This window comes from Asanoa sp. NPDC049475 (genome assembly GCF_040676915.1).
Taxonomy (GTDB): Bacteria; Actinomycetota; Actinomycetes; order Mycobacteriales; family Micromonosporaceae; genus Asanoa.
The window spans coordinates 378,226-472,904 of the sequence record NZ_JBFAPY010000006.1 but is presented as its reverse complement, the minus strand read 5'-3'; the positions used below and the strand labels follow the sequence as shown (position 1 = coordinate 472,904).

At 70.8% G+C, this 94,679-nt stretch carries 90 protein-coding genes, 4 tRNA genes and 2 pseudogenes (1 of these 96 running past the window's edge); 53 read left to right on the top strand and 43 right to left on the bottom strand.

The window, feature by feature from the left end:
* The first annotated feature begins 190 nt into the window (after positions 1-190).
* The 5 genes from AB0J88_RS26465 to argS all read left to right on the top strand — a co-directional run bounded on the left by AB0J88_RS26465 (position 191) and on the right by argS (position 5,490).
* Positions 191-853 (top strand): response regulator transcription factor, encoded by a 663-nt coding sequence (locus AB0J88_RS26465; protein ID WP_364351325.1) that lies wholly within the window; start codon positions 191-193, stop codon positions 851-853.
* A gap of 2 nt (positions 854-855) precedes the next feature.
* A complete protein-coding gene (locus AB0J88_RS26460) occupies positions 856-1,500 on the top strand; it encodes a hypothetical protein (RefSeq protein WP_364351328.1) in 645 nt (214 codons plus the stop codon).
* 202 nt (positions 1,501-1,702) lie between these two features.
* Positions 1,703-2,596 carry an ATP-binding cassette domain-containing protein gene (locus tag AB0J88_RS26455; RefSeq protein ID WP_364351331.1) on the top strand — a complete coding sequence of 298 codons (894 nt, stop codon included), beginning with the start codon at positions 1,703-1,705 and terminating at the stop codon, positions 2,594-2,596.
* Positions 2,593-3,684, top strand: coding sequence for an ABC transporter permease (locus AB0J88_RS26450; RefSeq protein ID WP_364351334.1), 1,092 nt, complete (start codon positions 2,593-2,595; stop codon positions 3,682-3,684). The genes AB0J88_RS26455 and AB0J88_RS26450 overlap by 4 nt, the downstream gene beginning before the upstream one ends.
* A 108-nt stretch (positions 3,685-3,792) precedes the next feature.
* Positions 3,793-5,490 (top strand): arginine--tRNA ligase, encoded by a 1,698-nt coding sequence (gene argS / locus AB0J88_RS26445; protein WP_364351337.1) that lies wholly within the window; start codon positions 3,793-3,795, stop codon positions 5,488-5,490.
* Here argS and AB0J88_RS26440 read toward each other — a convergent pair.
* The 5 genes and pseudogenes from AB0J88_RS26440 to AB0J88_RS26420 all read right to left on the bottom strand — a co-directional run.
* Positions 5,487-5,591 (bottom strand): annotated as a pseudogene (locus AB0J88_RS26440) (type II toxin-antitoxin system YoeB family toxin); the annotation flags it as partial. The gene argS and the pseudogene AB0J88_RS26440 overlap by 4 nt on opposite strands.
* Positions 5,592-5,657: 66 nt before the next feature.
* Positions 5,658-5,852 (bottom strand): annotated as a pseudogene (locus AB0J88_RS26435) (type II toxin-antitoxin system prevent-host-death family antitoxin); the annotation flags it as partial.
* Positions 5,853-5,940: 88 nt separating this feature from the next.
* A tRNA-Leu gene (locus AB0J88_RS26430) sits at positions 5,941-6,015 on the bottom strand.
* A gap of 70 nt (positions 6,016-6,085) precedes the next feature.
* Positions 6,086-7,351 carry a sigma-70 family RNA polymerase sigma factor gene (locus AB0J88_RS26425; protein WP_364351340.1) on the bottom strand — a complete coding sequence of 422 codons (1,266 nt, stop codon included), beginning with the start codon at positions 7,349-7,351 and terminating at the stop codon, positions 6,086-6,088.
* Positions 7,351-7,770, bottom strand: a complete 420-nt coding sequence (locus AB0J88_RS26420; RefSeq protein ID WP_364351343.1) for a YciI family protein — start codon at positions 7,768-7,770, stop codon at positions 7,351-7,353. The genes AB0J88_RS26425 and AB0J88_RS26420 overlap by 1 nt, the downstream gene beginning before the upstream one ends.
* A gap of 131 nt (positions 7,771-7,901) precedes the next feature.
* Between AB0J88_RS26420 and AB0J88_RS26415 the strand changes: the two genes are divergently transcribed.
* Positions 7,902-8,456, top strand: coding sequence for a hypothetical protein (locus tag AB0J88_RS26415; protein ID WP_364351346.1), 555 nt, complete (start codon positions 7,902-7,904; stop codon positions 8,454-8,456).
* On the opposite strand, the gene AB0J88_RS26410 is transcribed toward AB0J88_RS26415, so the two are convergent.
* The 4 genes from AB0J88_RS26410 to AB0J88_RS26395 all read right to left on the bottom strand — a co-directional run bounded on the left by AB0J88_RS26410 (position 8,430) and on the right by AB0J88_RS26395 (position 9,815).
* Positions 8,430-8,822 (bottom strand): sigma-70 family RNA polymerase sigma factor, encoded by a 393-nt coding sequence (locus tag AB0J88_RS26410; protein WP_364352067.1) that lies wholly within the window; start codon positions 8,820-8,822, stop codon positions 8,430-8,432. The two genes, AB0J88_RS26415 and AB0J88_RS26410, sit on opposite strands and share 27 nt — an antisense overlap.
* Before the next feature lie 3 nt (positions 8,823-8,825).
* Positions 8,826-8,954 (bottom strand): hypothetical protein, encoded by a 129-nt coding sequence (locus tag AB0J88_RS26405; RefSeq protein ID WP_364351349.1) that lies wholly within the window; start codon positions 8,952-8,954, stop codon positions 8,826-8,828.
* Positions 8,951-9,544 (bottom strand): permease-like cell division protein FtsX, encoded by a 594-nt coding sequence (locus AB0J88_RS26400; RefSeq protein ID WP_364351352.1) that lies wholly within the window; start codon positions 9,542-9,544, stop codon positions 8,951-8,953. Before AB0J88_RS26400 ends, AB0J88_RS26405 begins: the two co-directional genes overlap by 4 nt.
* Before the next feature lie 109 nt (positions 9,545-9,653).
* Positions 9,654-9,815, bottom strand: coding sequence for a hypothetical protein (locus AB0J88_RS26395; protein WP_364351355.1), 162 nt, complete (start codon positions 9,813-9,815; stop codon positions 9,654-9,656).
* A 75-nt stretch (positions 9,816-9,890) separates the two neighbouring features.
* Between AB0J88_RS26395 and AB0J88_RS26390 the strand changes: the two genes are divergently transcribed.
* Positions 9,891-13,004 carry a BTAD domain-containing putative transcriptional regulator gene (locus AB0J88_RS26390; protein WP_364351358.1) on the top strand — a complete coding sequence of 1,038 codons (3,114 nt, stop codon included), beginning with the start codon at positions 9,891-9,893 and terminating at the stop codon, positions 13,002-13,004.
* Positions 13,005-13,015: 11 nt separating this feature from the next.
* Here the strand turns inward: AB0J88_RS26390 and AB0J88_RS26385 are convergent, their stop codons facing one another.
* From AB0J88_RS26385 to AB0J88_RS26370, 4 genes are all read right to left on the bottom strand, one after another.
* Positions 13,016-13,759 carry an ABC transporter permease gene (locus AB0J88_RS26385; RefSeq protein ID WP_364351361.1) on the bottom strand — a complete coding sequence of 248 codons (744 nt, stop codon included), beginning with the start codon at positions 13,757-13,759 and terminating at the stop codon, positions 13,016-13,018.
* Positions 13,759-14,703: an ATP-binding cassette domain-containing protein gene (locus AB0J88_RS26380; RefSeq protein ID WP_364351364.1), complete on the bottom strand. Its 945-nt coding sequence runs from the start codon at positions 14,701-14,703 to the stop codon at positions 13,759-13,761. The genes AB0J88_RS26385 and AB0J88_RS26380 overlap by 1 nt, the downstream gene beginning before the upstream one ends.
* 81 nt (positions 14,704-14,784) lie before the next feature.
* Complete coding sequence (locus AB0J88_RS26375; RefSeq protein WP_364351367.1) at positions 14,785-15,918, bottom strand: MFS transporter; 1,134 nt, start codon at positions 15,916-15,918, stop codon at positions 14,785-14,787.
* 69 nt (positions 15,919-15,987) lie between these two features.
* Entirely contained in the window at positions 15,988-16,845 is an 858-nt protein-coding gene (locus tag AB0J88_RS26370) for an NAD(P)-binding domain-containing protein (protein ID WP_364351370.1), read from the bottom strand.
* Between the two features lie 94 nt (positions 16,846-16,939).
* Between AB0J88_RS26370 and AB0J88_RS26365 the strand changes: the two genes are divergently transcribed.
* The gene (locus tag AB0J88_RS26365; RefSeq protein ID WP_364351373.1) at positions 16,940-17,098 is read left to right on the top strand and encodes a hypothetical protein; all 159 of its coding nucleotides are present in this window, start codon (positions 16,940-16,942) and stop codon (positions 17,096-17,098) included.
* 119 nt (positions 17,099-17,217) lie between these two features.
* Here AB0J88_RS26365 and AB0J88_RS26360 read toward each other — a convergent pair whose 3' ends face one another.
* Positions 17,218-18,444, bottom strand: a complete 1,227-nt coding sequence (locus tag AB0J88_RS26360; RefSeq protein WP_364351376.1) for an inositol-3-phosphate synthase — start codon at positions 18,442-18,444, stop codon at positions 17,218-17,220.
* Between the two features lie 11 nt (positions 18,445-18,455).
* Positions 18,456-19,064 carry a hypothetical protein gene (locus AB0J88_RS26355; protein ID WP_364351379.1) on the bottom strand — a complete coding sequence of 203 codons (609 nt, stop codon included), beginning with the start codon at positions 19,062-19,064 and terminating at the stop codon, positions 18,456-18,458.
* Between the two features lie 118 nt (positions 19,065-19,182).
* On the opposite strand from AB0J88_RS26355, the gene AB0J88_RS26350 reads away from it, so the two are divergent.
* The 4 genes from AB0J88_RS26350 to AB0J88_RS26335 all read left to right on the top strand — a co-directional run bounded on the left by AB0J88_RS26350 (position 19,183) and on the right by AB0J88_RS26335 (position 24,718).
* Positions 19,183-21,240, top strand: coding sequence for a transglycosylase domain-containing protein (locus tag AB0J88_RS26350; protein ID WP_364351382.1), 2,058 nt, complete (start codon positions 19,183-19,185; stop codon positions 21,238-21,240).
* A gap of 277 nt (positions 21,241-21,517) precedes the next feature.
* On the top strand, positions 21,518-22,816 hold the full coding sequence (locus tag AB0J88_RS26345; RefSeq protein WP_364352070.1) for a hypothetical protein: 1,299 nt from the start codon (positions 21,518-21,520) through the stop codon (positions 22,814-22,816).
* 175 nt (positions 22,817-22,991) lie between these two features.
* Positions 22,992-24,173 carry a tetratricopeptide repeat protein gene (locus AB0J88_RS26340; RefSeq protein WP_364351385.1) on the top strand — a complete coding sequence of 394 codons (1,182 nt, stop codon included), beginning with the start codon at positions 22,992-22,994 and terminating at the stop codon, positions 24,171-24,173.
* 68 nt (positions 24,174-24,241) lie between these two features.
* Positions 24,242-24,718 (top strand): hypothetical protein, encoded by a 477-nt coding sequence (locus AB0J88_RS26335; RefSeq protein ID WP_364351388.1) that lies wholly within the window; start codon positions 24,242-24,244, stop codon positions 24,716-24,718.
* A 50-nt stretch (positions 24,719-24,768) separates the two neighbouring features.
* Here the strand turns inward: AB0J88_RS26335 and AB0J88_RS26330 are convergent, their stop codons facing one another.
* A complete protein-coding gene (locus AB0J88_RS26330; protein ID WP_364352073.1) occupies positions 24,769-25,332 on the bottom strand; it encodes a dihydrofolate reductase family protein in 564 nt (187 codons plus the stop codon).
* Positions 25,333-25,740: 408 nt separating this feature from the next.
* Here AB0J88_RS26330 and AB0J88_RS26325 point away from each other — a divergent pair, with 408 nt between their 5' ends.
* A complete protein-coding gene (locus tag AB0J88_RS26325; RefSeq protein ID WP_364351391.1) occupies positions 25,741-26,235 on the top strand; it encodes a hypothetical protein in 495 nt (164 codons plus the stop codon).
* Between the two features lie 30 nt (positions 26,236-26,265).
* Here the strand turns inward: AB0J88_RS26325 and AB0J88_RS26320 are convergent, their stop codons facing one another.
* Complete coding sequence (locus AB0J88_RS26320) at positions 26,266-27,018, bottom strand: helix-turn-helix transcriptional regulator (protein WP_364351394.1); 753 nt, start codon at positions 27,016-27,018, stop codon at positions 26,266-26,268.
* Between the two features lie 533 nt (positions 27,019-27,551).
* Between AB0J88_RS26320 and AB0J88_RS26315 the strand changes: the two genes are divergently transcribed.
* Positions 27,552-30,491 (top strand): M4 family metallopeptidase, encoded by a 2,940-nt coding sequence (locus AB0J88_RS26315; protein ID WP_364351397.1) that lies wholly within the window; start codon positions 27,552-27,554, stop codon positions 30,489-30,491.
* Between the two features lie 56 nt (positions 30,492-30,547).
* Here the strand turns inward: AB0J88_RS26315 and AB0J88_RS26310 are convergent, their stop codons facing one another.
* Entirely contained in the window at positions 30,548-33,514 is a 2,967-nt protein-coding gene (locus AB0J88_RS26310; protein WP_364351400.1) for an AAA family ATPase, read from the bottom strand.
* A 560-nt stretch (positions 33,515-34,074) separates the two neighbouring features.
* Between AB0J88_RS26310 and AB0J88_RS26305 the strand changes: the two genes are divergently transcribed.
* The 4 genes from AB0J88_RS26305 to AB0J88_RS26290 all read left to right on the top strand — a co-directional run bounded on the left by AB0J88_RS26305 (position 34,075) and on the right by AB0J88_RS26290 (position 41,048).
* Positions 34,075-38,190, top strand: a complete 4,116-nt coding sequence (locus AB0J88_RS26305; RefSeq protein WP_364351403.1) for a carboxypeptidase regulatory-like domain-containing protein — start codon at positions 34,075-34,077, stop codon at positions 38,188-38,190.
* 157 nt (positions 38,191-38,347) lie between these two features.
* On the top strand, positions 38,348-39,394 hold the full coding sequence (locus AB0J88_RS26300; protein WP_364351405.1) for a hypothetical protein: 1,047 nt from the start codon (positions 38,348-38,350) through the stop codon (positions 39,392-39,394).
* Positions 39,395-39,404: 10 nt separating this feature from the next.
* Complete coding sequence (locus AB0J88_RS26295; RefSeq protein WP_364351408.1) at positions 39,405-39,908, top strand: septum formation family protein; 504 nt, start codon at positions 39,405-39,407, stop codon at positions 39,906-39,908.
* A gap of 348 nt (positions 39,909-40,256) precedes the next feature.
* On the top strand, positions 40,257-41,048 hold the full coding sequence (locus tag AB0J88_RS26290) for a hypothetical protein (RefSeq protein WP_364351411.1): 792 nt from the start codon (positions 40,257-40,259) through the stop codon (positions 41,046-41,048).
* A 489-nt stretch (positions 41,049-41,537) separates the two neighbouring features.
* Here the strand turns inward: AB0J88_RS26290 and AB0J88_RS26285 are convergent.
* The 6 genes from AB0J88_RS26285 to AB0J88_RS26260 form a co-directional block, all read right to left on the bottom strand.
* Positions 41,538-41,612 (bottom strand) — tRNA-Leu (locus AB0J88_RS26285).
* A 58-nt stretch (positions 41,613-41,670) separates the two neighbouring features.
* Positions 41,671-42,141 (bottom strand): thioredoxin-dependent thiol peroxidase, encoded by a 471-nt coding sequence (gene bcp, locus AB0J88_RS26280; RefSeq protein WP_364351414.1) that lies wholly within the window; start codon positions 42,139-42,141, stop codon positions 41,671-41,673.
* A complete protein-coding gene (locus tag AB0J88_RS26275; protein ID WP_364351417.1) occupies positions 42,138-43,298 on the bottom strand; it encodes a hypothetical protein in 1,161 nt (386 codons plus the stop codon). The genes bcp and AB0J88_RS26275 overlap by 4 nt, the downstream gene beginning before the upstream one ends.
* 11 nt (positions 43,299-43,309) lie before the next feature.
* Positions 43,310-44,023: a thioredoxin domain-containing protein gene (locus AB0J88_RS26270; protein WP_364351420.1), complete on the bottom strand. Its 714-nt coding sequence runs from the start codon at positions 44,021-44,023 to the stop codon at positions 43,310-43,312.
* Positions 44,020-44,520: a MauE/DoxX family redox-associated membrane protein gene (locus AB0J88_RS26265; RefSeq protein ID WP_364351423.1), complete on the bottom strand. Its 501-nt coding sequence runs from the start codon at positions 44,518-44,520 to the stop codon at positions 44,020-44,022. The genes AB0J88_RS26270 and AB0J88_RS26265 overlap by 4 nt, the downstream gene beginning before the upstream one ends.
* Positions 44,521-44,587: 67 nt before the next feature.
* Positions 44,588-45,187, bottom strand: coding sequence for a sigma-70 family RNA polymerase sigma factor (locus AB0J88_RS26260; protein ID WP_364351426.1), 600 nt, complete (start codon positions 45,185-45,187; stop codon positions 44,588-44,590).
* 121 nt (positions 45,188-45,308) lie between these two features.
* On the opposite strand from AB0J88_RS26260, the gene AB0J88_RS26255 reads away from it, so the two are divergent.
* From AB0J88_RS26255 to AB0J88_RS26240, 4 genes are all read left to right on the top strand, one after another.
* Positions 45,309-45,935, top strand: coding sequence for a zf-HC2 domain-containing protein (locus AB0J88_RS26255; RefSeq protein WP_364738012.1), 627 nt, complete (start codon positions 45,309-45,311; stop codon positions 45,933-45,935).
* A complete protein-coding gene (locus tag AB0J88_RS26250) occupies positions 45,932-47,581 on the top strand; it encodes a copper resistance protein CopC (RefSeq protein ID WP_364351432.1) in 1,650 nt (549 codons plus the stop codon). Before AB0J88_RS26255 ends, AB0J88_RS26250 begins: the two co-directional genes overlap by 4 nt.
* 12 nt (positions 47,582-47,593) lie before the next feature.
* Entirely contained in the window at positions 47,594-48,310 is a 717-nt protein-coding gene (locus AB0J88_RS26245; RefSeq protein ID WP_364351435.1) for a YcnI family protein, read from the top strand.
* A 149-nt stretch (positions 48,311-48,459) separates the two neighbouring features.
* Positions 48,460-51,150 carry a hypothetical protein gene (locus tag AB0J88_RS26240; RefSeq protein WP_364738010.1) on the top strand — a complete coding sequence of 897 codons (2,691 nt, stop codon included), beginning with the start codon at positions 48,460-48,462 and terminating at the stop codon, positions 51,148-51,150.
* Between the two features lie 126 nt (positions 51,151-51,276).
* Here AB0J88_RS26240 and AB0J88_RS26235 read toward each other — a convergent pair whose 3' ends face one another.
* Complete coding sequence (locus AB0J88_RS26235) at positions 51,277-52,428, bottom strand: glycosyltransferase 87 family protein (protein ID WP_364352075.1); 1,152 nt, start codon at positions 52,426-52,428, stop codon at positions 51,277-51,279.
* Between the two features lie 115 nt (positions 52,429-52,543).
* Between AB0J88_RS26235 and orn the strand changes: the two genes are divergently transcribed.
* From orn to AB0J88_RS26215, 4 genes are all read left to right on the top strand, one after another.
* Positions 52,544-53,134 carry an oligoribonuclease gene (gene orn, locus AB0J88_RS26230; RefSeq protein ID WP_281257647.1) on the top strand — a complete coding sequence of 197 codons (591 nt, stop codon included), beginning with the start codon at positions 52,544-52,546 and terminating at the stop codon, positions 53,132-53,134.
* A 94-nt stretch (positions 53,135-53,228) separates the two neighbouring features.
* Positions 53,229-53,304: transfer RNA gene (locus AB0J88_RS26225), tRNA-His, on the top strand.
* Positions 53,305-53,411: 107 nt separating this feature from the next.
* Positions 53,412-54,227 carry a hypothetical protein gene (locus AB0J88_RS26220; RefSeq protein WP_364351441.1) on the top strand — a complete coding sequence of 272 codons (816 nt, stop codon included), beginning with the start codon at positions 53,412-53,414 and terminating at the stop codon, positions 54,225-54,227.
* 10 nt (positions 54,228-54,237) lie between these two features.
* On the top strand, positions 54,238-55,245 hold the full coding sequence (locus AB0J88_RS26215) for a hypothetical protein (protein WP_364351444.1): 1,008 nt from the start codon (positions 54,238-54,240) through the stop codon (positions 55,243-55,245).
* Here the strand turns inward: AB0J88_RS26215 and AB0J88_RS26210 are convergent.
* Positions 55,230-55,616, bottom strand: coding sequence for an MmcQ/YjbR family DNA-binding protein (locus AB0J88_RS26210; RefSeq protein ID WP_364351446.1), 387 nt, complete (start codon positions 55,614-55,616; stop codon positions 55,230-55,232). The genes AB0J88_RS26215 and AB0J88_RS26210 overlap by 16 nt on opposite strands.
* Before the next feature lie 39 nt (positions 55,617-55,655).
* Positions 55,656-55,835, bottom strand: a complete 180-nt coding sequence (locus AB0J88_RS26205) for an antitoxin (protein WP_364738008.1) — start codon at positions 55,833-55,835, stop codon at positions 55,656-55,658.
* A 102-nt stretch (positions 55,836-55,937) separates the two neighbouring features.
* Here AB0J88_RS26205 and AB0J88_RS26200 point away from each other — a divergent pair, with 102 nt between their 5' ends.
* From AB0J88_RS26200 to AB0J88_RS26185, 4 genes are read left to right on the top strand one after another with little or no spacing between them, the layout of a single operon-like run.
* Positions 55,938-57,968 (top strand): molybdopterin-dependent oxidoreductase, encoded by a 2,031-nt coding sequence (locus tag AB0J88_RS26200; protein WP_364351452.1) that lies wholly within the window; start codon positions 55,938-55,940, stop codon positions 57,966-57,968.
* A gap of 13 nt (positions 57,969-57,981) precedes the next feature.
* A complete protein-coding gene (locus AB0J88_RS26195) occupies positions 57,982-58,311 on the top strand; it encodes a multidrug efflux SMR transporter (RefSeq protein WP_364351455.1) in 330 nt (109 codons plus the stop codon).
* A gap of 35 nt (positions 58,312-58,346) precedes the next feature.
* Entirely contained in the window at positions 58,347-59,033 is a 687-nt protein-coding gene (locus tag AB0J88_RS26190) for an alpha/beta hydrolase (RefSeq protein WP_364351458.1), read from the top strand.
* 44 nt (positions 59,034-59,077) lie between these two features.
* A complete protein-coding gene (locus AB0J88_RS26185) occupies positions 59,078-59,632 on the top strand; it encodes a M23 family metallopeptidase (protein ID WP_364352077.1) in 555 nt (184 codons plus the stop codon).
* Here AB0J88_RS26185 and AB0J88_RS26180 read toward each other — a convergent pair.
* Genes AB0J88_RS26180 through AB0J88_RS26160 form a run of 5 tightly spaced genes read right to left on the bottom strand, consistent with a single transcriptional unit; the run spans position 59,613 to position 64,721 of the window.
* Positions 59,613-60,587 carry a 2-hydroxyacid dehydrogenase gene (locus AB0J88_RS26180; protein ID WP_364351461.1) on the bottom strand — a complete coding sequence of 325 codons (975 nt, stop codon included), beginning with the start codon at positions 60,585-60,587 and terminating at the stop codon, positions 59,613-59,615. The two genes, AB0J88_RS26185 and AB0J88_RS26180, sit on opposite strands and share 20 nt — an antisense overlap.
* A gap of 2 nt (positions 60,588-60,589) precedes the next feature.
* The gene (locus AB0J88_RS26175) at positions 60,590-62,029 is read right to left on the bottom strand and encodes an FGGY-family carbohydrate kinase (protein WP_364351464.1); all 1,440 of its coding nucleotides are present in this window, start codon (positions 62,027-62,029) and stop codon (positions 60,590-60,592) included.
* A complete protein-coding gene (locus AB0J88_RS26170; RefSeq protein WP_364351467.1) occupies positions 62,022-62,660 on the bottom strand; it encodes a histidine phosphatase family protein in 639 nt (212 codons plus the stop codon). The genes AB0J88_RS26175 and AB0J88_RS26170 overlap by 8 nt, the downstream gene beginning before the upstream one ends.
* The gene (locus AB0J88_RS26165; RefSeq protein ID WP_364351470.1) at positions 62,657-64,039 is read right to left on the bottom strand and encodes an FGGY-family carbohydrate kinase; all 1,383 of its coding nucleotides are present in this window, start codon (positions 64,037-64,039) and stop codon (positions 62,657-62,659) included. The genes AB0J88_RS26170 and AB0J88_RS26165 overlap by 4 nt, the downstream gene beginning before the upstream one ends.
* Before the next feature lie 4 nt (positions 64,040-64,043).
* Entirely contained in the window at positions 64,044-64,721 is a 678-nt protein-coding gene (locus tag AB0J88_RS26160; RefSeq protein ID WP_364738005.1) for a histidine phosphatase family protein, read from the bottom strand.
* Positions 64,722-64,914: 193 nt separating this feature from the next.
* On the opposite strand from AB0J88_RS26160, the gene dhaK reads away from it, so the two are divergent.
* The 6 genes from dhaK (at position 64,915) to AB0J88_RS26130 (ending at position 69,829) form a co-directional block, all read left to right on the top strand.
* The gene (gene dhaK / locus AB0J88_RS26155; RefSeq protein WP_364351476.1) at positions 64,915-65,901 is read left to right on the top strand and encodes a dihydroxyacetone kinase subunit DhaK; all 987 of its coding nucleotides are present in this window, start codon (positions 64,915-64,917) and stop codon (positions 65,899-65,901) included.
* On the top strand, positions 65,901-66,542 hold the full coding sequence (dhaL, locus tag AB0J88_RS26150) for a dihydroxyacetone kinase subunit DhaL (RefSeq protein WP_364351479.1): 642 nt from the start codon (positions 65,901-65,903) through the stop codon (positions 66,540-66,542). The genes dhaK and dhaL overlap by 1 nt, the downstream gene beginning before the upstream one ends.
* On the top strand, positions 66,539-68,206 hold the full coding sequence (locus AB0J88_RS26145; RefSeq protein ID WP_364351482.1) for a putative PEP-binding protein: 1,668 nt from the start codon (positions 66,539-66,541) through the stop codon (positions 68,204-68,206). Before dhaL ends, AB0J88_RS26145 begins: the two co-directional genes overlap by 4 nt.
* Positions 68,203-68,604 carry a dihydroxyacetone kinase phosphoryl donor subunit DhaM gene (dhaM, locus tag AB0J88_RS26140; RefSeq protein WP_364351485.1) on the top strand — a complete coding sequence of 134 codons (402 nt, stop codon included), beginning with the start codon at positions 68,203-68,205 and terminating at the stop codon, positions 68,602-68,604. The genes AB0J88_RS26145 and dhaM overlap by 4 nt, the downstream gene beginning before the upstream one ends.
* The gene (locus tag AB0J88_RS26135) at positions 68,588-68,878 is read left to right on the top strand and encodes an HPr family phosphocarrier protein (RefSeq protein WP_364351488.1); all 291 of its coding nucleotides are present in this window, start codon (positions 68,588-68,590) and stop codon (positions 68,876-68,878) included. Before dhaM ends, AB0J88_RS26135 begins: the two co-directional genes overlap by 17 nt.
* A gap of 99 nt (positions 68,879-68,977) precedes the next feature.
* Complete coding sequence (locus AB0J88_RS26130; RefSeq protein ID WP_364351491.1) at positions 68,978-69,829, top strand: fumarylacetoacetate hydrolase family protein; 852 nt, start codon at positions 68,978-68,980, stop codon at positions 69,827-69,829.
* 37 nt (positions 69,830-69,866) lie between these two features.
* On the opposite strand, the gene AB0J88_RS26125 is transcribed toward AB0J88_RS26130, so the two are convergent.
* Positions 69,867-70,742, bottom strand: a complete 876-nt coding sequence (locus AB0J88_RS26125; RefSeq protein ID WP_364351494.1) for a pentapeptide repeat-containing protein — start codon at positions 70,740-70,742, stop codon at positions 69,867-69,869.
* Between the two features lie 76 nt (positions 70,743-70,818).
* On the opposite strand from AB0J88_RS26125, the gene AB0J88_RS26120 reads away from it, so the two are divergent.
* On the top strand, positions 70,819-72,039 hold the full coding sequence (locus AB0J88_RS26120) for a hypothetical protein (RefSeq protein WP_364351497.1): 1,221 nt from the start codon (positions 70,819-70,821) through the stop codon (positions 72,037-72,039).
* Between the two features lie 37 nt (positions 72,040-72,076).
* On the top strand, positions 72,077-72,346 hold the full coding sequence (locus AB0J88_RS26115) for a hypothetical protein (protein WP_364351500.1): 270 nt from the start codon (positions 72,077-72,079) through the stop codon (positions 72,344-72,346).
* Here the strand turns inward: AB0J88_RS26115 and AB0J88_RS26110 are convergent.
* Together AB0J88_RS26110 and AB0J88_RS26105 are read right to left on the bottom strand one after the other, a co-directional pair.
* Positions 72,343-73,173 carry a DUF72 domain-containing protein gene (locus tag AB0J88_RS26110; protein WP_364352079.1) on the bottom strand — a complete coding sequence of 277 codons (831 nt, stop codon included), beginning with the start codon at positions 73,171-73,173 and terminating at the stop codon, positions 72,343-72,345. The genes AB0J88_RS26115 and AB0J88_RS26110 overlap by 4 nt on opposite strands.
* 39 nt (positions 73,174-73,212) lie before the next feature.
* Positions 73,213-74,622, bottom strand: coding sequence for an aldehyde dehydrogenase family protein (locus tag AB0J88_RS26105; RefSeq protein WP_364351503.1), 1,410 nt, complete (start codon positions 74,620-74,622; stop codon positions 73,213-73,215).
* A 132-nt stretch (positions 74,623-74,754) separates the two neighbouring features.
* Between AB0J88_RS26105 and AB0J88_RS26100 the strand changes: the two genes are divergently transcribed.
* The 3 genes from AB0J88_RS26100 to AB0J88_RS26090 all read left to right on the top strand — a co-directional run bounded on the left by AB0J88_RS26100 (position 74,755) and on the right by AB0J88_RS26090 (position 79,109).
* Positions 74,755-75,570, top strand: coding sequence for a helix-turn-helix transcriptional regulator (locus tag AB0J88_RS26100; protein ID WP_364351506.1), 816 nt, complete (start codon positions 74,755-74,757; stop codon positions 75,568-75,570).
* Between the two features lie 30 nt (positions 75,571-75,600).
* Positions 75,601-77,658, top strand: coding sequence for a TPM domain-containing protein (locus AB0J88_RS26095; protein WP_364351509.1), 2,058 nt, complete (start codon positions 75,601-75,603; stop codon positions 77,656-77,658).
* Between the two features lie 194 nt (positions 77,659-77,852).
* Positions 77,853-79,109 (top strand): PHB depolymerase family esterase, encoded by a 1,257-nt coding sequence (locus AB0J88_RS26090; protein ID WP_364351512.1) that lies wholly within the window; start codon positions 77,853-77,855, stop codon positions 79,107-79,109.
* Between the two features lie 56 nt (positions 79,110-79,165).
* Here the strand turns inward: AB0J88_RS26090 and AB0J88_RS26085 are convergent, their stop codons facing one another.
* The gene (locus tag AB0J88_RS26085; RefSeq protein ID WP_364351515.1) at positions 79,166-79,882 is read right to left on the bottom strand and encodes a spermidine synthase; all 717 of its coding nucleotides are present in this window, start codon (positions 79,880-79,882) and stop codon (positions 79,166-79,168) included.
* 167 nt (positions 79,883-80,049) lie between these two features.
* Between AB0J88_RS26085 and AB0J88_RS26080 the strand changes: the two genes are divergently transcribed.
* The 7 genes from AB0J88_RS26080 to AB0J88_RS26050 all read left to right on the top strand — a co-directional run bounded on the left by AB0J88_RS26080 (position 80,050) and on the right by AB0J88_RS26050 (position 84,671).
* Positions 80,050-80,298 (top strand): winged helix-turn-helix domain-containing protein, encoded by a 249-nt coding sequence (locus AB0J88_RS26080; RefSeq protein WP_364351518.1) that lies wholly within the window; start codon positions 80,050-80,052, stop codon positions 80,296-80,298.
* A gap of 616 nt (positions 80,299-80,914) precedes the next feature.
* Positions 80,915-81,484 (top strand): hypothetical protein, encoded by a 570-nt coding sequence (locus tag AB0J88_RS26075; protein ID WP_364351521.1) that lies wholly within the window; start codon positions 80,915-80,917, stop codon positions 81,482-81,484.
* Positions 81,485-81,668: 184 nt separating this feature from the next.
* Positions 81,669-82,100 (top strand): hypothetical protein, encoded by a 432-nt coding sequence (locus AB0J88_RS26070; protein ID WP_364351524.1) that lies wholly within the window; start codon positions 81,669-81,671, stop codon positions 82,098-82,100.
* Between the two features lie 88 nt (positions 82,101-82,188).
* The gene (locus AB0J88_RS26065; RefSeq protein WP_364351527.1) at positions 82,189-82,611 is read left to right on the top strand and encodes a ferredoxin; all 423 of its coding nucleotides are present in this window, start codon (positions 82,189-82,191) and stop codon (positions 82,609-82,611) included.
* Positions 82,601-83,188, top strand: coding sequence for a DUF305 domain-containing protein (locus AB0J88_RS26060; RefSeq protein ID WP_364351530.1), 588 nt, complete (start codon positions 82,601-82,603; stop codon positions 83,186-83,188). The genes AB0J88_RS26065 and AB0J88_RS26060 overlap by 11 nt, the downstream gene beginning before the upstream one ends.
* A 50-nt stretch (positions 83,189-83,238) precedes the next feature.
* Positions 83,239-84,447, top strand: coding sequence for a cytochrome P450 (locus tag AB0J88_RS26055; protein WP_364351533.1), 1,209 nt, complete (start codon positions 83,239-83,241; stop codon positions 84,445-84,447).
* Between the two features lie 11 nt (positions 84,448-84,458).
* Positions 84,459-84,671, top strand: a complete 213-nt coding sequence (locus AB0J88_RS26050) for a ferredoxin (protein WP_364351536.1) — start codon at positions 84,459-84,461, stop codon at positions 84,669-84,671.
* 1 nt (position 84,672) lies between these two features.
* Here AB0J88_RS26050 and AB0J88_RS26045 read toward each other — a convergent pair whose 3' ends face one another.
* Positions 84,673-85,458, bottom strand: coding sequence for a DUF3152 domain-containing protein (locus AB0J88_RS26045; RefSeq protein ID WP_364351539.1), 786 nt, complete (start codon positions 85,456-85,458; stop codon positions 84,673-84,675).
* Between the two features lie 120 nt (positions 85,459-85,578).
* Between AB0J88_RS26045 and AB0J88_RS26040 the strand changes: the two genes are divergently transcribed.
* Entirely contained in the window at positions 85,579-86,076 is a 498-nt protein-coding gene (locus AB0J88_RS26040) for a SigE family RNA polymerase sigma factor (protein ID WP_364351542.1), read from the top strand.
* Positions 86,073-86,774 (top strand): hypothetical protein, encoded by a 702-nt coding sequence (locus AB0J88_RS26035; RefSeq protein ID WP_364351545.1) that lies wholly within the window; start codon positions 86,073-86,075, stop codon positions 86,772-86,774. Before AB0J88_RS26040 ends, AB0J88_RS26035 begins: the two co-directional genes overlap by 4 nt.
* 67 nt (positions 86,775-86,841) lie before the next feature.
* Here AB0J88_RS26035 and AB0J88_RS26030 read toward each other — a convergent pair whose 3' ends face one another.
* Positions 86,842-87,438, bottom strand: a complete 597-nt coding sequence (locus AB0J88_RS26030; protein WP_364351548.1) for a TetR/AcrR family transcriptional regulator — start codon at positions 87,436-87,438, stop codon at positions 86,842-86,844.
* A gap of 70 nt (positions 87,439-87,508) precedes the next feature.
* On the opposite strand from AB0J88_RS26030, the gene AB0J88_RS26025 reads away from it, so the two are divergent.
* A complete protein-coding gene (locus tag AB0J88_RS26025; protein WP_364351551.1) occupies positions 87,509-87,883 on the top strand; it encodes a nuclear transport factor 2 family protein in 375 nt (124 codons plus the stop codon).
* Positions 87,884-88,004: 121 nt separating this feature from the next.
* Here AB0J88_RS26025 and AB0J88_RS26020 read toward each other — a convergent pair.
* A tRNA-Lys gene (locus tag AB0J88_RS26020) sits at positions 88,005-88,080 on the bottom strand.
* Between the two features lie 379 nt (positions 88,081-88,459).
* Between AB0J88_RS26020 and AB0J88_RS26015 the strand changes: the two genes are divergently transcribed.
* Together AB0J88_RS26015 and AB0J88_RS26010 are read left to right on the top strand one after the other, a co-directional pair.
* Positions 88,460-89,740 (top strand): Ig-like domain-containing protein, encoded by a 1,281-nt coding sequence (locus AB0J88_RS26015; RefSeq protein WP_364351554.1) that lies wholly within the window; start codon positions 88,460-88,462, stop codon positions 89,738-89,740.
* A gap of 140 nt (positions 89,741-89,880) precedes the next feature.
* A complete protein-coding gene (locus AB0J88_RS26010; protein ID WP_364351557.1) occupies positions 89,881-91,116 on the top strand; it encodes an Ig-like domain-containing protein in 1,236 nt (411 codons plus the stop codon).
* 609 nt (positions 91,117-91,725) lie between these two features.
* Here the strand turns inward: AB0J88_RS26010 and AB0J88_RS26005 are convergent.
* The 4 genes in view from AB0J88_RS26005 to AB0J88_RS25990 are tightly spaced (at most 32 nt apart) and all read right to left on the bottom strand, a layout consistent with a single transcriptional unit that may run on beyond the window.
* Entirely contained in the window at positions 91,726-92,319 is a 594-nt protein-coding gene (locus AB0J88_RS26005; RefSeq protein WP_364351560.1) for a TIGR03086 family metal-binding protein, read from the bottom strand.
* Positions 92,320-92,340: 21 nt separating this feature from the next.
* A complete protein-coding gene (locus AB0J88_RS26000; RefSeq protein ID WP_364351563.1) occupies positions 92,341-93,372 on the bottom strand; it encodes a Gfo/Idh/MocA family oxidoreductase in 1,032 nt (343 codons plus the stop codon).
* Positions 93,369-94,112 carry a ThuA domain-containing protein gene (locus tag AB0J88_RS25995; RefSeq protein ID WP_364351566.1) on the bottom strand — a complete coding sequence of 248 codons (744 nt, stop codon included), beginning with the start codon at positions 94,110-94,112 and terminating at the stop codon, positions 93,369-93,371. Before AB0J88_RS25995 ends, AB0J88_RS26000 begins: the two co-directional genes overlap by 4 nt.
* Before the next feature lie 32 nt (positions 94,113-94,144).
* Positions 94,145-94,679 carry the 3' portion of an acetate uptake transporter gene (locus AB0J88_RS25990; protein WP_364351569.1) on the bottom strand. Its footprint extends 146 nt past the window's final position, so the window shows 535 of its 681 coding nt (coding positions 147-681); its start codon lies beyond the right edge, outside the window — the gene reads right to left on this strand; its stop codon occupies positions 94,145-94,147.

The window sequence follows — 94,679 nt, the reverse complement described above, 5'->3', positions numbered from 1 at the left end:
CGGGCAGGGCGCGTCACCAGGCAGTGGGGACGCGGCATGACCGAGCCTTGGCGAGGACATCATCGGCAGAGCCCGCCCGGGCAGGGCGCGTCACCAGGCAGTGGGGACGCGGCATGACCGAGCCTTGGCGAGGACATCATCGGCAGAGCCCGCCCGGGCAGGGCGCGTCACCACGCAGTGGGGACGCGGCATGACCGCCATCAAGGTCCTGCTGGCCGACGACCACCATCTGGTCCGCACCGGCTTCCGGGTGATCCTCGAGACCGAAGACGACTTCGAGGTGATCGGCGAGGCGTCCGACGGCGAGCAGGCCGTGCGGCTGGTGAGCGCGCTCCAACCCGACGTGGTGCTGATGGACGTCGAGATGCCGGGCCTCGACGGCCTGGCCGCCACGCGCCGCATCACCGCGACCCCCGACGGCCCGGCGGTGCTGATCCTGACCACGTTCGACCGCGACGACTACCTCTTCGCCGCGCTGGAGGCCGGCGCCAGCGGCTTCCTGCTCAAGAACGGCACGCCGGAGGCGCTGATCGACGCGGTCCGCGTGCTGGCCCGGGGCGACGCGCTGCTCGCACCCGAGATCACCCGCCGCGTGATCGCCACGTTCGCCCGGCCGGGCGGCACTCCGCGCACCAGCGGCGAGCAACTGACGGAGCTCACGGCCCGCGAGCACGAGGTGCTGGTCGCGATGGCCCGCGGTGCCACCAACGCCGAGATCGCGGCGTCGATGCACCTGGGCGAGGCCACGGTGAAGACCCACGTCAGCCGGGTGTTGACCAAGCTCGGCCTGCGCGACCGCACCCAGGCGGTGGTCTTCGCGTACGAACACGGCGTCGTCACCCCGGGCGGCTGACCATGCTGACCGACTGGGAGTCCGAGGAACAGCTCGCCGCGGCCGTGCACGGCGGGCCGGCGGGGGAGGCGTCCCTGCTGGCGGCGACAGCGCCGCCGAGCGTTGTCGTCGTCGCGGCGCTGGGTGAGGCCACCGGCCCCAAGGGCGTCCCGTTCCTGCGTGGTCTGGTGGCTGATCTGGCCGTCGAGCCCGACCTGCGCTGCACGGGCCTGGTGGCGTTGGCGAAGCGGTCCGGGGCGGAGGCCTCCGACCTGCTGGCCGAAGCCCTCTACGACGGTGACGACAGCGTCCGCAACTACGCGCTGGTCGCCCTGTCGTGCGTGGGTGACGAGCGCGCGGTCGACCACGTGCAAGCGCTGCTCGCCCTGGACCTCACCGACGGCGAACGACACCACCTTCCGTTCGCGATGCAATACATGTCCATTCCGGCGGTCACCTACCTGGTGCGGCACGCCCACACCCGCGAACGGGAAGCGGAGCTCGCGAGCCTGATCCGCGCGAACCTGCCCCGCCTGGGCAAGGTCGAACGCGACTGGCTGACGGTCTTCTGGCCGGACGCGATCGTCGACCCACCAACCGGCAACCGCCCACACCCCACGGACATGGTGGCCTGGCAGCCACTACTGGCCAGGATCTATCCGCGCTGATCCGGTCGCCGGACGCCGCGCGGGGGACCGCTGTGACCTGGGCCGCGCGGTCCACAGGCATGGCCCGCGCGGGGACCGTTCTGACCTGGGCCGCGGCGATAGGGATCGCCGCGTGGGGGACATGGGTCCGTCGCGCGGGGGATGCTCACGGTCGATCTCGCGCCGGACGACGGTGAAAGCGCCCTTCCATAGCCTTTGAGGCATGACGAAGGTGCTTCATCTCGAAGCGATCAACCGGAGCTTCGGCGACCGCCGAGTGCTCCGCGACGTGACGTTCGACGTCACCGCAGGCCGGATGACGGGGTTCGTCGGCGCCAACGGCGCCGGCAAGACGACCAGCATGCGGATCATCCTGGGTGTGCTCGCCCCGGACTCGGGTGAGGTGACCTGGCAGGGCTCGAAGCTGACCCGCGAGGACCGGCGCCGGTTCGGTTACATGCCGGAGGAGCGCGGTCTCTACCCGAAGATGACCGTACGTGACCAGCTCGTCTACCTCGGCCGCCTCCACGGGATGACGCTCGACGCCGTCCGTCGCAAGGTGGACGAGCTGCTCGAGTGGCTGAGCCTCGGCGAGCGGGCCAACGACCCCGTCGAGAACCTGTCGCTCGGCAACCAGCAGCGCGCGCAGATCGCCGCCGCGCTCGTGCACGATCCCGACGTGCTGGTGCTCGACGAGCCGTTCTCCGGCCTCGACCCGATGGCCGTCGACACCGTCGTCTCCGTGCTGCGCGAGCACACCCACCGCGGCGTACCGGTGCTCTTCTCCAGCCACCAGCTCGACGTCGTCGAACGGCTCTGCGACGACCTGGTGATCATCGCCGACGGTGCTATCCGCGCGGCGGGCAGCCGGGACAGCCTGCGCGAGGCGTACTCCCAGCGGCGTTTCTCTTTGATCGTGGCCGGCGACGCCGGTTGGGTGCGCGACCTGCCCGGGGTGTCGCTGATCGACCTCGACGGTGCGCGCGCCGTGTTCGACCTCGCCGACGACGCCGACGACCAGGTCGTGCTGCGTGCGGCGCTGGACCGCGGCCCGGTGAGGTCGTTCGGCCCCGTCACTCCGTCGCTCGCCGAGATCTTCCGAGAGGTTGCCCGATGAACACGTCGTCCGCCATCCGGCTCGTCGCGGCCCGCGAGCTGAAGGTCAAGATCAAGGACAAGACGTTCCTCATCAGTACGATCTTCTTCCTCCTGTTCGGCGTCGGCAGCGCTGTGTTGCCGGCGCTGCTCGGTGGCGGTGCGTCGAGCGTCGCGGTCGCCGACGCGGCCACCGCGACCACCCTGCGCGACGCCGGCCTGGAAGTGACCCAGGTCCCTGACGAGGTTGCCGCCGAGCAGGCGGTACGCGACGGAGACGTGGACGCCGCCGTGGTGACGGGGGGCGGCGACCCGAAGGTCCTCGCGATGGACGACGCTCCCGGCGACGTCGTGTCGGCCCTCAGCGTCGAGCCGGCGGTCCAGCTCCTCAATCCGGACGCGGTCGACCCCCTGCTCGCGTACCTCGTGCCCTTCGGCTTCGCGGTCGTCTTCTTCTTCACGTCGTTGACGTTCGGCCTGCAGATATCGCAGAGCGTCGTGGAGGAGAAGCAGACCCGGATCGTCGAGATCCTGGTCGCCAGCGTGCCTACCCGCGCGCTGCTGGCCGGCAAGGTGATCGCCGGTGGCGTGCTCGCGTTGACCCAGGTCGCCCTGATCGCCGCGGTCACGGTCGCCAGCCTCCAGCTCACCGACAGCGGCGGGCTGCTGTCGCTGATCGGTCCCGCGATCGGCTGGTTCGTGCCGTTCTTCGTGGTCGGCTTCGTGATGCTCGCGGCCCTGTGGGCGGCGGCCGGAGCGCTGGTCAACCGCCTCGAGGACCTGCAGGGCGTCTCGATGCCGCTGCAGCTGGTGGTGATGCTGCCGTTCTTCCTGGTGATCTTCCTGAACGACAACAAGCCGGTGATGACGCTGCTGTCCTACATCCCGTTCTCCGCGCCGACGGCGATGCCGGTCCGGCTGTTCACCGGCGACGCGGCGGGCTGGGAGCCGGTGCTCTCGCTGGGCATCATGGTGCTCGCGGCGTTCGCGCTGATCGGCGTCGGCGCCCGGGTCTACGAGGGCTCGCTGCTGCGCACCAACGGCAAGATCTCGTTCGGCGCCGCCTTCCGCGACAAGGAGAGCCGCCGGCTCGCGGAGATCAACAAATAGAGGTCACCTGGGTACGAGGACTCGTTGGGGGTCTCGTACCCGCTGACGGTGGGGCTCGACGTTCGAATCTCGGTGGCGACGCCGAGCCCCGGACCGGATCATCTATGCATGGCCGTTCCGCCGCTCGCCGCGTCCCTGTCCGACGCCGTGTCCGCCGCCCTGGCGACCGCGGGTGTCTCGAAGGTCGCGCCGCGGATCCGCCGCTCCCAGCACGCTGACTTCCAGGCCGACGGGGTGCTCGCGTCCGCCGGCGCCCTGCGCCGCGACCCGCGCGCCTTGGCGGCCGAGGTCACGGCGGCGTTGCCCACCGGCGACCGGCTGGCCGCCGCGTCCGTCGCCGGCCCGGGTTTCGTCAACCTCGACCTCACCGACGGCGCGCTGCTCGGGCAACTCGCCGCCCGGCTCGCCGACCCGCGGCTCGGCATCGGCACGCCGGAGTCGGGCGTCACCACGGTCGTCGACTACTCGCAGCCCAACGTGGCCAAGGAGATGCACGTCGGCCACCTGCGCTCGACCATCATCGGTGACGCGCTGGTGCGCACCCTCGAACATCTCGGTGGAGACGTCGTCCGGCGCAACCACCTCGGCGACTGGGGCACCCAGTTCGGCATGCTCGTGCAGCAGTTGTTCGAGCATCCGTCGCCCACCTCCATGAGCCACCTGTTGGGCCTCTACCGGTCGGCGCGGGCGCGCTTCGAGGCCGACCCGGCGTTCGCTGACCGCGCCCGGCGGCGGGTGGTCGCCCTCCAGAGCGGCGACGCGCGGACGGTGGCCGCGTGGCGGGAGATGGTCGACGAGTCGGCGCGTTACTTCACCGAGGTCTACGACCGCCTGGGTGTACGGCTGACACCGGCCGACGCGGTCGGCGAAAGCGCGTACAACGCGGCCCTGCCCGGCATCGCCGACGAGCTCGAGCGCAAGGGCGTCGCGGTGGTCAGCGACGGCGCCCTCTGCGTCTTCGCCGACTTCACGTCGACGCCGCTGATCATCCGCAAGAGCGACGGCGGCTTCGGCTACGCGGCAACGGACCTGGCCGCGCTGCGGCAACGCGTCGGTGACCTGCGTGCCGACCGGCTCCTCTACGTGGTCGACGCCCGGCAGTCGCTGCACTTCCGGCTCGTGTTCGACACGGCCGCGCGGGCGGGTTGGCTGCCGACCGGGGTAGACGCGAAGCACGTGGCGTTCGGTGCCGTCCTGGGCAGCGACGGCCGCCCGTTCCGGACCCGCAGCGGAGACACGATCCGCCTGATCGACCTGCTCACGGACGCGGTCGACCGCGCCCGCGCGGTGGTCGCGGCGAAGAACCCGGACCTGACCGGCACGGCTCTGGACGAACGGGCACGGGCGGTTGGCATCGGGGCGGTCAAGTACGCCGACCTGGCGACAGGCCGCACCCGCGACTACGTCTACGACCCGGACCGGATGCTGGCCCTGACCGGCGACACGGCCGTCTACCTGCAGTACGCGCACGCCCGGATCCGCTCGATCCTGGCCCGGGCGGGCAGTAGCCACCCACAGGTCGACGGTGACGCACCAGCGTTGGAGTCGGCCGAGCGGTCACTGATCCTGGACCTGGACGGTTTCGCGGAGACCCTGTCCGACGTAGCGGCGACCTACGAGCCTCATCGGTTGTGCGGCTACCTGCACAGACTCGCCCAGACGTTCACGACGTTCTACGACCAGTGCCCGGTCCTACGTGCCACGGGCCCAACGCGCGCGAACCGACTGGCCCTCTGCCACCTGACGGGCGACACTCTGCACGCTGGGTTGACGCTGCTCGGAATCGAGGCCCCTGACCAGCTCTAACGCTCGCCGTAGTGATAGCGACAAGCCAAGATCTCGCGATCTATTCGTCTCGACCAGAACCCGGACAGCTCGCCATGAAGTGGTTCTGGTTTGCCGACCCCTTCATGGCCATTTTTCGGTCGGTGTGGCTAAATACTGGCCCCAGGCGGTCGTGGTGAAGACGATCGTCACGCGACCTCCTGGAACGGATCCGGGTCGACGAGGTCGTGTTCCTGCACATCCCCGCCTTCCAGCTCGGCCATCGATCGGCGCAGGGCGGCGGCGTTGCTCGGGTTCCGGAGCAGATACTCCGTCTCCTTCGTCGACTCGTACTCGGCCAGCGGCACGATGACGACAGGCTCATGCCCGGACCTGGTGACGACTACCTCCTCGGCCTGGGTTGCCCAACCGAAATGCTCGCCACCACCTCGTCTCTCGGCTTCGACCTGCTAATACTCATCGACATTGATGTAGGGTCGACGGGACTCGAACCCGCACTTTTACGGACCTAAACCGTTTGCCTCATGCCAATTGGGCTACGACCCCTCCGTGGGCTGCCGTCCGGTATACCAGCCGGGTTCGGTGATCGGTATCCAGCCTCGATCGGGTGATTCGGTCAGGTCAGGCTCGCGGCCTTCAGTAACAGGACATCGCGCTCGCGGGTGTTCGTGCACAGGCGTGCGGCCAGCTCAAGCTCCGCCCGCGCCTCACGGGTGCGGCCTAGCCGGCGAAGCAACTCCCCGCGCACGCTTGGCAGCAAATGCGATCCCGACAGCCGATCCGTCGCCACCAACTCATCCACAATGGACAAGGCCGCCGTTGGCCCCTGGGCCATCGCGACCGCTACCGCGCGGTTCAGGTCGACGATCGGGGACGGTGCTACCCGGCCGAGCGCTTCGTACAGCAGCACGACCCGGTCCCAGTCCGTCTCCGCCACCGACGGCGCCGTGGCGTGGCAGGCGGCGATCGCGGCCTGCAGGCCGTACGGACCCAGGCCTCGGCCCAGCGACGACGCCCGGTCCAGCGCCGCCCGACCTCGCTGGATCGCCGACCGGTCCCACAGTCGCCGGTCCTGGTCCTCCAGCAGCACCGCCGAGCCGTCGGCAGCGGTGCGCGCCGGGAACCGCGCCGCCGTCAGCTCGCACAATGCCAGCAGGCCGAACGCCTCCGGCTCCGTCGGCAGCAGCGCGGTCAGCATGCGGGCGAGCCGGATCGCCTCGTACGCCAGGTCCGTGCGCAGCAACCGGTCTCCCGCCGTTGCCGTCGAGCCCTCAGTGAAGATCACGTAGAGCACGCTCAGCACACCGCCCAGGCGTTCTCGGCGGTCGGAGGCCGGCGGCAACGCGAACGGAACCCCCGCGGCCGCGATCGTCTTCTTCGCCCGCGTGATCCGGGCCTGGATCGTGGGAACCGGCACCAGGAACGCGCGCGCGATCTCCTCACTGGACAGCCCGCCGACGGTACGCAACGTCAGCGCCACCCGGGCCTCCGGGGACAGCACCGGATGGCAGGCGATGAACATCAGCGCCAGGATGTCGTCCTCGACCTGGTCGGGGTCCCAGAGGAGATCGTCAGGGTCCGGCGCGGCGACGGCCAGCGTCGAGTAGCGGTCGTCCAGCGCCGACCTCCGTCGGAAACCGTCGATCGCGCGCCGCCGCGCCGTGGCCAGCAGCCAACCGACCGGCGAGTCCGGCGCCCCGTCGCGGGCCCAGCTCACCAGCGCCTCCGCCACCGCCTCCTGGGCGACGTCCTCGGCGAGCGAGAAGTCCCCCGTGTAGCGGGCCAGCGCCGACACGATCCGGGCCGACTCGATGCGCCAGACCGCCTCGACGGCCCGCCGCGCCGACTCGGCGGTCGGCGGGCCGTCGGCAGCCCCGGCCATCAGAGCTGGCCGGTCCGCTCGCGGAAGGCCCGCTCCTTGATGATCCACTCGTTGTCCTGCGGGAACTCGTCGATCGACGGCACCCGGCGGATCTCACATTTCGCGCCGGGCATCCGCGGCAGCCGCTTGGCCCACTCGACGGCCTCGTCCTTCGACGCCACGTCGATCATCCAGAAGCCGCCGAACAGCTCCTTGGTCTCGCCGTACGGGCCGTCGGTCACCACCGGCGTCTCGTTGCTGAGGTCGACGACGACGCCCTGCGACGGGTCGTCCAGTCCTTCGCCGGTCAGCAGCACGCCGGCCCGGATCATCTCCTGGTTGACCCGCCCCATCGTGGCCATCATCTCGTCGAACGGCGTCGCCATCATCGCCGCGGTGGTCTCGTCCGTGCCGCGCATGATCAGCATGTACTTCGTCATGGTCGTTCTCCCCATCAAGCCCGGGCCGCTTCTCGACCCTTTCACGCCAAGGTCGAGCGGCTCCGCCGAGGATCGACACGACCGCCGAAGAAAATTAAAGTGAGTCATCACTCGACATAGGGGCGGCTGCTGTGAAGGCTGTGTTCTGGCTCGACGAGGCGCGCCGGGCCGCCTTCGACCACGCGCTGGCCAGCGCCGACTTCGACGACGCCTGGGGTGACATCGCCCCGGTAACCTTCGCCGCGACGGCCTGGCGGACCGCGACCGACGTCGCGTACGCCCGATGGCACAACCGCGTCACCGATGCGACCTGTCGCCGCAACACTTGGGACGGCACCCTCACCGCCGACGTCGCGATCGTCGCACCCTGGCCCGCCGAGCTGGCGAGGAGCAGGCAATGGACGCGCGACCGCGGTTGGCGGGACTGGCCGCAGACCTTCGGTCAATACCTCATGCCCACCGACCATGACGTCGCCCGCGCCCCACACCTGCGCACGCAGATGCTGGTCACGGCGACCGTACCGGCCGACCGGCTGCCACCGGCGCCGGAAGGCCCGGCCGACGACGCCGCCCAGGCCACCCACCACGCCGTCGCGGTCATCGCCCGCGAGCTCGACGAGCTGCTCGGGCCGCTGCTCGCGCAGCTCGACGACAAGCGCTCAGGTCCGCGCGAAGTCCTCACCTAACGCGGCCCGCAGCCGGCCCAGCGGCCGGCCATTCTGCGTCTTGACCACCGAAACGGAGACGTCCAGGATCCCGGCCACCGTCTCGACGCTCAAGTCCTCCCAGTGGCGCAGCACCACGATCGCCTGGTCGCGCACCGGCAGGGTGGCCAACGCGCGCAACAGCACGACGTGCGTCTCGGCAGAGTCACCATGGGGCGGGGGTGGAGACTCGGGCAGGTCGGTCAGCACCACCTCACCGGCACTGCGCCGCTTGCGTTGGTCGAAAACGGCATTCATCAGAACCCGGCGGCTGTACGCCTCGAGGTTGGCGATGTTCCGGATCCGACCCCACACCTCGTACATGCTGACGAGGGTTGTCTGGGTCAGGTCCTAGGCGAGATGCCAGTCCCGGCACATCAGGTACGCGGTGCGGCGCAGCCGAGGAGCGGCGGCCTCGACGAACGCGGTGAACTCGGCCTCCTGCTCGCGCCGCCGGGCCGCACCCCACGGGCCGATCATCCCGCCTGCCCGACGCTGACGCCGTCGGGGCAATAGCTGTCGATCACCTGGTCGACCCCCGGAGTGTTCCGGATCCGCAGCACCAGCTCCTGATATCCGGCCGACACGGTCACCTTGACCCGGAACGACTCCGGCATCTGCTGGACCCGCACGGCGGACACGAGATCCGGGTTGTCATTGAACATCGCCTGGAAGTTGAGGTACGCCTGGTCACGGCTCTCGTACCGCACCTCGCGCACCGTCTCGACCGACCGCAACAGCACGTCGACCCGTTGGCGCTGGTCGTCGGTGACATCCGTGGTGAGGAAGACGGAGACGTCGGTCGGACGCTCCCGCGCCGGCGACTCGCACGCCGGGTTCAGCTGGGAGGCGAACCGCGCCGGCACCGTCTCCACCGGCGCCGGCCCCGAGGCCAGGTTCACCAAGCCGAGCGCCGCGACCAGGGCGACCGCGGCGCTGCCCCCCAGCGCCAACCGACGGCGGCGCCGCCCGCGGCCGATGGCGACCACGTGTGCGGCGAGGTCGCCGCGGGGCGGATCGGGCTCGTCGGCCAGGGCCTGGTCGAAGAGCACGCGCAGGTTCGGGTCCAAGGCTGTCTCCCTCGTCGCGGTGGACTCTCACCTGAGATGACTGCCTGACCCGCTGATTCGGTCACACCCGCCTAGGCGGTGCCACGGTGCTACACGAACGGGTTTCGCGCTACCCGGTTTGGCCGTACTCCCCGCGGATCGGCAGGTAGTAGGCCGGCAGGAAGGCCGCGATGATGACCACTCCCGCGATCGGCGCGAAAAAGACGCCGTCGCTGAACGCGACCAGCCGGCCAGGATGCCGTTCGAGCGACGGTCGGTGACGTTGCTCCATATCACCACGTTACGGTGGCGAACTATTCCAAAGCGCCCAGCCGGTACGGCAACACGGCCGTGAAAGAATCTCGTGGTGCAGGTCGGGATACTTGGCTCATTCGAGGTGCGGGCGGCGGACGGCGTGGTGGCCGACGTGCCCGGCGCCCGGCTGCGCGCACTGCTGGTCATCCTGGCCCTCGGGCCGGGGCGCACCGTTCCGAAGTCGATCCTCGTCGACTGGATCTGGGGCAAGAACCCGCCCGCCGACGCGGCGAACGCCCTGCAGCGCCTCGCTTCCCGGCTCCGCAAGGTGCTGCCGGCCGGGGTGGTCGAAGGGCAGCCGGGCGGCTACCGCCTGATGGTGGACCCCGACGCCGTCGACGCGCTGCGGTTCGAGCGCCTCCTCGGCCAGGCGCGCCAGGAAGAAGGCATGCAGCGACTCCGGCTGCTCCGCGAGGCCCTCGGCCTCTGGCGCGGCCCGGCCATGCGGGACGTCGGCCTGGAGGACAGCGAGGCGTTCGACGCGGCGGTGACCCGGCTGGAGGCCCTGCGCCTGACGGCCCTGGAGGACCGCTTCGAAGCGGAGGTCACCCTCGGCAACGGCGCGGACGTGGTCGCGGAGCTGACCGACGCGGTGGCGGCCCACCCGCTGCGGGAGCCGCTGGTCGCCTCGCTGATGCGCGCACTGGTCGCGGCCGGCCGGGACTCGGAGGCGCTGCTCGTCTACGAACGCACGCGGGAGGCCCTCTCCGAGGCTCTCGGTGTCGACCCGTCGGCGGAGCTTTCCGCGCTGCACGTCGCGATGCTGCGCGGTGAGGTCGGCCGTCGCGAGGAGAACCGGAAGACGAACGTGCGGGCCGAGCTCACCAGCTTCGTCGGGCGGGACGCCGACGTCGCCGCGGTCCGCGAGCTCGTCGGCGACCACCGGCTGACCACGTTGATCGGGCCGGGCGGCTCGGGCAAGACCAGGCTGGCCACGGAGACCGCGCGCACGCTGGTCGGCGACCTGCCCGACGGGGTGTGGCTGGTGGAGCTCGCCGCGATCGGCGCCGACGGCGACGTCGCGCAGGCGACGCTCACCGGCCTCGGGCTCCGCGACACCCTGCTGGGCGCGGGCACCAACGCGGACCTGATGGACGGACTCGTCTCCGCGATCCGCGACCGCGAGGCGTTGCTGATCCTGGACAACTGTGAGCACCTGATCGAGGCGGCGGCGCGGTTCGCCGACCGGGTGCTCGGCGAGTGCCGGCGGCTGCGGATCCTCGCGACCAGCCGGGAGCCGCTGGGCATCACCGGCGAGGCCCTGTGGTCGGTCGAACCCCTGGCGGTGCCGACCGAAGCCGGCGCCGACTCGCCGGCGGTGCGCCTGCTGCGCGACCGGGCCGGAGCGGTGCGCAAGGACCTCGGGGTCGACGAGCACACCGTGGCGACCATGGTGCGGATCTGCCGGGCGCTCGACGGGATGCCGCTCGCGATCGAGCTCGCCGCGGCCCGGCTGCGCACGATGACCATCGACCAGCTCGCGAACCGGCTCGACGACCGGTTCCGCCTGCTGACCAGCGGCAGCCGCACCGCGTTGCCGAGGCACAAGACGCTGCGCGCGGTGGTCGACTGGAGCTGGGAGCTGCTCACCGATGCCGAGCGGACTGTCCTGCGCCGGCTCGCGGTCTTCTCGGGCGGGGCGAGCCTGGCGGCGGCCGAGCGGGTCTGCGGCGACGACTCCGCCGAGGTCCTCGAGCTGCTCACCTCGCTGGCCGAGAAGTCGCTGCTGGTCACCGAGGGCGGCGACGAGCCGCGCTATCGGATGCTCGGGACCATCAAGGAGTACGCCGGCGACCGGCTCGCGGAGGCCGGCGAGTTCGAGTCCGCGCGCCAGGCCCACCTCGACTGCTTCGTCGAGCTGCTCGAGACCGCGGAGCCCCACCTGCGCCGCGCGGAGCAGGTGGAGTGGCTGGCCACGCTCGCGGCCGACCACGACAACATCAGCGCCGCGATGCGGACGGCGATCGCGGTCGGCGACGCCCAGTCCGCCATGCGGATCGCCGCGTCCGGTGGCTGGTACTGGTGGCTCGGCGGCCGCCGCTCCGAGGGCCTCGAGCTGATGATCGCGGCCACCGACCTCGACGGCGAGGTGACCGACGACGTCCGGGCCATGGCGTACGGAATGGTCGTGCATTTCGTGACGTCCGGCCGGGGCGACGAGCACCTGGGCGCGGAGTGGATCCACAAGGCCTACCGGTTCAGTCAGCAGTCGCGGCAGCGCAACCCGTTGCTGGGCCTGGTCGCCGCGCTGGAGCGCATCCTGGAGGCGCCCGAGACCGCGGTGGCGGCGTTCGAGTCGGTGCTGGACAACGAGGATCCGTGGGTACGCGCGCTCGCCCGTTGGCAGGCGGGCAAGATGCGCATCATGATGGGCCAGGTCGGCCCGGAAGCACAGGCCAATGTGGAGCTTGCGATAGCCGAGTTCCGTACCCTCGGCGAACGGTTCGGGATGTCCCTGGCCCTGTCCGAGCTGGCTGACCTGCTCGCCCGGCGTGGCGACTTCGCCGGTGCCTGCGCACAGTACGAGCAGGCGGCCGTGGCGGTCGCCGAGGTCGGCGCCGTCGAAGACGTCATCCGGGTGCGGACCCAGCAGGCCCGCCTGCACTGGTTGGACGGCGACCGCGACGCCAGCGCGGCCGCCATCGCCGAGGCGGAGCGATGTGCGGAGGGAGTCACCTGGCCGCACGCGCTGTTCGAACTGGCCCTGGCCAAGGCTGAGCTCGCGTGGTGGGCCGGCGACGCGCGGACGGCCCGCCGCGAGCTCGGCATCGCGACCGCCGTGCTGAGCGACGACGCGGAGCACGCGCACATCAGGGCGGGCATCCACGACCTGCTCGGCTATCTGACCGACGATGTCCGCGAGTCGCGCACCCACCGCCTGGCGGCCTGGACGGCGGCGTCCGAAGCGGGCCACCCGTTCCTGGTCGCCCAGGTCCTCGTCGGCGTCGCGGACCTGGCGTCGCGGCACTGGGAGCACGAGCTTGCCGCGCGGCTGCTCGCGGCCAGCAACACGGTGCGCGGCCTGCCGGACCTCTCCCAGCCCGACGCGACCAGGATCGAGCACGAAACGCGACGTCACCTCGGCGAGGAACGGTTCGCCGAGGTGACGTCGGAAGGTGCGCGTACGAGCCATGTCGAGCTGGTCGAGGTCGCATTCGCGTCCTGACGGTGACGCTGTCAGGCGCGCTTCTTGAAGGTGGACAGCGACCAGAGGTAGCCGACCAGGGCGATTCCCACGCACCAGCCGACCGCGACGATCGCCTTGGTGCCGGAGACCTCGCCGACGAGCAGGCCGCGCAGGGTCTCGATGATGGGCGTGAAGGGCTGGTACTCGGCGAACTGCCGGACACCCGGTGCCATCGTCTCGGCCGGGACGATCGCGCTGCTGAGGAACGGCAACATGATCAGCGGGACGGTGACCATTCCGGCCGACTCCGGAGTCTTGGCGGACAGGCCGAGCGCGACCGTGATCCACGTGGTGGCGAACGCGACCAGGACCAGCAGGCCGATCGCGCCGAGCCAGTCGGTGAAGCCCGCCGGCGACCGGAACCCGAAGGCCAGGGCCACACCGGTCACCGCGGCAAGAGCGATCACGGTGCGCAGCATGCTGGCCGCGACGTGTGCGCTGAGGACGGCGCTGCGCGAGATGTCCATGACCTTGAACCTGTTGATGATGCCCTTGGTCATGTCGGAGTTGACCGACAGCGCGGTCGCGGACAGTCCATAGCAGATGGTCAGGATCAGCATGCCCGGCGTCGCGTAGTCGATGTAGTTGCCGGGTATGTCGAACGCGCCGCCAATGACGTAGACGAACATCAGCAGGAGCACGATCGGGAACAGGATCGCGTTGAACACCGCGACGGGGTTGCGGAGGGTGTGCTTGAAGTTGCGACTGAGCATGGTCGTCGTCGAGCTGGGCATTATGCGCTCACCTTCGTGCTGGTCTTGCCGGTCAGGGCGAGGAAGACGTCGTCGAGGTCGGGGGTGTGGACGGAGAACTCCTCGACATCCAGGTTGTGGGTGTCGAGCTGGGTGAGGAGGCCGCGGACGGACCTGGCGCTGCCGTCGCTGGGTGCACGGAGGACCAGGTCGTCCTCGGCGTCGCGGGTGGCGTCGGCCAAGACCTTGGCGGCGGTCTCGAGGTCGAGGTCGGTGGTGAACCGCAGCCGGACGTGGCTGCCGGGGATCTGCCGCTTGAGCTCGGCCGGGGTGCCCTGGGCGACAATCCGCCCACCGTCGAGCACCGCGATCCGGTCGGCGAGCCGGTCGGCCTCTTCGAGGTACTGGGTGGTCAGGAAGATCGTGACGCCGTCGGCCACCAGCTGGCGGATGATCTCCCACATCGTGCGGCGGCTGCGCGGGTCCAGACCCGTGGTGGGCTCGTCGAGGAAGATGATGCTGGGCTTGCCGACCAGGGTCATCGCCAGGTCGAGCTTGCGGCGCATGCCGCCGGAGTAGGTCGAGGCCAGCTTCTGCGCCGACTCGGTCAGGTCGAACCGCTCGAGCAGATCATCGACGACCCGCTTGCTCTCGGCCCGGCCGAGGCGCTTGAGGTCCGCGATCAGCTGCAGGTTCTCGCGGCCGGTCAGCAGGTCGTCGACCGCGGCGAACTGACCGGTGACCCCGATCGCCGCCCGCACGGCCTTGGTCTCGCCGGCAACGTCGTGACCGGCCACCCGGATGCTGCCGGCGTCGGCCGTCATCAGGGTGGTCAGCACGTTGACCGTCGTGGTCTTGCCGGCCCCGTTGGGGCCGAGGAGAGAGAAGATCGTCCCGGTGGGAACGTCCAGATCGATGCCGTCGAGGACGACCTTGTCCTTGTACGCCTTCCGCAACCCGGAAGCGGTGATCGCTGAGCTCGTCATGTGGACCAGATTCGACGGCCGCCCCGCCACCGCCCTGACACAGCCCTGACACGGCACCTGACACCTGTCTGGCCACGGAGGTCATCTGGTGCGGGTGGGGCGTAGTGCGACCAGTGCGACCACGGAGACGCCGGCGGCCACCGCGAACCCGATCGGGTACCCGGTGCCCGTCGCGAGCAGGCCGAAGCCCAAGGCGCCGACGCCGAGACCGGTGTCGTACGCGACGCTCCACAGTGCCGTGGCGACCCCGTAGCCGCTGGGTGACGTGGCCTGGAGCAGGACGGCGAGGCTGGCGTTTTGCACGATGCCGAAGCCGGCGCCGAAGACCGCCATTGCCGCCAGGACCGCTGCCGGATGGGTGGTGACGACCAGCACCGAGAGCCCGGCCGCGCCCGTGACCACGCCGGGCACCAGCAGGCGGTGTGCGCCGTGCCGATCGCCGAACAGGCCCGCCCACCAGCGGGCCGCGGTGCCGGTGACGGCCTGGACCAGCAGCGCGACGGCGACGAACCCGGCGCCGGCGTGGGGAAGGGCCGCCGGCAGGAAGGTGGCGACGATGCCACCGAGCATGGCGGCGCCGGCGAACACCAGCGACGGCCTTGCCAGGGTGGGCGTGCGGGCGGCGGCGACGATCCCGTCGTGGCTGGTCGCCCCCGCCGCGGCGGGAAGCGCTGGCAGTGCCGCCAGGCCGAGGAGCGCGATGGCGGCGCCGGCGGCGAAGACCACGTCGTAACCGACCTGCCCGGCCAGCCACAGGCCGGCCGGCATGCCCACGACGGCCGGCACGCCGGCGACCACCCCGAGCAGGCCGAGCCCCTCGCCGCGGCGTTGAGCGGGCACCAGTTCCGCACCCCAGGCGCCGCAGACGACGAAGATCGCGGCCAGGCCGGCGCCGCGCAGCACGCACACCGCGAGGACCACCGGCAGGCCGGCGGATATCGGCAGGGCGAGCGCGGGCAGGCCCAGCAGGAGAAGGCCTACAGCCAACACCGTGCGGTACCCGAACCGGGCGACCAGCCGCGGCAGCGCGAGTTCGGCGGCGACCGTGGTGAGCATCAGGGTGCCGGTCGACAGTCCGGCGCCCACCCCACCGTCGACGTACGCGGGCACCACGGACAGCAGGACGTAGAAGCTGGTCAGCCCGAGGAAATCCGCCGCGGACACCAGCATCAGGGGGCGCGTGATCAGCCGGGGCGCGGCAGTCATCGTGGTCATGAGCTGACCGTAGGAGCAAATCGGTACTCTGATGAGAGCCGAACCAATGACGAGAAGTTGGACCAATTTCTAGTCGAGCGTTGCGGTCAGGCCCTCCCCGCCGCGGCCGTCCGCGATGAGCGACTCGATGCGCGCCGCGACCGACGGCAGGCCGCCATCGCCGAGCCGGTGACCGGACCGCAGGTCGATCAGGTGTCGAATGACCGTCAGGTGTTCGGTGAGGTCGGCCGGACCACGCGGGTACGACGCCTGCCTCACCTCCGCGGCGGTGGCGCCGGCCGACGCGACGACGTGCCCGAGCTGCGTGGCCGCCGTTTCGGCGAACTCGGCGACGTCGATGTCGGTTCCCCGCGCGGCTTCGAGGGCCCGCAGCAGGCCGAGCTGGGCGTCGTACCACACCCCGAACAGGGCGAGGTCCCACACCGCGGCGGCCTCCGGTGCTTCTCCGACGAGCCGCGGCCTGCCCAGCAGAGCCAGCGTCGGCTGGTGTTGCTCGAAGCCGTCCCGGGAGCCGCTGTAGAGGATCGTGGCGGTGCCGGCGTCGATCATCTCGGGCGATGCCTGAATTCCGGCGTCGAGGTATCGCGCGCCCAACTCGTGCACCCGCCGCGCGGTGAGCCGCGCTTCCTCGGCCGTCCCCGTGTACAAGCCGACAATCGTCGTACCGGACTGGCCCGAGTCGATTTCCGCGAGACATTGCCGCACCGCCGCGTAGTCCGTCAGAGCCAGGAACACGAGCGTCCCGTGCGCCACCGCGTCGCCGACGGACCGTTGCGGCGACGCACCCAGCTCGGCGGCCCGACCAGGAGTGCGGTTCCACACCGCGACCTCGTGAGCACTTGCCAGAAGACGGCGGACGACCGCGCTGCCGATCGCTCCCGTGCCGACGACCGAGACCCTTGGCGGTGGTGAGTTGACCGTGCGCATGGCGCCATCTTCAGACGTCAACTCGGCTTGAGGTCAAGCTGTCGGAACTCACCGACGTGCCCGAGGACGCGTCCGTCCGATCGGTGAGAGCGCGATGACCCAAGCACCGGCAACCACGATCGACGTGCTGGTCGTCGACGACAACCCCATCATGCGAGGCGCCCTGCGGCGCGCCGTGCACGAGGTCGTCGGTGGTCGTGGCTGGCTCTCCCCGATCGCCGCGTCCGTGGCCGTGTCGATGAGCCGCGCGTAGACGCCCCAGCGTGTCAACCCCCGCGCACAACAGCCTCTCCGAGCGCGAGCCGCAGGTGGTGAACCTGCCGCCCAAGCTCGGAGTCCGCAGCCGGGCGGAGGCCATCGTCCACTGGACCACTAGCTCGCGTTGAGCCGCCGGAGCATCTCGTCCAGCGCTTGCCGTTGCGAGAAGAGGTCGTGCTCGGGATCGACGCCCTGCGGGTCCTTGAAATAGAACGACAGCCACTCCTGCACGCCCGACAGGCCTGCCCGGTGCGCCAGGTCGGTGAACAGCACCAGGTCGAGCACCAGCGGGGCAGCCAGGATCGAGTCACGACACAGGAAGTTGACCTTGATCTGCATCGGATAGCCGAGCCAACCGACGATGTCGATGTTGTCCCAGCCCTCCTTCGCGTCGCCGCGCGGGGGGTAATAGTTGATCCGCACCTGGTGGTGGAAGTCGCCGTAGAGCTCGGGGTGCCGGTCCGGTTCGAGGATCCGCTCGAGCACGCCGAGCTTCGACTTCTCCTTGGTCCGGAAGCTGTCCGGGTCGTCCAGCACCTCACCGTCGCGGTTGCCGAGGATGTTGGTCGAGTACCAGCCCTCGAGTCCGAGCATGCGCGTCTTCACCATCGGAGCCAGCGCGGTCTTCAGGAGGGTCTGCCCGGTCTTGAAGTCCTTGCCGCCGATCGGCACCCTGTTGGCGTGGGCGAGCTCCACCATGGCCGGCACGTCGACGGTGAGGTTCGGTGCCCCGTTGATGAAGGGCACACCCTCTTGGATCGCCGCGTACGCGTAGAGCATCGAGGGTGGGATGGCCGGGTCGTCCGCGTCCATCGCGGCTTCCAACGCGGCCAGGGTCCGGTGAGCCGGACTCGGCTCCAGGTAGACCTCGGTGGACGCGCACCAGATCACGACCAGCCGGTCGCACGCGTGTGACGCCTTGAAATCGCGGATGTCCTGGCGGATGGCCTCGGCCAGCGCGCGCCTGGTCGCCGCCGACTTGACGTTGGTGCCGTCGAGCCGCCGCACGTACGCCTGGTCGAAGACGGCCGGCATGGGCTCGATCTCCTTGAGGGTGGCGGCGACCGGTTCGATGTGGGCAAAGCGGTCGAGCACGCCGCACTTGAGTGCGGCCTCGTACGCGTTGTCCGAGAACGGGTCCCACGCGCCGAAGACCAGTTGGTCCAGCCCGGCGAGCGGCACGACGTCACCGAGGCCGCCGAGTTGGGTGAGCGAGCCGATCGGCTGGGCCAGGCCCTGCCTGATGAGCTCGACGCCGGCGATGAAGGTCGACGCGACGGCGCCGAGCCCTACGGTCAGCACGCCCAACCTGCCGGTCGCGGGCGCGATGCGGTTCTCCACGAGATCTCCTTCTAGTCGCGAAAGGGGCGAAGCTCGCCGCCGAGCGCCGCGAGCCGGCGCAGGGTGTACTCGGCGGCGTCGAAAGCGGTGCAGCCGTGGTAGATCCGGCCGTGGTCGTCGAACAGCCGACCGATGAACTCGCGCTCCCCGACCTCGTCGGCGGTCCACCGGTCCCAGAGCACGTGCCGCACGGCCGCCGTGACGTCGGTGTCCGCGTCCGCGAAGACGATCTCGTAGCCCTGGTCACGGAGGACGCCGATCAGGTGCTCGGCCGCCCTGGTCTCCATGCCGTCGGCGAGGAGCCCGTCCTCGTACACGATGCCGGGGAAGTCGATCGGAGCCGACGAGAAGTCGTTGGGCCGCATGAACTGGAAGACGAACGTCCGGCGCAGCACCTCCTGCACGTGCTCGGCCATCAGCGCCCGCCGGCCCTGCCCGGGACGACGGCTCTCCCAGACGCGTAGCTCCTGGGCGCGGTCGGGATCCCACCCCGCCATGCCGCCGACGATGACGTCGGGCTCGGGAAACTCCGCGTAGCGCAAGCGCCACATGCTCACGGTCTTGGCCTCGACGCCGAACATCGCCGCGATGTCGCCGACGCTGAGCATCTCTTTCACCATGCTGTGCCCTCCACAGGTTCGTAGAACCCCATCTACAAACTAGCGGAGCTGGCCCTCAGTTTGTCAACCATGGTCTACAAACTGATTTGGGAAGGCCCCGAGCGGGTATCGCTCTGCGATGCCCCAGACTCCGAGCGACGCGGTGTCGCCGGCCGGCACCGGTGCCGGCCAACCCGCCAAAGCCACGGGAAAGCGCTCGCGCCGCAAGACGTGGCTGCTCGGCGGCCTGGCCGTGCTCCTGGTCACGTGCGGCGGCGGCACCGCGATCGGCGCGCTCTACGTCGACACCGTGCCGCCGCCCGACGAGTTGGTGCTGCCCGAGTCGACGACGGTCTACTACGCCGACGGGAAGACGCCGATGGCGAAGCTGGGCACGGAGAACCGCACGATCCTGCCGTACGAGCAGATGAACGACGCCGTCAAGCAGGCCATCGTGGCGGCCGAGGACCGGACGTTCTGGACGAACGAGGGCATCGACTTCCGTGGCGTCATGCGCGCCGCGTGGAACAACGTCACGGGCGGTGACCGGCAGGGCGCTTCGACGATCACCCAGCAGTACGCCAGGATCGCCGCCGACCTGAAGGGGGTCACGTACTCCCGCAAACTGCGCGAGGCCGTCATGGCCTGGAAGCTGGACGACGAGCACAGCAAAGAGGAGATCCTCGGCTTCTATCTCAACACCGTGCCGTTCGGCCGGGGCGCATACGGCATCGAGGCGGCGGCCCAGGCGTTCTTCGGCAAGACCGCGCGCAAGGACGCCCCCCGCGAGAGCCAACTGACGGCCTCGGAGGCCGCGGTGCTGGCCGCGATGGTCAAGCAGCCGGAGGCGAATCCGGACGACCCTGAGGGGCAGCCCGGCTACGACCCGAAGCGCAACGACAAGGCGCGCCAGAACTCGATCGAACGGTGGCGTTACATCCGCGACGGGATGGTCGCGCTCGGCTATCTGACGGCGGCCGAAGGCGCGGACCTCGCCTACCCGGATACGGTCCGTGACTACGACCCCCGGGCCGGTCAGTCCGGCCTCGACCGGCCCACCGGGCTCGTCGTCAACCACGTGCTGAGCGAGTTGCGGGGCACCGAGCCGTTCAAGGACCGCCCGTTCGACTACGTCCGCAACGGCGGCTTCCGGATCGTGACGACGGTCGACAAGCGGGCACAGGAAGCGGCCGAGTCCGCCGCGAACCTCCGCGGCGAGAAGGCACCGGACGTGGTGCGGGGACAGCCCGAGAACTGGCAGTCCGCGCTGGTGGCCGTGGAACCCGGCAGCGGTCGCGTGCTCGCGTACTACGGCGGCGACGACGGCCTCGGGGCCGACTACGCCGGGTGGTACTTCGACGACGAAGGAAACGCGGCCGGGTTCGGGCAGCACCCGCCGGGCTCGTCCTTCAAGGTGTACGACCTCGCGGAGGCGGTGCGGCAGGACATCTCGCCGAAGCAGCGGTTCGACTCCCCGGCGACCAAGGAGTTCCCGAAGAGTGGCCGCACCCGCGACAGCGCGGCCGGGCCGATCCGCAACTCCGGCAGTGCGGCCTGCCAACCGCAGTGCACGCTCTGGGAGGCCACCGTCGCGTCGCTCAACACCACGTACTTCGCGCTCACCGAGGAGCTCGGCGTGCCTGCCGTCATCGACATGGCCCGCAAGGCCGGCGTCGAGTCGATGTGGGCCAACGAGCGGGGCAAGCCCGAGCCTGTCCGGGTCGACCTGCGTGAAACGAACGCGGCGTCGCGGTTCTCCACCGAGGTCGGCATCGGCCAGTACGGCATCACCGTGCAGGACCACGCGAACGGCATGGCGACCTTCGCGGCCGGCGGGAAGCGTGCGGAATCGCACTTCGTCCGGTCGGTGTCCAAAGGGGACGAGAAAATCTACGAGGAGCAGTTGACGCGGACGGACGTCGGGCTGAACGAAGAGCAGGCCAAGCAGCTCAACTGGACGCTGCGCCGGGTCGAGGCCGCGAAGGTGCCGGGCTGGGACGCGGCGGGCAAGACCGGCACCTGGCAGGCCGGCAAGAGCACCACGCAGAACCTGCATGCCTGGATGGTCGGCACACCGGTGCGATCGCCGCCGCCGTGTGGCTGGGCACCAAAGACGGCAAGCCGCTGCGCACCAAGGACGGCAGCTACGACGTGTACGGCGCCAGCCATCCGGGGCGGATCTGGCAGCAGTTCATGACAGAGGCGGCCAAGGCGATGGAGCTCGACCCAGACGACTATCGGTTCGCGGAGCCTGGGTTCCCGCAGGAAACGCCGTCCGCACCGCCCAGCGCGGAACCGCCGGCGCAGCCGACCGGCAGTCCCGAGACGACGGATTCGCCGCGACCGACGCCGTCGACCGAGCCCACACCAAAGCCGGAACCGACCAAGCCGCCGAAGCCGACCCCGTCCCCGCGTCCAACCGCATCGATCACGCCGCCGCCACCCCGCGAAGAGGCATGATGTAGACCTTGAGCATGGAAACCGAGGGTGGCCGGCGGCAAGGCCCGGACCGGCGCGGCTCGGCGGTGTTCGCCGGTGCGATCGGCGCGCTCGGCGGTGCGGCGCTGACCGCCGGTTGGGGCACCACCGCGATCGTCATCGGCGTGGTGGTCGGCGCAGTGGCGCTCGCGGCCGCCGACGTGGTCGCCCGGAGCCTCCAGAAGCCCGGCGAGATCCCGGCACTCTGGTCCCGCATCGTCGCGAGTGCCGCGCTCGTCGCCCCGCTCGGCTGGCTGGTCGGGCGGCTGACCGGGCTCGGCCCGATCGTCGTCGGGCTGCTCGCCGGCGCGCTGGTCGGGCTGCTCGGCATCCGGCCGCACAAGGTCGTGCTCGGTCCGCTGCTCGGCGCCGGTGTCGGCTGGGCGCTCGGCGCGATCTGGGGCGAGGTGCCGGCCGCCGTGGTCGCCGCCGTGACGGTGGTGGTCTTCCGTACCGCGTCGGCTTTGATCTTCCGAGACGCCCAGGTGAGCCTGCTCGCCGAGGACGTCGATCCGGCGGACCTGCCGTTCGTCGTGCCGCTCGAGGCCCGCACCCGCTATGTCGGCACCGGCTACGTGCGCGACCTGGCAACGGTCGTCGGCGGCGACTACCACCCCGCCACCCCTGACGTCGGCATCGTCGCCAGCCTCGACGACCTGGCCGGCCCGGCGTTCGCTCCGGGCGAGGTGGATCCGCGGGTACGGGAGTTCTACGAGCACACGACCCGGTTCAAGCTGGACATCGTCCCGGAGTGGCGGCTGTGGGTGCGTCCCGGCTACCTGCTCTACCGCACGCTGGTGGCGCGGCCGCTCGGCCAGGCCAACGTGCCGATGAACCAGCGCGAGACTCAACGCGGCATCCTCAGCCGGATCGACACGATCACGCGCCCGGACGACGCGACGGTCAGCGTGCGGGGGTGGATCCGGTCGTTCGCCGACACCGACGAGCCGATCTACGTCGGCATCTACACCACCTATCGACACAGGGACAGCGGGTACGTGAGTGTCGGCTTCCCGCTGCCCCAGGCGAGTTTCACGGCGACGCTGGAGCCCCGGAACCGTCCCGACGGCGGGCTGACGTTGAGCAGCCGTGGGCAAGGCGACCAGCCCGGCCACTACCTGACGTACGTCGACGCGCAGACCCGGCGGCTGACGGCTCTGAGCGTCCACGGCTTCGCGGAGCGGCTCGACGTCTTCGTCACCGCGGACGGCGACCTGGTCGCGGCGCACGCTTTCAGCGTCTTCGGCCTGCCGTTCCTGGTCCTCCACTACGACATGGACCGCCAGGTGGGGTGAGCTGGACGCGCCGCGCAGTCTGGCCGGCGGTGAAGAAGGCGGGGCTGTCCCTGGTCGTGGACACCCCCGCCTTCTTCGATCAGGCGGTGGCGGGGATGTCGCCGCAGCCGCCCCAGCGTCGGCCGGCCTCCTCCGTCTGGTGCCTGTTCTTCCGGGCCAGGACCTCGACCTGCCGGTGGCGGTCAGCCTCACCGGAAGCGACCCCGATGTGATCAGCGACAGCCTCGACGAGCTGGTTAGAGGCCATTTGCTCACCCCGACCGGCGGCGGCCGATACGTGCTGCACGATCTGGTCCGCGACTACGCGGGCGAGATCTCGGGCCGGATGGACCGTGAGGCCGCTCTGCATCGGGTGTTGGACGACTACGTCCACAGTGCCCACCGCGCCGACACCGTGCTCGGGACGACTCGTTGGCAACCGCCTTCGCCGGCTCGAGACGGCGTCCGCCCGGAGACCATCGACACCAAGGCACAGGCGGTGAGCTGGTTCGAGACCCACCGCGACAGCATTTCCGCCGTCATTGACGCATCGGCCGACACCGACCACCAGGCCACGTGGCGGATCGCCGCTTCGGTAGCCAACTTCCTGAGCCGCTCGGGCTACCGTCGCCAGCCGCTCGAGATGCTGCACGTCGGGCTCAGCGCGGCGATGAAGGCCGACGAGACGGCAACCGCGGAATGCCATCGGCTGCTCGGTCGTGCGTACGCCGTGGCCGGTGAGTTCCCACCGCCTCACGAGCATCTCTCAACCGCGCTCGCGACGTTCGCCGCCGTAGCTGACACCGCCGGTCTCGCCATCGCCAACCGCAACCTGGCCTGGCTCTTCGAGCAGGAGGGAGAGGATGCGATGTCGCTGCTGCACAACACCCGTGCCCTGGACCTCTACAACGAGCGATCGGAGCCGCGCGGCCAGGCTCTGGCGCTCAACGCGATCGGTTGGGACCACGCACGAATGGCCTCGTACGATCTCGCGCTCAGCTACTGCGGGCAGGCGATCGACGTGCTCGAGGACCTGGATGACCACCTGGGTGTCGCCGTCACGCTCGACAGTCTCGGCTACATCCACCATCGTCGCGGCGACCATGCGCGCGCCATCGCCTGCTACGGGCGTTCGCTGGCGCTGCTGCCCGACCCGCATGACCGCTACAACCGGGCGGAGGTCCTCGATCAGCTCGGCGATGCCCACTTCGCCAACCACGACCGTGCGGCAGCGGCAGAAGCGTGGTTGGCCGCCGCGGATCTCCTGAGGGAGCTCGACCATCCGGACCTGCACGCCGTGCTGCGCAAGCTGGCGGGCGCCGCCGCTCATGCGGCGGCTCCACAAAGTCGCCACAAACGGGCCGCAACACACCGCTGAGATATTCGAGCCGCTGAGTTCGAGAAAGGGAGAACGTGTTGCGTAAGTCATGGCTCGGAAGGGCACTGGTGGCCGTAGTCGTCTCGGCCGTAGCGGTCTTGTCGCTGGGCACGCCCGCATTCGCCGGGGAACAGGAGCGATGGTTCCACGTCGGGGGTGATGCGACACATGAGAACTACATCGATATCTACGCCAAGGTCTACATCCGTGCTGACGGTGCTACCAACTACGTTTTCAGCGACTCTGGTGTGCGCTTCGGGGCCAAGGCGACGTCTGCCACCGGCTGCAAGATCACGAGCTGGGTGATCCTCCGTACCTGGGCGAACCCCAACACCTGGGAGGGACCCCGCACCACCTTCAGCTGCGCGAATGCTCTCGCCGCCGCCGGGCCGATGCCGGCATCCGAACGGACCTACGACCACTGGGCTGGTTACACCAGCGGCCAGGGCGCACAGGCACGCACCTGCGTCGATCTCTACTACAACTACTCCTCCTCGTCCGGGTGGCAGCGTTGCTACACCACGGACCTCATCTGGACGACCTGAACAACATCAGGTGCCCGACCGGCCGGCCGGGCACCTGATCGGGCTGTCGTTCAGTGAGCGAGAGTGCGGTAGCGGAGGTGCACGACGCCGTTCTTGAACCGGCGCTCGTCGAGGAGTTCGAGGTTGCCGCGCGTGCCCGTCGGCAGCCCTGGCTTGCCCCCGCCGACGAAGGCGGGCCAGACGAATAGCTGGCACTCGTCGACTAGCCCGGCCTTGAAAGCCTGCGCGGCGAGGTTGGCACCTCCGACGGTGAGATCCTTGCTGGCGGTGGCCTTCAGTTCGCGTACCGCGGCGGGGTCGAAATGGTCTTCCATCCGGGTGTCGGCAGTTGGCACCGAGGTGAGAGTCGTGGAGTAGACGACTTTGCCCGCCGCCTGCCAGACCCGCGAGAATTCGGCCATGAGGTCGGACTTCGCGGCCAGAGCGGCGTCGGTCTCCCAGACGGCCATCGACTCGTAGAGCCGCCGCCCGTAGAGAAACGTGCTCGCAGACCGCAGGATGTCGGTGGTGAACGCGAACAACTCGTCGTCGGGCGCCCCAAAATCGAAGGCGCCGCGCTCGTCCTCGATGTAGCCGTCAAGCGACACGTTCGTCACGTAAATCAACTTCGCCATGCCGTACCTCTCGATGGTCGATCGAATATCGGACCGTCTCACGACTCCCGTGTCTCGGGATGCCGATGCGACTGCCCTCACCCGTTCTACGAACGACTCGCGGCAGTTCCGACACCGCGCGGGCAAGTCATCTGCCGGCACCGGTCTCGGTCGAAGACGAAGCCTATGAGTTGCTGGCATGGGGACGGTCACACCGCTGCCTGGCTCCCCGCCGTACTCGCTGCTCACGATCGATGACGTGCCTTACCTCGCGACGTGGCTGGAAGAATGCGCCGCGCAGTGGCGATAGCGACGGGCCGGCCGGACCGCGGCGTCGCGCGTCCTCCTCGGCGGCGGCTCCTTCCCGGATGTGGCCCACCACCTGGGGTTAGTATCGTCGGGTTGATCAACTTGAGGCGAGGAGTGTCGATGCGACGCGCGGCGGTCACCCTGACGGCGTTGGCTCTGGCCGTGGTAGCGACGGCGTGCGATTCGGCGCCGGTCGCCGCTCCACCGGCCGCGCCGGCGCCGACCAGCGCCGCCCCGCCGCCCGCCACGGCCGCGCGTCCCGCCACCGCGGCCGTCTGCGCCGAGGCGGTCCAGATCAGCGACGCCGGCGCGAAGGCGTACAGCCGGACCCTCGACGAGCTGTACGTGCTCGCCCGCTCCGACCTCGACCAGGCGACGATCGACGCGCGCTCCGCCGAGAAGGAACGGGTGTTGGACGAGGCGGTGGACGTGTGGGCCGACCGACTGACCAAGCTGGCCCGGCTCGACGTCGACCCGCCGGCTCGCACAGCCCTGCTGGAGGGAGCCAGCACCATCGAACGCGTCAACGACCCGGCCACCCCGATCTCCGTCGGCGAGGTCCGCGCCACGCTGGAGCGCACGGGCCGCACGATCGCCGCGTCCTGCCCCGCCTAGCCCTCCTCGACGTGCCGGAGTAGGCGTAAATCACCGAAACTGCTCCGGCTGCTGCACGCTGTCGTCCTGGTCGCTCAGCCATCCCCACTTCGTCGCCAGGACGGCGATCTGGAAGCGGGTCCGGGCACCGAGCAGGGAACCCGCATCGCTGATGTGCTGCTGGACCGTACGGCGGCTTATGTTGAGGATTCGGGCGATCGTCTCGTCCTTCATTCCGACCGCCATCATGCGCAGGATTTCCCGTGTTCGCAGGTCTCGTCCCGAGGTGGGCAGGGCGTCGTCCGCGTCCGACAGGTCGTGCCGCTTCGTCAGCGTCACCGGCTCGGCGCGCTCCCACACGCTCTCGAACAGTGCCACGAGCGCCGTCACCAGCGCGGACGAGTGCACCACCAATGAGCCCGACGACGGGCGGTCGTCCCAGATCGGCAGCAGCGCGGCGGCCCGGTCGAAAATCACCAGCTTCAACGGGATCTGTGATGTCAGCCGCAGTTTGCCGCCCTGTCCCGTCCCGCGCAGGGCCGTCATCAGGGACACCGCGTCGGCGAAACCGTCCGTCTCGTACACCGATCGCATCCGGACACCGGGCTTCACTCCTAGCGCCCCAGCGGACGCCGACGCGCCCGTCACGTACGGCGGCTTCGCGAGATGCAGCACCTCGAACGAGCTTTCCGTGAGCAACTGGCGGTAGCGCGCGGGCACCTCGTCGTCGCTCTTGAGCACCTCCACCAGGTCCGTCGCGCGTGGCCCGGACGCCGCTTCGTGCGCTTCGAGGAGCCGCTCCACGAGATCCTCGACACGGGCCAGTTCGGCCCGCCGCCGGGCCAGCAGGGCACCGAGCGACGGTCGCGGCGGCGCGGCTGCCCATCGTGGCACCGCACCACCGATCCGCGACGCCAGCGCCGAGTCCACAAGGAGCCGCAGCGCTCGCTCCGCCTCCGACGGTGACACCCCGGCTGCGGACGTCACCTCGTCGTGGTCCGCCGATCGCACGCCCACCAGGTGCTGATACACGCGGCCGGCCACTGGATCCAGACCAGTTGCCGACCACGGTATATCCGGTTCGTCCATACGTTCTTATACCCCTCCGACGTGACGATGCTCGGAGTGCCTCTCGCTCCGATGAATCGGCGGTTACGGATCTGTAAGAAGCTGTCGAGTCCGTCCGCCGTGGACAGCCGCGGTGGACCTGCTCACTTGCGCAGATGCACAACATCGTCCTTGTGGCGGCAGCCGGCACCGAGGTGAGGTGGGCGAACCGGTGCGGAAACCAACTGGCCGGTTGCTGGAGCCTGTCCACAACCTTGCAGGAGCAACAATTGCGTAGATCCAAGGCGCTACCCGCGGTCGCCGTTCTGGCGGCGGCCGCCATCCTCGGAACCACCGCCCAGGCCGCGAACGCGGCGACCCCGCCGCCGGCACCCACGACGGCGTCGGAGGAGTCCGTCCCGGTCACCGTGGCGCCTGCCACCGACACCCCCGCGCTCGTGGACGAGGTGGCCGACCCGGTCGACGCCACGGTCGCACCGGACGTGGCCGCCAAAGCTCACCTCGCGAGCCACAAGGACCGCTACAAGATCGGCGATCCGGCCGGCACGCTCACCACGGCGAGCGTCGAGACGGAAGGCGAACGGGAGACGGTCCGGCTGGACCAGAGGTACAAAGGCCTGCCCGTGTTCGGCGCCCAGTACGTCGTACGCACGGAGAAAAGGCCCGGCAAGCGTACGGTGACCGGAACGTCGGGCAGCTACTTCACGAACCTGGACGTCGACACCACCGTCACCCCGATCCCCGCCGCGGTCGCTCTGTCCCGAGCGGTCGAGGAGGTGCGCAAGAGCCTGCACCCCGGAGCGGCGGTCGTGGCCTCCAGTCCGCGTCCCGGCGCGGCCGCCGCCGACCTCGTCGCCACCGACCAGGGGCTCGTGGTCATGCCGACCGGCACCGGTGTGCTCGCGCGGCGCGTACTCGTCAAGGGCAAGGACGTTGTCACGGGTCGGCCTGTGGTCCGCGACGTGTACGTGGGCGCGACGAACGGGGTGCCGCTGCTGAGCCTCAGCCGGATCAAGTCCTTCGTCTCCGCCCAGCAGGCCACCGCCCTGGCTGCCGGCAGCACGGCCACCGCGTCGCCGGCCGGCACGATGCCGCACGCGCAGAGCAACGGCACAGCGTCCGTCGTCGGCCAGGGCACCACCCTGCACGGCGCCACCGTGTCGCTCCCGCTCGTCCAGTCCGACGCCGGCTCGTACCTCATGAGGGATCAGACCCACACACAGCCGAACGGCCAGCCGGTGCCGATCACCACCTGGGATGCCCGGGGCCGGGACTACTACGACCTGATCGACGGCCAGTGGCCCGAGGGTCTGACGCCGTTCGCGTCGCCGTCGACCAAACTCGGCGCCGACCTGACCGACGCCGGAGCCGTGGACGCCGCCTGGGACGCCGCGAAGGTGTTCGAGTGGTACCAGGCGAACCTCCGGCGCAACAGCCTGGACAACGAGGGCATGCCGATCGACTCGATCGTGGGGATCACGTACGGCGGCTCGCCGTGGGTGAACGCCTACTGGGACGGCACCCGCATGGTGTACGGCAGCGGCGACGACGAGTATCTTCCGCTGGCCGCTGACCCGGACGTCGTTGGCCATGAGATGACGCACGGTGTGGTGGAGCACACCGCAAGCCTCGTCTACGCCGGACAACCGGGCGCGCTCAACGAGGCGATCGCCGACTACTTCGGCAACGCCATCGACGTCGACGCGTCGGGCACGTCGATGTCCGACCCGGAGGCCAGCCTGGTCGGCGGCGACCTCTGCCGCACGCTGGCTCCCGCCACGTGCGCCCTGCGCGACCTCGACGACGGCGCGACCACGGCGGACTTCCAGCACCTCATCGACACGCCATCGATGGACGACGGCGGCGTGCACCTCAACTCGACGATCGTGTCCGGTGCGCTCTGGGACCTGCGTCAAGCGCTCGGCAAGGAGGTCGCCGACAAGATCGTCTACCGCGCCCTCACCGACTACCTGACGCCCATGTCCGACTTCGTCGATGCCCGGGAAGCGGTGCTCGCCTCCGCCAAGTCGTTCCGCCTGAGCAAGGACGTCCTCAGGGTGGTACGAACGGCATTCGACTCGCGCGGGATCACCGCGAAATGGAAGGCGAACCTGTACGGCAAAGGCACCGACGTCCTGATCGACCGCCTCAACACCGGCATGTACGCCGACATGAAGGCGAGCATGGCGGGCGGCTGGTTCGCGGTGCCGCGATCGGACGCGAACCGCACGGAGCCGACATCGATCTGGGTGGGCCGCACCGACGGCAAGGGCACGCCGCACCGGATCTCCCCGAACGACGGGAGCATCCACAGTTTCCCGCACACCGACGGCAAGCGGGTCGTCTGGTTGGCGATCCGGCTGAACCCCGAGTCGCCGACATGGGAGACCAACCGCATCCTGTCGGCGCCGGTCGGCGGCGGCCCCGTCAAGGAGCTCTACAGCTCCCCGGAACGCATCGACGGCCTCGGCTTCGACGGCGACGTCGTCGCCTGGAGCCAGTACGACCCGACGCAGGGGTACCTCGACGTCGTGCGCTACCTGCGAGGCAGCTCGCGGACCGTGCACACCCTCGCACATCCGGACTGGTTCGGGAGCGCGACGGCGCCGAGCGTCAAGGGTGGGAAGATCTCCTACGTCCGTTACGAGAACTACGCGCAGCCCGACGCCAACGGCCAATGGTGGTCGCTGGGCGTCGAGGTCCATGACCTCGCGACCGGGCGGACGACCTACGCCGGCGGCGACGCCGGTGCCGAGAGGATGAGCTATCCAGACCTGTCCGACACCGGCACCGCCTGGATGACCGACCGGGACTACGGCACCATTGTCGACGGCGAGTGGACCAAGGGGGCGTACTACGACTCCGTGCGGCTCTTCGACTTCGCGACGCGCACCAGCCACCTGCTGTTCGAGGAGAACTCGCCGCAGGCGGTCCGCGCCGTCACCGTCGCGTTGTCCGACACGACCCTCACCGTCACCGAGGAGGCGCCGGTGAAGGCCTGGCTCGAGAGCGGCGGCTACCCGGGCAACGCGCTCAATCCGAAGCTCAAGCAATACACGTTCCAGGGGAAGTACATCGGGCCGGCGTCGTGCAGCCCGGGCGCCCAGATGTACGCGACGGCAGCGGCAGGACGCGAGGTGATCTTCATGGACTCGTCGGCGGCCGGCTTCGGCCTGGCGCACGCGAGGGGAGTCAAGTCCTGTAAGTAAGCCCCACAAACACCGGCGCGCTGGGATCTCCGCGCAGGAGGTCCCGGCGCGCCTGCTCAGGGTCCGGTGCCGTGGGCGGGCTTGAGCGCGACGAATCCCGCGACGGCCGCCGCCATCGCCAGCGCCGTCCGGGAGTTGACCTTTCGCTTGCGCATGGCCGAGTTGACGTGTGCGTCGACCGTTCTGGTGGAGAGTCCCAGCGCGTTGGCGATCTCCCGGTTGGTCCGACCCGTGGCGAGCAGACGGACCACCTCCAACTCGCGGGGCGAGAGGTCGTCGCCGTAGCCCTGTGGACCCCGTCGCGGCCTCCTTCGTCGACGGCCGTGCTCCGTCAGCACACGTTGGATCCGCTCGGCGTCGCCATGCGCGCCCAGGTCGGCCAGGTCCTGTCTGACCTGCGTCAGAAGGTGCACACCGTCGTCCGGGTGCGCGGTGGTGAGCAGACAGCCGGCCTGGCGTTTGCGGGCCAGCAGCGCATCGTACGGCCTGGGCAGCGTCTGCCAGGTGTCGGCGGCCTGACCGTACAGCTCAGCCGCCCGCATCGCCTCGCCGCGGCCTTCGGTGAGGATGGCCCGGCACAGCAGGAGGGCGGCCTGCCCGGCGGGTGCCTGACGGTCGCCAAGGTGCCGGGCGTAGGCGGTCACCAGCGCGGTCGCCTCGTCCATCCGGCCAGCCAGCAAGAGTGCCTGCACGCGGACCGGCGCGAGGTCCGTGGCGTACAGCCAGATGTTCTTCTCGGTGACCATCCGCAGGGGCTTCTCGGTCCACTTAAGAGCATCGTCGACCCGGCCGGCCAACAGGTGCAGGCGGGCCAACCCGGCGGCCGGCGTCAGCGACGGGTCGATGAGCACGCCACCGCCACGGCCCACCTCGACCGCTGATCGGAACGTCTGCTCCGCCTCCGCCCAGTCGCCGGCGGCGGTCTGCAGCAGACTGGTGATCAGCAGTGAGTCCACCTGGATCGTCGGTTCGTCCTCGAGCCCGGCCAGTGCGATGGCACGGTCGGCCAAGCCGTCCCAGGCGCCGGTGAACCAGTCGAGCCGTAGGTTGATCGAGCGGCATTGGTCCTGCAGCCGCTGGTATCCGTGCGTCCGCGCCAGCCGGGCGGCGAGCGTGATGCGATGACGGGCCTCGTCGTAGCGACCCCACTGCATCGCCGCCTCGCCCAGGTTGGCATTGCCGCGGACGATCTGGGACAGCTCGTCCGGGGTGTCCCCCTCGGTCGGGAACATGGCGGCGGAGGCCCAGCCGGCGTCGTCGCCCAGCACCAGAAGGATGGTAGCCCGGTCGGCGTGCACCGCCAGGCGGTTGCGTACTGGCGTGGCGGGGTCGGCCACGATGGTGGCCGCCCGGTCCAGCCAGCGCCGGTGGTCGCCGGCCGAACCGTGGGTGGTGCTCAGCCAGCTGAGCATGATCGTCGCCTGCAGGTCGTCCAACGGCCGCTCGGCGAGGTCCGGGATGGCTCGCTCCAGCGCGACGCAAGCTGCGGCGACCTCGCCGGTGTGCAGCAGCATCCGTCCCAACTGCCAACCGACCAGACCGCGCTCGGTGGAGGTGAGGGCAGGATCATCGCGCAGTCGGCGCAGCACCTCGACCAGGTCGTGCAGGAGCTCTTGGTCGACCCAGACCATCAGGACAGGCATCTTGCCCATCAACCGAACCACCGTGGCGGCCGGCAGGTCGACGCGGGTCAGCACCTCGTGGAGCATGCCCGCGACGGTCCGCGGGTCACCGGAGGACATGGCGAGATCGGCGGCCTGCTCGGCGTAGCGGCACCATTCGCCGACCGCACCTGCCTCCCGGAAATGCCGCTGCAGTTGGACGACCGGCGGCCGCGACAGGCGCTTCAGCACCTGGCCGGCGCGCAGGTGCTCCTTGCGACGTTTCCGGATCGGGATCGACTCGTACACCGCCCGGCAAGCCAGGGCGTGCCGGAAGGACAGTCGTCCAAGCCCGTCATCCTGCAGCAGCCGGCTGCCCAGCGCCTCGACAACCGCCTGCGGGCGCTGGCTGTGCGGCAGGTCGCACACGGCCAGCACGACGGTCTCCTCGGCCGGATCGCCAAGCACCGCGGCCGCCCGCAACACGGCCTGGGCCGGCGCGGTCAACCGGTCCACGCGTTCCAACACCGCATCCCGCACACTGGGCGGCACCGCGATGTCCTCCAGCGCTCGCCGCACCCACTCGCCGTCCTGGGTCACCAGGTCCGCCCGGTCACACAGCAGCCGCACCGACTCCTCGATGGCGAGCGGCAGCCCGTCGGTGTGTTCCCACAGGAACGTCGCGAACGCCGTGGAGACCGGTTCATCGTCCAACATGGACGAGATCAGCCGTTCCGTTTCCACCACGTCCAACGGGGCCAACTGCACCCGGAGCCGGGCCATTCCCTCGGGCAACCGGCTGGCCAACCAACGCAGGGACGAGTCGGCCGGCACATCTTCCGACCGGTATGTCAACACCAGACTCGGCTTCGGTGCGCGGCGCGCGGTCAGGAACAAGAGGAACTCCAGCGTCGCTTCGTCCGCCCAGTGCACGTCCTCCAGCACCAGGACTCGCAAGTCCAACCGGTCCAGCACCTCGGCCACCGCCCGGAACAACCGGTGTCGCGCCGCCGTCGGTTCGGTCAACGGCTCCGGAGCCGGTGGCAGGTCGGCCGTCCACTCCGGGAACAGTGGCCGCAACGCACCACCCAACGGGCTCAGACCCAAGTCGTCGACCCGGTCGACCGTGCTGATCAGCGCCTCCACCACTGGGCCGAGAGTGAACGGCTGCTGGAACGGCGGACACGTCCCTACGAGTACGCGCCCCGACCGGGGAGGCGTCGTGCTGGTGAGCAGTTCCCGCACCAGTCGGCTCTTGCCCATCCCCGCTTCGCCCTCGATCAGCACTGCCGCCGGCGGCCCCGCGAGCGCCTGTGCGATGGCGGCCACCTCGTGGTCGCGACCCGTGAAACGCGGCGCCCGAACCGCCGACGCACCTGCCAGTTGCCCGCCCCCGACACCGCTACTGGATCTTGTGCTCATCTCATTAATCTGAATATATACGGTGTCTGGGTCAAGGCTCTCGAATCGCTCGTGGCCGATGGGCTGCCGTCCGACCAGCCCGCGCATGATCGAGAAGCCGCAGGTCGGACGCCCTGGACCCAGAATGCCTTTCATCTATGTATGACAAGGAACACAGGGCGCGCTCCGGGCCGATAGCGGTCCTAGTGGCACATATCCCTAGCGGGGTGGGCGAGTCGTCGACGAAACCACTAGGTAGTTCTTCGAATATGCAGCGCCATCCACAGACTTAGATACTTTCTTCGCTGCACGTGTCGCAGGGGCAACGCGGACGACCGCAAGTGTCCACTCGCGACCTCGCAGTGAAGCCGGCAACACCGGGTGAGGTTGGGGAGCCTCCCATCGGTATGGCCCCGGCCGCCGAGCGCCGGACCGGCTGTAGTGACCAGGCGTCCATCAACGACGACTACGACGGCGGCTACCAGCGACTGTGAGCTGGCCGCCCGGTCCACATCAGGCAATTTGGGGAGCGCCGGGTCGCCGGGCTGCCCTGTGTCGCCGATTTCGAGAAAGGACCCTGCATGTTCGCGAACGAGGGGCCACCCAGGGTGGCTCGAGGGAGATTGCGCTCGGCGCTCACCATCGCGGCGACCGCACTCGCCATGGTGGTCGCCGGAGCGGGACCGGCCACCGCACAGACGACGTACGGCGCGGCGCCGGACGGAGGCGGCGCCGCAACCGGGACGCAGGCGTCGGCGAAGATCACCGCCGAAGCGACGAAGCAGCTCAAAGCGAACAAGAGCGCGGACTTCTGGATCAAGTTCGCCGCGAAGGCGGACCTTGCGCCGGCCTACAAGATCGCTGACAGCGACAAGCGCGGGAAGTACGTGTACGACGCGCTGCGCGCCACCGCGAAGCAGTCGCAATCCGAGGTGATCGCCCGGCTCACGGCCGCGGGCGCCGACTACGAGAGCTTTTGGATCAACAACTCGATCTACGTCGAGGACGGCACCCTCGACCTGGCGCAGAGCGTCGCCGCGTTCAGCACCGTCGCCGGCATCCACCAGCAGTTCGAGATGGCGGAAACCAAGCCGGTGTCGTCCAAGCCGGCCGGTCCCAAGGTGACGGCCGCCGTGGAGTGGGGGATCGGCGCGATCAACGCGCCAGAGGTCTGGGACAGCGGGGTCACCGGCGAGGGGATCACCGTCGCGAGCTTCGACACCGGCGTCGACGTGACGCACCCGGCGCTGCGCTCGAAGTACCGCGGCACGAACCCGGACGGCTCGCTCAGCAACGACTACAACTGGTTCGACATCCCCGACACCTGCGGCGGGGCCCCTTGCCCCAGCGCCGGTGAGCACGGCACGCACACCACGGGCACGATGGTGGGCCAGGACGGGGCCAACCAGATCGGCGTCGCGCCGGGCGCGAAGTGGATCGCCGTGAACTGCATCGACAACGACGGATGCTCGTTCGACGACTACCTGGCCGACGCACAGTGGTTCCTCGCCCCGACCCGCATGGACGGGAGCGACGCGGACCCGGCGATGCGTCCCGACATCATCAACAACTCCTGGGGCATCCCGTCGGGTGTCGACCTTCCCGAGGACTGGATGAGCGCCGAGACCCAGGCATGGAACGCCTCGGGCATCTTCGGCGCGTGGGCGGCCGGCAACGAGGGTCCGTCCTGCTCGACCACCCGCTTCCCGGGGGAGTTCACGCACACGTACGCCGCCGGCGCGTACGACGTCAACGGCAACATCGCGAGCTTCTCGTCCCGTGGTCCGGGGCGGGACAACGAGCTCAAGCCGAACATCGCGGCTCCGGGCGTGAACGTGCGCTCGTCGGTTCCTGGCGGCTACGGCAACGCCTCGGGCACCTCGATGGCCACGCCCCACCTGGCGGGCGCCATCGCGCTGCTGTGGAGTGCCTCGCCGGCGATGTACCGCGACGTCGACGGCACCAGGGCGCTGCTCGACCGGACCGCGGCGGACACCTCGGACACGAGCTGCGGCGGCACCGCGGGTGACAACAACGTGTGGGGCGAGGGCAAGCTCGACGCCGCGGCGCTGGTCGCAGCCGCGCCGACCACCGGCGTCGGCACTCTCACGGGCACCGTGACGGACACCGAGGGTGCCCCGGTCGCGGGTGCCCGTGTCGTGGCCGACGGCGACGATTCGGACCGCACCGTCCTCACGGGCGCGGACGGCACCTACTCCGCCAGCCTGCCCGTGGGCGACTACGAGGTCTCGGCCACCGCGTTCGGCTACCTGACCGAGTCGGCGACAGCGACCATCACCGAGGACGTGACCACGACGGTCAACCTGACGCTCGATGCGGCGCCGTCGCACAAGGTGTCGGGGACCGTCACATCCGCCGGCGCGCCGGTCGGGGGTGCGACTGTCACGATCGCGTCGCAGATCGAGCCTGTCACGACGGGTGCCGACGGCGCGTTCTCGTTCCCGTCGGTCCCGGAAGGCACGTACGAGCTCGCGGCCACGGCGGGAAGTTGCAACGCCCCGTTCTCGCGCGAGGTCGTGGTAGACGGCGACGAGACGGTGCCCGTCGCACTCGCCCCCAAGGTGGACGCGTTCGGCTACACCTGCGCGGTCTCCGAGGGCGCGTACCTGCGGGGAACCACCAAGGCACCGCTCTCCGGTGACGACGAGAGCGCGACGGTGCCCTTGCCGTTCAACTTCCAGTTCTACTACGGGAAGTACGACAAGGCGTACGTGTCGAGCAACGGGTACCTGAACTTCCTCGCCGCGAACACGGTCTACAACAACGGCGCCATCCCCAGCACGGCCGTGCCCAACGCGGCTGTCTACCCCTTCTGGGACGACCTGGTGATGGACACGCAGTCGGGCCTGTACACCGGTGCGACCACGGTGGGCGGCAAGGAGGCCTTCACGATCGAGTGGCGTGACGTGTTCCCGCTCAACTCGAGCGACACCCGCCTCTCGTTCTCGGCGACCCTCCTGTCCGACGGCAGGATCATCACGGGCTACGGTCCGGGCGCCGCGGACGAGCGCACCCAGGGCGACTCGGCCACGATCGGCATCGAGAACGAGGCCGGCTCGGTCGCACTTCAGTACTCGCTCAACACCGTCGCGACCCACCAGGGTCTGACGATCACCTACGACCCTCCGGCCCTCGGAACCGTCAGCGGAGTGATCCGCGACTTCAACACCAAGGAGCCGATCGAGGGCGCCACGGTCACCGCCACCAACCGGGCGGACGGTGCCGTGCGCGTCGCGACCACGGGCGTCGACGGCGCGTACTCGCTGAGCCTGCTTCTCGGAACTTACGACCTCCTGATCGAGGCCGACGGCTACGAGAGCGCGACGCGGGTGGCGAACCTGACCGAGGAGGGTCAGGTGCTCACCCGAAGCCTGCAGCTCAACGCCGGCCGGATCGTGGTCAACAAGGAGTCGATCACGGCGACGCTCGGAATGGGCGAGTCGGTCACCCGGACCTTCCAGGTGTCGAACACGGGCTCAGCCCCGGTCGAGGTCAACGTCGGCGCCAGCGGCGGCTCGTTCGTGCCGCTCGGCTCGACGGCGGCCGGCACCGCGGTGATCAAGGGCGTCGAGGGCCCGGCGACTGTCGCCAGGTCGACGAAGCCCTCGGGAAGCTCGCTCGGCACGTCCAAGGCGAAGCTGTCGAGGTCGGGCGCCAAGCTGGGTGCGTCGATCACTCCGAAGGCGGCAGCAATCCCGCTCGCGGACCAGACCATCACCCACTCGGCGGCGCAGACGATCACGACCGGGAACTCGGCCTCGTGCAACAACGGTCTCCAGACGCAGGACAACAAATACCTGCGTACGTTCAAGCTGAGCGACTTCGGCATCACCGGGTCGTTCGACGTCTCCCAGGTGCAGTTCGGTGTCGAGACGACGACCTCGGCCCAGCCGCTCTCGGTCAACCTGTACTCGCTCGCGGGCGACCTCCGCTATGCGAACATGACGCGTATCGGCACTACGGCCGTCACGGCCGCCGCGGACTCGGACGGCACGATCGTCACGGTCCCGGTCGAAGGATCCGTCCCGGCGGGCGGCACCCTCGTGGTCGAGGTCGACGTGCCGGCGGGCGGCTGGTTCTTCATCGGCTCCAACGACGAGGGCCAGACGGCGCCCAGCTACATCGCGTCGACCGCCTGCAGCCTCACGGAGCCGACCGACACGGCCGACATCGACTTCGCCGGCATGCACCTGGTGATGAACGTCTCCGGCGCGGCCGCCGGTGGCGGAGGTGTCGGGTGGCTCGACGTGCAGCCGGGAACGGTGACTCTCCAGCCGGGCGCTGCCGTCCAGGTGAAGTCCCTGATCACGGCGAACGTCGACCAGCCCGGCACCTATGCGGCCACGATCGACCTCCGCGCCGACACGCCGTACGACGAACCGTCGGTCTCGGCCACGCTCAACGTCAAGCGCCCCGCCGGGTGGGGCAAGATCACGGGCACGGTCACGGGCGCGGGGACGCCGCTGGAAGGAGCCGTCGTCCACCTCGACGGGCTCGCCTACGACACCACGCTGATCACGGACGCCGACGGCACCTACGAATACTGGATGGCGGCCTCGAACGCTCCGGTCCAACTGACCGTGGCCGCCAACGGCTACGTGCCCCAGACGAGAAAGGCGCAGATCATCAACGGTCAGACGACGGTCTACGACTTCGCCCTGACCCGACTGCCATGACCTGATCGACAGGTCCGAGACAAAGGGCCCGGCCTCCGTGGGGAGGTCGGGCCCTGCTCCGCTTACTCGCGGGTCGACGACAGCGGGACCGGGCACACGATCATGCAGGAGGCTGGGAGGCTTGCGGCCTCGTGGTGGCCACGCCGTAGGAGCCCACATGTCAGAACCGGCGCTGTACGTGATCGTCCGGCAGGGACGGCACGAGGTCTGGAACGACAAGTGGGGTGCGTTGGACCTGCCGAGGTCGCTGTTCGCCGGCCCCGACGCGTGGCTGGAGCCCGAGCCGCACTACGACCAGGCCGAGCCGCACCTCGACGAGGCGTGGGCCTCCGGCGGCGTGTTGGTCGACCACGACCGGCGCCTGTTGCGCTGGTACAGCGTCCTGAGCATCGCGGACCACAGCGTCGGCCTACGCCGAGCCGTTCTGCCACTGCTCGGGTCGTACTGGCCCGGCTGGACCGTCGAACACGCGAACCGCGGGTACGTCGACGTCTTCGAGGGCCGGCCTGCCCTGCTCAACCCCGACGGGCCGCTGAACGAGCTCACCACCACGGACCTGTTCGCTCGGGTGACCGCTCCCAGCAGCATCCTGAACCGGCCACTTAGCCTCGAGGAGTACGTGGCCGAGGTCGACCCGTTCACGACCCTGCTACACCTGCGTGGATATGGGCTGACGACAGTCAGCGTGCGCGACGTCGAGGGGACCGTCCGCGACTACATCGGTGGGATGTCACTGCCGGCCGTGCTGGCGACCGGCCCGAAGCTGCTGACGATGCTGCGCGATCTACCGACGGCGGCCGTGCCCGGCGAGCAGTACGTCGGCGAAGGGGTCTTCGTCGATGTCGCGAGCCGGACGATCGCGGCGTGGCGTGGTCGCAGCGGACGGCTTGCGTCGGCGCGGCTGGCCGAGCGGTGGGCGGGCTGGCAGATGCGTGTCCACTACGAGGGGCTGCCCGGCCACCTGGCCCGCAGCGGCCGGGACGACGCGGGGCTACGGCTGCCGTGGCGGACCGTCCTGGCCGAGGCGTGCCTGATGTTCGACCACGACAGCGCACAGGCCGAGGAGGATTTCGCGGCGCTGCTGCGCGACGGCACCGCCTGGCCCGGCCGGCCGGGATTGACCGGCCGATCCCTGGCCGTGCTGCACCGGCTGTGCACCACCGGTCGACCCCCGGGTCCAGGTCATCCCGCGATGATCTTCTAGCCTTCCGGCCGTGACCGAGATCCATCCCCAGTTGCTGGCAAATCGACGCCGCCGCCGCATCATGCAAGTGGCGGTGGTGGTCTCGCTGGCCATCGCCGCGGTCGGCTGCTTCGGGGTGCTGAACCACATCGACCAGCGGAGCCTGCACCGCGACGAGTACCGGAAGGCGGCGGACTCGTTGCGCCTGGGCCAATGCGTCAAGGAGCTTCCGGACGGGGACTCGGTGCTCAACGTCACGGCCATCGACTGCGCGAAGCCGCACGAGGCCGAGGTCATCGGCATCGTCCAACTCGACGGCCTGCGGCCCTTCCCGACGGACGACGACCTGGTCGACATCCAGGAGGACGAGTGCGCGGAGGAGCTGACCAAATGGGCGCCCGCCTTCGTCAGCGACGAAACGGTCGACGTCGGCGTCCTCTACCCCGAGCAGCGTTCCTGGGACCTGGGTGAACGCACGATCACCTGCTTCGCCGCCTTCACTGACGGCGTGCGCACCGGCACACTGCACCGCTAACCCAGCCAGAGCGGCCGGCTCTTGGAACATCCCGCGACGCTTGTCGCCCTCCGTTCGTTACCTTGAGCATAGGTGGAGGTAGCAGGGGGTAGCAGGATGTCGTACCACACCTCTACGATCGGTAACGACCAACCAGGCAACACCCCAACCTGGAAGGCAACATGACTACCGCGGCTACTCACATGTCCGGCTCCAGCGTTGACGTCACAGAGATGAACTCAACCGAGTACAAGGCCACTGTGCAGCGCGCGCTAGACCACCTGCGATTGACATACGACCAGCTCGCCGACCAAGCGCAGCGTCGAGACTTCAGCTCCCTCGCCGCCCTCAAGCTGTGGATTGCCATCGGTGGCGAGCGCCCCTGACTTCGGGGCTCATGCCCGACCCTTCAGCCAGCTGCTGCAAGATCTACTTAACCGGACTGTTTGCGATTACGCCAAGGTTGGTGTGGTCGTTGAGCCAGACGGCGCGACTGTCGGGACCAAGCTGGACAAGATCACGCTTCAGTCAGCGCCGGTCCCGCTGCGATCGCTGGCGCGGGACCCAATCTGGATCGATGTGAGCTGCAAGCTCATGCTCGACACAGACGAAGGGCTGTTCCCTACCGTACGGACTTCCTACGTTGGCATCTATCTTGGTGCCGAGGCAGAGCCAGTCCTTCACTATGACTTCGAACGCGGCAAGGCCAAGTACACCGAGGCTCATGTCCAGGTATACGGCCGGCATGAAGCGCTTGAGAGTTACCTGCGCGAAGTAGGCGCTAAGGACCGATTGGCCAAGCTGCACCTGCCGGTGGGCGGTCGCCGCTTCCGCCCGTCGCTCGAGGACATCATCGAGTTCCTGGTAGCCGAAAAGATGGTCGAGCCAAAGGCAGGTTGGGACACTGTGGTCGACCAGGAGCGGCGAAAGTACCGTCGCAAACGGATCGCGGCAGTGGTGCGACGCAATCATGGCTCCGCCATTCAGGAGCTCAAGCGCCTGGGATACACCATCATCCCACCGAACGACGAGGGCGTCAGAGCGAAGATCGCTGCCTTGATCGCACCGAAGCCGCGCGAACCGGAGGATGACGATCTGGCGGTCGCCGCGCGGCCTACACGTCAGGATCGGCGGTCTGGGCGACGACCAGGCGGCGCCTGACGACGGCGGCGGTCACGTCCATCAGCACATAACGCCCGGCGCTGCCGAACCACGTGCCGCGCATCCGCCAAGCTCTCGGGCGTGGGCGGCATGTCGAGCGGTCGCCGGGCCTCACCCGTAGGACGCTCCACCCGAGGCACGCCGACGCCGGGTGCGTGCCAAAGATCTTGGGCGTCTCAGGCAGAGGACGTTGAACGCCTTACGGATGTCCCGTTCGCTCATGTGGAGCCGGCGGAGGTGGTGGTCCGCTCCACCAGACCCAGGGCTAGCGGGGCTCATAATCCCCCGGTCGCGTCCTCTGATCCATGCAACGAGGGCCAGGATGCCGGCAGGCGAGGTAGACCCAACGGACACGTTGGGTCTACCTCGCGCCCACGCGAACAGCGCCCACCAGACCGTGGGGTCTCCGGGGGTCGCCCCCGGAATAGGAATGACAAATCCCCACCTAGATCCTGACCGCGAAGCGGACAGGATCTAGGCAGGGATTTGTGGGGTCGGCGGGACTCGAACCCGCACTGAAACGGACCTAAACCGTTTGCCTCCTGCCAATTGGGCTACGACCCCTGGGCGCCGCGGCGGACGCGGGTGCCCGAGACATTCTGGCGTACGAGCGTACGGCTTGCTAGTCGAGGCCCAGGTCGCGCCGCAGCTTGGCGACGTGGCCCGTGGCTTTGACGTTGTACAGGGCGCGTTCGATGCGGCCCTTCTCGTCGATCACGAAGGTCGAGCGGATCACGCCGGTGATCGTGCGGCCGTAGGACTGCTTCTCGCCCCACGCCCCGTACGCGGTCAGCACCTTCTTGTCCTCGTCGGACACCAGCGGGAACGTGAGGGCGTCGTGTTCGCGGAACTTCGCCAGTTTGGCTGGCTTGTCCGGGGAGATGCCGACGACCTCGTAGCCCGCGGCCTGCAGCGAAGCCAGCGAGTCGCGGAAGTCGCACGCCTGCTTGGTGCAACCCGGGGTCATCGCCGCCGGGTACGCGTAGAGCACCACCTTCTTGCCGCGCAGGTCGGCGAGCGTGAGCGTCTCGCCGGTGTCGGTGGGCAGGGCGAAGTTCGGTGCCTCGTCGCCGGAGCTCAGGCGTTCCGTCATGCGCCCGACTCTACCGCCGGGGTCCCGGGCGTCTCGTCGTGCGCGGGTCGGCGGGCCGACGGCAGCGGCGGGTGCGCCGCCGAGGCCCGCATCCGGAGCGCGGCCGCGCCGGCCACACCGGCCCCCGCGGCGATGACCACCGCGACCAGGAAGCGACCCAGGAAGCCCGACCACGGCACGGGTACGACCCCGTTGGTGAACGCCGCCGCGTTGCTGACCCCCGCGAAGATCGCCACGCACACCCCGGCCAGCGCGAGCGCGAAGTCGGCGGCCGGCCGCCGCAGAAGAGCGAAGACAGCGGCCGCCACCGCGGCCAGGCCGGTCAGCACCGGCCAGATCTGGCCCGCGAACAGCCCACCGAGCACCGCCCCGAAGCCGGAGTTGCCGGCGTCGACCTCCCTGCCGACGGAGTAGACCACCGCTGCCAAGCCGGCGACGAAAGCGACGAAAGCCAGCGCCGGCAGCACCCACCGGGCCGGCGCGTCAGAGGCGGGGGAGGAGCGCATCGTCAAGGACGAGACCAACCGGCGCAGCCGGCCGACCAGTCCCAGGAACGCCACCGCCAGTCCAGCCAGAGCCACCCAGGTCCACCAGACCGCACCCGACGGCGGCGGCACCCAGTCGAGCGTCCCCCGCACCTCGAGCGCGTGGATCCCGTCGACCCGCAGCGGCACCACCCAATCCCGGACCCGCTGGGGCCGGTCAGGGGCGGCGGCCACCGACGGTGGCGGGGTCGACAGCATCCAGTGCGAGCGGTGGTCGTGCCAACGGACCACCGGCACCGTCGACGCCCGGCGCCACGACGGCGGCAGGGTCGGGTCGGCCATCGGGGGCAGCGTGGCCTCACCGGTCAGGGTGGCGTTGAGGTAGAGGGCCGGGGAGTGCACGTTCTCGTACACCCCGTCCGGCCGTACCTCCAGGTAGGGCTCGTTCTGGTAGCCGAGCACCTCGACCGTCGTACCCGTGCGGTTCGTGAGCTCCAACCGCGCGCCGGCCTCGACCGCGCGGACCCGCAGGCCCGCGGTGGCCGGGCTGACCGCGGTCACCACCGTGCGGTAGTCGGTGCCGTCCGGCGCGTCCGCCCCATGAGCCCAAGCCGGAGCGGCCGATACCAGAATGCCGCCAAGACCGAGGACACAAGCCAGCAGGACACGCACGGGCCAGAACCCTACGCCGCGTTGACGGCGGCGACGATGGCCTCCGGCGTCGGGTTCGGGATCACCTGGTTGTTGACCTTGACGGTCGGCGTCCCGGTGACTCCGGCCGCAGCGGCCGCGTCGGTGATCGAGGCCACCCACGGCTTGTAGCGGCCCGAGTCGATGCACTGGCCGAAGCTGCCCTGGTCGAGGCCCATGCCGGTGCCGATCGCGATCAGCTGGCTGTTGGACAGCCCCGCGCTGCCCTCGGCGGGCTGCTGGGCATAGAGCGCGTCGTGGTACTCCTTGAACTTCCCGCCGTCTGAGGCGCACGCGGCGGCCGCGGCCGAACGGGTCGAATACTCGGTGGTCGACGCCGGGTCCAGGTACGCCACCGTGTTGTAGGTGACCTTGATCTTGCCGTCGTTGACCAGGTCCGTGATGGCCGAGCCGCTGGTGGCCTCGAAGTCCTTGCAGTGCGGGCAGAGGAAGTCCTCGTAGAGCTGCACCTGCACCGGGCCGTTGCCCTGGGTGATGCCGGTGGTCGTGGTGGCCGACGCGGGCGCGACCAGCGGGCCGGCGTCCGAGCGCTGGCTCTGGTAGACCCCCCACCCGATCAGTCCGGCGATCACCAGGACGGCGACCGCGGCGATCGAGACCCACATCGTGCGCTTGCGGCGGCGTTCGGCCGCGAGCTGCTTGCGTACGACCTTCGCGGCGCTCTTGCCTTGCTGACGTTTGCTCATGTCGTGCTCTCCAGCCACCTGTCGATGGACAACCGAGTGCGGGGCCAGACGAGAAGGAATGCGGCCAGGACCAGGAAACCGATGTCGCGTGCGATCTCCGGCGCGTAACTGGGACTTTGACCCGCGGCGAGTTGGCCCCCCGAACCGAAACAGCCGCAGTCGATGGACAGCCCGCGTGCCCACGCGGACGAGATGCCGGCGATGAAGACCAGGAGCAGCGCGGACGAGATGGCGGCGGCCGCGCGGGTGGCGAGACCGACCACGAGCAGGACGCCGAGGGCGATCTCGACGAACGGCAGGGCGGCCCCGATGACCTTGGCAACTTCGAAGGGCATCACCTGGTACGCGTTGACCGCGCGCCCCGAGCCGGCGAGGTCACCCACTTTGGCGGCGCCGGCGAACAGCCAGACGGCCGCCAGGCCGAGCCGCACGAGAGTGCCCAGCCACGGCCGCAGGCCTGGCCAGGTCACGCCACTGGTCAACGTCGTCACGCTCATATAGTCGCCCCGTATTGTGCAAAGGTTCCAATGCTCAGGTTTTTCCCAGTTTTCTGATAGCTGGGACTCAGCTTGCGCCCGCCTCGTCGAGCACCGCGACGAGCTCCGCCCGGGCGCGTGCGACCCGCGACCGGATCGTGCCGACCGGCACGCCTTCGACCTCGGCCGCCTCGGTGTAGGAGAGGCCGATGAGCTGGGTGAGGACGAATGCGCTCCGGCGGTCGGCGGGCAGGTGGCGCAGCAGTTCCGCGCTGGCGAAGCGCTGGGCCGGGTCCGGCTCGGCGCTGGCCATCACCGAGCGCTCGGGCTCCGGGTGGGCCTCCAGCCGGGACCGCAACCGCCGGCGGCGTACGACCGAGCGCAGGTGGTCGGCGCAGACCCGGCGGGTGATGCCGAGCAGCCAGGTGCGGGCGCTGGATCGTCCCTCGAAGTCGGGCAGTGAGCGGAACGCCCGCAGGTAGGTCTCCTGGGTCAGGTCGTCCGCGGCGTCCGGATCGATGACCGCGGCGGCGAGCCGCCAGACCTCGGTCTGGGTCGCCCGCACGAACGCGGCCTGCGCCACCGGGTCACCGCCGCGCGCGGCGAGCGCCCAGCGGGTGGCGGAGTCGAGATCGACGCCGACGCTCGCTGCGGGCACGGCCTCGGGCGCGCGCTGGGCGGGGATCACGGCAACCCAATGTACGCGCCCGACCCCTGTTCGCGGTCGCGCCACGGATGTCGTGTCGAGCGCCACCCCAACCTGAGAGATTGCCGGGAACCAATCACTGCTCGCGAACGACTACCTGACCATGATGTGCGAGCACGTCCGGGGAGCGCTGTCGGCGCGCCTCGATGGGGAGGCGGTGTCGATCCCCGCTGGGGAGATCGACGCGCATACCGCCTCCTGCGCCGGGTGCCAGGCCTGGCTGGCCAGCGCGCAGCGGCTGGATCGCCTGGTCAAGGCCACCCCGGCGCCTGCTCCGGACCTGACCGTGAGCGTCCTCGCGGCGGTGTCGGCCGACCGGCGCGGGCAGTCCGACGAGTCTGCCGGTCGCCGCCAGGTGCTGCGGATCGCGGTCGGCGTGCTCGCCCTCGCCCAGCTCGTCTCGGCCGCTCCGGCGCTGTTCGGCGCCGAGGGCGCGGTCGGCGCGCATGCCAGCCGGGAGATGGCGTGCTTCGACGTCGCGCTCGCGGTCGGCTTCGCGTTCGCCGCGCTGCGCCCCGAACGCGCTCGCGCCCTGTTGCCGATCGCCATCGTGCTCGCGCTCTGCCTGGCCGTCACCAGCGCCGTCGACGTGGCGGGTGGGCGCGCCGCCGCCGTGCACGAGATCGGCCACCTGGCCGCCGTCGTGCAGGCCGCGGCGTTGTGGGCCCTCGGCCGCGGCTCGGCGTCGAACACCCCGCTGACCACCGCGGCCGCGGCAGGTCGCGGGTGAGCAAGGTCGTCTCGCGGCTCGTCATCGTCGCCGCGCTCGTCGTCGGCTGGGCGGCCCTCTTCCTCGCACCCGCGGCACCGGCCAGCGCGCACGCCGTGCTGGAGAGCACCAGCCCCGCCGCCAACTCGGTCGTTCCCGTCGCTCCGCCCGAGGTCGTGCTGACCTTCAGCGAGGCCGTCCGGCAGGTTCCGGACAAGATCCACGTGGTGGCGCCGGACGGCTCGCGCGCCGACACCGGCGCGCCGGTGTTCGAGGACGCCTCCGTCCGCATCCCGCTCAAGTCCGGCGGCGCCAACGGCACCTACCTGGTCAACTACCGGGTGATCTCGGCGGACAGCCACCCGATCGCGGGCGCCTTCACGTATTCGGTGGGCGCTCCCTCGGCGGCGCCGACCGACAGCAACGCGCCCGCGATCGAGGAGAGCACCTTCCTCAAGATCGCGTTCCCGATCGTCAAATACCTCGGGTACGCCGGCCTCGTGCTGCTGATCGGCCCGGCCATGGTGCTGGCGTTGCTGTGGCCACGCCGGCTGTCCCGGGACGCACCGAGCCGACTCGCCTGGCTCGGCCTCGGGCTGGTCGCGCTGTCGACCGTGGGCGACCTGTTCCTCCAGGCGCCGTACACGACCGGCGGTGGCTACTTCGACGGCTCCGCCTTGCGCGACGTGCTCGGGAGCACCTATGGCACCGCGCACCTGATCCGGATCGGGGTGCTCGCGGCCGCGGCGTTCCTGCTCCGGCCGCTGCTGCTCGGCCGCAGCGGCGTGGCGGACCGCGCGTTGCTCGTCGTGCTCGGCGTCGTCGGGCTGGCTACCTGGCCCATCTCCGGCCACCCGGCCGCGTCCCCGGTGCCGGCGGTCTCGGTGGTCGTCGACATGGCCCACCTCGCCGGCATGGCGGTCTGGCTGGGTGGGCTGGTCATGCTGTTCGCCTTCCTGTTCCGCCAGGCCGCGCCACGGGAGCTCGAGGCGATCCTCCCGGTCTGGTCGCGCTGGGCGACGCTCGCGGTGACGGCGCTCTTCCTGGCCGGCGTCGTCCAGGCGCTCGTCGAGGTGTCGACGGTCAAGGCGCTGTTCACGACGACGTACGGGCAGCTGATCATCTCCAAGGTCGTGCTCTTCGCCGTGGTGCTCGGGGTGGCCGCGTTCTCCCGCAACCAGGTGCGCAAGCGGGCGGCACCGGACGACCCGCGCCCGTTGCGCCGCGCCGTGCTGATCGAGATCGCCGGCATCGCCGTCGTGCTCGCGCTCACCTCGGTGCTGGTGCAGACCACACCGGCCCGCACCGCCTCGGCCACGGCGGCTGCCGGCGCGCAACAGCCGGGCTACTACTCGGCCATGATCACCACCAGCCCGAAGCTCAACCTGCAGGTCGAGGTCGATCCCGCCAAGCAGGGCAACAACGACATCCACCTGTACGCGTACACGAAGGACAACCAGCCGCAGGTGGTCGTCGAGTGGAAGGGCACGGCATCGCTGCCCTCGGCGGGCATCGAGGCCATCGACATCCCGCTGTTGGGCCTCGCGCCCACGCACGCCAGCGGAGCGATCCAGCTGCCCCGCCCCGGGCAGTGGGAGCTCAAGTTCACCGTCCGGATATCCGACATCGACCAGGGCACGGTGACCGCCACCGTGCCTGTCACGTAGGAAGGCTCTCCAATGATCCGTAGCCGGCTGGCCAAGGCCGCCGCCCTCAGCGTCGGCGCCGTCGTGGTCGCCCTCGGCGTCGCCGGGCCCGCGTTCGCACACGTCACCGTCAACCCGAAGGAAGCAACGCAGGGCGGGTACGGACGGGTCGCGTTCCGCGTGCCCAACGAGAGCGACACCGCGTCGACCGTCAAGCTCGAGGTGAACCTGCCCGAGGACGCGCCTGTGGCGTCGGTGTCGACCATGCCGGTTCCGGGTTGGACGGTGGCGGTGGAGAAGCGCAAGCTCGCGACGCCGCTGACGGTGCACGGCAGTCAGGTGACCGAGGTGGTCGGCAAGCTGACCTTCACGGCGGCCGCCGGTGGCGGGGTCAAGCCGGGCGAGTTCCAGGAGTTCCCGGTCTCGATGGGTCCGCTGCCCGAGAAGGACCAGATGATTTTCAAGGTCCTCCAGACGTACTCGGACGGCGAGATCTCCCGCTGGATCGACGAGCCGGTCGAGGGTGGCGAGGAGCCGGAGCACCCGGCGCCGGTGCTGAAGCTGGCGGCGGCGGCGGACGAGGCCGCTCCGACCACCGGCCCGACCGTTGCCGCTGTCGCGGACTCCTCTTCCGACGACTCGTCGTCGGGCACGGCGACCGGGCTGGGCATCGCCGGTCTGATCGCCGGTGTGCTCGGTCTGGTGCTCGGAGGTCTCGCGTTCATGCGCGCGCGGCCGTCCGCCAAGTAACCCGCTTCGCGGCGAACCCGCCGGTCCAGGGCGTTGTCCCTGGACCGGCGGGTTTTTCTTTGTCCGCGTGCCACGCCATCTGCGTCGTGTGTTCGGATCGTCACGTTGGGTACAGTTTGTCCGGTAACGCGATCAAGGGGGAGACGCTGATGCGGGTCGTACGCACGGTCGCCGGTCTGGTGTTGCTGACCATCGGACTGCCGGTGCTGCTTGTCGGCGGTGCACTGTGGACACTCATGCAACATCGGGATGCCGGTGGCGCGTTCAGCGGCTCCCTGGAACAGGTATCCACCGCCGGGCGCGCGATCGTCGTCCCCGACGTCGACACGCTGCTCCGTGAGGACGCCGCGTTCGTCCGCGCCGGCGACACCCGGATGCGGTTGACCGTCCAGGGTGAGACCTTCCTCGGCCTGGCGCCCGCCGCTTCGGTGCGTGCGTATCTGGCCGGTGCGGCCTACTCCCGAGTGGACGCCGTGACCGTGGCGCGCGGTGACCTGCCGGTGCGGGTCGCACCGGTCGACGCCGAAGGCCTGGCCGGCCCGGCCGCGTCCGATGTCGCGCCCGGCACCCAGTCGTTCTGGACCAGGCAGGGCAGCGGCACCCTCGAATGGACGGCCGACGAGGTCGAGGGGCGCGAGGTCAGCCTGGTCATCATGCGGGTCGACGCCACGCCGGGCCTGACCGTCGACGTGCGGGCCTCGGCCACGCCAGGCTGGCTCACGCCGGCGACATGGACGCTGGTCACCCTCGGCGCATTGTTGCTGGCCGGCGGAATCGTCGCGCTGGCCTGGCCGGCCCGCCGGCGCGACGTGGTCTTCGTGGTCGACCCGAGCCAGGTCCCGGAGGTCTCGGCCCGCCTCGGCGGACTCGAGGGCCCGGCCGGCCCGCCGCCGGTGTGGCCGGCCCTGCCCGCGGCCGAGGTGTCCGAACCGCTCCCGGTGCTCGCGGGCGACGAGCCCCGCCCGGCCGACGGTTCGTGGCCGGAGTGGCCCTCGGACAGCACGCCCGGCCGCCCGGCGACGCTGGCCGACGCGCTCGCCGGCGCCGGCAAGCCGGTGCCGCCGCCGCCCGGTCCCGCCTGGCCGCCGGCGCAGCCGGGTCCGGGCGCCTCCACCGACGACACCGCGCCGCCGAGCGCATGGCGGCGCGCCGAGGCGGCCCGGCTCGCGGGCCTGCCCGCCGTCTCGGCGGCGGCGGCGCAGCTTTCGGTCGAGTCCGTGCCGACGTCCGGCGCGCCGACCGGTGCGGCCACCGCGATCCCGACGACCCGGTCCACACAGGCGGACACCGAGTCGGGGCCGCGGACCCCGGCACCCCGTGCCGAGGCGGCCGAGGCCTCGCCGACTCCGGGTGTGGCGCACCTGCGCTCGGTCAAGGCGGACGGCACCGAGCGTCCGGCCGGCAAGCGCGGTTCGCGCACGGCCACGAAGAAGCGCCCGGTCGTCTTCGTCGACACGGCGACGGAGCCGACGGGCGAAAGCCCGGACCGCCCGGTCGTCGCGACCCGCACCCGCACGAAGTCGGCACCGCAACCCCGGGACGCGGCCAGTCCCCAGACCGCGGAAGCGGAGACCACGACGCCGTCCTCGACCGCGGCGAACCTGGCCGAGGCGCAGCCGATCGCCGCCGAATCGACCACCGACGCGCCGGCCTCGGCCGACCCGGCGGCGAATGCGGCCGAAGCGCCGTCGGCCCCGGGATCGGCGGATGACGCATCGGTCGAGCTCACGACCACCGCTGCGGGATCGCCTGCCGAGGCGCCGGCTTCGGGTGACGCGTCGGTCGAGCCGGCGACGGCCGCTGCGGGATCGCCTGCCGGGGCGCCGGCTTCGGGTGACGCGTCGGTCGAGCCGGCGACGGCCGCTGCGGGATCGCTCGCCGGGGCGCCGGCTTCGGGTGAAGCGTCGGTCGAGCCGACGACGGCCGCTGCCGGATCGACTGCCGGCGCGCCGGGGTCGGGTGACGCGTCGGTCGATGGTGAGCTGTCGGGGACCGCCCTCGCCGCGGCCAAGCCGGCGAAGCGCAAGCCGCGCCGCACCGCGACCACCGCGCCGGCCCTGCTGACCGAGGCCGAGCTCGCGGGCGGCGCATCAGCCAAGCCCTCGGCGGCCAATGCCTCAGCGAAGCAGCCGGCAACGGCTGGGTCGCCGGTTGTCGAGTCGCCCGGCGGCGACGCAGGCGCGGCGGCGCCCGGTGCGGCCGGCGAGATGATCGCGGCCCAGGCCGCGACGCCGGTCGCCGTCGGGCCGAAGGCGGCCAGGCCGACGAAGGCCAGGAAGCGCGGCCCGGTGCCGACCACGGTCGGCACGGAGGTCATCGAGTCGACCGGCTCCGACGCGGACCAGGTGGACGCCGAGCCCGGTGCGGCCTCCGCCGGTGCGCCGGTCGGGACCGGTGCCCTGGTCGGGACGGCCGGCGACCCCGCGCCGGAGGCAGCCGCCAAGCCCGCCCGCCGCACGACCCGCGCGAAGAACGCCGCCGCCACCGAAACAGCGGCCAAGCCGGCCAAGGCCACCACCCGGACCCCGCGGCGCAAGCAGGAGGCCGAGCCCGCGGCCGGGCCGGCAGTCGAGGCCGCGGTCGAAGCAACCGGCGCGGTCCAAGCTCCTTCGCCCGGGGCCGCGGTCGCCGAGGCCGAGCCGGAACCGGCGGGTACTCCTTTCGGGGGAACCACGAAGCCGAGGCGGCGCAAGACCGCCGCTGGGCTGCCCGCGTCCGACGCGACCGACGCCGGACCCGCCCACACCGCGGTCGCCGCGCTCGCTGCCAAGCGCCCCACTGCCGCCCGCCGCCGGCCGGCCAAGGCGCCGAACACCCGCCCGACCGACCAGGCGAGCTGAGAAACCCCGGGAAATACAGAGCGTCCCTTCGCGCTGCCGACGCGAAGGGACGCTCTCACCGGGGGAACGGTGCAACTGGAGAACTTGATCCGTTAATGCCAGTTTAACCCTTCCAGTGACGACTGACTAGTTCTGTCCGATTCTGGGAGGATCCGGAGCCGTCGTCGGGCGGGCCGGCAGCAGCGCGACCAGCGCGAGCGCGGCCAGGACGTACAGGTTCCGGAGCAGGAAGTCGCCCACGGTGCGTGTCGGGTCCGGGGCGACGCCCCAGTCGATGAAGGTGTTCACCCCGTAGAGGGCGACCGCCAGGGTTCCGCCCGCCAGCGCCAGGTCCCGCCGCCGCCCCGAGTCGATCAGGACGACCAGCGCCGGCACGAACCAGAACACGTGGTGCGGCCACGTGATCGGGCTGACCAGCGCGCCGACCAGGCCGGTCAGCGTCAGCCCGGACAGATCGTCCCCGGCCCGGAACGCCCGGGCCGCCCGCCACATGCCGAACCCGGTGACCGCCAGGGCGAGCAGCAGCCACCAGACCTTCGCGGGCTGCTCGGGTGCGACCAACCTGGCCAGCAAACCCTGCAAAGACTGGTTGCCCGTGTAGTCCGTGCGTCCGACCCGCTCGGTCGAGAACAAGGAGGACGTCCAGAACTGCCACGAGTCGTGGGGAGCGACGGCGAAAGCCAGCAGGGTGGCCACGACGGCGGTGCCGGCCGAGACCGCCGCTTCCCGCCAGCGGCGGGTGACCAGGAAATACAGGATGAAGATGCCCGGGAACAGCTTGATCGCGGTGGCCAGGCCGACCCCGGCGCCGGCCCAGAACCACTTGCGGGGCACGGCGTAGCAGAGGTCGGCCAGGATCAGCAGCACGAGCAGCATGTTGATCTGGCCGAAGAAGTACGTCTCGCGGCTCGGCTCGACCGCCAGCGCGACGGGGAACAGCAGGCCGGCGAGCAGCCAGCGCGGCAGGCCACGGCGGTCGGCCACCGGCGCGGTCAGCCACCAGGCGGCCACGGCCACCGCGAGAACGGTGAAGACGCAGAAGAACCCGATCGTGAACCCGACCGGCACGAGAGCGAACGGCCGGAGCAGCAGCGCCGCGAACGGTGGATAGGTGAAGTACAGCTCACCCTGGACGCGGTCCGGCTGGGCGTAGTCGTAGAGCGGCTGGCCGTCGGCCCACCAGCGCAGCGCGCTCACGTAGATGCGCAGGTCGAAGAAGTCGCGGCGGGCCGCGTACACCCAGATGAACGCGACCGCCGCGGCGGTGAGCGCGATCACGACGGCGATCCGCCGCGCGGTGCCGGGGTTGATCTTCAAAGGTGGGGCTGCTGCCTGCACGCCCGGCAGCCTAGTGGAGGCTCACCGGGAGCAACCTGCGCGTAGGCTGTCGATCGTGGCTGATCTTCTGGTCTGGATCGACTGTGAGATGACCGGACTCGACCTCGGCAAGGATGCCCTGGTCGAGGTCGCGGCGTTGGTGACCGACCCCAACCTGAACGTCCTGGGTGAGGGGGTGGACCTGGTCATCCACGCCTCCGACGCGCAGCTCGACGGCATGCCCGACGTCGTCCGGGAGATGCACGCCAAATCCGGGCTGACCGAGGAGGTACGCCGGTCGACGGTCACCCTGGAACAGGCCGAGGACCAGCTCCTGTCCTACATCACGACGTACGTGAAGGACCCCCGCACGGCGCCGCTGTGTGGCAACTCGATCGCCACCGACCGCGGTTTCCTCGCCCGCGACATGCCCCGGCTCGACGCGCACCTGCACTACCGCATGATCGATGTGTCCTCGATCAAGGAGCTGTGCCGGCGCTGGTATCCGCGGGTCTACTTCGGCCAGCCCGCCAAGGGCCTGGCCCACCGCGCGCTCGCCGACATCCGGGAGAGCATCCGCGAGCTCGAGTACTACCGCAGGACGGTCTTCGTGCCCCTGCCCGGCCCCGACGTGGAGACCGCGAAGGCCATCGCCGCCGAGCTCTGACGGCAACCCCGCAACCCTGTCGACGTGACCGGGTGGCCTATGGCTATCATTGGTCGGCGCCTCGCCCGGCGGAATGCCGGTGCGGGTCGACGTGGTGGCTGTAGCTCAGTTGGCAGAGCACCGGGTTGTGGTCCCGGGTGTCGGGGGTTCAAATCCCCTCAGTCACCCCAGCGTGTGACGGCTCGGTCGGGTTTCCCGACCGGGCCGTTCGCCTTTGTGATCAACTAGTGACCGCCGCGGGGCGGCGCTGAGGCGGGGTCCGTCATACCGTTCGGCGGTGACCCAGCCATCCCCTCCGCCGGGCACGCCCGCACCCGGGTACGGACCGCCGCCACCTGGCTACGGCCCGGTCCCGCCGAAGCAGCCCCCGATCTGGCCGTGGCTCGTCGGTGCGGCCGTCGTGTTCGTCCTGATCCTCTGCCTTGTCGCGGGCGGCCTCCTGCTCGTGTTCCGCGACGGTCGGCAGTCCGCTTCGGCGCCCACACCGCCGCGGCCCGATCGGTGGGAGTCGGCCGAGCCGATGCCCCGGATGACCCCGGAGCAGCCGCCCCGCGTGATCGGGCGCGATGTCACGGTCAGCGGGCGCGGCAACAAGACGGTGCAGGCCGCGCTCGAGCCCGACGCCGCCTACGTCGCGACGATCACCCACGACGGCACCTCGAACTTCATGGTCGAATCGCTCGACGCCACGGGCCGCTCGGTCGACCTCATCGTCAACGCGATCGGCGACTACTCCGGTGACCGCCCCGTGGGCCTCGCCGGACGCGGACCTACGACCGCGTTCAAGGTGCGCGCGACCGGCACCTGGAAGATCGTGCTGCGGGACCTGAGCAAGGCGCCGGCGTTCACCGGCGAGGCCTCCGGGCGCAAACCGGCGGTGTTCCGGGTGCCGGACGCGAACGCGCTCGGGACGCGGATCACCGCCTCCTACTCCGGCCGCGACAACTTCGTCGTCCACGGCTACGACGACGACGGCTTCCCGGGCCTGTTCGTCAACGAGATCGGTCGCTACCGCGGCACGCAACCGCTGCCGCCGGACACGCAGGTCATCGCGGTCGACGCGCAGGGCGGCTGGACTCTCCGGGCGGCGTAGCGTCGAACGCATGGAGCTCCGCGGGATCAACTACGACACCGGGATGGCGCTCGACGACTTCCACAGCCGGAAGGCGTTCGACGAGGACGCGGTGCGCCGGGACATGGCCGCCATCGCGGAAGACCTTCACACCACCGCGGTACGCGTCTCCGGCGACGACCCGGAGCGGATCCTCGTGGCCGGCCGGCACGCCGCGCAGGCCGGCCTCGACGTCTGGTTCTCGCCGTTCCCCTACGACCTGGAGGCCGCCGCGCTCGTCGACTACCTGACCGGCGCGGCGGAGCGCGCCGCACTGCTGCGCCGCGAGACCGAGCGTGAGGTGGTCCTCGTGCTCGGCTGCGAGATGACGTTGTTCTGCAAGGGCTTCGTGCCGGGGGAGGGGCTGCCCGGCCGTGCGGCGACGATGACCGACCCGGGCACCTGGGCCACGGAAGAGGGCCGGGCGCCGCTGCTGGCCGGCTTCCAGCGCGCCCGGGACACCCAACGGGAGACGGTCGCCGCGGCGCGGAGACTGTTCGGCGGCCGGCTCACGTACGCGTCGGGGATGTGGGAGCAGGTCGACTGGGACCAGTTCGACATCGTCTCGGTCGACGCCTACCGGGACGCGGGCAACGCCGCGCGCTACGCGGAAGAGCTGCGCGCGTACCACCGTTTCGGGCGACCGGTCGTGGTCACCGAGTTCGGCTGCTGCACCTACCGTGGCGCGGCGGACCGCGGCGGTCTGGGTTGGACGATCGTCACGGAGGACCGGACGATTCCCACGGAGTACGAACGCGACGAGGCCGAGCAGGTCCGCTACCTGCACGAGCTCGACGCCGTGTTCGACGAGGAGCGGATGGCCGGCGCCTTCTGGTTCACGTTCGCCGGCTTCGAACTGCCGCACCGGCCGGACGACCCCGCGCACGACCTGGACCTGGCGTCGTACGGACTGGTTGCCATGCGCCCGGACGGCGGCTGGGACCCCAAGCTCGCCTTCCACGCCGTGGCGGCGCTCTACGGCGGTCAGCCCGCCAGGTAGGCCTGGGTCAACCGACTCGGTGCCTTGGCCAACCAGGCGTCGACCAGAGCGGCCTCGAGCGCCACCCGATCGACCTCGGAGAGCTGGATCAGCACCGCCGCGTAGCCGTCGAAGTGCGGGATGGTGAAGATGCCCGGTGTGCCCGCGGCGAGCACCGCGTCCTTCTCGGCCAGGTCACCCACGACCGTCGCGACGATCGGGCCCTCGGGCACCGGCTCGTCGCCGTAGCGCTTGAGGTCGGCCTTGCTGAACGCCCTTTCCCAGGCGAAGACCTTGCCCGCCACCGACCAGGCGCGGTTGCCCCGCCGCTGCGCCACGGTGGTCTCCGGCAGTCGCGCCGCGAGTTGGGCCACGTCGTCCAGGGTCACCATGCGCGAACGGTACGGCAACCCCGAGCGACCGCGCGTCCCCTAGGGCATCGTGTCGCCGCCGCTGGTGCGGCGCTGCGCCTCGTCGACGCCCTTGTCGATCTTGTCGTTGTACTTGCCGCCGGTGCGGTCGTCCATCTTGTCACCGGCCTTGTCGAGGCCCTTGTCAACCTTGTCGTCGTGCTTGCCCATCATGTCCTTGATGCGGTCCATGAATCCCATGGCGGCCGTCTTCCCCGGCCCGTCCGGGCCAAACCGGCCTCCGCCATGACCTGCGGGAAAATGCGAGAGATGGTACGCACGGGGCTCACGTAGCATCCGGGCATGGCCCGAACCACCCACCGCGGCGCCTGCCCGCTCGACTGCCCGGACACCTGCGTCTGGCAGCTCACCGTCGAAGACGGCAAAGCGGTCGAGATCCGCGGCGACGCCGACCACCCGTTCACCCGGGGTGCGCTCTGCGGCAAGGTCAACCGCTACCTCGACGCCGTCAACGGGCCGGACCGGCTCTCCCGGCCGATGGTCCGGGTCGGCCCCAAGGGTGAGGGCCCGATCGCTTTCCGCCCGGCCACCTGGGACGAGGCGATCGGCCGGGTCGCGCAGGGCCTGTCGGCGAGCATCGACCGACACGGGCCGGAGTCGGTCCTGCCGTACTACTTCGCGGGCACGATGGGCGCGGTCCAGGGTTACACGATGGGCCAGCGGCTGTTCGCCCATCTCGGCGCCAGCCGGCTGCGCACGACGATCTGCACGGCGGCCGCCGGTGCGGCGCTCGACTCGCTCTACGGCGGGATGGTCGGCTTCGAGCCGGAGTCGATCGCCCAGGCCAAGCTGATCCTGCTGTGGGGCGCCAACCTGCTCTCCACGCACCTGCACCTCTGGCCGTTCGTGCAGGAGGCGCAACGGCGCGGCGCCTACGTCGTGGCCGTCGACCCGCTGCGCACTGACACCGCCGGCCGCTGCGACGCGCACGTGGCCCCGCTGCCCGGCACCGACGGCGCGTTGGCACTGGGCCTGATGCGGCACGTGGTCGACGCCGGCGCCGTCGACCACGAGTGGCTGGACGCGCACGTCGACGGCTGGCCGGCGCTCGCCGAGCGGCTCGCCGACTGGCCGGTCGAGCGGGCCGCCGCCGAGTGCGGGCTGGACCCGGCGGTGGTGCGCGATCTCGGCGACCGGATCGCCACGAGCCGGCCGACCGCGATCAAGGTCGGCCTTGGCCTGCAGCGGCACGCCGGTGCCGGCCAGGCGATCCGGGCGATCTGCGCGCTGCCGTTGGTCACCGGTGACTTCCGCTATCCAGGCGGGGGTGCGCTGTGCATGACCTCCGGGCACTTCCCCGACAGCGAGATCGACGTCGCCCGCCCGGCGGACCTGCCGCAGCCGACCGCCCGCGGCATCAACATGAGCCGCCTGGCCGCCGTGCTCACCGGCGAGGCCGACCCGCCGGTCACCTCGCTGGTGGTCTTCGACGCCAACCCGGCGGCGACCGCGCCCGACCAGAGCCGGCTGCGCACCGGCCTCCTACGCCCCGACCTGTTCACGGTCGTGCTGGAGCAGCGCTGGACCGACACCTGCGACTACGCCGACGTGGTGCTGCCGGCCACGATGCAGCCCGAGCACCTCGACCTGGTCAGCTCCTACGGGCACCACTACACGGCGGTCAACCTGCCGGCCACGACCGCGCCGGGCGAGGCGCTGCCCAACACCGAGATCTTCCGCCGGATCGCGGCGGCACTGGGCCTGACCCATCCGCGGCTGCGCGAGAGCGACGAGGAGATCGTCCGGCAGCACCTGGCCGGCGGCCCGGTCACGTTCGAAGAACTGGCCGAGCGCACCTGGGCGCGCACCACCGGGGTCGCCGTGGGCAGCGCGCCGTTCGCAAAGGGCGGCTTCCCCACCCCGACCGGGCGCGCCCGGCTGCACGACCCGGCGCTGCGGGCCGTCGGCGTCGACCCGCTCGTCGGCTACACGCCGCCGGCCGAGAAGGACACCGCCGGGCTGGTGCTGATCGCGCCGGCCGGCCGGTTCTTCCTCAACTCCACCTTCGCCTCGCTGCCGTGGCACGAGAAGAAGATGGGCCAACCGCGGATCCACCTGCACCCGGCCGACGCCGCCGCCCGCGGGCTCGCCGACGGCACGGCGGTCAAGGTGCACAACGCCAACGGCTACTTCGACGCGGCCGTCGCGGTCGACGACGCCACCCGGCCCGGCGTCGCTTTCACCTTCAAGGCCTACTGGGCCAAGCGCAGCCCCGGCGGCAACACTGTCAACGCGGTGACGGCGGTGCGCGACGCCGACCTCGGCGGCGCGCCGACGTTCCATGACGTCCGCGTCGAGCTGACCGCGTACTGAGAGGGGCTCGCAGGTGTGGTTCTGGTTGGCCGGTGCGATCGTTTCCGAGGTCGCGGCCACACTGTCGCTGCGCGCCTCGGAGGGGTTCACCCGGTTGGCGCCGACGGTAATCATGGCGTTCGGCTACGGGTTCGCCTTCTACGCGCTCTCCCAGGCGCTGAAGCTGGGCATGAACGTCAGCGTCGCGTACGCCGTCTGGTCGGCCGTCGGGGTCGCGCTGATCGCCATCATCGGGGTGCTCTTCCTGCACGAGTCGCTCTCACCGCTGCAGATCGGCGGCCTGGTGCTGATCATCGCGGGCGTGGTCGCGCTGGAGATGGGCCGTTCGGGAAGCCACGCCTGAACCTCGGGTGGCGCGCCGGGCATAGGGTTTCGGCCATGACCGTGTACGTGGACACCGGCCGGGTCAAGCTCTCCTGCCGCACACTGGCCGGGCCGCCCGATGCGGTGCCGATGGTGCTGCTGCACGGCGGCGGAGGTGACGGCAGCAGCTGGGACCAGTTGGCACCGCGCTTCGCCAAGGACCGGCCGGTCTACGTGCCTGACCTGCGCGGCATGGGCGCCAGCGAGCGGTCCGGCCCGTACGGGCCGACGGTGTTCCGCGACGACCTGCTGGCGTTGCTGGACCGGCTCGGCCTGGACCGGGTCGTGCTGGTCGGCCACTCACTCGGCGGCATCGTCGCCCTGCTGACCACGCTGGCCGCGCCGGACCGGGTCACCGCCCTGGTCCTCGAGGAGTGCCCTCCGCCCGTGCCGCTCGGCATGCCGGTGCCCACCGACCTGCCGGAGTCGGCGCCGTTCTACGACCGCGAGGTCCGCCCGTCGGTGTGGGCGACGCTCAACGCCCCGGACCCCGCGTGGTGGGACGGCCTGGCCGGGATCAACGTGCCGGTGCTGGTCGTCGCCGGTGGCCCTGACAGCTTCCTGCCGCAGGACAAGATGGCCGAGATGGCCCAGCGGATCCCGGCTGGCGAGCTCACCACCATCCCGGTCGGCCACGTGGTGCACCCGAACGCGCCCAACTCGTTCGCCGACGCGGTCGAGACGTTCCTGGCCGGCCGGTGACCACGACGGCGCGGCGCGGCACCGCGGTCGGTGCGGGCGTCGCCATCATCCTGACGACGCTGCTGGGCCTGCTGGTGGTCGACCGGCTCCGGCGGCCGGGTCCGCGTCCGTTGTTCCAACTGCCCGTCGCCTGCGGTGAGACGTGGCGGCTGTCCACCTATCCGGGGCACGACGACTTCGACGTCGACCTGTTCCCCACCGAGGGCGAGTCGTGGGGCCGCCCGGTGTTGGCGGCCGCCGGCGGCACGGTCACGGTGTCGGGCATCAACGGCGCGCTCGGCGGGCGCACCAAGCAGAAGCCGAACGGACCCAAGGGTCGCGGCGGTGGCTACTGGGTGAAGATCGATCACGGCGGCCGGTGGGAGACCCAGTACCTGCACATGCTGGAGCCGCCGCTCGTCAAGGTCGGTGACCAGGTCGCGCCCGGGCAGCAGATCGGCAAGGTCGGCAGCACCGGCAACTCCGGCGCCCCGCACCTGCACCACGAGCAGCGCCGGGCCGGCGAGAAGATGGAGACCTGGTTCGGCGGCGAGCCCTCGGGGATCACCACCGACGACGAAGAGGTCGAGCTCGAGCGGGTCAGCGCGAACTGTCCATGAACGCGGCGACGGCGTCGGCGGCCTGGGTCGCGGCGCGCTGCGCGGTCTGCCGGGTCGCGCCGGCCAGGTGGGGCGTGAGGACGACCCGGGGTGCCGTGCGCAGCCGGGAGTCGGCCGGCAACGGCTCGGTGTCGAACACGTCGAAGGCCGCGGCGCCGAGGTGCCCGGACTCCAGCGCGTCGGCCACGGCCGCGTAGTCGAGCAGCCCGCCCCGGGCGGTGTTGACCAGCACGGCGCCGGCGGGCAGGCGGGTGAGCTCGGCGGCGCCGACGATCCGCTCGGTCTCCGGCGTCAGCCGGGCGTGCAGGCTGACCACGGTGGACTGCTCGAGCAGCTCCCCGAGCTCCACCGAGGCGACGTCCGCGTAGGGATCGTGCACCAGCACCCGGGCGTCGAAGGCGGCGAGGATCCGGGCCACCCGGCGGCCGATCGCGCCGTGGCCGACGAGCCCGACCGTGCTGCCGGCCAGCTCGCCACCGACCTGGTCGAGCGCGTAGAGGTCGCTGCGCCACCGGCCGGCGCGTACGCCCGCGTGCCGGTCCGGGATTTGCCGCAGCGCGGCCAGCATCAGCGCGATGGTGTGCTCGGCGGCGGCGACCGCGTTGCGTCCCGGCGTGGTGCCCACCGTGACACCGGCCGCCTCGGCCGCGGCGAGGTTGACGTTGACCGGCCCGCCCCGGCAGACCACCAGCAGCCGCAGGTCCGGCGCGGCCGCGAAGACCCGCGCCGTGAACGGCGCCATCTGCGTGACCGCCACCTCGACGCCGGCCAGCGCCACGATCAGCTCGTCCTCGTCGCCGGATGCCTCGTCGACCTCGGCCACCCGGCCGTACGGCGTGAGCGGCCACGGCAGCAGCAGGGTGCGTGGCTCGACGTGCGGCCCGAGCCGGTCGCGCAGGGCTGCCGTGAGCAGGTCGTTGGTGACGAAATGGTCCCCGGCGACGAGTACGCGCATGCTCAGCTCCAGTTCGATCGGGCCTGTGCGACGTGCGCCAGGTACCGGTCATAGCCGGCCCGGTAACGGTCACGCCCGACCGGCTCGAAGACCCGGCCGGCCAGGGTCCAGTCGCCTGGCTCGCCGGCCACCGTGGACAGTGCCGCCAGCGCCGCGCCCCGCGCCCCGATCTCCTCGCCGGCCAGCACCCGCACCGGCCGGTCCAGCACGTCCGCGAAGATCTGCGCCCACTCCGCGGAGCCGACCCCGCCCCCGCACGCCGTCAGCTCACCGGTCAGCTCCGCCGCGGTCAGGCAGTGCCGCGCGCTGTAGGCGATCGCCTCGCAGGTCGCCCGGACCAGGTCCGCCGGTGAGTGACCGAGGTGCAGCCCGTCGATCCGGGCTCGCGCGCGTGGCGCGACGAAGGGCGCCCGCTCGCCGGCCTCGGCGAAGAACGGCAGCACCGTGAGCTCGCCCGAGTCACCGTCGGCCAGCAGCGCCGGCAGGTCGGCCACCGCCGCGCCGACCAGCCGCAGCACCCAGTCGAGGGCCGCCGTGCCGACCATCGCCGGCAGCGCGCGCAGCCAACGGTCGCGCTGCCAGGTGCTCAGCGTCAGGCCGGCCGGCTCGCCGCCGGTGTCCACGGTGTCCCGGAGCACCTGGCAGGCCAGCGTGGTCCCGACGGTCAGCAGCCCGTCGCCCGGCTCTCGGACGCCGGCACCCCAGGCGGACGCCGGCAGGTCGTAGGGCGCTCCCACCACCGGGAGCCCTTCCGGCAGTCCGGTGGCGTCGGCGGCGGCCGCGCTCAGCGGAGCATGCGGCGCGTCGTGCACCGGTGCGAGCAACGCCGCCCGGTGCGTAAGGCCGCAGGCGGCGATGAGCTCCTCGTCGTACCGCCGGGTGTGTGGGTCGAGGAACGGTGCCGACGCGTCGGACGGGTCGGTCGCGCGCAGCCCGGTCAGCCGCTGCACCACCATGTCCTTGCAGTAGGCGGCGGTGGCGGCCCGGTCCAGGTGGTGCGGCTCGTGGGCGTCCAGCCAGGCCAGCAACGGCCCGGCACCGCCGGGGAAGGGGTAGTTGCCGGTCCGGCGGTACGCGAGCGCCGCGATGCCGTCCGCTGTCCAGCGCTCGAGGATCGGCGTCGCCCGGGCGTCGAGCCAGGAGATGGCGTGCCGGACCGGGCGGCCGTCGCCGTCGAGCAGCCACAGCCCGTCGCCCTGCGCGGTGACGCCGACCGCGGTGATCGGGCCGGGCAGCAGTTCCCGGAGCTCGCGCAGCACCGCGACCACGGAGCCGAAGACCGCGTCGGCGTCCTGCTCGTAGCGGCCGTCGCCGACCCGGTCGAGCACCGTCGGCCGCGCCGACCGCGCCAGCGCCGTCCCGTCGGGGTCGAAGGCGACCGCCTTGGTGACGGTCGTGCCGGCGTCGACACCGATGATGATGGGCTGAGCGTCCTCAGCCACGGCGAGGCTCCGCCTCGTCGTGCCTTCCGGTCATCATTCGCGACACGTTGTACGAGAGGAGCCCGACCGGCTCGGGAAAGCGCAACGTGACGGTCGCGGCCGGATCGAGCACGGGAAGCCGCCGCCGGTACTCGGACAGCGGCACACCCAACACCGCGCACACGACCAGGCGGATCAGCGTGCTGTGCGCGACGACCAGGATCCGCTGCCCGGCGTGGGCCGTGGCCAACTCGTGCAGCGCGGCCAGTCCGCGCTCGGCCGCCTCGACCGGCGGCTCCCCGTCGGGGAAGTGCCCGGCCACCGGATCGGCCTCGAACCGGGCCACCATGGCCGCGTCGGTCGCCCGCAGCTCGGCCAGCGTGTGTCCCTCGGCGACGCCGAAGTCGAGCTCCCGCAGCCGAGGGTCGACCGACGGAGTCAGGCCGGTGACCGCCGCCGCGGTCTGCCGTGCGCGCACCAACTGCGAGCAGGCCAGCGCGGCGAACCCCTGGCCAGCGGCCCAGCGGCCCAACTCGGCCGCCTGCGTCACGCCGACCTCGTCCAGCGGCACGTCGCTGCGGCCCGTGTAACGGGTCGGCTGGTGCCAGGCCGTGCGCCCGTGGCGGGCCAGCACCACCGTCGTGCTCGTCATCCCGGCTCCTTGGCGTAGGCGGCTAGCGTGTCGTCGACGTAGCCGCGCTCGGCCAGCGCGTCGACGAAGCGGGCGAACGGCTCGGTGAACCGGTCACCGGGTCGCGGTACCACTGTGGCGGCCATCCGGACCATCCGGGCCGCGGCCGCGGTCAACTCGCCGTCGCCGGCCGCGGCGACCACGGCCATGCCGAGCGCCGGCTCGGGGGTCGCGGGGATGAGAACCGGGCGGCCGAGGACATCGGCGCGCAGTTGCGACCAGTAGCGACTGCGGGTGGCGCCGCCGGTCAGCGCCAGCGGTCCGGTCGTGTCGGCGCCGAGCCGGCGCAGGTGGGCATAGCAGAGCCGTTCGACGTAGGCGACCCCCTGCAACAGACCGGCGTAGTGGTCGGCCTCACCGGCGAACTCGCCGAGGGTGAAGGTCTGCGCGTCCGGTCGCACGAACGGGAAACGCTCGCCCCGGCCGCGCAGCGGGTAGACCACCGCGCCGGCCGGCTCGTGCCGGGGCGCCGCCAGGTCCAGCTTCGCGCGGTCGGCGCCGGGAAACCGGTCGTCGACCACGGCTGCGCCCACATTGGACGCTCCGCCCGGAAGCCAACCGCCGTCGGGGTGCCGGTGCGAGTAGACCGCTCCGGACGGATCGGCGAGCTTGGCCGTGGTGACGCCCTTGACGACCAGTGTCGTGCCCAGCACGGAGTTCCAGCTTCCCGGAGCCAGCGCACCGGCGGCGACCTGCGCGGCGCAGCCGTCGGTCAGCCCGGCGCGCACCGGCACGCCGACCGGCAGTCCCGTGTGTGCCGCGCCGGCCGCTCCGACCATGCCGATCAGCGTGCCCGGGCGGACCACCTCGGGCAGCGCGGCGGCCGGCACTTCGGACGCGACCCAATCGCCGTCGTAGCCCGTCTTCAGCGCACTCGTCCAGTCGGTGGCGACCAGCTCACCGGTCAACCGGTCGGCCAGGTGGTCGCCGCAGTGCCGCACCACGAGCCGGCCGGCGGCAAGGCCGGTGCGCACCTCGACCGGTCCGTGCCGGAGCAGCCACAGCAGCTTCGGCAACGCCCACGTGCGCTGCATCCCGGCCTCGGCGGTGGCACGGGCGTCGTCGTACATCAGCGCCGGGGTCCGTGGTGTCCCGTCGCGGTCGGCGAGCAGGAAGGTGCCGGAGGTGCCACAGATGGCGACCGAGGCGACCTGTTCGGCGGGGACCTCGCGGAACGCGGCACCCAGCGCGGTCCACCACCGCGCCGGGTCCTGCTCGTGCCGCCCGTCGTCGCGCCAGCCGGTCAGCGGCACACCCGCCCGCGCCACCACTGTGCCGTGCTCGTCCGCGAGCAGCACCCGCAGGCTCTGCGTGCCCACGTCCACCCCGGCGAACAGCATCGGCTCACTCCACCCTGGTCGACCGGCTGCCCGCCGTCGTCGGCGCGTTGTAGGCGACCAGCACGTGCGGCCCGTCCGGGCCGCCATGATGGATAACGGTGTACGAGCAGTTGAGCACCGGTGCGAAGGCGCGTTCCCCCGGGGCGGGCACGCCGAGCGCCTCCGCGGTCGCCACCCGGATCGGCCCGCCGTGCGTGAACACGACCACGGTGCCGGTCGCCTCGGCGGCTGCCTCGACGGTGCCGTTCGTCTCGGCGGCGGCCTCGTCCAAAGCCGCCCAGACCCGCTTGCGGACCTCGCGGTAGGTCTCGCCGCCACCACGGGCGATGTCGACGCCGCCCTCGAACGCGGCGATGTCGTCCGGATGAGCGGCGGCCACCTCGGCCCGGGTGCGTCCGGTCCAGGTGCCCACATTGATCTCGCGCAACCGCGCGTCCTCGCGCACGGTGCCACCGATCCGGCGGAGATAAGGCTCGGCGGTGTCGCGGGCTCGGGGCAGGTCGCTGCTCAGCACCAGGCCGGCCGCGCCGAACCGGCTGGCGAGCACCTCGGCCACGACTTCGGCCTGCGTCGCCCCGGTTTCGGTCAGTCCGGAGTCCTCCTGGCCCTGGTAGCGGTCCTCGACATTCCAACGTGACTCGCCGTGGCGCACCAGCACCAGGCGTACCCCTGGATCGGTCATATGTTTGATCTTCATCGCCAGGCCTCAAGTTCTCAAGCTGGAGGACTCCCTCCTTAACCACGGCTAGGCTGATATTGGCAGGGGTGGCCTTGACGCGCGCATTGCGCGGCCATGTGCCCGGCGCGACCTTTCGCGGTTTTCCGCCTCGCTCGATAAGGGCACCCGCGGCACAGCCGGATAAGGAGTCGGAGTCGTGAAAAAGCTGATCAACGAGCCAGAGGGTGTGCTCCAGGACGCGCTGGTGGGGTTCGCGGCCGCGAACCCGGACTTGATCGTCAACCTCGAGGACCGCTACATCAGCCGAGGTCCTACCGCGGGCAAGGTCTCGCTGGTCTCCGGTGGAGGATCCGGCCACGAGCCGCTGCACGGGGGGTTCGTCGGCTACGGGATGCTCGACGCCGCCTGTCCGGGTGAGGTGTTCACCTCGCCGGTGCCGGACCAGATGCTGGCCGCGACCAAGGCCGTCGACGGCGGCGCCGGTGTGCTGCACGTGGTCAAGAACTACACCGGTGACGTGCTCAACTTCCAGATGGCGGCCGAGCTTGCCGGTGACGATGGTCTCCAGGTCGAGTCGGTGCTCGTCAACGACGATGTCGCGGTCGAGAACAGCACCTACACCGCGGGCCGGCGAGGCACCGGCGCCACCGTCTTCGTCGAGAAGATGGCCGGGGCGGCGGCCGAGCGCGGCGCGGACCTGGCCGCGGTCGCGGCGGTGGGACGCGAGGTCAACGACCGCTCCCGCTCGTTCGGTGTCGCGCTCAGTGCCAACGTCATCCCGGCCACCGGCAAGCCCGGCTTCGAGCTCGGCGACACCGAGATCGAGCTCGGCGTCGGCATCCACGGCGAGCCGGGCCGGACCCGCGGGCAGATGTCCACCGCTCGCGAGATCGCCGGCGTAGCGCTCGACGCCATCCATTCCGACATGCCGCTGTCCGGCGACGTGCTGGTGATGGTCAACGGCCTCGGTGGCACACCGCTGCTCGAGTTGTACGTGGTCTACGCCGCCGTCGCCGAATGGCTGGAGGGCCACGGCGCCACCATCACCCGCAACCTGGTCGGCAACTACATCACCAGCCTCGAGATGGCCGGTTGCTCGATCACCGTCGCCCGGATGACCCCGGAGCTCACCGAGCTCTGGGACGCACCGGTCCAGACGCCGGCACTGCGCTGGGGTCGTTGATGGACACCAGCGCTTTCCAGGCGTGGGTGCACAGGGCGTCGCTGCTGGTCGCCGAGCACGCGACCCGGCTGACCGAGCTCGACGCGGCGATCGGCGACGGCGACCACGGCATCAACCTGCGCCGCGGTTTCCAGGCGGCCGACGAGATGATCGGGAGGCCCGAAGCCGACGCGGACACGCCCGGTGCGGTGCTCCGGACGCTCGGCCGGGCGCTGATCAGCAAGACCGGCGGCGCCTCCGGCCCGATCTACGGCACCGGGTTCCGCCAGGCCGGCAAGGTGCTGGGCGACGTGACCGAGGTCGACGCGGTGCTGCTGGGCAGCGCCCTGGAGGCCGCGTTCAACGGGATCCAGCAGCTCGGCGCCGCACACCTGGGCGACAAGACGCTGCTGGACGCCTTGGGGCCGGCCGTCACCGCGTACCAGGTGGCGCTGGAGGATGGTGCCGACCTCGTCGGGGCCACCCGAGCCGCGGCGGACGCGGCGGAGCGCGGGCTGGCGGAGACGATTCCGATGCTGGCCCGCAAAGGCAGGGCCAGCTACCTGGGTGAGCGCACCATCGGTCACGAGGATCCCGGTGCCGCGTCGACCGTGTTGATCATGCGCGCGCTGGCGAGCGCGGCAGCCGGCGAGGCATCGTGACGTCGGTCGCACACCGGTGGACCGGGCAGGGGGTCGCACCGGGCGCGGCCGTCGCCGGGTCCTGGCGCGCGGACCGGCCGGTCCCGGCGATCACCGTCCACATCGGCCCGGCGGAGGTGGAGGCGGCGTTCGCCGCCGTCGCGGCCGAGCTCGAGCAGGCCGCCGAGCGGCAACGCCGGCAGGGTCGCACCGCAGCCGCGGACATCGTCGAGGTCGGCGCGCTGATCGCCGCCGACCCGGACCTGGTCGACTCGGCCAGGCAGGCGGCCGACGCCGAGCAACCGCTGCCGGCCGTGCGCGATGCCGTCGAGAGCTACGCCACCGTCCTGGACTCGCTGACCGACGAGGCGCTCAGAGCGCGTGCCGCCGACGTGCGCCAGGTCGGTCGCCGCGTGCTGGAGCGGCTGGCGTACCCGGAAGGCGGCCGCGACGCGCCCGCGAGCGACCGGTTCGTCCTGGTCGCCACCGACATCGGGCCGGCCGACCTGATCGACCACCTGGGCGGCGGCCTGGTCGGCGCGGTCGCGGTGCGCGGCGGCGCCAACTCACACGCCGCCATCGTCGCCCGTTCGGTCGGGTTGCCGCTGGTGACGGGCATCGACCCGGAGGTGCTCGACCTGCCCGACGCGACCGACCTGCTGGTCGACGCCGACGCGGGCACCGTGGTCGCCGAGCCCTCCGCGACGGAGGTGGCGCGCACCGAGGCGGCGACGGCGCACGAGGTCGAGCGCCGGGGCCGGCTCGCCGCCGAACGCGGTCTCCCGCACGCCACCGCCGACGGCCAGCCGTTCGGCCTGTACGCCAACGTGGCGTCCGACGTCGAGGTCCGCCTGGCGCTGGAGAGCGGCGCCATCGGCAGCGGACTGGTCCGCACCGAGCTCGAGTTCCTCGAGGCCGACCGGTGGCCGAGCGAGGCCGACCACCGGCGCACGCTCGCGCCGTTGCTCGCCGACGCGCACGGCCGACCTGTCACGGTGCGGCTCCTCGACTTCGCCAACGACAAGATCCCGCCGTTTCTCTCCCCGCCGGCGGGGTTGCCGACGCTGCTCGCGAACCCCGCCGCCCTCACCGCCCAGATCCGGGCGATCGTCGACCTGGGCCGGGGCGTCGGGCTGCGGATCATGGTGCCGATGGTCACCAGTCCCGACCAGATCGGGCCGGTGCGGGCCATCGTCAACGCGGCCTCGGTCACCTTCGGCGTGCCGGCGCCGCCGGTCGGAGCGATGGTCGAGACAGTCGCGGCGGTGCGGGAGATCGAAGACCTCTGCCGGGTGGTCGACTTCGTCTCGATCGGCAGCAACGACCTGACCTCCGAGGTGCTGGACCTGGACCGGGTCGACCCGCGGGCGCGCACCGAGCTCGCCGCACATCCGCGGGTGCTGTCGCTCATCGGCCGGGTGGTCGCGGCGTCCAACGCCGCCGGCCTCCCGCCGCTGACGGTCTGCGGCGACGCCGGCTCGCACCCGACCACGCTCCCGCTGCTGCTCGGCGCCGGTGTGCGATCGGTCAGCGTAGCGGTGGCCCGGATCGACGAGACGCGGTGGAGGCTGCGCCGGTTGGACGCCGGTGAGTGCCGCACACTGTTCACCGACGCGCTGCGACTGGGCGGTGCCGGCGAGGTCGCCGAGTTGGTCGAGGAACGGATCGAGGTGGCGATGCCATGACCGAAGGCCTGGGGCTCGTGGGGATCGTGCTCGTCTCGCACAGCGCCGCCCTCGCCGAAGGCGCGGCGGAGTTGGTCCAGCAGATCTCCGGCGGGGCGACGGTGGTGGCGGCCGGTGGCACGGAGGACGGCGGTCTGGGCACCAGCACCACCCGGATCGAGGCCGCCATCGACGACGCCGACGCCGGCTCGGGCGTGCTGATCATCCCGGACCTCGGCAGCGCGGTGCTGAGCACGCGGGCGGTGCTGGCCGACCTGGAAGGCGAGACCACCGCGCGGCTCGTCGACGCGCCGTTCGTCGAAGGCGCGGTCGCCGCGGCCGTGGTCGCCGGCAGCGGCGCCGACCTGGACGCGGTCGCCGCGGCCGCGGAGGAGGCCCGCGATGCCGCCAAGTTCTGACGACGGCACCGCGGAGCGGGTGGTGGTGCTGCCCAAACCGCTTCACGCGCGCCCGGCCGGCCAGCTCGCGCGGCTCGCCGGCCGGCACAAGGAGACCACGATCCAGCTCGTCGCGGGTGCGAAGAAGGCCAACGCCCGCGGCGTGCTCGCGGTGATGGCGATGGGCGCGGTGACCGGCACCGAGGTGACGGTGACGGTCACCGGCCCGGACGCCGAGGCGGTGGCGGACGAGGCCGCGGGCATCCTCACGGCCGCCGAGGCGGTTGACGGCTAGCCTGCCCGCTTCCCGGGACGGCCGACCGAAGGTGAAAGCCGCCCGAGTACCTTCGACTCGACGGCGGCCCGGTCGCCGCCTGAGCGAAGGAGAAGCGGCATGCGACTGATGCGGATCGGGCCAGCCGGCGCCGAGCGTCCCGTCCTGCTCGACGGGGCGGGTCAGCATTTCGACCTCGGCGGGGTCACCTCCGACATCGACCCGGCGTTCTTCGCCGGCGACGGCATCGAGCGGGTCCGTGCGGCGCACGCGGCGGGTTCGCTGCCGGCTTTCGACGCGACCGGCCAGCGGATCGGCTCCCCGATCGCCCGGCCCAGCGTGGTGCTCTGCATCGGCATGAACTACGCGGCGCACGCCGCCGAGTCGGGCGCACAGCCGCCGGAGCAGCCGGTGATGTTCTACAAGGCCCCGAACACGGTGGTCGGCCCGGACGACGACGTGCTGATCCCGCGCGGCTCGAAGGAGACCGACTGGGAGGTCGAGCTCGCAGTGGTGATCGGCCGCCGCGCCCGCTACCTCTCGTCGCCCGACGAGGCGCTGTCGTACGTGGCGGGCTACGCGATCGCCAACGACGTGTCCGAGCGGGAGTTCCAGCTCAGGCAGAGCGGTGGCCAGTGGTCGAAGGGCAAGAGCAGCGAGACCTTCAACCCGCTCGGCCCGTGGCTGGTCACCGCCGACGAGGTGACCGACCCGCAGGCGCTGCGGCTGCGGTCGTGGGTCAACGGCGAGCCCCGCCAGGACTCGTCGACCGCCGACATGGTCTTCAACGTGGCCACGCTGATCCACCACCTGAGCCAGGTGACCGTCCTGGAGCCCGGCGACCTGATCAACACCGGCACCCCGCAGGGCGTCGCGCTCTCGGGTCGCTTCCCCTACCTGACCGCGGGCGACGTGGTCGAGCTGGAGATCGACGGCCTCGGCCGGCAGCGCCAGCTGCTCCAGCAGGCCTGACTTCTCGGCGCGGGCACGCCGGGTGGCGTGCCCGCGCTCACGGGACGACGTCCTCCTGCGCCTCGGCCAGGACGACGGCGGCGAAGTCGGCCACCTCGGTGTCCAGGTCGCGCCGGGCCATGGCCCAGCCGGCCGTGGCGGTCAGACCTGGCCGCAGGGACTCCCGCGACAGCAACCTGCGCAGCTCGTTGCCGACCTCGTCGCGGCGGCGCAACGAGATCGTCCCCGCGCGTGCCGCCACGGCGGGAAAGCTCCTGGGCACGACGAGCAGCGCGTCGTCGACGGGGAAGGTCACGTTGTCGAAGTCCATGCCGTCGAACTCGCAGTGGCGGAAGTCGCTCGACGCGAACGTCACGTCGCGCAGGAGCATCGGCGCCGGCTGGCCGCGACCCAGGAAACGCACCCCGGAGAGCCGGCCGGTGAACCGGCAGTCGACGAAGGCACACGCGGTGAACTCGACGTGGCGCAGGGCCGGGAACGTCGTACCCGTGAAGGTCGTGTGGTCGGCACTGAGGTGGTTCGACGAGATCCCCGCCAGGTCGACCGAGGACCAGACGCCGCCGGCGACTATCGCTTGCCGGAGGTCGGCCCGCCGCATCGTGCAGTCCACGACGGCACCACCGCTGAGCACCGTGGCCGACAGGTTGGCGCCGTCGAACCGGCATCGTTGCCACCGGACGCCGGTGAGGTGCGCCTCCGACAGCCAGGCGTGGCTGAGGTCGGCGCCGGTGACCTCAGCTCCCCGCGCGTCCAGGCCGCCGGCGGGCAACCCACGCAGGTCGAGCAGGCCGTCCACCATGGCCAGTCCGAGCCCGTTTAGGGGCGCGCCCTTCGCCAGCCGATCACGAACATCGCTGGCGCGGGCGACCCCGTCGCCGGCGCTCCAACGCTTGACCAGCTCGCCCGGCGGCACGGCGTCAATCTACCGGGAATCCGGCTGGCATTTCGTCCCCGATCAGGGGTGATGACGGGATTACCATGTGTCCACTATGCGCAGAATCTTCAGTCTGATCGCCGGTCTCGTGACGGTGCTCGCCGCTCCGGGCGCCGCGGTCGCGGCGGCGCCGGCCTACGACGGGTCCGTCGTCACGATCACCACCGCGGCCGTCGGGGCGCCGAACAACCCGGCCGTCGCCGTGGTGCCGTTCACGGACGCTATCTATCGCACGTGCGCCGACGCCCCGGTGTCGACGCGCGGCTGCCTGATGGTCGGTCGCGTCGGGTACCCGTACCAGATCGGTCGGCTGGAGATCACCGTCAAGCAGTGGGTGGCGTTCCTCAACACCGCCGACGCGGACGGGCGCGACCCGCACAACCTCTACGACGTCACCGAGAGCGGGACGGCCTGGCCCCGGTACGGGCAGATAAACTTCGCGCCGCGCGCCGGGCGGGGCCACCACTACTCCGTGGCCTATCCACAGTGGGCGGACAAGCCGTACGGCTTCGCGACGTTCCTGCGCGCGGCCCGCTTCGTCAACTCGCTGCACAACGGTCGGGTGATCGGTCAGCGATCCCGCGCCGCCGGTGGGTTCCGCTACACGAGCTACGAGGTCCGGCTCTCACCCCGCACCGAGACCGGCATGTACGACATGGCGCGGCGCGTGCCGACACGTACCGGTGACCGAGGTTTCGTCGTGCCGAGCCAGAACGAGTGGATCAAAGCGGCGTACTACGACCCGCGGAACCGCTCCTACTGGAAGTACCCGACGAACCCGGGTGTCTATGGCGACGGTGACGACACGGCACCGCATCAGACCGTGCTCAACGCGGCAACCGGCGACGTCACCAACGGCGCGACCCAGCCGCTGGCCTCGTTCCACGCCAGCGGGACGCCCGCGCCGGCCTGGTGTCCCGGACAGGTGCCGGACGAGATCTGCACGACCGTCAACCCGATGGGGCTTGATCCCGCGACGTACGCGTCGGTCTACCAGGGCAGCCTGGCCACCGTCGGGCAGGCGCGCACGCTCTCGCCGTGGGGCACCCTCGACCAGGGTGGCAACGCGGTGGAATGGACCGACACCGTCACCCCGCCGCCGGCCGGGCAGGACGGCGCGCGGGTCTGGCGTCGGCTGCACGGCGGCATCTCCAACGCGCCGGCCTTCCAGATGTGGCCGTCGGCCGTCGGGCTCCAGCCGCAGGACAACTCGTTCTTCGAGCACACGTACCCGTGGCTCGGCATCCGCATCGGAATTGTCGGAGGGCTCCGCTAGCGTCCGGCCCATGGGTGGGTAGGCGGGTGACCCGGCGGTGGTCGCCGCGGCGACCGGCAGGCCGGCGGACGACCTACGGCCCAATCTGGTGCACCTCGAGCTCGGCGACGACGAGGAGGAGGAAGAGGAGGGCGCCAAGGCGTTCCCCGACGACCAGTTCACCCTCGACGACGCGTGGGTCTTCGTCGACTTCTGGCGCCGGCTGGGCATCACCTATCCGAGCGACGTCGCCGCTTTCGCCGGCCGGGTGGCGCTGACCAAAGACTGGTTCGGCAAGCTACCGGAGGGTGCCGAGGGAGACCTCTAGAAGAGCGTCAGTGGCTCGGCGGCCGGAGGCTCGGCCGGCGCGGGCTCGGGCAACGGGCGCAGGCCCGGCACCTTCGCTCGCACCTCGTCGTGGAACCGGCGCGCGAGCGCCGGCGCGTCGGCGTTGTCCGGCGTGTGCACGAAGACGGTGGGGGAGCGACCCTCGCGCAGCCAACCGGCGGTGACCTCGACCCATCGCTGCCAGCCCTCGACCGTCGCGTCCGTGGCGTCCCGGCCGAGATAGCGGACGATCGGGAACTCGGTCAGCGCCCGCGTGCGCAGTGGCAGACGCGGCTTCTTCGTCCACGCCTCGCGCTCGGCGGCACTGGTCGGCGGGCGGCGGAAGAACGCGGTGGTGTCGAACGGCACCCACTCGGCGCCGTCCAACGCCCGCTCCAGGGCGTCGGCCGCGCGCCGGTCCGTGAAGAACACCGGGTCGCGCACCTCGACGGCACATCGATACGCCGCGGGCAACCGACGCAGGAAGACCCGCAGCGCGCCGAGGTCGGCCGGCGTGAACGAGCCCGGCAGCTGGACCCACAGCGCGTGCGCCCGAGTGCCGAGCGGTTCGATCGCGTGCAGGAACGCCCGCAGCGGCTCGTCGGCGTCGACGAGCCGCCGCTCGTGCGTGATCACTTTCGGCAGCTTGACCACGAGCCGGAAGTCCGGATCCGTCTGCGCCGCCCACGACTCGACGGTCGCGCGGGCCGGTGTCGCATAGAAGGTGGTGTTGCCCTCGACCGCGTCACACCAGCCCGCGTAGTGGCGCAGGCGCTCCCCCGACTGCTGCGGCAGGAAGCGCCCGTGCCACGACTTGAGCGACCACATCGCGCAACCCACCGCCAGACGCATGGGCTCTACGGTAGGTCAGCGCTGGATGGACTTCGTCTCCAGGAACTCCGCCAGGCCGTACCGGCCGAACTCGCGACCGTTGCCGGACTGCTTGTAGCCGCCGAACGGGGCGAGCGCGTTCCAGTGACCGCCGTTGACGTCGACCTGGCCCGCGCGCAGCCGGCGGGCCACCGCCAGCGCTCGCTCGGGCGGGCCGAATACACCGCTGGTCAGCCCGTAGACCGTGCTGTTGGCGATGGAGACGGCCGCGTCCTCGTCGGCGTACGGGATGATCGTCAGGACCGGGCCGAAGATCTCTTCCTGCGCGATCGCCGAGTACGGGTCGACGGCGGCGAAGATCGTCGGTCGGGCGTACGCGCCGCCGGTCAGGCCCTCGGGGTGGCCGGGGCCGCCGAAGACCAGCTTGGCGCCGTCGGCGACGCCGCGCCGGATGTAGCCGTCGACCTTCTGGCGGTGTGCCTCGGAGGCCAGCGGGCCGACCCGGGTGGCCGGGTCGTTCGGGTCGCCCACGGTGTAGGCCGCCGCCCCGGCGACCGCGAGCTCGATCGCCTCGTCGTGCCGGTCGGCGGGCACGAGCAGCCGCGGCCACGAGCCGCAGACCTGCCCACCGTTGACGAAGGCCATCCCGAGGCCGGCCTCGATCGCTCCGGCCAGGTCGGCACCGGGCAGGATCACGTTGGCGCCCTTGCCGCCCAGCTCCAGGGCGACCCGCTTGACCGTGCCGGCGGCGACGGCGGCGATCCGGCGTCCGGCCCGCGTCGAGCCGGTGAACGAGATCATGTCGATGTCCGGGTGCGCCGAGATCGCCTCGCCGACGACCTCGCCGGTGCCGTGCACCACGTTGAAGACCCCGGCCGGCAGGCCGGCCTCGACGGTGATCTCCGCCAGGATCCCCGCGGTCAGCGGGGCGATCTCGGAGGGCTTGAGCACCACGGTGTTGCCGGCGACGAGGGCCGGCGCCAGCTTCGCGACCACCTGCTGGAGCGGGAAGTTCCACGGGGTGATCGCGCCCACGACCCCGACCGGCTCGTGCACGACCAGCGAGTTGCCGATCTCCTCGGTCCAGGCGTAGTCCGCCGCGAGGTCGGCCATCGACTGGGCGACCGCGACCGGGAAGTCGACGTGCGCGGTGCTGGAGAGGTTGACGGGGGCGCCCATCTCGGCGGTGATCGCGGCGGCAAGGTCGGCCCGGCGGGCGGCGAGGCCGGTGCCGATCCGCCGGACGATGGCCGCCCGCTCGGCCGGTCCCGTCTCCGACCAGCCGGGGAATGCGGCCCGGGCGGCGCCGACGGCGCGGTCCACGTCGGCGGCGGTGCCGGCGGGGACCACGCCGGCCACCCGCCCGTCGGCCGGGTTGATGACATCGATCGTCGCGGCGTCCGCCGAGGGCACGGCCACGCCGTCGATCCAGTGCGAGTTGTTCATGTGACCGAGTCTTGGCCGGGGCGCGGTGCCCAACCAGGGACAACTGATCCGTGGAACAGCCCTGGCTCGCTGGGTGTTGTTGTTGCTGGTCGGGTCCTCTTTCCTCGGGTGACCCGCGTCACGGGAGGAACCATGGACCGCACCGGTCTCGCCGAGTTTCTGCGGACCCGGCGCGCCGCCGTGCAGCCGGAGGACGTCGGGCTGCCCCGCGGCCGGCGCCGCCGCACCGGCGGTCTGCGCCGCGAGGAGGTCGCGGCACTGAGCGGCATGTCGACCGACTACTACAGCCGGATCGAGCAGCGGCGCGGCCCGCACCCGTCCCGCCAGGTGCTCGGCGCGATCGCCGGAGGGCTGCGGCTCTCCGGCGAGGAGCGGGACCACCTGTTCCAGCTCGGCGGATATCCGTCGCCCGCGCGGGCCGCCACCGACGACCAGGTCAACCCCGGGATGCTGGAGGTCTTCGCGGGCCTCTCGGGGGGCGCCGCACAGGTGGTCAGCGAGCTCGGTGAGACGCTGACACAGACCCCGTTGGCCGCGGCCCTGTTCGGCGACCAGACTGAGCACAAGGGACTGTCGCGGAGCCTGCACTACCGCTGGTTCACCGATCCGGCCGCGCGGGAGCGCTACCCGGCCTCGACGCACGCGCACCACGGGCGCCTGCTCGCGGCGGATCTGCGTCGCACGTACACCCGGTCGGGTCCGGACTCCCGCGCCGGCGCCGTCGTCCGCGCGCTGCTGGCGCGCAGCCCGGAGTTCGCCGACATCTGGCGTGAGCACCCGGTGGCGGTCGCGAACTGCGGCCCGAAGCGCATCGAGCATCCCGCGCTGGGCACGCTGGACCTGCACTGCCAGATCCTGCTGGACCCCGACCACTCGCAGGCGCTGCAGGTCTTCACCCCGGTGCCGGGCACCGGCACGGCGGAGAAACTCCAGCTCCTAGCGGCATAAACCACAGGAATTCGGTACTAGCCTGGCCGTGTGCCGTTGCCACGCCCGCACCGGGCCGCCGCTGTCCTGATCTCCCTGGTCGTCCTGGTCGCCTCCGTGCTGTTGGCGGGTCCGGCCCGGGCCGACGAGCCGTTCCGGCTCAACTCGCAGCTCACCGACCGGTCCGACGTGCTGGGCTCACGGGCGGGCACGGCGGCCTCGGCGTTGCAGCAGCTGCGCACCACCACCGGTCTCCAGCTGTTCGTGGTCTTCGTGCACACGTTCTCCGGCGTCCCGGCGCAACGGTGGACCGACGAGACGGCCGTGCACAGCGGCCTGGGCGACCGCGACGCTCTGCTCGCGGTGGCCACGCACGACCGCGAGTTCGCGTACTCGTTCCCACAGAGCTTTCCGCTGAGCGACGCGACGCTGGCGGCGGTCGCCGCGACGGCCATCGAGCCGCCGCTGGCGCAGAACGACTGGGCCGGCGCGGTCGTCGGCGCGTCCAACGGCTACGCGGCCGCGTTGGCCGGCCAACCGATCCCGGCTCCCGTGATCCAGCCCGGCCCGCCCGACAACGTCTCCGGTGGCGGTGGCCGCGGCGCTTTGATCGGCGGCCTGGTGGTAGCCGGCGTGGTGGTCGTGCTGATCGGCGCGTACCTGGTCTATCGCCGCCGCCGTGCGCCGGCCCTGTCGGCGCCGCCGGCCGCGGGCGAGCCGATCGCCAAGCTCCAGGACCGGGCCAACACCCTGTTGATCGAGCTCGACAACGAGCTCCGGTCGAGCGAGCAGGAGCTGGCGATCGCCACCGGCCAGTACGGCGAGGCGGCGACCGCCGAGTTCACCGCGGCGTTGGAGAGCGCGCGGATCGAGGTCGCGGAGGCCTTCCGGCTGCGCATGACGCTCGACGAACAGCCCGGGGACGAGGCCGCGACCCGTGCCGTCCTCACCGAGATCATCCAGCGATGTGCGGCCGCCGACGAGCGGCTGGACGCCTCGGCCGAGGACTTCGACCGGCTCCGCGAGATCGAACCACGGGTCGAAGAGCTGTCGGCGACCCTCGGCGAGCGTGCGAGCGCGCTCTCGGCCCGGGTGCCGGCCGTCTCGGCCGCGGCGTCGGCGCTCGGCCGCGGCTACTCCGGGTCGGCGGTGTCGACGGTTCTCGCGAACCCGGAGCAGGCTCGCGAACGGCTCGAGTTCGTGACCACCGCGCTCTCCCGCGCGTCGTCGGCGGTCGCCGCCGGTCGGCGTCCCGAGGCAGCGTTGGCGATCCGGGCGGCCGAGGAGGCGCTGCGGCAGGCCGAGACGTTGTTGGACGGCGTGGACAAGGCCGGCTCCGACCTCGCCGCGACCCGGGCGGCAGCCGACGCGCTGCTGGTCGAGATCGACGGGGAGGTCGCGGCCGCGCGGGCCGCTTCCTCCGACGGCGAGCTGGCAGCGGCGGCCGAGGCCGGTGCCGCGGTGACCGCGTCCGTGCGGGCCGGGCTGACCGGCGCTCCGACGGATCCCATCGCCGACCTGCGGCGCTTGCAGGAGGTCGACGCGCGGCTCGACCGGGCGCTGGCCGCGTCGCGGGACGAGGCGGAGCGGGTCGCGCGGGCACGGGCGCTGTTGAGCCAGGCCCTGCCGGTCGCCCGCAGTGAGGTCGCGGCGGCGGACCAGTACCTGACGACCCGGCGGGCCGCGGTGGGCACGCAGCCGCGGACGTTGCTGGCCGAGGCCGCCCGGCAGCTGGCGCGGGCCGAGGCCTTGGCGCCCGACGACCCGGTGGCGGCGCTGGCGGCGGCGCAGGAGGCCGGGCGCTTGGCGGGCGCGGCCAGCCAGGCCGCGTACTCGGAGGTCGACGCCTGGCAGTCCGGCGGCTGGGGTCAACCTCGCTACGGACGCGGCGGAGTCGGTGGTGAGGCGCTGCTCGGGGCCATGCTGGGCGGCATCCTCGCGGGTGGGGGCCGCTCGCGCTATCGGGGACGCGGCGGCTGGGGCGGTGGCTTCGGTGGCGGCTTCGGGGGTGGCTTCGGGGGTGGCTTCGGCGGCAGCGCCAGCCGGGGCCGCCGATCGGGCGGTGGTGGCTTCGGCGGCGGCCGGCGCGGTGGTGGGGGCCGCTTCTGACTCGGCCTGTTGAGGGCGCCAAGTTTCGCGGCAAACGGAAGCCGTTTCGAAAACTCGTGCTCGTCGGTCCGCTCGGGCCTAGGCTCCCGTCGGGAGCCGACACAGGCTGCGCTGGTGTGTGGCCGATCATCTGCCGAGGGCAACGGCAGGGCTCGAGCGCGGGCCGATCCCGCGCATCCCGCACGAGGAGCGAGATGAGGCTTCCCAAGGCACTGCATGCCCTCTGGATCGTGTTGGCGACCGCCGTCGTGGCGGCGACGTTGCTCGTGGCGTCACCCGCCAAGGCGGCCACGCTGACCGAGGTCACGAACTTCGGCGCCAACCCAGGAAACCTGCGGATGTACGTGTACGTCCCTGACCGCGTCGCCGCCCGGCCGGGGCTGCTGGTGGCGGTGCACTACTGCACCGGCAGCGGGCCGGCCCTCTACAGCGGCACGGAGTTCGCGCGACTGGCGGACCAGTACGGCTATGTCGTGGTCTATCCCTCGGTCACCGCCAGCGACGGCTGCTTCGACGTCGCCTCGACCGCCACCCTGACCCACAACGGCGGCAGCGACTCGCTGAGCATCGTGTCGATGACGCGGTACGCGCAGCAGACCTACAACGCCGACCCGTCCCGCACGTTCGTCACCGGTGTCTCGTCCGGGGCGATGATGACCAACGTGCTGCTGGGCGCGTACCCGGACGTCTTCCGCGCCGGCGCCGCCTTCGCGGGCGTACCGTTCGGCTGCTTCGCCGGGTCGAGCAAGTGGAACAGCCAGTGCGCGCAGGGCCAACTCACCCGCACGCCGCAACAGTGGGGCGACCTGGTGCGCAACGCGTACCCCGGTTACACGGGCTCGCGGCCGCGGGTGCAGCTCTGGCACGGGACCAACGACGAGATCCTGTCGTACGTCAACTTCGGCGAAGCCGTCAAACAGTGGACCAACGTGCACGGGCTGAGCCAGACTCCCACGTCGACGGACAGCCCGCAGTCGGGGTGGACCCGGACCCGCTACGCGAACAGCGCCGGCCAGGTGCAGGTCGAGGCGATCAGCATGGCCAACACCTCGCACAACCTGCCCGTGCAGGCGTCCGCGGCGATCGCGTTCTTCGGCCTGAACAGCGGCGGTCCGACGAACCCGCCGACGACCACCCCACCTCCCGGGAACGGCGGCTGCACCGCGGTGCTCAGCGTGACGAGCGCCTGGCAGTCCGGGTACGTGGCTTCCGTGCGGGTCACCGCGGGCAGCGCCGGTGTCAACGGCTGGCGCGTCGGCCTGCCGCTGCCGTCCGGCAACACGATCGTCAACTCGTGGAGCGGCCAGTTCAGCGGCTCGGGTAGTGCGACGCAGGTGTCCAATGTGGCCTACAACGGCCGGCTGGCAGCGGGTGCGGCCACGGAGTTCGGCTTCCAGGCCAACGGCCCGGCACCGAACCCGGTGCCGAGCTTGAGCTGCACCGCGCTCTGAGGTCTCGTGTGCGGCGGGGGCTGTCGTGGCCCCCGCCGTCATGCGGTTCGGCCTCCTCAGGCCGGTGGCCGCCGGCCGAGATAGATCGTGTTTGTCGAGGTGCGCCGCTGCAATGGGTTGGGGAAGGTGACCACCTGCGCGCGGGCGCCGTCGAAGGCCTCGGCCATGACGGTGGTGAACGCGTCGTCGGGTGGGTCGTTGGACCACAGGCCGAATACGCCGCCGGGGTGCAGTTGGCGGGAGAGTTGCCGCAACCCGTCCGCGGTGTAGAACGGGGCGTGACTGGGGTGCAGCAGATGGGTCGGGCTGTGGTCGACGTCGAGCAGCACGGCATGGAACAGTCGGTCGGGGTTGTCCGGGTCGAAGCCGTCACCGGCCATCGTGAAGAAGTCGCCGTGCCGCAGCCGGCTGCGCGGGTCGGTGACGACGGGGGACGCGAAGGGCAGCAGGCCGCGCTGATGCCAGGCGATGACCTCGTCCAGGGCGTCGACGACGATCAGCTCGCGCACTCGGGCGTCCTCGAGCACCGTGCGAGCGGTGTAGCCGAGACCAAGACCGCCGACAACCACGTCGAGACCGGTCCCGCTCAACTCGGCGAGCCCAAGCCGAGCCAACTCGACCTCGGCGACGGTGAAGAGGCTGGACATGAGGAACTCGTCGCCGAGCTTGACCTCGTACACGTCCTCGTCGACGGTCGCGTCCCACCGGCGCCGCAGGCTGATCTCACCCATCGGCGTCTGACGCCAGGCCAGTTCTTCGAATCGCAGACTCATACGGCGTCCTATGTAGGCCGTCCAGGATTGGTGCGGACAGCCTACTGACCTGCGGTCGCGCGCCTCGGCGCAGGTGTCTTTCTTGCCGGCATCGCCGAAAGTCGGCCTTGACGTGCAGCAGCCGTCGCAGCAATAGTAGCCATTGTAACCAGTGACGGGAGGGCGTGATGGGCCACCAACCGAGCTACCTGGACATCGTCGACGACATCCGCCGACAGATCGCCAACGGTGACCTAGCCCCCGGAGCGACTCTTCCGACGGCCCGCGAGCTGTGCCAGAACTACCAGGTAAGCCGCCAGACAATAGGCAGCGCCATGATCGTCCTAAGAACCCAGGGCTTGATCGTCGGCCAACAAGGCCGCGCGGTCTACGTCAGCGCCGACCCCCGCAACCTCCCAACCCCAGACCGCGAATGACCCAGGTCTGAGTCCCCGGCCACCCAACACGGCCGGCGACCGACCTAGCCGGTCAAACCCGCGTTCCTCGCCGGAGGGCGGGTGTCGCAGTGTGCGCGCCGGGCCGCCCCCGACCCGCGCGGGCGGCGGCTCGCCGGTCCCACTGCGGCGAGCCGCCGCCAGTCCTCGGGGCGGCCTGGCCAGGCCTTATCCGCGCGGCGAGCAGTGTCGGGCCAGGTCCGGCGGGTCGTGGCCGGTTTGCGGCGGGCGCGCGCGCACCCGCCTCGGGGCGCCCGGGCCAGGCCTTATCCGCGCCGCGACCAGTGTCGGGCCAAGTCCGGCGGGTCGGGGCGGCCACGCCAGTGCTCGGTCCGCGTGAGCTGCGCGCGGCCGGCAGATGGTGGCGTCCGGCGGTCGGTGGTGGCGTCCGGCGAGCGTGTGGCTTGCCCGTCGTCGAACCGGGAGTCGTCTTTTGGCCTGTCAATCGTGGCCGAGGTTCTGTTGACGGGGTTGGGCGCGGCGGACAGGATCGCTCGCGGTGGGGTGAACGCCGGGCGGTCTGGATCGGGGGATACGGGTGAAAAGTCGGAGAATCTCGTTGTTGGACATCGGTCTCGATGATTCCTTCGACGCTTCTATGAACCTCGTGCAGTCGACCTTGCAGAGCATCAACCTCCACTACCCCGAGCGCGTGGTCGACATCGACTTCGTGCGGTCCCGTGACCCCCAGACCGTGCTCGCGGCGTTCACCGCTTCCTCCGATGTGCTGCACGTCATGGCGCACGGCGACCACACCGCCACCCCTACGTTCAGCAGCAGCGACGGCGCCACCAATGTCGCGCTCGAGGATCTCGGCGAGTACGCCGTCGAGCAAGGGCGCGGCCTCCAAGCCAGTACGGTGCTGGCCGACGGGTGCAAGACCGGCATCGGTGCCTGGCAGAAGGCCGTCCGGGATTGCCTCCAGGGCGAGATCACCTACATCGGCACCTCCGGCCAGGTCGGCTGGCACGAGGGCACCGTCTTCTGCTCGGCCTTCTACGGTGCGTTCTTCCGCAACAAGGGCAAGGGCCTCACACCGGCGGAGCGCGCCCTCGATGCCGCGGATCGGGCGATCGACGCGTACAGCAGGATCACCGACCGGCCCTGCCCCTACAAGGCCATCACGCTGACGCCGAGCCGTCGCGCCCGCGCCTGGGCGGCTGCCTGACGACCGCGCGAGCACCCTCCTGACAACAGAACTTTCCTGATTCGAGCCGAACGTTTAGATGCTCCTCACCACTCGCTCCGAACTCGCCGGCAGTGTGTTGACCTGCGGGTTCGAAGCGAGCGAAGCTGACCGCCGCTGAGACGATCTTCGTCCCGGCAGGAACGGCAGGAACGGCTGAGGATTGATGGTCCGGACGAGGCAGATCGAGCTCGGTGGGTGGGTTCTCGACCACACCTTCGGCCTCGTCGAGTACGCCGCCGGCGTCGCCACCCTCCTCCTGCTCACGCTGTCCGTCCTGGCCGGCGTCCTGGCGACCGACCGCACCGTCCTACAGGTCCGGCATCGGGTGCTCCTGCAACCCGTACACAGCGCCCTCAGTGTTCTTGCCGTCGGCGCCGTCGTCCTGCATGTCGTGAGCATGATCGCCAAGGGGTACGCGACGACGCTCGATCTGCTGCTGCCCTCCCTCGGCGGGCGGAGCTTCGAGGTCGGCATGGGCGCACTGGCGACGTACCTCATGGTGAGTGTGTTCTGGACCGGCCTGATCCGCGCCCGATTCGCCGGTTCCGGCCGGCCGTGGCTGTGGCGCGTCCTGCACAGCGGCTGGCCCAGGTGATGCACTTCCTCGCGGCCGGGTCCAGCGGCCAGTGCGGCCCGTGCCGCCTCGGCCTGCCGGACCTGGCTCGCGCCGTGGACCTCACGCCATGGCGGGGACCGCGTCGACCACGCTGGTCGACGCCGCGGTCGACGCGGTCCGCGGCCGGGGCGCCTGCGCTCATCCGGACGCGAGCGCCCGCATGTCCGCGTCCGCGATGACGGTGTTCGCCGACGACATCGCCGTCCACGCGACCAGGCAGAGCTGCGGCCGGCCGACCAAGGGCCAGCTGCACGTGCCGCCCGGACCAGCCGACACGACCGCCAAGCTCGGCGTGGACTGGTCCCGGTGCGACGGTCACGGGCTCTGCGCCCACGTGCTGCCGGAGCTGGTTCGCCTGGACGGCAACGGGTTCCCGGTCCTCCCGACGTCACCGGTGCCGGTGTGGCTGCAAGGCCAGGCCCGCCGGGCGGTGCGGATGTGCCCGGCGCTGGCGCTGCGACTGACCACGGAGGGCCACCATGCCGCGTAACAGGCTGGTCGGCGTCATCGCGGTCCTGATCGCGACGGCTCTGGCGATCGCCGGCGTGCGGCTGCTGGATCGTGGGTCTGATGGCGCGGATGGGGCCCCGCCCGCGCAGGCGACCATCGTCCTCAACGCCACCGACGACGCCTTCCTCCAACTGATGATCCCGATCGACGAAAGCGCTCTTGTCTTCCTGACGGAAGCCCAGACCCTCACCCGGTCTCCGGCCCTCCGCGCGCTGGCCGCCGAACTGGTCGGCACCCACCAGGCAGAACTGACGGAGATGCGGGCGCTGCTGGCCAGGGGAGGGACGGCCGAGCAGAACATCCACGAGGGCCACCGGATGCCCGGCATGATCTTCGACGACCAGCAGGCCGAGCTGAGGTCGACGCCGGAAGCGGAGCGAGACGGTCAGGCGATAGCGCTGCTGCGGGGACACCTCGAGCAGTGCGAGGTGCTGGCCAATGGCGAGGAAACCGCGGGCGGGACCGACGAGACCAGATCTTTCGCCGTACGCCTGAAGCAGGTCCGCACCGAACAACTGGCCAAACTGTCCGCGATCGCGCGCACCCCCTCGTATTGATGTTCGTCTTCGTCTAGATTGGAGGCCGTCAGACCATCGGGGAGGTTGACATGACTGCGCCGGACGATGCGACCTCGGTGACGTTCCCGCTTCCGCCGGCACCCAGCATCTACCATCCGACGCCGCGGCTGGCGGAGCTGCGCGCCAACCGGCCGGTCGCCGAGGTCACCTTGCGGGACGGCTCGACCGGCTGGCTGGTGACCAGATACGCCGACGTGCGCCAGGTGCTGATCGACCCGCGGTTCAGCCGGGCCGCCGCGGCGAGCTCGTCCGCCTCCGACACAGGTCTCGCCATGGTGGCCACCGACTCGATCCTCGGCATGGACCCGCCCGAGCACACGCGACTGCGGCGGCTCGTCGCCGGTGCGTTCACCGCGCGCCGCGTGGAGGAGCTACGGCCGAAGGTCGCGGCGCTCGTCGACGCCCTGCTCACCGACCTCGCCGCCAAACCACGCCCGGTCGACCTGGTCGAGCACTTCTCGCTGCCGCTGCCGGTGCGGGTCATCTGCGAGCTGCTCGGCGTGCCGCCCGAGGACCAGCACGTCTTCCACGCCTGGTCCGACACGATCCTGTCGGACGCGGGTGCCGACCCCGCCGAGATCCGGGCGGCCATGGGCAACCTCGCGGTCTACTTCGGCAAGCTGATCGCCGACAAGCGGGCCACGCCGGCCGACGACCTGATGACCGCCCTCATCGCGGCGCGCGACGACCAGGACAGGTTGACCGAGAAGGAACTGGTCAACCTGGGCTTCGGCCTGCTCATCGCCGGCCACGAGACCACGGCCAACCAGATCAACATGTTCCTGCTGACGCTCCTGCACTTCCCGGAGGAATACGAGCGGCTGGCCGCGTCACCGGAGTTGGTCCCGCGGGCCGTCGAGGAGCTGATGCGATTCGTGCAGCTCGGCGAGGGCTCGGGCCTGCCGCGGGTCACCACCGAGGCGGTCGAGCTCAGCGGAGTCACCATCCCGGCCGGCGCGGTCGTGATGACCTCGATGGTGGCCGCCAACCGCGACGAGTCGGTCTTCACCGACGCCGACCGGCTCGACCTCACCCGGGAGATCACGCAACACCTCGGCTTCGGCGCGGGCGCGCATCACTGCCTCGGTGCTCAGCTCGCGCGGATGGAGCTCCAGGAGGCGCTGCGGGGACTACTGCGACACCTGCCCGGCCTGCGCATCGCGGTGCCCGACACGGAGCTGAGGTTCAAGACCGGCATGATCGTACGAAGCCTGCGAACGCTCCCGGTGACGTGGTAGGCGTCAGTCCGATGTGGAACGTCGAGGTCTCGTCCGAGTGCATCGGGTCCGGAGTGTGCGCGGGCACCGCTCCGCGGCACTTCGCCCTCGGCCCCGACGGCCGCTCCCGACCACTCGCGTCGCTCGTCGAGCCCGACGACGCGGTGCTCGGCGCGGCCGCCTCGTGCCCGGTGGAGGCGATCACGGTGACCGACGCCGACACCGGCGCGCCGGTCGACGACTGAGTCAGCCGGCCCGGCGCGCGCCTTCGCGTGGTGGCAGCTCGTCGTCGTACGCGCCGACCGGACCGGTGTAGCGCTCACCGTCGACGTACGGCCACGCGTTGGCCTTGCAGGCGTGCATGCCCAGCGTCTGCTGCTGCATGACCGGCGCAGGCTCGCCCCGCCCTGGGCACAGCTCGTGACCGAAGCCCAGCCGGTGCCCGACCTCGTGGTTGACCATGTACTGCCGGTAGGTGCTCAAGCCGGCTCCGTACCCCGGGACGCCCTTGACCCAGCGCGCCACGTTGAGCACCACGCGGTCGCCCTTGCGACACGAGGTGTAGCCGTCCGGGATGTCCTCGCACAGTTCGTCGCGGGTGCCGGGAGTGGCCAGGTAGATGGTGAAGTCGGCCGTTTGGTCCGGGCCGACCCGGCGCAGTCGCCAGTTCCCGCCGGCGGTCCAGCCCCGCGGGTCGTTCAGTGTCGCGGTGATCGCCTTCGCGACGTCGGCGACCGGCAGGCCGGTGATGTCGCGCTCCACCGCCACTCGATAGCGCAGCAGGCGACCGTCGCCGTTCGGCGTCCGGGTCTCGCCGGCCGCGGTCGACCAGCGGTTGCGTCCGGTCGCGGGGTAACTGACGGGTGCGACCGGTGCCCGGGACATCCGCGCCGTCCCCACGGGTTCCTGCTCGGCCTGGCGCGGCGTCGTGGGCTGCCCGGCCGCCGGAGCACCGCAGCCGGCGAGCAGCAACGCCAGCAGCACGGCGCCGACGGAACCGCTTCGGCGCCGGCGCGTAGCCTTCCTCAGCATGTCTCTCCCCTCGCGTGGTCGCGCGGGAAGAAAGACGGGTCAGAGCCCCGAAAAGTTGATCTTTGTGACACTCAACCTATTGCCGTCGCCACTCGTCCTTTACCGCGTGGAGCGCGAACGGTGACCCGGGGTGACGCGGAGTTCGTCGAGTTCGCGCAGGTGGCGTCCGCGCGGCTCGTGCACGCCGCGCTCCTCATGACCGGCGACCACCACCGGGCCGAGGACGCCGCGCAGACGGCCCTGGTCCGCACCTATGCGTCCTGGTCGCGGGTCCGCGACGGAGATGCCTACGCGTACGCCCGAAGCGTCCTGGTCAACCATCTGGTCGACGGCTGGCGGCGGCCGATTCGCGAGTACCCGACCGAGGACCTGCCGGAACAGCGGGCCGGCGATGTGGCCGACGAGGTCACCACCCGCCGCTGGCTGGTGGCGGTGCTCGGCGCGCTCAGCCCGCGGGAGCGGGCCATCGTGGTGCTGCGCTACTACTTCGACCTCGCGGAGGCGAAGGTGGCCGAGGAGCTCGGAGTCTCGCTCGGCACCGTGAAGAGCACCAGCTCTCGCGCCCTGGAGAAGCTGCGTGCGGCCCGTGCTACGGAGACTCAGGAAACGTGCCCATGAGCGAGCTACAGCAGCTTCGCGACGCCATGCGCGCGACCGAGCAGCCCAGCGCCCTCGACCTGGCGGCAATCATGCGCGACGGGCGGCGACTGCGCCGGCGTCGCCGGATCGCGCGCAGTGGGGGAGCGACGCTGGCCTCGACCCTGGTCGCCGCCGTCGTGGTGGTCGTCGCGGGCGGGGAGGGTCCGCCGCCGCCCGAGCCCGGCCTCCGACGGCCGGCCGCCGTCGCGCCCACGGCCACGTCCGAGTCGCGCGTGCCGGTCGGCGAGGTGGTCGACACCGGCGTCTATTACGGGGACGACCAGCGGGTCTACTACTTCGTCCCGGTCGAGGTGCCCGGTGTGCCGAACGTGACGATCGGACTGGTCGCCGGCCGCCGCCTGCCGGGCGGCGCGCTCACCGCCGACTATCTGGTGAACGATGTGTCGGGCGATGACCGCAGCGCCGGCTTCCACGAGATCGGCCGCGACCAGTCCGGCGCTGTTGGGACCTCCCCGACCGTGCCGACCTTCGGCTACTTCGTCGGCCCGGCGCAGTCGATCGTCGGCACGGTTGACGGCCAGCACAGGAAAGCCCGGCTGGCCCGGTGGAGCGAGGATTCACGCGTGGTCATCTTCTGGTTCGACCCGACTGACCTGACGCCGGGCGTACCCCTGGACGGGATCGTCGCCCGTGACAACCGCAACCGGGAGCTGTGACGCGGTCGGGACACCGAAAGGGGATCAGCGTCCAACGCGGTGAACGCACCGATCGAGCCGTCGCCGATCAGGGCTCACGCGTGCCGTACAGCCGCAGAATGCTGCGGCGAAGTGCTGCCGCGGCCTGGGCCGTAGTCATGCGGCCGGCGGCGACCTCACCACCGGCCGCATGACCGAGGGCGATGGTCGCGGTGATCAGCCAGGTCGGGCTGAGGGTGGCGTCGAACTCACCGACGGCCTGGCCCCGCCTGATCAACCGCTCCAGACGCTCGATGATCCCGGCGTGCTGACGATCGGAGTCCGCCTGGTCGATTGCCGTCGCCGAGGGGTGCAGGAGAAGGGGGTAGCGGTCGAGCAGCCGCCACGTGACCTCCAGCCAGCTCAGGAGCGCCTCGGCGGCAGCGCCGCCGTTGACGTCGAGCGCGTCCAGGGCGCCGACGGCTTCGACGGTGATGTGGTCGACGACCGCGGCGATCAGCAGCGGCCGGGACGGGTAGTGGGCGTAGACGGTTTGGCGAGTGACACCGGCCGCGGCAGCAACCTGCTCAATCTTCGCGTCCGGATGTCGACCGAGCACTTGGACTGCGGCGTCGAGCACTGCGGCGGCGCTGCGCTCGGCGTCTGACCGTCGCCGCCGACGCCGACCGTCCACTATCTCTGACACGTTGTCTAACTATACGGTCGTGCCTTATCGTACACACGCTGTAAAAGATAACCTGAGTGAGGGAGATCTTATGACGCCCCGCACCGATCTGGCCGGCTATCTGGTCCGCTATCCGCAGGAGGCAGGGCTCGGTGACGAGGATCCGGCGAGCGTGCTCGACCGCTACCACACGCCGGACTATGAGCTGGTCAACGACGGTGTGCTGATGGACCGGAAGCGGTTGCTGGATCACATCCGTCCGGCCCGCAAACGGGCGGTCGATCTCCAGGTCGAGGTGGAGCAGGCATTGGTGGACGGCGACCAGGTCGCTGCCCGATACCGTCTTGTCGCCGAGTTGCGCAAGGGAACCGTCATCACTACGGAGATCTACATGTTCGGAGAGTTGGCTACCGACGGTCGGCTGCGCCGGGCCGTCCAGGCCACCCGGACGTTGCCTTCCGGATAGTGCGAGGGCATGCCTCGACCTCGATGAGCGGGCGACCCCAGCAGGTCCACCCCCCGATACCAAAGAAGGGCGGAGACCGGATTGATCTTCCGGTTCCCGCCCAACAGGTTTGGGATGCTTTTGGTGCGCCGCCAGGGACTCGAACCCCGAACCCGCGGATTAAGAGTCCGCTGCTCTGCCAGTTGAGCTAGCGGCGCTCGATCGGCAACGAGACGTACGTTAGCACGCGCCCGGCGGGATCTTCCAACTGGTGGTGAACGACCGGCCGAACGCCCTTTGCCGGTACAAAGTGGACAATCGCGACGGTCGATTGACGTAGATAGAGCTCCGTAAGTCCCTGGAAAGCCTCCAAATCCCACCCCAGCATGCCCAAAGGGGCGCTGACCTGGGATTACTTCGGGGATATCGCCGCTACTGCGAGGTTCCGACCGGTTCGCGCCCCACTGTTGCCCGTGTGGCTGAGGCGGGGAGTGGACCGCATCTGGCACCCTGCCGGATCGAGGTACATAGCGGGTGTGGCTGGGGCACGATGACCCCAAGGTTGCGGAGGAACGGGGACATCCAATGGGCCGGTTCATGACACGTCAAGCAGCCACCAGCAAGATCCTTGCCGTCGCGGCGGTCGGGGGTCTCGCGCTAACCCTCGTCAGCGCGTGCGGAAAAGACCAGGCGCCGTCGTTCGTCAACAACAACCAGGCGGCGGCGCCTTCGGCCTCACCGACCGCTCCACCGGTGCCCTTCGAGTTCGCCGTCACGCCGGCCGACAAGAAGAAGAACCTGCCGGTCAGCACGGAGATCGGCACCAGCGTCAAGGGCGGCGAGGTAACCAGCGTCACGCTGACGGACAAGGCGGGCAAGGCGGTCAAGGGAGCCCTCCGCGACGACAAGTCGTCGTGGGTGCCGAGCGCGCCGCTCAAGTACGACACCGATTACACCGCGACCGTGGTCGCCACCAGTGCGGCCGGCCAGGCCGAGACGAAGAAGGTCTCGTTCTCCACGCGGGGCAGGTCGGGCAACGAGATCGGCTCCGGCATGTACCTGTTCAACGGCAAGACGTACGGCGTCGCCATGCCGGTCGTGATGGAGTTCAACCCGGGGATCCCGAAAAAGGACCGGGCGGCGGTGCAGCGCCGGCTCTTCGTGCAGACCGACCCGCCGCAGCCGGGCGTCTGGCACTGGGTCAGCAGCGGCACGCAGGCCTACTACCGCGGGCCCGAATACTGGCAGGCCGGCACCAAGATCACGGTGCGGGCGGCGATCGAGGGCATCCCGCTGTCCAACGGCCGCTTCGGCGACGAGGACCGCAAGGCGACGGCCAAGATCGGCGACAAGTTCGTGATGAAGGTCGAGAACAAGACCAAGAAGATGCAGGTCTTCAAGAACGACAAGTTGGTCAAGACGTTCCCGGTCAGCCTCGGCAAGCCCAGCACGCCCTCGTCCAGCGGCACGTTGATCGTGATGGACAAGCAGGAGCACACAGTCTTCGACACCTTCGCGGAGCTCGGCCCGGAGGAGGGCTACCGCACCGACATCGACTTCGCGCAGCGGCTCACGTGGGGTGGCGAGTTCATCCACTCGGCGCCGTGGTCGGTGGGCGACCAGGGCGTACGCAACGTCTCGCACGGTTGCGTCAACCTCGCCCCGCAGAACGCGAGCTGGCTGTTCGGCCAGACGAAGGTGGGCGACCCGATCACCATCAAGGGCACAGAGCGCAAGCTCGAGCCGGGCAACGGCTGGACCGCCTGGAACCTGTCGTGGACCGACTTCATCAAGGGCAGCGCGTTGCCGGTTCCGGAGAGTCTGAAGTCGGTGGGTTCGACCGCTAACGCCACGCCGACACCGACGCCTACCGATTAAACCTCTTTCGGGTACCGTTGCTCAGCTCGATCGTTCGTACACTCGTCTGCGTGTTACCGCACACGGCACGAAACCGTGAGGTGTTCCGAAGCGTCTTTCGGGCAACATGACTGCGGTATACAGACCTGTGAGGGGATCTCATGTTGAGCAGCCGAAGGTGGCGTCCCACTCGCCGACACGGCGTCATGCTGACGGCTGTCGTCATGACCGGGTTGCTGTCCGTCGCGGCGGGTTGCACGAAGAGTGGCAACGCGGCGTGGTCGGACGGAGCCAAGCCCGGCTCGTCGCAGTCGGCCGAGCCTGACACCAAAGCCAAGGCGACGATCACCGAGCCGGCCGCCAACGCCGACGACGTGCCGGCCTCGACCGCGATCTCGTTCGAGACCACCGAGGCGGTCGAGACCTCGGTCGAGCTGAAGTCGGCCGACGGCGAGAGCGTCGAGGGCACCCTCTCCGCCGACAAGAAGAGCTGGCTGCCGACGGGCGCCCTCGACTGGGGCAAGAGCTACACGGCGACGGTGACGGCAACGGGCGACGACGGCAAGGCCGCGACGGCCGAAAGCACGTTCAAGGTCATGGCCAAGCCGGGCAACACGGTAGCCGTGAGCAGCTTCCTGGGCGACGGCGCCGTGGTCGGCGTCGGCATGCCGATGATCGTCAAGTTCGGCAAGGCGATCCCGCAGGACTACCGAGACGACGTGCAGCGCCGCATGAAGGTCACCGCGACGCCGGCCCAGGAGGGCACCTGGGCGTGGATCAGCCCGACCGAGATCCACTTCCGCCCGAAGGAGTTCTGGCAGGCCAACACCAAGGTCCACTACAAGCTGCAGACCGGCGGCCTCCCGGTGGGCAACGGCGCGTTCCTCCGCAACGACCTGACGGTAGACCTCAAGATCGGCCCGGCGCTGGTTATGACGGTCAATAACGCCACGAAGCGAATGACCGTCACCAAGGACGGCAAGGTCATCAAGACCATCAAGGTCAGCCTCGGCAAGAAGAGCACCCCGTCGTCCACGGGCACGATGATCGTGATCGAGAAGAAGCGCAAGACGGTCTTCGACACGTTCGAAGAGCTCGGCCCGGAAGAGGGCTACCGCACGGACATCGACTTCGCGCAGCGGCTCACGTGGGGCGGCGAGTTCATCCACGCCGCACCGTGGTCGGAAGGCCAACAGGGCACGACAAACGTCTCCCACGGCTGCGTCAACGTCTCGATGAAGGACGGGGAGTGGCTCTTCGGCCAAACCCGCATCGGTGACCCGATCACAGTCAAGGGCACGGAGCGCAAACTCCAGAACGGCAACGGCTGGACCGACTGGAACATGTCGTTCGCCGAGTACGCCGAGCTCAGCGCCATCCCCCTCGCGGAGCAGTAGCGCGACAGACGCGCCCCGCCGAGGATCTTGCCGGGCAAGGTCGGTGCGGTCCCAGAGAAGTTTCTTTCCCGGGTCCGCGGTGGTGCGGACCGTTGCTCCCGCCGGAGACCGGGCCTGGCCCTTCGGCGTCCGTGGGTGCCCGACCCCAGATCCACGGACGGATGCGGGTTTGCGTTGGATCTTGAATGCGGGCAGGAGCTGGGGCGGGTACAGACCGCCCCCGCCGCGAGCGGGTCGCGTCCGAGGCGGCTACTGGGGGCAGCCCAAGCGCTAGGCGCTGACGGCAACCCGGCCTGCCGCTCGGAGTGGTGCCCTCAGCCGACGCCCGACTCGCCGCTGAGGGCAGCGATCAGGCGTTGGCCGAGTCCCGGCGAGGCCCGGCGTGCCGTGGGTTGGTGCGGGCGGCGGCCCGGGGTCGGGCACCGCGGGTTGGGTCGGGGCTGTGGTCCGAGGGCGGGCGTGCCGTGGGTTGGTGCGGGCGGCGGCCCGGGGTCGGGCACCGCGGGTTGGGTCGGAGCTGTTGCCCGAGGGCGGGCATGCGGCGGGTTGGGCCGGGCAGCGGCCCCAGGCCAGGTCTGAGACTTTCTTCGGGTCCGCCGCGACCGGGAGCTATACCCTGCTGACCTCGCGGCCCGCGAAGGCGGCTAGGCGGTCGTACAGGTGGGCGTCCGCGGCGATCGGGACCTCAGGGCCGAACGACCTGCCCTCGCTTTCCGGACCGCGGAACTGCGGCAGCATCGTGCCGCGCATCCACTCCAGGGCTAGTTCTCCTACCGCTGGGTCCAGGTCTGTCGATTGGTCCGTCGCGCGGGCCAGATCCCATGCGTGCACCGCGAACTCGGCCGTCTGCAAATCGACCGGGAATCGGGCCGGCACCTCACCCATCCCCGGGAACGTGACCGTGCCTGTCAGGTCGCCCACCCCGCGCCACACGTCGAGCAGAGCGGCCGCTCCCGATCGGAACACCGCCGGGCGGTCGCCGGGTGGGATCGTCGGCGCCGGGGTGGACCAGTCGGCCTTGCCGCCGCTCGCCGTCGACTTGAACTGGCGTAGGTCGTTGACCACGTGGTCGCCTAGCTGCCCCACCGTCCAGGAGCGGCACGGGCTCGGCAGGGTCTCCTGGTTGGCGCGGACCCCGGAGAGCAGCTTGCCGACCTGGTCCAGCGCACGTTCCAGCAGCGTGAGCGGCTCGTTGTCCACCATGTCGAGAAGACAACCACACCCCTACGACATTTCCAGCGCCCCACGTACGGATGGCCACGACCGAAGGACCTCGGCCACGTCAGGGTCGGCCGCGGCGACGGCGGAAGCGTGTGCCTGAGCCAGCACGTCGTCGACCACGACCACAGCCCCGCTGGCGGCCGACGCCACCGCGCACAGGACCATCGCCAGGCTCATCACGTTGCCATGCACGGCGGTTGCCGGGGGCCGGCCCGCGTGCAGAGCAGAAACGAAAACCGACAGCGACGCACCGATCGTCTCCAGCAGCGTGTTGGCATCGGCCAGGTCGCCGTCCCAGAAGGCAGTGCCCCCGGACGCCACCCCGCGCCAGTTCCCGTTCCACGACGTGTCTCCGCCCTCGGCGCACCACGAGGCCACATAGGAATAGCGCGTGCCGGAAGCGAAACGGAACAGCGCGTTGGCCGAAGCGTCACCGGCATACCAGCTCCACGGCGGGTTGTACGCGTCGCAATAGACCGACACCGGCTCGTCGTCGAGCAGATAGCGGGCCGTGTCGAACGCGTGGATGGCCATGTCCAGCAGCAACGGGTGGTCCATCGTCTCCCGGAAGCCGCCGAAGCGCGCGCCGCGATAGAACTCCGTGGTCAACGACCCGACCGGCCCCAGGGCGGACAGCCGGGCCTTGAAACCCGCCAGATGTCGCTCGAACCGCCGCGACTGGCTGACCACGAACATCGAGCCCGTCAACGACGACAACGCCGCCAGTGTCAACGCCTCCGGCAGCGTCGCGGACAGCGGCTTCTCGCCCAGCACCGGCAGACCCAGCCGCAACGCCGCGCTCGTGACGGCGAAGTGAGCGGCGGGCACGGTCGCGTTCACCACGAAGTCGGCACCCGCGGCGACCGAATCAAGAGTGGTCGCCGACGGGACGACACCCCCAGCCAAACGCGCGGCGGCCGCCAGGTCGAGATCGACCACCGCGGCCACCGACACATCAGGGTTGGCAGCGAGGGCGGAGAGCCACTCGCTCCCCATCGCCCCGGCACCGACCAGCACCGCCCGAAGCGGGCTCACGACGCCTCGAACCAGTCCGGCGCCGCATAGGCGATCGGCGTGGAAGAGCGCGGACTGGCCGGCGCGGCCCAGACGGCGGCGTTGGCGATCACCCGGCGTACGTCGGGATGGTGATAGACCGGATAGTCCTGATCACCTGGGCTGAAGTAGAAGACCCGGCCCCGCCCACGACGCCACGCGCACCCGCTGCGGAACACCTCGCCCCCGGTGAACGAGCTCACGAAGACCAGTTCGTCGGGCGCGGGAATGTCGAAGAACTCGCCGTACATCTCCTGCTGCGGTATCGAGATCGGGCTCGGCACCCCGGCCGCCACCGGATGTGCCGGATCCACCGTCCACACCAGCTCCCGGTCGTCGCCGTTGCGCCAGCGCAGCGCGCAGCTCGTACCCATCAGTCGTTTGAAGATCTTGGACCAGTGACCCGAATGAAGCACGACCAGGCCCATCCCGGCCAGGACCGCCTCCTGCACCCGGTCGACCAGCTCGTCGCTCACCTCGTCGTGGGCAATGTGCCCCCACCAGGTCAGCACGTCGGTCGTGTCGAGCACCGCCGGCGGCAGCCCCTGCGCGGGATCATCGAGCGTGACGCAACGAACCGAGACCGCCGCACCCGCGCACGAGGCGATGCCAGCGGCGATCGTCTCGTGCATCCCCGACGGATAGAGAGCGGCGACGTTCGCGTCGCGTTTCTCGTGCCGGCCCTCGCCCCACACCGTCACCCGGATCGGTTCATCAGCCATCCCGGCATTCTCGGCGAGGGCTGCCCGACCCGCTAGCGCTCAGGCGCCGCGACGCGCCGGTGTGCCAGCCGGCGCTCGAGGTCGAACCTGATCGGTCCGCCCACCTTCACCAGGTCCCGGCGGAGCAGTCCGTTGATGAGCGCGGCGGATCCCGCGTACCAGGCGATCAGCGCGGTGATGACGCCCAGGTAGCCACCGACCCGCACCGCCGTGCTGTTGTCGACGAAGAAGCCGATGCAGAGCACGACCTCCGTGACGCCGAGGAAGAAGAACATCGCGAACAGCGTCTCGTTGACCTGGCTCGACCACAGCAGCAGATAGAAGTTGAACAACGCGAACGCCAACAGGATCCAGGCGAGGTCGTTGCGTTGTGCCGCCGCGTCGGCGCTCGGTGCGACCAGCGTGAAGTACAGCGACAGTCCGAAGTAGAACGCGGCGTACATCGAGAACGCGACGGTCCCGAACAGATTGCGGTTGCGGAAGGACCACATCCCGGCCAGCAGTTGTACGAGGCCGCCGGCGACGAAGCCGAAGCTGAGCCAGGCGGTCGTGCCACTGGTCCAGCCG

Bases quoted from the DNA above. Each gene is read 5' to 3' on its own strand.
- AB0J88_RS26395 (WP_364351355.1), bottom strand. From the start codon at position 9,815: ATGGAGCAACGTCACCGACCGTCGCTCGAACGGCATCCTGGCCGGCTG.
- AB0J88_RS26245 (WP_364351435.1), top strand. From the start codon at position 47,594: ATGATCCGTAGCCGGCTGGCCAAGGCCGCCGCCCTCAGCGTCGGCGCC.
- dhaM (WP_364351485.1), top strand. From the start codon at position 68,203: ATGACCGAAGGCCTGGGGCTCGTGGGGATCGTGCTCGTCTCGCACAGC.
- AB0J88_RS26005 (WP_364351560.1), bottom strand. From the start codon at position 92,319: ATGGTGGACAACGAGCCGCTCACGCTGCTGGAACGTGCGCTGGACCAG.
- AB0J88_RS26465 (WP_364351325.1), top strand. From the start codon at position 191: ATGACCGCCATCAAGGTCCTGCTGGCCGACGACCACCATCTGGTCCGC.
- AB0J88_RS25995 (WP_364351566.1), bottom strand. From the start codon at position 94,112: ATGGCTGATGAACCGATCCGGGTGACGGTGTGGGGCGAGGGCCGGCAC.
- AB0J88_RS26065 (WP_364351527.1), top strand. From the start codon at position 82,189: ATGGCGGGGACCGCGTCGACCACGCTGGTCGACGCCGCGGTCGACGCG.
- AB0J88_RS26010 (WP_364351557.1), top strand. From the start codon at position 89,881: ATGTTGAGCAGCCGAAGGTGGCGTCCCACTCGCCGACACGGCGTCATG.
- argS (WP_364351337.1), top strand. From the start codon at position 3,793: ATGGCCGTTCCGCCGCTCGCCGCGTCCCTGTCCGACGCCGTGTCCGCC.
- AB0J88_RS26355 (WP_364351379.1), bottom strand. From the start codon at position 19,064: ATGGTGAAAGAGATGCTCAGCGTCGGCGACATCGCGGCGATGTTCGGC.
- AB0J88_RS26165 (WP_364351470.1), bottom strand. From the start codon at position 64,039: ATGCTGTTCGCCGGGGTGGACGTGGGCACGCAGAGCCTGCGGGTGCTG.
- AB0J88_RS26085 (WP_364351515.1), bottom strand. From the start codon at position 79,882: ATGAGTCTGCGATTCGAAGAACTGGCCTGGCGTCAGACGCCGATGGGT.
- AB0J88_RS26075 (WP_364351521.1), top strand. From the start codon at position 80,915: ATGAACCTCGTGCAGTCGACCTTGCAGAGCATCAACCTCCACTACCCC.
- AB0J88_RS26375 (WP_364351367.1), bottom strand. From the start codon at position 15,918: ATGACCACGATGACTGCCGCGCCCCGGCTGATCACGCGCCCCCTGATG.
- AB0J88_RS26180 (WP_364351461.1), bottom strand. From the start codon at position 60,587: ATGCGCGTACTCGTCGCCGGGGACCATTTCGTCACCAACGACCTGCTC.
- AB0J88_RS26135 (WP_364351488.1), top strand. From the start codon at position 68,588: ATGCCGCCAAGTTCTGACGACGGCACCGCGGAGCGGGTGGTGGTGCTG.
- AB0J88_RS26015 (WP_364351554.1), top strand. From the start codon at position 88,460: ATGACACGTCAAGCAGCCACCAGCAAGATCCTTGCCGTCGCGGCGGTC.
- AB0J88_RS26255 (WP_364738012.1), top strand. From the start codon at position 45,309: ATGATGTGCGAGCACGTCCGGGGAGCGCTGTCGGCGCGCCTCGATGGG.
- AB0J88_RS26325 (WP_364351391.1), top strand. From the start codon at position 25,741: ATGCGACGCGCGGCGGTCACCCTGACGGCGTTGGCTCTGGCCGTGGTA.
- AB0J88_RS26120 (WP_364351497.1), top strand. From the start codon at position 70,819: ATGCGCAGAATCTTCAGTCTGATCGCCGGTCTCGTGACGGTGCTCGCC.
- AB0J88_RS26270 (WP_364351420.1), bottom strand. From the start codon at position 44,023: ATGAGCAAACGTCAGCAAGGCAAGAGCGCCGCGAAGGTCGTACGCAAG.
- AB0J88_RS26130 (WP_364351491.1), top strand. From the start codon at position 68,978: ATGCGACTGATGCGGATCGGGCCAGCCGGCGCCGAGCGTCCCGTCCTG.
- AB0J88_RS26050 (WP_364351536.1), top strand. From the start codon at position 84,459: ATGTGGAACGTCGAGGTCTCGTCCGAGTGCATCGGGTCCGGAGTGTGC.
- AB0J88_RS26365 (WP_364351373.1), top strand. From the start codon at position 16,940: ATGACCCAAGCACCGGCAACCACGATCGACGTGCTGGTCGTCGACGAC.
- AB0J88_RS26370 (WP_364351370.1), bottom strand. From the start codon at position 16,845: ATGCGCACGGTCAACTCACCACCGCCAAGGGTCTCGGTCGTCGGCACG.
- AB0J88_RS26070 (WP_364351524.1), top strand. From the start codon at position 81,669: ATGGTCCGGACGAGGCAGATCGAGCTCGGTGGGTGGGTTCTCGACCAC.
- AB0J88_RS26025 (WP_364351551.1), top strand. From the start codon at position 87,509: ATGACGCCCCGCACCGATCTGGCCGGCTATCTGGTCCGCTATCCGCAG.
- AB0J88_RS26345 (WP_364352070.1), top strand. From the start codon at position 21,518: ATGGAAACCGAGGGTGGCCGGCGGCAAGGCCCGGACCGGCGCGGCTCG.
- AB0J88_RS26265 (WP_364351423.1), bottom strand. From the start codon at position 44,520: ATGAGCGTGACGACGTTGACCAGTGGCGTGACCTGGCCAGGCCTGCGG.
- AB0J88_RS26060 (WP_364351530.1), top strand. From the start codon at position 82,601: ATGCCGCGTAACAGGCTGGTCGGCGTCATCGCGGTCCTGATCGCGACG.
- AB0J88_RS26420 (WP_364351343.1), bottom strand. From the start codon at position 7,770: ATGACGAAGTACATGCTGATCATGCGCGGCACGGACGAGACCACCGCG.
- AB0J88_RS26305 (WP_364351403.1), top strand. From the start codon at position 34,075: ATGTTCGCGAACGAGGGGCCACCCAGGGTGGCTCGAGGGAGATTGCGC.
- AB0J88_RS26055 (WP_364351533.1), top strand. From the start codon at position 83,239: ATGACTGCGCCGGACGATGCGACCTCGGTGACGTTCCCGCTTCCGCCG.
- AB0J88_RS26450 (WP_364351334.1), top strand. From the start codon at position 2,593: ATGAACACGTCGTCCGCCATCCGGCTCGTCGCGGCCCGCGAGCTGAAG.
- AB0J88_RS26160 (WP_364738005.1), bottom strand. From the start codon at position 64,721: ATGACCGATCCAGGGGTACGCCTGGTGCTGGTGCGCCACGGCGAGTCA.
- AB0J88_RS26190 (WP_364351458.1), top strand. From the start codon at position 58,347: ATGACCGTGTACGTGGACACCGGCCGGGTCAAGCTCTCCTGCCGCACA.
- AB0J88_RS26300 (WP_364351405.1), top strand. From the start codon at position 38,348: ATGTCAGAACCGGCGCTGTACGTGATCGTCCGGCAGGGACGGCACGAG.
- AB0J88_RS26105 (WP_364351503.1), bottom strand. From the start codon at position 74,622: ATGAACAACTCGCACTGGATCGACGGCGTGGCCGTGCCCTCGGCGGAC.
- AB0J88_RS26210 (WP_364351446.1), bottom strand. From the start codon at position 55,616: ATGGTGACCCTGGACGACGTGGCCCAACTCGCGGCGCGACTGCCGGAG.
- AB0J88_RS26100 (WP_364351506.1), top strand. From the start codon at position 74,755: ATGGACCGCACCGGTCTCGCCGAGTTTCTGCGGACCCGGCGCGCCGCC.
- AB0J88_RS26045 (WP_364351539.1), bottom strand. From the start codon at position 85,458: ATGCTGAGGAAGGCTACGCGCCGGCGCCGAAGCGGTTCCGTCGGCGCC.
- AB0J88_RS26330 (WP_364352073.1), bottom strand. From the start codon at position 25,332: ATGGCGAAGTTGATTTACGTGACGAACGTGTCGCTTGACGGCTACATC.
- AB0J88_RS26310 (WP_364351400.1), bottom strand. From the start codon at position 33,514: ATGAGCACAAGATCCAGTAGCGGTGTCGGGGGCGGGCAACTGGCAGGT.
- AB0J88_RS26380 (WP_364351364.1), bottom strand. From the start codon at position 14,703: ATGACGAGCTCAGCGATCACCGCTTCCGGGTTGCGGAAGGCGTACAAG.
- AB0J88_RS26425 (WP_364351340.1), bottom strand. From the start codon at position 7,351: ATGGCCGGGGCTGCCGACGGCCCGCCGACCGCCGAGTCGGCGCGGCGG.
- AB0J88_RS26080 (WP_364351518.1), top strand. From the start codon at position 80,050: ATGGGCCACCAACCGAGCTACCTGGACATCGTCGACGACATCCGCCGA.
- bcp (WP_364351414.1), bottom strand. From the start codon at position 42,141: ATGACGGAACGCCTGAGCTCCGGCGACGAGGCACCGAACTTCGCCCTG.
- AB0J88_RS26090 (WP_364351512.1), top strand. From the start codon at position 77,853: ATGAGGCTTCCCAAGGCACTGCATGCCCTCTGGATCGTGTTGGCGACC.
- AB0J88_RS26205 (WP_364738008.1), bottom strand. From the start codon at position 55,835: ATGGGATTCATGGACCGCATCAAGGACATGATGGGCAAGCACGACGAC.
- AB0J88_RS26350 (WP_364351382.1), top strand. From the start codon at position 19,183: ATGCCCCAGACTCCGAGCGACGCGGTGTCGCCGGCCGGCACCGGTGCC.
- AB0J88_RS26035 (WP_364351545.1), top strand. From the start codon at position 86,073: ATGAGCGAGCTACAGCAGCTTCGCGACGCCATGCGCGCGACCGAGCAG.
- AB0J88_RS26405 (WP_364351349.1), bottom strand. From the start codon at position 8,954: ATGATCGGCCCGTGGGGTGCGGCCCGGCGGCGCGAGCAGGAGGCCGAG.
- AB0J88_RS26200 (WP_364351452.1), top strand. From the start codon at position 55,938: ATGGCCCGAACCACCCACCGCGGCGCCTGCCCGCTCGACTGCCCGGAC.
- AB0J88_RS26110 (WP_364352079.1), bottom strand. From the start codon at position 73,173: ATGTGGTCGCTCAAGTCGTGGCACGGGCGCTTCCTGCCGCAGCAGTCG.
- dhaL (WP_364351479.1), top strand. From the start codon at position 65,901: ATGGACACCAGCGCTTTCCAGGCGTGGGTGCACAGGGCGTCGCTGCTG.
- AB0J88_RS26170 (WP_364351467.1), bottom strand. From the start codon at position 62,660: ATGACGAGCACGACGGTGGTGCTGGCCCGCCACGGGCGCACGGCCTGG.
- AB0J88_RS26455 (WP_364351331.1), top strand. From the start codon at position 1,703: ATGACGAAGGTGCTTCATCTCGAAGCGATCAACCGGAGCTTCGGCGAC.
- AB0J88_RS26240 (WP_364738010.1), top strand. From the start codon at position 48,460: ATGCGGGTCGTACGCACGGTCGCCGGTCTGGTGTTGCTGACCATCGGA.
- AB0J88_RS26460 (WP_364351328.1), top strand. From the start codon at position 856: ATGCTGACCGACTGGGAGTCCGAGGAACAGCTCGCCGCGGCCGTGCAC.
- AB0J88_RS26215 (WP_364351444.1), top strand. From the start codon at position 54,238: ATGGAGCTCCGCGGGATCAACTACGACACCGGGATGGCGCTCGACGAC.
- AB0J88_RS26385 (WP_364351361.1), bottom strand. From the start codon at position 13,759: ATGCCCAGCTCGACGACGACCATGCTCAGTCGCAACTTCAAGCACACC.